105 protein-coding genes and 3 pseudogenes (2 of these 108 running past the window's edge) are annotated in these 113442 nt (G+C 69.7%); 51 read left to right on the forward strand and 57 right to left on the reverse strand.

Annotation, left to right across the window (positions count from 1 at the left end; translation table 11 throughout):
- The 7 genes from ACTWQO_RS13910 to ACTWQO_RS13940 all read right to left on the reverse strand — a co-directional run.
- Positions 1 to 366: the 5' end (the start) of an oxygenase MpaB family protein gene (locus ACTWQO_RS13910; RefSeq protein ID WP_443237596.1), read on the reverse strand. 792 nt of this gene lie to the left of the window's left edge; the window shows 366 of its 1158 coding nt (coding positions 1–366); it begins with the start codon at positions 364 to 366; its stop codon lies beyond the left edge, outside the window.
- Between the two features lie 37 nt (positions 367 to 403).
- The gene (locus ACTWQO_RS13915; protein WP_443237597.1) at positions 404 to 1459 is read right to left on the reverse strand and encodes a polyprenyl synthetase family protein; all 1056 of its coding nucleotides are present in this window, start codon (positions 1457 to 1459) and stop codon (positions 404 to 406) included.
- Positions 1449 to 1727: a polyprenyl synthetase gene (locus tag ACTWQO_RS13920; RefSeq protein WP_443237598.1), complete on the reverse strand. Its 279-nt coding sequence runs from the start codon at positions 1725 to 1727 to the stop codon at positions 1449 to 1451. The genes ACTWQO_RS13915 and ACTWQO_RS13920 overlap by 11 nt, the downstream gene beginning before the upstream one ends.
- 195 nt (positions 1728 to 1922) lie before the next feature.
- Complete coding sequence (locus ACTWQO_RS13925; protein WP_443237599.1) at positions 1923 to 2945, reverse strand: LacI family DNA-binding transcriptional regulator; 1023 nt, start codon at positions 2943 to 2945, stop codon at positions 1923 to 1925.
- 75 nt (positions 2946 to 3020) lie between these two features.
- On the reverse strand, positions 3021 to 3854 hold the full coding sequence (locus ACTWQO_RS13930) for an ATP-binding cassette domain-containing protein (RefSeq protein WP_443237600.1): 834 nt from the start codon (positions 3852 to 3854) through the stop codon (positions 3021 to 3023).
- The gene (locus ACTWQO_RS13935) at positions 3851 to 4864 is read right to left on the reverse strand and encodes an ABC transporter permease (RefSeq protein ID WP_443237601.1); all 1014 of its coding nucleotides are present in this window, start codon (positions 4862 to 4864) and stop codon (positions 3851 to 3853) included. Before ACTWQO_RS13935 ends, ACTWQO_RS13930 begins: the two co-directional genes overlap by 4 nt.
- A gap of 179 nt (positions 4865 to 5043) precedes the next feature.
- A complete protein-coding gene (locus ACTWQO_RS13940) occupies positions 5044 to 6066 on the reverse strand; it encodes a sugar ABC transporter substrate-binding protein (protein ID WP_443237602.1) in 1023 nt (340 codons plus the stop codon).
- A gap of 276 nt (positions 6067 to 6342) precedes the next feature.
- Between ACTWQO_RS13940 and ACTWQO_RS13945 the strand changes: the two genes are divergently transcribed.
- A complete protein-coding gene (locus tag ACTWQO_RS13945; protein ID WP_443237603.1) occupies positions 6343 to 6645 on the forward strand; it encodes a putative quinol monooxygenase in 303 nt (100 codons plus the stop codon).
- Positions 6646 to 6713: 68 nt separating this feature from the next.
- Here ACTWQO_RS13945 and ACTWQO_RS13950 read toward each other — a convergent pair whose 3' ends face one another.
- The 3 genes from ACTWQO_RS13950 to ACTWQO_RS13960 form a co-directional block, all read right to left on the reverse strand.
- Positions 6714 to 9275, reverse strand: a complete 2562-nt coding sequence (locus ACTWQO_RS13950; protein ID WP_443237604.1) for a GH32 C-terminal domain-containing protein — start codon at positions 9273 to 9275, stop codon at positions 6714 to 6716.
- A gap of 465 nt (positions 9276 to 9740) precedes the next feature.
- Positions 9741 to 10514: a hypothetical protein gene (locus tag ACTWQO_RS13955; protein ID WP_443237605.1), complete on the reverse strand. Its 774-nt coding sequence runs from the start codon at positions 10512 to 10514 to the stop codon at positions 9741 to 9743.
- A gap of 418 nt (positions 10515 to 10932) precedes the next feature.
- A complete protein-coding gene (locus ACTWQO_RS13960) occupies positions 10933 to 11391 on the reverse strand; it encodes a MarR family winged helix-turn-helix transcriptional regulator (protein WP_443237606.1) in 459 nt (152 codons plus the stop codon).
- Between the two features lie 63 nt (positions 11392 to 11454).
- On the opposite strand from ACTWQO_RS13960, the gene ACTWQO_RS13965 reads away from it, so the two are divergent.
- From ACTWQO_RS13965 to ACTWQO_RS13975, 3 genes and pseudogenes are all read left to right on the forward strand, one after another.
- The gene (locus tag ACTWQO_RS13965) at positions 11455 to 11823 is read left to right on the forward strand and encodes a VOC family protein (protein WP_443237607.1); all 369 of its coding nucleotides are present in this window, start codon (positions 11455 to 11457) and stop codon (positions 11821 to 11823) included.
- Between the two features lie 47 nt (positions 11824 to 11870).
- Positions 11871 to 12294, forward strand: a pseudogene (locus tag ACTWQO_RS13970) (ISL3 family transposase); the annotation flags it as partial.
- Between the two features lie 561 nt (positions 12295 to 12855).
- Positions 12856 to 13206 (forward strand): hypothetical protein, encoded by a 351-nt coding sequence (locus ACTWQO_RS13975; RefSeq protein ID WP_443237608.1) that lies wholly within the window; start codon positions 12856 to 12858, stop codon positions 13204 to 13206.
- A 158-nt stretch (positions 13207 to 13364) separates the two neighbouring features.
- On the opposite strand, the gene ACTWQO_RS13980 is transcribed toward ACTWQO_RS13975, so the two are convergent.
- Positions 13365 to 13760, reverse strand: a complete 396-nt coding sequence (locus ACTWQO_RS13980) for a PH domain-containing protein (RefSeq protein WP_443237609.1) — start codon at positions 13758 to 13760, stop codon at positions 13365 to 13367.
- Positions 13761 to 14128: 368 nt separating this feature from the next.
- Here ACTWQO_RS13980 and ACTWQO_RS13985 point away from each other — a divergent pair, with 368 nt between their 5' ends.
- The 5 genes from ACTWQO_RS13985 to ACTWQO_RS14005 all read left to right on the forward strand — a co-directional run bounded on the left by ACTWQO_RS13985 (position 14129) and on the right by ACTWQO_RS14005 (position 21287).
- The gene (locus ACTWQO_RS13985) at positions 14129 to 14596 is read left to right on the forward strand and encodes a hypothetical protein (protein ID WP_443237610.1); all 468 of its coding nucleotides are present in this window, start codon (positions 14129 to 14131) and stop codon (positions 14594 to 14596) included.
- Between the two features lie 392 nt (positions 14597 to 14988).
- The gene (locus ACTWQO_RS13990; RefSeq protein WP_443237611.1) at positions 14989 to 16593 is read left to right on the forward strand and encodes a GMC oxidoreductase; all 1605 of its coding nucleotides are present in this window, start codon (positions 14989 to 14991) and stop codon (positions 16591 to 16593) included.
- A gap of 338 nt (positions 16594 to 16931) precedes the next feature.
- Positions 16932 to 18410, forward strand: coding sequence for a cytochrome ubiquinol oxidase subunit I (locus ACTWQO_RS13995; protein ID WP_443237612.1), 1479 nt, complete (start codon positions 16932 to 16934; stop codon positions 18408 to 18410).
- Positions 18407 to 19465: a cytochrome d ubiquinol oxidase subunit II gene (locus ACTWQO_RS14000; RefSeq protein ID WP_443237613.1), complete on the forward strand. Its 1059-nt coding sequence runs from the start codon at positions 18407 to 18409 to the stop codon at positions 19463 to 19465. The genes ACTWQO_RS13995 and ACTWQO_RS14000 overlap by 4 nt, the downstream gene beginning before the upstream one ends.
- Positions 19466 to 19517: 52 nt before the next feature.
- A complete protein-coding gene (locus ACTWQO_RS14005) occupies positions 19518 to 21287 on the forward strand; it encodes a cation:proton antiporter (RefSeq protein ID WP_443237614.1) in 1770 nt (589 codons plus the stop codon).
- A gap of 21 nt (positions 21288 to 21308) precedes the next feature.
- On the opposite strand, the gene ACTWQO_RS14010 is transcribed toward ACTWQO_RS14005, so the two are convergent.
- Positions 21309 to 23156: a glycoside hydrolase family 15 protein gene (locus ACTWQO_RS14010; protein WP_443237615.1), complete on the reverse strand. Its 1848-nt coding sequence runs from the start codon at positions 23154 to 23156 to the stop codon at positions 21309 to 21311.
- 289 nt (positions 23157 to 23445) lie between these two features.
- Between ACTWQO_RS14010 and ACTWQO_RS14015 the strand changes: the two genes are divergently transcribed.
- Both ACTWQO_RS14015 and ACTWQO_RS14020 read left to right on the forward strand, forming a co-directional pair.
- A complete protein-coding gene (locus ACTWQO_RS14015) occupies positions 23446 to 24678 on the forward strand; it encodes a DUF2254 domain-containing protein (RefSeq protein ID WP_443237616.1) in 1233 nt (410 codons plus the stop codon).
- A 211-nt stretch (positions 24679 to 24889) separates the two neighbouring features.
- Complete coding sequence (locus tag ACTWQO_RS14020; RefSeq protein ID WP_443237617.1) at positions 24890 to 25534, forward strand: GAP family protein; 645 nt, start codon at positions 24890 to 24892, stop codon at positions 25532 to 25534.
- Positions 25535 to 25550: 16 nt separating this feature from the next.
- Here ACTWQO_RS14020 and ACTWQO_RS14025 read toward each other — a convergent pair whose 3' ends face one another.
- A complete protein-coding gene (locus tag ACTWQO_RS14025; protein ID WP_443237618.1) occupies positions 25551 to 27059 on the reverse strand; it encodes a glutamate decarboxylase in 1509 nt (502 codons plus the stop codon).
- Positions 27060 to 27229: 170 nt separating this feature from the next.
- On the opposite strand from ACTWQO_RS14025, the gene ACTWQO_RS14030 reads away from it, so the two are divergent.
- Positions 27230 to 28069 carry an SDR family oxidoreductase gene (locus ACTWQO_RS14030; protein ID WP_443237619.1) on the forward strand — a complete coding sequence of 280 codons (840 nt, stop codon included), beginning with the start codon at positions 27230 to 27232 and terminating at the stop codon, positions 28067 to 28069.
- A gap of 6 nt (positions 28070 to 28075) precedes the next feature.
- Positions 28076 to 29416: an NAD(P)/FAD-dependent oxidoreductase gene (locus ACTWQO_RS14035; RefSeq protein ID WP_443237620.1), complete on the forward strand. Its 1341-nt coding sequence runs from the start codon at positions 28076 to 28078 to the stop codon at positions 29414 to 29416.
- A gap of 144 nt (positions 29417 to 29560) precedes the next feature.
- On the opposite strand, the gene ACTWQO_RS14040 is transcribed toward ACTWQO_RS14035, so the two are convergent.
- Positions 29561 to 29848: an SHOCT domain-containing protein gene (locus tag ACTWQO_RS14040; RefSeq protein ID WP_443237621.1), complete on the reverse strand. Its 288-nt coding sequence runs from the start codon at positions 29846 to 29848 to the stop codon at positions 29561 to 29563.
- A gap of 218 nt (positions 29849 to 30066) precedes the next feature.
- On the opposite strand from ACTWQO_RS14040, the gene ACTWQO_RS14045 reads away from it, so the two are divergent.
- Positions 30067 to 30486: a DUF7144 family membrane protein gene (locus tag ACTWQO_RS14045; RefSeq protein WP_443237622.1), complete on the forward strand. Its 420-nt coding sequence runs from the start codon at positions 30067 to 30069 to the stop codon at positions 30484 to 30486.
- On the opposite strand, the gene ACTWQO_RS14050 is transcribed toward ACTWQO_RS14045, so the two are convergent.
- Positions 30483 to 30923 carry a DUF6325 family protein gene (locus ACTWQO_RS14050; protein ID WP_443237740.1) on the reverse strand — a complete coding sequence of 147 codons (441 nt, stop codon included), beginning with the start codon at positions 30921 to 30923 and terminating at the stop codon, positions 30483 to 30485. The genes ACTWQO_RS14045 and ACTWQO_RS14050 overlap by 4 nt on opposite strands.
- 429 nt (positions 30924 to 31352) lie before the next feature.
- Here ACTWQO_RS14050 and ACTWQO_RS14055 point away from each other — a divergent pair, with 429 nt between their 5' ends.
- Entirely contained in the window at positions 31353 to 32288 is a 936-nt protein-coding gene (locus ACTWQO_RS14055; protein WP_443237623.1) for a cyclase family protein, read from the forward strand.
- Positions 32289 to 32360: 72 nt separating this feature from the next.
- Here ACTWQO_RS14055 and ACTWQO_RS14060 read toward each other — a convergent pair whose 3' ends face one another.
- Positions 32361 to 33671 (reverse strand): chloride channel protein, encoded by a 1311-nt coding sequence (locus ACTWQO_RS14060; RefSeq protein WP_443237741.1) that lies wholly within the window; start codon positions 33669 to 33671, stop codon positions 32361 to 32363.
- A gap of 269 nt (positions 33672 to 33940) precedes the next feature.
- On the opposite strand from ACTWQO_RS14060, the gene ACTWQO_RS14065 reads away from it, so the two are divergent.
- Positions 33941 to 34354, forward strand: a complete 414-nt coding sequence (locus ACTWQO_RS14065) for a hypothetical protein (RefSeq protein ID WP_443237624.1) — start codon at positions 33941 to 33943, stop codon at positions 34352 to 34354.
- Between the two features lie 109 nt (positions 34355 to 34463).
- Here the strand turns inward: ACTWQO_RS14065 and ACTWQO_RS14070 are convergent.
- The 5 genes and pseudogenes from ACTWQO_RS14070 to ACTWQO_RS14090 form a co-directional block, all read right to left on the reverse strand.
- Positions 34464 to 34655: pseudogene (locus ACTWQO_RS14070) on the reverse strand (CorA family divalent cation transporter); the annotation flags it as partial.
- Positions 34656 to 35213: 558 nt separating this feature from the next.
- Positions 35214 to 35993 carry an SDR family NAD(P)-dependent oxidoreductase gene (locus ACTWQO_RS14075; RefSeq protein WP_443237625.1) on the reverse strand — a complete coding sequence of 260 codons (780 nt, stop codon included), beginning with the start codon at positions 35991 to 35993 and terminating at the stop codon, positions 35214 to 35216.
- Positions 35990 to 37297, reverse strand: coding sequence for a histidinol dehydrogenase (gene hisD / locus ACTWQO_RS14080; RefSeq protein ID WP_443237626.1), 1308 nt, complete (start codon positions 37295 to 37297; stop codon positions 35990 to 35992). The genes ACTWQO_RS14075 and hisD overlap by 4 nt, the downstream gene beginning before the upstream one ends.
- 70 nt (positions 37298 to 37367) lie before the next feature.
- The gene (locus tag ACTWQO_RS14085; protein WP_443237627.1) at positions 37368 to 38321 is read right to left on the reverse strand and encodes a VOC family protein; all 954 of its coding nucleotides are present in this window, start codon (positions 38319 to 38321) and stop codon (positions 37368 to 37370) included.
- Positions 38318 to 39295, reverse strand: a complete 978-nt coding sequence (locus ACTWQO_RS14090) for a fumarylacetoacetate hydrolase family protein (protein ID WP_443237628.1) — start codon at positions 39293 to 39295, stop codon at positions 38318 to 38320. Before ACTWQO_RS14090 ends, ACTWQO_RS14085 begins: the two co-directional genes overlap by 4 nt.
- Before the next feature lie 318 nt (positions 39296 to 39613).
- Here ACTWQO_RS14090 and ACTWQO_RS14095 point away from each other — a divergent pair, with 318 nt between their 5' ends.
- From ACTWQO_RS14095 to ACTWQO_RS14140, 10 genes and pseudogenes are all read left to right on the forward strand, one after another.
- On the forward strand, positions 39614 to 39919 hold the full coding sequence (locus tag ACTWQO_RS14095) for an antibiotic biosynthesis monooxygenase family protein (protein ID WP_443237629.1): 306 nt from the start codon (positions 39614 to 39616) through the stop codon (positions 39917 to 39919).
- Positions 39920 to 39966: 47 nt separating this feature from the next.
- Positions 39967 to 41091 carry an FAD-dependent monooxygenase gene (locus ACTWQO_RS14100; RefSeq protein WP_443237630.1) on the forward strand — a complete coding sequence of 375 codons (1125 nt, stop codon included), beginning with the start codon at positions 39967 to 39969 and terminating at the stop codon, positions 41089 to 41091.
- Entirely contained in the window at positions 41088 to 42110 is a 1023-nt protein-coding gene (locus ACTWQO_RS14105) for an amidohydrolase family protein (RefSeq protein ID WP_443237631.1), read from the forward strand. The genes ACTWQO_RS14100 and ACTWQO_RS14105 overlap by 4 nt, the downstream gene beginning before the upstream one ends.
- 18 nt (positions 42111 to 42128) lie before the next feature.
- Positions 42129 to 42963: pseudogene (locus tag ACTWQO_RS14110) on the forward strand (fumarylacetoacetate hydrolase family protein); the annotation flags it as partial.
- Between the two features lie 282 nt (positions 42964 to 43245).
- Entirely contained in the window at positions 43246 to 44274 is a 1029-nt protein-coding gene (locus ACTWQO_RS14115; RefSeq protein WP_443237632.1) for a LysR family transcriptional regulator, read from the forward strand.
- A gap of 66 nt (positions 44275 to 44340) precedes the next feature.
- Positions 44341 to 45123: an SDR family NAD(P)-dependent oxidoreductase gene (locus tag ACTWQO_RS14120; protein WP_433454485.1), complete on the forward strand. Its 783-nt coding sequence runs from the start codon at positions 44341 to 44343 to the stop codon at positions 45121 to 45123.
- Positions 45124 to 45242: 119 nt separating this feature from the next.
- Positions 45243 to 45758 (forward strand): cupin domain-containing protein, encoded by a 516-nt coding sequence (locus tag ACTWQO_RS14125; RefSeq protein WP_443237633.1) that lies wholly within the window; start codon positions 45243 to 45245, stop codon positions 45756 to 45758.
- 166 nt (positions 45759 to 45924) lie between these two features.
- Positions 45925 to 47088 carry a substrate-binding domain-containing protein gene (locus tag ACTWQO_RS14130; protein WP_443237634.1) on the forward strand — a complete coding sequence of 388 codons (1164 nt, stop codon included), beginning with the start codon at positions 45925 to 45927 and terminating at the stop codon, positions 47086 to 47088.
- Positions 47088 to 48629: a sugar ABC transporter ATP-binding protein gene (locus tag ACTWQO_RS14135; RefSeq protein WP_443237635.1), complete on the forward strand. Its 1542-nt coding sequence runs from the start codon at positions 47088 to 47090 to the stop codon at positions 48627 to 48629. Before ACTWQO_RS14130 ends, ACTWQO_RS14135 begins: the two co-directional genes overlap by 1 nt.
- Before the next feature lie 2 nt (positions 48630 to 48631).
- On the forward strand, positions 48632 to 49705 hold the full coding sequence (locus tag ACTWQO_RS14140) for an ABC transporter permease (protein ID WP_443237636.1): 1074 nt from the start codon (positions 48632 to 48634) through the stop codon (positions 49703 to 49705).
- Positions 49706 to 50173: 468 nt separating this feature from the next.
- Here the strand turns inward: ACTWQO_RS14140 and ACTWQO_RS14145 are convergent, their stop codons facing one another.
- Positions 50174 to 51310, reverse strand: coding sequence for a magnesium and cobalt transport protein CorA (locus tag ACTWQO_RS14145; RefSeq protein ID WP_443237742.1), 1137 nt, complete (start codon positions 51308 to 51310; stop codon positions 50174 to 50176).
- 151 nt (positions 51311 to 51461) lie between these two features.
- Here ACTWQO_RS14145 and ACTWQO_RS14150 point away from each other — a divergent pair, with 151 nt between their 5' ends.
- On the forward strand, positions 51462 to 52574 hold the full coding sequence (locus ACTWQO_RS14150) for a winged helix DNA-binding domain-containing protein (RefSeq protein ID WP_443237637.1): 1113 nt from the start codon (positions 51462 to 51464) through the stop codon (positions 52572 to 52574).
- 1 nt (position 52575) lies between these two features.
- On the opposite strand, the gene ACTWQO_RS14155 is transcribed toward ACTWQO_RS14150, so the two are convergent.
- The 3 genes from ACTWQO_RS14155 to ACTWQO_RS14165 all read right to left on the reverse strand — a co-directional run bounded on the left by ACTWQO_RS14155 (position 52576) and on the right by ACTWQO_RS14165 (position 57163).
- Complete coding sequence (locus ACTWQO_RS14155; protein WP_443237638.1) at positions 52576 to 53223, reverse strand: LysE family translocator; 648 nt, start codon at positions 53221 to 53223, stop codon at positions 52576 to 52578.
- Between the two features lie 136 nt (positions 53224 to 53359).
- A complete protein-coding gene (locus ACTWQO_RS14160) occupies positions 53360 to 54151 on the reverse strand; it encodes a S1 family peptidase (RefSeq protein WP_443237639.1) in 792 nt (263 codons plus the stop codon).
- Between the two features lie 201 nt (positions 54152 to 54352).
- Positions 54353 to 57163: an ATP-binding protein gene (locus ACTWQO_RS14165; protein WP_443237640.1), complete on the reverse strand. Its 2811-nt coding sequence runs from the start codon at positions 57161 to 57163 to the stop codon at positions 54353 to 54355.
- Positions 57164 to 57419: 256 nt separating this feature from the next.
- On the opposite strand from ACTWQO_RS14165, the gene ACTWQO_RS14170 reads away from it, so the two are divergent.
- Together ACTWQO_RS14170 and ACTWQO_RS14175 are read left to right on the forward strand one after the other, a co-directional pair.
- Positions 57420 to 59090, forward strand: a complete 1671-nt coding sequence (locus ACTWQO_RS14170; protein WP_443237641.1) for an AMP-binding protein — start codon at positions 57420 to 57422, stop codon at positions 59088 to 59090.
- Positions 59091 to 59095: 5 nt separating this feature from the next.
- A complete protein-coding gene (locus ACTWQO_RS14175) occupies positions 59096 to 60682 on the forward strand; it encodes an AMP-binding protein (RefSeq protein ID WP_443237743.1) in 1587 nt (528 codons plus the stop codon).
- 104 nt (positions 60683 to 60786) lie between these two features.
- Here ACTWQO_RS14175 and ACTWQO_RS14180 read toward each other — a convergent pair whose 3' ends face one another.
- Complete coding sequence (locus tag ACTWQO_RS14180) at positions 60787 to 61467, reverse strand: hypothetical protein (RefSeq protein WP_443237642.1); 681 nt, start codon at positions 61465 to 61467, stop codon at positions 60787 to 60789.
- Positions 61468 to 61676: 209 nt separating this feature from the next.
- Here ACTWQO_RS14180 and gcl point away from each other — a divergent pair, with 209 nt between their 5' ends.
- Positions 61677 to 63461, forward strand: a complete 1785-nt coding sequence (gcl, locus tag ACTWQO_RS14185; RefSeq protein ID WP_443237643.1) for a glyoxylate carboligase — start codon at positions 61677 to 61679, stop codon at positions 63459 to 63461.
- Positions 63462 to 63677: 216 nt separating this feature from the next.
- On the opposite strand, the gene ACTWQO_RS14190 is transcribed toward gcl, so the two are convergent.
- The 17 genes from ACTWQO_RS14190 to ACTWQO_RS14270 form a co-directional block, all read right to left on the reverse strand.
- On the reverse strand, positions 63678 to 63932 hold the full coding sequence (locus ACTWQO_RS14190) for a hypothetical protein (RefSeq protein WP_443237644.1): 255 nt from the start codon (positions 63930 to 63932) through the stop codon (positions 63678 to 63680).
- Positions 63933 to 64285: 353 nt separating this feature from the next.
- Positions 64286 to 65758: a catalase gene (locus ACTWQO_RS14195; RefSeq protein WP_443237645.1), complete on the reverse strand. Its 1473-nt coding sequence runs from the start codon at positions 65756 to 65758 to the stop codon at positions 64286 to 64288.
- Positions 65759 to 65942: 184 nt separating this feature from the next.
- Positions 65943 to 66833: a 2-hydroxy-3-oxopropionate reductase gene (locus ACTWQO_RS14200; RefSeq protein WP_443237646.1), complete on the reverse strand. Its 891-nt coding sequence runs from the start codon at positions 66831 to 66833 to the stop codon at positions 65943 to 65945.
- 140 nt (positions 66834 to 66973) lie between these two features.
- A complete protein-coding gene (locus ACTWQO_RS14205) occupies positions 66974 to 67813 on the reverse strand; it encodes a TIM barrel protein (protein ID WP_443237647.1) in 840 nt (279 codons plus the stop codon).
- Between the two features lie 163 nt (positions 67814 to 67976).
- Positions 67977 to 68726: a hypothetical protein gene (locus tag ACTWQO_RS14210; protein WP_443237648.1), complete on the reverse strand. Its 750-nt coding sequence runs from the start codon at positions 68724 to 68726 to the stop codon at positions 67977 to 67979.
- 43 nt (positions 68727 to 68769) lie between these two features.
- The gene (locus ACTWQO_RS14215; protein ID WP_443237649.1) at positions 68770 to 69327 is read right to left on the reverse strand and encodes a hypothetical protein; all 558 of its coding nucleotides are present in this window, start codon (positions 69325 to 69327) and stop codon (positions 68770 to 68772) included.
- A complete protein-coding gene (locus ACTWQO_RS14220; RefSeq protein ID WP_443237650.1) occupies positions 69294 to 70568 on the reverse strand; it encodes an MCE family protein in 1275 nt (424 codons plus the stop codon). Before ACTWQO_RS14220 ends, ACTWQO_RS14215 begins: the two co-directional genes overlap by 34 nt.
- Positions 70565 to 71827, reverse strand: a complete 1263-nt coding sequence (locus ACTWQO_RS14225) for an MCE family protein (RefSeq protein WP_443237651.1) — start codon at positions 71825 to 71827, stop codon at positions 70565 to 70567. Before ACTWQO_RS14225 ends, ACTWQO_RS14220 begins: the two co-directional genes overlap by 4 nt.
- Positions 71824 to 72945, reverse strand: a complete 1122-nt coding sequence (locus ACTWQO_RS14230; RefSeq protein WP_443237652.1) for an MCE family protein — start codon at positions 72943 to 72945, stop codon at positions 71824 to 71826. Before ACTWQO_RS14230 ends, ACTWQO_RS14225 begins: the two co-directional genes overlap by 4 nt.
- Positions 72942 to 74015 carry an MCE family protein gene (locus tag ACTWQO_RS14235; RefSeq protein WP_443237653.1) on the reverse strand — a complete coding sequence of 358 codons (1074 nt, stop codon included), beginning with the start codon at positions 74013 to 74015 and terminating at the stop codon, positions 72942 to 72944. Before ACTWQO_RS14235 ends, ACTWQO_RS14230 begins: the two co-directional genes overlap by 4 nt.
- On the reverse strand, positions 74012 to 75049 hold the full coding sequence (locus ACTWQO_RS14240) for an MCE family protein (RefSeq protein ID WP_443237654.1): 1038 nt from the start codon (positions 75047 to 75049) through the stop codon (positions 74012 to 74014). Before ACTWQO_RS14240 ends, ACTWQO_RS14235 begins: the two co-directional genes overlap by 4 nt.
- Positions 75046 to 76257: an MCE family protein gene (locus tag ACTWQO_RS14245; protein WP_443237655.1), complete on the reverse strand. Its 1212-nt coding sequence runs from the start codon at positions 76255 to 76257 to the stop codon at positions 75046 to 75048. The genes ACTWQO_RS14240 and ACTWQO_RS14245 overlap by 4 nt, the downstream gene beginning before the upstream one ends.
- Before the next feature lie 8 nt (positions 76258 to 76265).
- Positions 76266 to 77081 (reverse strand): MlaE family ABC transporter permease, encoded by an 816-nt coding sequence (locus ACTWQO_RS14250; protein WP_224739830.1) that lies wholly within the window; start codon positions 77079 to 77081, stop codon positions 76266 to 76268.
- 3 nt (positions 77082 to 77084) lie between these two features.
- On the reverse strand, positions 77085 to 77855 hold the full coding sequence (locus ACTWQO_RS14255; protein WP_443237656.1) for an MlaE family ABC transporter permease: 771 nt from the start codon (positions 77853 to 77855) through the stop codon (positions 77085 to 77087).
- Positions 77852 to 78766, reverse strand: coding sequence for an ABC transporter ATP-binding protein (locus tag ACTWQO_RS14260; protein WP_443237657.1), 915 nt, complete (start codon positions 78764 to 78766; stop codon positions 77852 to 77854). The genes ACTWQO_RS14255 and ACTWQO_RS14260 overlap by 4 nt, the downstream gene beginning before the upstream one ends.
- A gap of 108 nt (positions 78767 to 78874) precedes the next feature.
- Positions 78875 to 79912 (reverse strand): sigma-70 family RNA polymerase sigma factor, encoded by a 1038-nt coding sequence (locus ACTWQO_RS14265; RefSeq protein ID WP_443237658.1) that lies wholly within the window; start codon positions 79910 to 79912, stop codon positions 78875 to 78877.
- Between the two features lie 53 nt (positions 79913 to 79965).
- Positions 79966 to 81021 (reverse strand): lytic transglycosylase domain-containing protein, encoded by a 1056-nt coding sequence (locus ACTWQO_RS14270; protein WP_443237659.1) that lies wholly within the window; start codon positions 81019 to 81021, stop codon positions 79966 to 79968.
- Between the two features lie 124 nt (positions 81022 to 81145).
- On the opposite strand from ACTWQO_RS14270, the gene ACTWQO_RS14275 reads away from it, so the two are divergent.
- From ACTWQO_RS14275 to ACTWQO_RS14305, 7 genes are all read left to right on the forward strand, one after another.
- Positions 81146 to 81397, forward strand: coding sequence for a hypothetical protein (locus tag ACTWQO_RS14275; RefSeq protein WP_301985392.1), 252 nt, complete (start codon positions 81146 to 81148; stop codon positions 81395 to 81397).
- Between the two features lie 47 nt (positions 81398 to 81444).
- A complete protein-coding gene (locus ACTWQO_RS14280) occupies positions 81445 to 81756 on the forward strand; it encodes a helix-turn-helix domain-containing protein (protein ID WP_155060317.1) in 312 nt (103 codons plus the stop codon).
- A 145-nt stretch (positions 81757 to 81901) separates the two neighbouring features.
- The gene (uraD, locus tag ACTWQO_RS14285) at positions 81902 to 82411 is read left to right on the forward strand and encodes a 2-oxo-4-hydroxy-4-carboxy-5-ureidoimidazoline decarboxylase (protein WP_443237660.1); all 510 of its coding nucleotides are present in this window, start codon (positions 81902 to 81904) and stop codon (positions 82409 to 82411) included.
- Positions 82412 to 82428: 17 nt separating this feature from the next.
- Complete coding sequence (uraH, locus tag ACTWQO_RS14290; RefSeq protein WP_443237661.1) at positions 82429 to 82821, forward strand: hydroxyisourate hydrolase; 393 nt, start codon at positions 82429 to 82431, stop codon at positions 82819 to 82821.
- Positions 82822 to 82827: 6 nt separating this feature from the next.
- Complete coding sequence (gene pucL, locus ACTWQO_RS14295; RefSeq protein ID WP_443237662.1) at positions 82828 to 83751, forward strand: factor-independent urate hydroxylase; 924 nt, start codon at positions 82828 to 82830, stop codon at positions 83749 to 83751.
- A gap of 120 nt (positions 83752 to 83871) precedes the next feature.
- The gene (locus ACTWQO_RS14300) at positions 83872 to 85266 is read left to right on the forward strand and encodes an 8-oxoguanine deaminase (RefSeq protein ID WP_443237663.1); all 1395 of its coding nucleotides are present in this window, start codon (positions 83872 to 83874) and stop codon (positions 85264 to 85266) included.
- 306 nt (positions 85267 to 85572) lie between these two features.
- Positions 85573 to 86928: a nucleobase:cation symporter-2 family protein gene (locus ACTWQO_RS14305; protein ID WP_443237664.1), complete on the forward strand. Its 1356-nt coding sequence runs from the start codon at positions 85573 to 85575 to the stop codon at positions 86926 to 86928.
- Here ACTWQO_RS14305 and ACTWQO_RS14310 read toward each other — a convergent pair.
- Together ACTWQO_RS14310 and ACTWQO_RS14315 are read right to left on the reverse strand one after the other, a co-directional pair.
- A complete protein-coding gene (locus tag ACTWQO_RS14310) occupies positions 86903 to 87496 on the reverse strand; it encodes a 3'-5' exonuclease (RefSeq protein WP_443237665.1) in 594 nt (197 codons plus the stop codon). The two genes, ACTWQO_RS14305 and ACTWQO_RS14310, sit on opposite strands and share 26 nt — an antisense overlap.
- Before the next feature lie 44 nt (positions 87497 to 87540).
- Positions 87541 to 88338, reverse strand: a complete 798-nt coding sequence (locus tag ACTWQO_RS14315; protein WP_443237666.1) for a helix-turn-helix domain-containing protein — start codon at positions 88336 to 88338, stop codon at positions 87541 to 87543.
- Positions 88339 to 88433: 95 nt separating this feature from the next.
- Here ACTWQO_RS14315 and ACTWQO_RS14320 point away from each other — a divergent pair, with 95 nt between their 5' ends.
- On the forward strand, positions 88434 to 89282 hold the full coding sequence (locus tag ACTWQO_RS14320) for an SDR family oxidoreductase (protein WP_443237667.1): 849 nt from the start codon (positions 88434 to 88436) through the stop codon (positions 89280 to 89282).
- Between the two features lie 66 nt (positions 89283 to 89348).
- Here the strand turns inward: ACTWQO_RS14320 and ACTWQO_RS14325 are convergent, their stop codons facing one another.
- The gene (locus tag ACTWQO_RS14325; RefSeq protein ID WP_443237668.1) at positions 89349 to 90776 is read right to left on the reverse strand and encodes an MFS transporter; all 1428 of its coding nucleotides are present in this window, start codon (positions 90774 to 90776) and stop codon (positions 89349 to 89351) included.
- Between the two features lie 121 nt (positions 90777 to 90897).
- Between ACTWQO_RS14325 and ACTWQO_RS14330 the strand changes: the two genes are divergently transcribed.
- Positions 90898 to 91299 carry a winged helix-turn-helix transcriptional regulator gene (locus tag ACTWQO_RS14330; protein WP_443237669.1) on the forward strand — a complete coding sequence of 134 codons (402 nt, stop codon included), beginning with the start codon at positions 90898 to 90900 and terminating at the stop codon, positions 91297 to 91299.
- Positions 91300 to 91381: 82 nt separating this feature from the next.
- On the opposite strand, the gene ACTWQO_RS14335 is transcribed toward ACTWQO_RS14330, so the two are convergent.
- The 4 genes from ACTWQO_RS14335 to ACTWQO_RS14350 all read right to left on the reverse strand — a co-directional run bounded on the left by ACTWQO_RS14335 (position 91382) and on the right by ACTWQO_RS14350 (position 94559).
- The gene (locus tag ACTWQO_RS14335) at positions 91382 to 91804 is read right to left on the reverse strand and encodes an acyl-CoA thioesterase (protein ID WP_443237670.1); all 423 of its coding nucleotides are present in this window, start codon (positions 91802 to 91804) and stop codon (positions 91382 to 91384) included.
- A gap of 75 nt (positions 91805 to 91879) precedes the next feature.
- Positions 91880 to 92515, reverse strand: a complete 636-nt coding sequence (locus tag ACTWQO_RS14340; RefSeq protein ID WP_443237671.1) for a hypothetical protein — start codon at positions 92513 to 92515, stop codon at positions 91880 to 91882.
- Positions 92516 to 92795: 280 nt separating this feature from the next.
- On the reverse strand, positions 92796 to 93329 hold the full coding sequence (locus ACTWQO_RS14345) for an HAD domain-containing protein (protein ID WP_443237672.1): 534 nt from the start codon (positions 93327 to 93329) through the stop codon (positions 92796 to 92798).
- 21 nt (positions 93330 to 93350) lie between these two features.
- Entirely contained in the window at positions 93351 to 94559 is a 1209-nt protein-coding gene (locus ACTWQO_RS14350; protein ID WP_443237673.1) for a pyridoxal phosphate-dependent aminotransferase, read from the reverse strand.
- Positions 94560 to 94640: 81 nt separating this feature from the next.
- Here ACTWQO_RS14350 and ACTWQO_RS14355 point away from each other — a divergent pair, with 81 nt between their 5' ends.
- Complete coding sequence (locus ACTWQO_RS14355; protein ID WP_443237674.1) at positions 94641 to 95267, forward strand: winged helix-turn-helix transcriptional regulator; 627 nt, start codon at positions 94641 to 94643, stop codon at positions 95265 to 95267.
- A gap of 32 nt (positions 95268 to 95299) precedes the next feature.
- Here ACTWQO_RS14355 and ACTWQO_RS14360 read toward each other — a convergent pair whose 3' ends face one another.
- The gene (locus tag ACTWQO_RS14360; protein ID WP_443237675.1) at positions 95300 to 96829 is read right to left on the reverse strand and encodes an IucA/IucC family protein; all 1530 of its coding nucleotides are present in this window, start codon (positions 96827 to 96829) and stop codon (positions 95300 to 95302) included.
- A 113-nt stretch (positions 96830 to 96942) separates the two neighbouring features.
- Between ACTWQO_RS14360 and ACTWQO_RS14365 the strand changes: the two genes are divergently transcribed.
- From ACTWQO_RS14365 to ACTWQO_RS14375, 3 genes are read left to right on the forward strand one after another with little or no spacing between them, the layout of a single operon-like run.
- Complete coding sequence (locus ACTWQO_RS14365) at positions 96943 to 98427, forward strand: IucA/IucC family protein (RefSeq protein ID WP_443237744.1); 1485 nt, start codon at positions 96943 to 96945, stop codon at positions 98425 to 98427.
- Between the two features lie 20 nt (positions 98428 to 98447).
- Positions 98448 to 99362, forward strand: coding sequence for a HipA family kinase (locus tag ACTWQO_RS14370; RefSeq protein ID WP_443237676.1), 915 nt, complete (start codon positions 98448 to 98450; stop codon positions 99360 to 99362).
- Positions 99359 to 99637, forward strand: coding sequence for a SelT/SelW/SelH family protein (locus tag ACTWQO_RS14375; protein WP_301985462.1), 279 nt, complete (start codon positions 99359 to 99361; stop codon positions 99635 to 99637). Before ACTWQO_RS14370 ends, ACTWQO_RS14375 begins: the two co-directional genes overlap by 4 nt.
- 3 nt (positions 99638 to 99640) lie before the next feature.
- Here ACTWQO_RS14375 and aceB read toward each other — a convergent pair whose 3' ends face one another.
- Together aceB and ACTWQO_RS14385 are read right to left on the reverse strand one after the other, a co-directional pair.
- The gene (gene aceB / locus ACTWQO_RS14380; protein ID WP_443237677.1) at positions 99641 to 101263 is read right to left on the reverse strand and encodes a malate synthase A; all 1623 of its coding nucleotides are present in this window, start codon (positions 101261 to 101263) and stop codon (positions 99641 to 99643) included.
- A gap of 196 nt (positions 101264 to 101459) precedes the next feature.
- On the reverse strand, positions 101460 to 102059 hold the full coding sequence (locus tag ACTWQO_RS14385) for a nucleotidyltransferase family protein (protein WP_443237678.1): 600 nt from the start codon (positions 102057 to 102059) through the stop codon (positions 101460 to 101462).
- 218 nt (positions 102060 to 102277) lie between these two features.
- On the opposite strand from ACTWQO_RS14385, the gene ACTWQO_RS14390 reads away from it, so the two are divergent.
- A complete protein-coding gene (locus ACTWQO_RS14390) occupies positions 102278 to 102571 on the forward strand; it encodes a DUF5955 family protein (RefSeq protein WP_362933297.1) in 294 nt (97 codons plus the stop codon).
- Here ACTWQO_RS14390 and ACTWQO_RS14395 read toward each other — a convergent pair.
- Complete coding sequence (locus tag ACTWQO_RS14395) at positions 102568 to 103257, reverse strand: DUF6304 family protein (RefSeq protein ID WP_443237679.1); 690 nt, start codon at positions 103255 to 103257, stop codon at positions 102568 to 102570. The two genes, ACTWQO_RS14390 and ACTWQO_RS14395, sit on opposite strands and share 4 nt — an antisense overlap.
- Entirely contained in the window at positions 103254 to 104054 is an 801-nt protein-coding gene (locus tag ACTWQO_RS14400; RefSeq protein ID WP_443237680.1) for an IclR family transcriptional regulator, read from the reverse strand. The genes ACTWQO_RS14395 and ACTWQO_RS14400 overlap by 4 nt, the downstream gene beginning before the upstream one ends.
- A 290-nt stretch (positions 104055 to 104344) precedes the next feature.
- Here ACTWQO_RS14400 and allB point away from each other — a divergent pair, with 290 nt between their 5' ends.
- Genes allB through ACTWQO_RS14415 form a run of 3 tightly spaced genes read left to right on the forward strand, consistent with a single transcriptional unit; the run spans position 104345 to position 107913 of the window.
- Positions 104345 to 105682: an allantoinase AllB gene (gene allB, locus ACTWQO_RS14405; RefSeq protein WP_443237681.1), complete on the forward strand. Its 1338-nt coding sequence runs from the start codon at positions 104345 to 104347 to the stop codon at positions 105680 to 105682.
- A 44-nt stretch (positions 105683 to 105726) separates the two neighbouring features.
- Entirely contained in the window at positions 105727 to 106842 is a 1116-nt protein-coding gene (gene alc, locus ACTWQO_RS14410; RefSeq protein WP_443237682.1) for an allantoicase, read from the forward strand.
- A 54-nt stretch (positions 106843 to 106896) separates the two neighbouring features.
- On the forward strand, positions 106897 to 107913 hold the full coding sequence (locus ACTWQO_RS14415; protein ID WP_443237683.1) for a hypothetical protein: 1017 nt from the start codon (positions 106897 to 106899) through the stop codon (positions 107911 to 107913).
- A gap of 3 nt (positions 107914 to 107916) precedes the next feature.
- On the opposite strand, the gene ACTWQO_RS14420 is transcribed toward ACTWQO_RS14415, so the two are convergent.
- The gene (locus tag ACTWQO_RS14420; protein ID WP_443237684.1) at positions 107917 to 108660 is read right to left on the reverse strand and encodes an SDR family oxidoreductase; all 744 of its coding nucleotides are present in this window, start codon (positions 108658 to 108660) and stop codon (positions 107917 to 107919) included.
- 112 nt (positions 108661 to 108772) lie between these two features.
- Between ACTWQO_RS14420 and ACTWQO_RS14425 the strand changes: the two genes are divergently transcribed.
- From ACTWQO_RS14425 to ACTWQO_RS14440, 4 genes are all read left to right on the forward strand, one after another.
- A complete protein-coding gene (locus tag ACTWQO_RS14425) occupies positions 108773 to 109585 on the forward strand; it encodes an AIM24 family protein (RefSeq protein ID WP_443237685.1) in 813 nt (270 codons plus the stop codon).
- A gap of 74 nt (positions 109586 to 109659) precedes the next feature.
- Positions 109660 to 110286, forward strand: a complete 627-nt coding sequence (locus tag ACTWQO_RS14430; RefSeq protein WP_443237686.1) for a dihydrofolate reductase family protein — start codon at positions 109660 to 109662, stop codon at positions 110284 to 110286.
- A gap of 636 nt (positions 110287 to 110922) precedes the next feature.
- Complete coding sequence (locus ACTWQO_RS14435; protein ID WP_443237687.1) at positions 110923 to 111510, forward strand: hypothetical protein; 588 nt, start codon at positions 110923 to 110925, stop codon at positions 111508 to 111510.
- A gap of 202 nt (positions 111511 to 111712) precedes the next feature.
- Complete coding sequence (locus ACTWQO_RS14440) at positions 111713 to 112033, forward strand: hypothetical protein (RefSeq protein WP_443237688.1); 321 nt, start codon at positions 111713 to 111715, stop codon at positions 112031 to 112033.
- A gap of 403 nt (positions 112034 to 112436) precedes the next feature.
- On the opposite strand, the gene ACTWQO_RS14445 is transcribed toward ACTWQO_RS14440, so the two are convergent.
- Positions 112437 to 113442: the 3' portion of an alpha/beta hydrolase family protein gene (locus ACTWQO_RS14445; RefSeq protein ID WP_443237689.1), read on the reverse strand. 122 nt of this gene lie beyond the right edge of the window; only the last 1006 of its 1128 coding nucleotides appear in the window; the start codon falls outside the window, past its right edge — the gene reads right to left on this strand; its stop codon occupies positions 112437 to 112439.

Below are 113442 nucleotides of genomic sequence, written 5' to 3' on the forward strand. Positions count from 1 at the left end.
GGAGGGGTACTTCAGCCCGTGGGAGGCCGACAGCAGCTTCGCCACGTGCGGGACGAGGTAGCAGGCGGGCATGGAGGCGAAGGACAGCGCCGTGGAGATGTGCACGTTGTTGTCGATGAAGAACAGCCGGGCTTTCTCCATCTCCGCCCAGTCCACCCAGTCCGGCGGCGTGCGGGTGGCTGCGAGGTACTCGCGCGCGACCTCGGGCAGACCGTCCGGCAGCGGAGCGCCGGCGGTGGAGACGTGGCGCATCAGGGTGTTGAACTTGCCCACCTCTCCGCGTTCGAAAAGCTCGGCGACGGTGGCATCGGCGAGTTCGTCGCCGACCTGCCGCAGGGCGTCCAGCGATGCGTCGGTGTAGGTCACGGCAGGGTCCTCAGCTTCCTCGGGGAGCGTCCACGGGTCAGGACAGGCGTACCGCCGCGGAATGTGCCAGCGCGGTCAGGCCGACGGCCGCGTGTGCCGGTAGATCCAGCTCGTGGAGGGCACTGAGAGCCTCCTCGACCCGTGCCTGGATCATGTCCTCGATGCGGTCGGGTGCCCTCAGCCGACGCATCACCTCGCGCACCGAGTCCAGCCCTTCCCCGTCCAGGTCGCCCCGGCCCAGGAGGGAGTTCAGCAGTTCGCGCTCCGCGGCGTCGGCGAGACGCCACGTCTCTGCCAGCAGCGTCGTGGGGCGTCGGCCGCGCACATCGTCGGCATTGGCCTTGCCGGTGAGTTCGGTGTCTCCGAACAGCCCGAGCAGGTCGTCGCGGAGCTGGAACGCCTCGCCGAGCGGAAGCCCGTACGCGGAGTAGCCCTCGCACAGCCGTGCGCCCGCCCCGGCCAGCGCACCACCGATCAACAACGGCTGTTCGACGGTGTACTTGGCGCTCTTGTACCGGACCACCTTCAGTGATGCCTCGGTGTCCGGACCGACTCCGGTCCGCAGGATTTCCAGACACTCGCCCGCGATCAGCTCACGGGCCATCACCGCCCACAACGGGCGGGCCCGGACGAGATACGCGGCGGGCAGACCACTGGTGGCGAACAACTGCCCGGCCAGCGCCATCAGCAGGTCTCCCACCAGCATCGCCAACGACCGCGCGGCGGCATCGGCGTCCGGACGAGCCCCTACGGCCCCGAGGAGGGCGACGTGGGTCGTGGGCCTCCCGTGCCGCAGCGAACTGTCGTCGATGAGGTCGTCGTGCACGACCGCGGCGGCATGCACCAGTTCCATCGAGGCCGCCGCCCGCACCAGCGCGTCGCTGTCCGGCTGCCCCACCGCCCGCCACCCCCAGTAGCAGAACGCCGCCCGCAGCCGCTTGCCGTCCGCGACCGCAGACTCCAGCCTCTCGGCCACCGAACCGAGCATCGGATCGACCGCTGCGAACTCGTCGGCCTCCCGGGCGACGAACCGACGCAGCACCTCGTCCACGCGGGCCTTGAACGCGGTCGACTCCCACCGGTCATCCGCCACCGGTGGCCCGCCGAACCACAGCGCGCTGGGCGAGGATCTCCAAATGGGCCGGGGGTACAGCCGCGTACCGGTCCAGCACCAGACGCCCACGCGCCACGAGCTCGTACTCGGCCTGAGCCGCCAACTCCGCGGCGTCCGACCGGCGCAGCAGCCCACGCACGACCCCCAGGGCCGAACCCGCCGTGCTCACCGCCAGATCGGCCAGCCCGGCAGCAAGCAGCAGCGCCTGGCTGTCCAAGCCTCCGCGCCGTCCCGCTTCTTGCGTCACGCCAACTCCCTCATCCGTCGTGCCGCCGGCAGCCCCGGGCGCTCACCGTCCTTCCGAGCATCGCGTCCCACCGGGTGCGCGAGGGGAAGAACTCACGATCGAGTGATCCCACCGCTCGCCCGTGCGGATCACGGATGCCGCTACGGCTGGGGCAGGCACAAGGTGGACTCTTCCGTGACGCTAGAGGCGAGCCCCCTACGGCTTGGGGGCGGGTTGCTCTCCCGAGCCGCGGACGATCAGCCGGGTGGGAACGGTGATGGTGCGAGCCCGGGAGCGGTCGCCGTCGAGCCGGGCCAGGGCGGTGGCCGCGGCGCTGCGGCCGAGTTCTTCGGGGTCCTGCGCCACGACGGTCAGGGCTGGTTCCAGCGCCTCGGCGAGGGCGACGTCGTCGAAGGCGACGACGGCTACGTCCTTGCGCTTGCTGCGGGCGAGTTCGGCGACGATGCCGAGCGCCATGATGTTGTTGCCGGCGAACAGGGCGGTGGGGGGATCGGCCAGTTCGAGGAGTTGGGCGGTCGCGGCCTCGGCGCCCGGCTGGTCGTGGGCGTTGGCGACGAGCGAGCGGTCGTAAGGGAGGTCGGCTGCTTGCAGGGCCGCGCGGTATCCGGCGAGGCGTTCGCGGCGGGTGTACAGCTTGACGGGCAGGTCACCGACGAATCCGATGCGTCGGTGCCCGTGGGCGATGAGGTGGGCGACGCCGTCCTGAGCCCCGGCACGGTTGGAGCTGACGATGCTGTCGGTGGGCAGGCCGACTCCGGGGCGGTCGAGGAAGACGATGGGCAGCCCCGCCGTGCGGTGCGACTTGAGGTGGGAGTGGTTGGCGCCGACGGACGGCACGACGATCAGGATGCTGACGCGCCGGGCGAGGAACTTGTCCGTCAGGGCGCGTTCGCGGTCGGGGTCGTCCGCGGAGGAACCCATGAGCAGGGTCAGTCCGCGTTCGCCGACCGTGTCCTCGATGGCGCGGGCCACGGCTCCGAAGAAGGGGTTGGCGAGGTCGGGGATGACCAGGCCGATGGTGGTGTCCGGGCCGCCGACGCGGATGTTGCGGGCCATGAGGTTCGGCTGGAAGCCGAGTTTGGCCACGGCGGCCAGAACCTGTTCCCTGGTCTCGGCCGAGGCATATCCGTCCTCGTTGAGAACGCGGGAGACGGTCTTGGCGCTGACGCCCACTTCTCGGGCGACGTCTGCCATGGTCGGGCGGCGGTTCGCTGCCATGGAGGAAACAGTCTCCTGTCTCGTCGGTTCCGGCCGCGGCCTCGGCCGGAACCTGTGAGTGCTTCAGTCCTGTCGTCAGTTGGCCTGGACTCCCGCGGCCTTCGCCGCTTCGGAATCGGCTACGACAGTATCTCCGGCCTCGTCGATGCCGAGGGCGCCGGTCATGATGGCGACGACCTCGGCCATGGAGTAGTCGGACGGCTTGATCACGGCGGCGCGCCGGCCCAGCCGGTGGACGTGGATCCGGTCGGCGATCTCGAAGACGTGGGGCATGTTGTGGCTGATCAGGACGACCGGCATGCCCTTGTCGCGGACGCGGCGGATGAGGTCGAGGACCTGTCCGGACTCCTTGACGCCGAGGGCGGCGGTGGGTTCGTCCATGACGACGACGGAGCGGGCCCAGGCGACCGCGCGGGCGACCGCGACGGCCTGCCGCTGCCCGCCGGAGAGGGTCTCGACCGACTGGGTCAGCGAGCGCAGGCCGATCTTCAGGTCCGCCATGTGCTCGGCGGCCTCCTGACGCATGCGCTTCTTGTCGAGCATGCGGAAGGCGCTGCCGAGGACGCCTGGGCGGCGCAGCTCGCGCCCGAGGAACATGTTCGAGGCGATGTCCATGGAGGCGGCCACGGCGAGGTCCTGATAGACCGTCTCGATGCCGTGGGCGCGGGCACTCTGCGGACCGGAGAAGGTGATGGGTTTGCCGTTGAGGCGGATTTCGCCCGCGTCAGGGACCACCGCGCCGGTGAGGGCCTTGATGAGGCTCGTCTTGCCGGCGCCGTTGTCGCCGATGACGGCGAGGACCTCGCCGGGCAGCAGGTCGAAGTCGGCTCCGTCGATCGCGGTGACGTGGCCGTAGCGCTTGACCAGACCGCGTGCCTGCAGAACGGGGGTCGGCGTGGTGGTGGTCATCGGGCCTTCTTCCGGGAGAGCTGGTCGACGGTCACCGCGAGGATCACCAGGACTCCGGTGATGAGGGTCTGGTAGACGGAGGCGACGCCCATCAGCTGCAGGCCGTTGCGGAAGACACCGACGATGAGGACGCCGATGAACGTGCCCAGGACCGAGCCGCGTCCGCCGAAGAGGCTGGTGCCGCCGAGGACCACGGCCGTGATGCTGTCGAGGTTGTCGGTCTGCCCCGCCTGTGGGTCGCCGACGCCGGTGCGGGAGATGAGCAGCAGGGCGGCGATGCCGTAGAGGATGCCGGCCACGGTGTAGACGCCGATGGTCAGTCGGGAGGTGCGGATGCCGTTCAGCCGGGCCGCTTCCGGGCTGTTGCCCAGGGCGTAGACGTGTCGGCCCCAGCCGGTGTTGCTCAGCGCGTAGGCGAGGAGGAGGAACAGGCCGATGGTGACCAGCGAGCCGTACGTGATGTCGGTCTTGCCGAGCGGGAAGGTCTGCCCGAGTGCCGTCAGCGGGCCGGGCAGGTTGGTGACCGTCTGCTCCTCGGAGTAGATGTGCGTCAGCGCGAACGCCACGTTGAGCATGCCGAGGGTGACGATGAACGGCGGCAGCGGGATCTTCTGCACCAGCGCCCCGTTGAGCAGGCCGAAGCCGCCGCAGACGACCAGGCCCAGCGCGATCGCGGCGAGCGGGGGCAGGGAGCCTTCGGCCGCCATCTTGGCGATCATGATGCTGCCGAACGCCATCACCGCCCCGCACGACAGGTCGATGCCCGCGGTGAGGATGATCAGCGTCTGGCCGATGGCGAGGGTGCCGACGACCATGACCTGCTGCACGATCAGCGAGAAGTTCCCGCCGGTGAGGAACTGGTCGGTCGAGACGGAGAAGAAGACACAGGCCAGGAGGAGGGCGGCCAGCGGGCCGGTGGTCGGCTGCGTGAGCAGTCTGCGGGCCGTGGTCGGTGCTTTGAGCTCGGCGTACGGCTTGGACGTGGAGGGTGGCGTGGACGTGGCAGTCATGCGAGGTCCTTGTCGGAAGACAGAAGTCTTTGCCGGTCCGTGTCGGACGGGAGGCTCAGTCCTTGTCGGACGGCAAGAGGACGAGGGGGCGGCCGTCCCCGGGGCGGGGAGGAGGGGACGGCCGCCCCGCTGAGGGATTTCGAACGGCGGCAGCTACGACGGCAGTTGGGGGTGGCGGCTCAGCCCCAGCAGTTCTCCAGGCCGTAGACGGTGTCCTTGGACGTGACCCCGTCCTGCGCCTTGTCGGTGACCAGGGTGACGCCGGTGTCGGTGTAACCCGACGCCTTCTTGCCGTCCTTGGCGAACGTCACGACGGCCTTGACGCCCTCGGCGGCCATCTTCAGCGGGTACTGCTGCGAAGTCGCGGCGATCTTGCCGTCCTTGACGGCCTGGGTGCCCGTGCAACCGCCGTCGACCGAGACGATCAGCACGTCCTTCTCCCGGCCCTTGGCCTTCAGCGCGGTGTACGCGCCCAGCGCGGCCGGCTCGTTGATGGTGTAGACGACGTTGATGTCGGGAGACTTCTGCAGGCAGTTCTCCATCGCGGTCTGGCCCTTGGCCTGGTCGCCGCCGGTGTCCTGGGAGCAGACGATGGAGGAGTCACCCTCCTTGACACCGAAGCCCTTCAGGAAACCGTCGTGCCGCTGGACGCCGACGGAGACGCCCGGCGCGAGGTCGAGGGTCGCTATCTTCGCCGACTTGCCCTTCATGGCGGCCTTGGCGTACGCGCCGATCAGCTCACCGGCCTTGACGTTGTCGGTGGCGAAGAGTGCGTCGACCGCGCTCTCCGGCTCGGTCGGGGTGTCCAGGGCGATGACCAGGACACCCTTGGCCTTGGCCTTCTCGAGCGCGGGCACGATCGCCTTGGAGTCGCTCGGCGTGATCAGGATGCCCTTCACACCGGCGGCGACCATGTTCTCGATGGCGGTGACCTGACCGGCGTTGTCACCGTCGAACTTGCCCGCCGCGGTGGACAGTTCGACGCCGTTCTCCTTGGCGGCCTTCTCCGCGCCCTCCTTCATCTTCACGAAGAACGGGTTGGTGTCGGTCTTGGTGATCAGACCGACCTTGACGCTGCCCGATCCGGTGCTCGCGGCGCCCGATTCGGATCCGGATCCACAGGCGGTCAGGGTGAGCGCCGCGATGCCTGTGCACGCGGCAGCTCTGAGCAAGGGGGAAGGCAGACGAGAGATGCGTGACATGAACGACTCCTGCGGGATCGGGGCGAGCGGCCGGCATCGGGGCATGCCGTCCCGAGGTGTCATCGTTGACTTATGTCATCGTTGACACTTCTTGGCGAGGATGATGGACTCCGCCTCCAGGCAACGTCAATGCCTTGCACCCGTCACAAATCGGCAACGCCCCGGCAGTCGGCCGCCCGAAGCCGCTCAACGACTGCCCGCGACGTGCCCGTTCTGCCGGCGCGCGCGAAGAGAAGGCAGCACTGCGACTCCACCCACTGACAAGGACACGGAACCGTGACGAAAACCCTGCTCGCCGAGTTCACCGCCCGAGAGGAAGCGGAGGACGAGGTCGCCCGCCTGATCCGCGACTACGCCCTGAAGGTGCGCGAAGAGGAAGGCAACCTGGCCTTCGACGTCTACACCAAGGCGTCCGCCCCGCGCGCCTACTGGATCTTCGAGGTGTACCGGGACGAGGACGCCTTCCAGGCACACCTGAACGCCCCGTACGGCGCCCCGTTCAACGCCGCCCTCACCCCGCTGATCGAGGAGGACGCCTCGGCACTGACGTTCCTCGATCCGCTGGCCACGCATCCGTAACGGGCGTTGAACGACCGGGGTTCGTGCGGCCAGGCCTGGTGGGGCCAGGCCGCACGGCTCCCGGCTCGTCACCGCCAGATGGACCTCAACTGCCACGCCTGAATGTGGTCGAGGGTGGCGGTGCCGCCCTCGGCGAAGACCTCGACGCCGGTGCTGGAGGGGTCGGGGAAGATCTGGTCCGTGATCACCGCTTCGCCGTTGCCGCCGAAGACCTCGACGGACGACCAGTCGACCAGGATCCGCAGCTTGACCTTGCCGTTCTTGGCCTTCAGGGGTGCGGTCTGCACGCCGGGGAAGGTGCTGTTGAAGTCCCCGGCGCCGGAGCGGGTGCGGTCGACGTACAGCTCCTGGGTCGTGGTGTCGTAGCCGATGACGGTCTCCTCGCCGCCTGTTCCTGTGCGCACCTTCAGGCCGAAGCGGTCGGCGTCCTTGAGGGAGAAGGTCGCCTCGATGTCGAGCGCCTTGCCCCTCGCCGCGGGGCCGATCAAGGGCTTGGAGGTGCTCCTCACGGTGACGCCGTACGCGGTCGCGGCCGGGCGCTTCTGGCGGAGGGACTCCAGGCTGCCCACCGGCTTGCTGGTCAGCCGGATCTGGCCGTCTACGGTGCGCAGGGCCATCTCCCTGGGAACGCTCTGCGCGCTGCGCCAGGGGGAGGTGGGGATCGACTGGCCGTAGTCCCAGTTGTTCATCCAGCCGATCATGTAGCGCTTGCCGCCCGGTGCGTTCTCCCAGGACACCGCCGCGTAGTAGTCCTTGCCGTAGTCGGCCCAGTCGGCGCGCTGTACGACGGACTTGGCGGGCTTGTCGGCGGCGGTGAACTGGTCGGCCATGACGTGGCCCCAGCCGGCGGTGTTCATGTCGACGACCTGGATCCGCGCCTGCTTGCCCTCGTACGGGCGCATGTCGAAGGACGCCCAGTCCAGGGTCTCGCTGTCGGCGCCGGTCGCGCTGCGGACGACCTTGCCGTCGACGAGCAGGTTGACGGACGTCTCCTGGGAGACGCGCGCGGCCTGGGTGTCGGAGAGCACGATGTGGTCGACGTTGAGGTGGCCCCAGCCGCCGGTGTTGTCGTCGACGATCCTGATCTGCGCCCTCTTGCCGGCGAGGTCGCTGAGGTCCCAGGAGGCCCAGTTGAGTGCCTCGGCGTCCTTTCCAGTGGCGCTGCGGACGACTTGGCCGTCCACGAGGAGTTCGACGGCGGTCGGGTTGTCGGAGCCGGCCGGGTGGTTGCCGCCGCCGATGAGGAAGTTGATGTGCTTCTTGTCGATGGTGAACTCGGGCGACGTGAGGGTGCCGGTGGTGGAGTCGCCGTTCAGGAAGGTGTTGGCCAGGCCGTCTCCCAGGAAGCCGGAGACACCCTGCTGGCCGGGGAGGGTGCCGGTGGCCGGTGCGGTGCCGAAGGCGTCTCCGGTCGCCGTCCAGTCGCCGTACGTTCCGCCTTCGAAGTCGGCGAGGACCGTGCCCTCGGGCGGAGTCCGGTCCATGACGGTTCCGGCCTCGTGCGGATGCCGCCCGCCACCGATCTTGAAGTTCAGGTAGGGGCTGTCGACGGTGAAGGAGGGGGAGTTGAGGATGCCTGTGCTGCCGTCACCGCCGTGGAAGCTGTTGACGAGGCCCTTGCCGTCGAAGCCGGTGACGGCCCCCTGCCCGTCCACCGCCCCGCCGGCCGGCCCCTGGCCGAACGCGGTTCCGGTCGTCGTCCACTCACCGAAGCCGGTGCCCTCGAAGCCCTGCATCATCGTGCCGGTGGGCGGCGTGTAGGTGCCCTTGTCGTCAGCGGTGAACTTCTTGCCGTCGAAGTCGCCGACGAAGTACTGGGCGGCCGAACCTCCGGCGATGCCACCGGGGTTGATGTTGACGACCAGCACCCACTTGATCTTCTTCTTGTCCCCGTCGACCGCGAGGGGGAACAGGTCGGGGCACTCCCACACGCCGCCCGTCGCACCGGCGGGCCCGAAGTCGCTGAGCAGGTCCCAGTCCTTGAGGTTCTTGGACGAGTAGAACCGCACCTTGTGCTCGGCGGACAGCGACACCGTCATCAGCCAGCTCTTGGTCGGCGCGTACCACTGGACCTTGGGATCGCGGAAGTTGGTGGAGCCGATGTCGATCACGGGATTGCCCTGGTACTTGGTCCAGGTGCGGCCTCGGTCGGTGCTGTAGGCGAGCGACTGGGCCTGCTTGCCGCCCTCCTTGTAGGCGCTGGTGTAGATCGCCACCATGGGCGGGTTCTTCTTCGTGCCGAACCCGGTGGTGTTGTTCCAGTCGACGACCGCACTGCCGGAGAACACCATCTCCTCGTCGTCGTGCGACAGGGCGAGCGGCAACTCCTCCCAGTGCACGAGGTCCCTGCTCACCGCGTGCCCCCAGGACATGTCGCCCCACGTGTTTCCGTTGGGGTTGTACTGGTAGAAGAGGTGGTACTCGCCCTTGAAGTACACGAGCCCGTTGGGGTCGTTCATCCAGTTCTTCTCCGGAGTGAAGTGGAACTGGGGTCTGTAGGTCTCGGTGTACGGCGGGGTGTCGGCGGCGACGGCCTGGGGGGCGAGCGGGGCGGCGGACACGGCGCAGACGGTCGCCACCGCCGCGATCAACCGTATGCGGGCATGCCGGGATACGCGTGCAGAGCTCATGGTGTCTCCTTGTCGCGCGGCCGTCCGCGCAGCGGTGACTGCGGCCCCGGCGCGGACGGACCGAAAGTAACGCCCCGGCCGGCGCCGTCGTCCACGCCGCCGCCCGGGTGTCATCGTTGACTTGTGTCATCGATGACATCGAGTGCCCGATTATGAAGGGCAGCCCGGTCGGTGCGTCAACGGTTCGGGCGCGATTGATCCTGCGACGGCGGACTGAATCCAGGCGAACGTGCGGGTCAGGGCGGCGACTTGGGTGGCGAAACCGGCAGACTTCCGCGCTGCATCCCTTGGTGGGTCGGTGCGCGAGTATGTCCGGGAAGCCGAACGTCGCGACCAGTGCAGGATCGTGGAACGGCGTCGCCTCCAGCGTGGCGGCCGTGCGAAGCACCTGTTCCAGCAGGCCGGCGTCGGAGCGTCCGCAAAATGATCCTGCTCCAGTAACCAAGCGGCCGCAGGCTCGGGGGATCAGCCGCGGTCGAGCCGCGGCAGTGACGCACAGAGGTGCTCGGGCAATTCCGGCAGGATTTTGTGGATGCCGACGCACCCAGCATCGCCGTTCGTGGCCACCGGCCGCCAGCCCGAGGAATCGGCCCGGTAGAACCAGCGCTGGGAGACACCGGAGGAGGGGCATCCGTCGGCGCCGTCACCGCACACCGGCCCCATCCGGGTCGACAGGTCCAGCACCAGCCACGTGTCGTCGCAGCCGCGTTCCTCCCAGCTCGTGTGCTTGGGGATGTCCGTGTCGTTGACCGCCTGCCGGTACGAGGACGAGGTGCAACGCGGCGGCGTGGGGTCGCAGCCGTTCTCACCGCACTGCCGCAGGGCGGGTGGCGTGGCACCGACGGAGGTGTACACGTCCATGCTGTTCACCATGACCCTGCGGGAGCCCAGGGGCTCGCCCAGCTTCACCGTCGCTTTGACCTGCCGCGTGCCGGTGCAGCCGGAGTCCTGGTCCTGGGAACGGGTCTCGTACGTGACCTTCACGTACACCGTGCCGTGCTCGACGGTGTCGAGCTCCCCGCGCAGGCTGCGCACACAGTCGCGTGCCCCGTCGGGCACTTCGGAATCGACCACCAGAGACCGGCCGCCGTCGGCGGTACGGACACCGTCGATGCGAATCGGAGCGGCGAGCGTCCAGGCGGAGGCCGTGGCCACGCCTGTCGCCTCCTCATCGGTCTCATCGGTCTCGGCGGTCTTGGAACCGCAGCCGGCGAGGACCACCAGGGCCGTGCCAAGCACGACCACCCGTATCCCCCGCTGCCACATGCCATGCCCCCAACCGCCGAAGAACCGCAGCCTAGCGTGCCCCCGGATGTCCCTCACCGTCCTCCTCCCGGACCGCCCGCAGGGCAGATCCAGGCCGGGCACGTCGTCCAGGGTGTGGAAGATGCTGCGTCAGGGACCCGCCGTGACGGCTCCCCAAGATCTGTGCCAGAGCCTGATGTCGGACGCCCTAGCCAGCCGGATTGGCCTGGTGCCAGGTCATCTCACAGAAGGCGCCCACCATCCCGCCCGGCAGGGTGCCCCTGGTCGCGGCCGGGCTCCTGCTACTGGGTGAGGCCGGTCGGGGTCCGTCGGGTTTCGAGGTCGCCGTCACGGATTTCAGGCTCGGCCGCACTCCTGTCCGAGCGCGACGAGACGTGCGCCGCGGAACGAGCTATGCACCCTCGTTGTCACCGCGCAGGGAATGGATCATGCTCTGCAGGATCCGGAACGCGTCTGACTGCTCGGACTCGGTCAGGCCGGCCAGCATTCTGGCCTCGACGGACCGGACGGCTGCGCTCGCCTTCTCGAGGCGTCGTCGGCCACGAGGCGTGAGCCGCGTGGGAAGCGCCTTCCCGACGGGTGCCTCCGCAGGCCTGGTCACGTAGCCGTCTCGTTCCAGGGCCTGGAGCAGCACGTTCATCGTCTGCCGTGTCACGAACGCGCCCCGCGCGAGCTCGGAGTTCGACAAGCCCGGTCGTTGCGCCAGCAGCTCGAGGCAGGCGTAGTGCGTCACGTTCATCCCGAGCGGCCGCAGCACTTCCTCCATGGCCGCGCGGAGGGCGCTAGACGCTTCTTTGAGCAGGTAGCCCAGTGACGTCTCCAGGTCGACGCCGACACCTTCTTGACTCATGTCAGCATTCTGACATAGTTTCCCGCATGTCAGAAAACTGACACGAATGGAAGGAGTGTCACCATGCCCGCCACCGGCCCCGACTTCATCTCGCTCCAAGTGCGCGACCTCGACGCTTCACAGGCGTTCTACGAGCAGTACCTGGGCCTCGTCCGCTCGCCGGCCGGACCTCCGCACGCCGTCGTCTTCGGAACGAAGCCGATCGCGTTCGCACTCCGCGACGTCATTCCCGGCACCGACCTCGCATCCATCGCTCAGCCCGGCATCGGTGCCGCGATCTGGCTCCACGCCACCGACGTCCAGGCCATCCACGACGCGCTCGTCGCCGACGGTCGCACCATCGTCTCCGCACCGATCGACGGTCCCTTCGGTCGGACCTTCACCTTCGCCGACCCCGACGGCTACCAGGTCACGCTCCACGACCGCGCTTGATCGACCCAACGCCACCGGACGATCATCAGCGGTTGCACCCTGGGCTCGTGCGTGACGCCACCTTCTGCCCTGCTGACCTGACGACGTTCTGCCGGCTGGATGGCCTCGGCTTGGAAGTGGTCGGCCAACAGTTGCATCCCGACCACGCCGTGTTGCTCTGTCGACTGGTCGACCCTGATGACTGGTGCCACGCCTGTGGCAGTGAAGCTCTCGACGCAGGCGGTCATGTGGGCGTTGACGAGTGTCGTCATCGACCGGATGTCGATCGCCCGGATCGCCGCCGGGCTCGGTGTGTCCTGACACACCGTCAATGACGCCGTCCTGGCGACCGGCCGCCAGCTGCTGATCGCCGACCCGACCCGCCGCTTCGACGGTGTCCAAGTCTTAGGCGTGGATGAGCATGCGTGGCGCCACACCCGCCGCGGGGACAAGTTCGCCACCGTCATCATCGATCTCACCCCGGTCCGCGAACGCGGCGATCGAGCCTTCCAGCGCGGCGCTGGGCCCCGCTGGTGTCGCTACCAGGGCGCGCCCCGGCACCGTTCGGGGCCTGGTGTTGTCAGGGCAGATTCCCCCGGGGCTCCTGTGGGGGCTGCGGCCGGCCGGACCTCGAAGGGGACGGTGGCGACATCACCAAGGTCGAGAACAGGAGGTCGACCTCGTCCCCGGGTTCACCTCTCGACGGGCTGGCGGGAGATCCGTCCTGCCTGGACGGACAGCTTCGTGCTTGAAGGAGGCCGTCAAGGCGTCGGCGAGACCCACGACTTCAAGCTCGGCAGGAAGACACCGTCGCGGATGGACGCGGCACTTGTCAGGCCGGCCGGCTGATCCTGCCGCCCGGCGGTACGGTGCGGCCGCCGGGGCGTTCTCGCCTCGTCCGTGGCTGGCCGACAGGTCAACTTCCTTGGCGTAGACGGATCTTCTGACGTTCCCCCAGTGATACTTTCACCCTCGTCCTGCAAGTCAGTTCGAATATGGGTGGGGTTCACTTACATGGGCAGTGTCCGAAGAAATCTCGTGACGATGGCCGGCGTGATCGCGACCAGCGGCGCAGTGGTCGCGATGGTGGCGACCCCGGCGTCCGCCAGGCTCTACTCAGCGGGGAGCAGCGGCCTGGACTCGTTCACGTACTTCGAGAGCACCGGCGAGATCCTCACCTCCGAGGACAACAATGCCGACGGCCACGGCGCCACGGCCCAGTGGCGTTACAGCGGCTCGTCCACGGTGAACTCGTACTACAACCCCAACGGCGCGGGAAACACGAAGACCTGGAACCTCTCCCTGCCTGAGAACAGGATCATCTATATCCGCGCCTGCCTCCAGGACGGCGCCGGAGGTACTCCGTGGAGCTGCGGCCCCTGGCAGGATGCCTCCACCGGCTGACCCGCCTTCTTCGACCGCACCACCGCCAACCGTGTCGGCATGCGCGGACACCTCGCGGCCGAGGGCAGGTCTGCGAGGCGCGGGCCCCCAGACGGTCAACGGTTGGCGGTGAGCGAGTCGTGCTCAGCCTTGCCCTCAGATGGAGTTGAACTCATCGGTCATGCCTCGCGCTGTTGATCCCACAACGCGGCGACGGTATCGAGTTCCGCGCGGAACAGGTCGGCACTGGTGAAGCCACGCTCGTCGAGGAACAGCAGGGTATTGCGTCGGCGCCGCTGACCGACGGCGACGGTGACCACGTAGCGCGAGGTGACCTGGAAGCCGTACGCCACGTGGACGACCTGCCGGTCGAACACCTCAAGCTCGTAGATGTCCGACCATGGGTGGTGCCGGTCGGCAAGAAAGCCTCGGCGGGTGACGCCGTCCGCGGCCACGACCGTGCCCAGCCGCAGAACCCGGACGACCACGATGAGAATGGCCACCAGACCCGCAATCGTGATTGCGGTCGTTGTCGAGCCGGGAACGCCCATGCCCCAGGGGACCAGGTAGATCACCCCAGAGGTCACGGCCGCTGCGAAGATCGTGTACCTGGTCATGCTCGTCGGGATCCGGTACGTCCTCGGGAGCGTCGACAACGCAGGTCCCCCCTTCCTGTTCCTGCGTGAGCATCAGGCCACGCTGCAGCGGCCAACGTCAATGGGGCCGACGGCAAGACCAACGAGATCACCGTCTTCCGGCCCCTCATCGAACGGCCTCTGCGCCCGGCCGTGATGGGATCCGCCGGATCAAGGCCGCCGCCGTCACCGGGATCGCGTTCCCGCACGCGGAGCAGGCCAACGCAACCGCCACCGCACCACGCGCCATGGCATCTCCGCGCAACCTGGCCCGCGAACACCACCCGCCCGGAGGCTAACGTGAACGGGTGAATCAGCTCTGGGCGTCGTTGATCGGTGTCGTACTTGGCGGAGGCATCTCCTACCTGGCCCAGTTCACCACCGCACGCCAGGCCGCCCGCACCGAGGACAAGCGCCAGGCCACGCAACTGGCCGAGGCCCGCCGAGCCGAACGGCTCGACGCGATAAGGGAGTTCATCCAGCTCACGCAGCAAGGCATACGCCTCGCCGAGGAACGCTACGAGGCACCCGACTGGTTCTCTGGCCGCACATCCGAGTGGCTCGCCGCCGAGCGGGCCCTCGTCGAACGCCTCTGGATCTGCGAGCGGATGATCCTCGTCCTTGTCGGCCCGAAGCTCCACCAACTCGCCTGGGACTACGCGAGCGCCGTGCATCACGTCCTGTGGGAGGACCTCGGTGAGCCCGAAGCCGCGTGGAACCACCTACGCGAACCCATGAACATCTTCCTCAACGCCGCCCACGAGAAGCTGGGCTGACCCCGCCCCGCAAGCTGGGTTCGTAGCGGCTCGGCCGGTGACTACCCAGAGCCAATCACGCCGCTTGAAGATGATGTGCAAAGTGGTGGAAACAATCTTTCGGCCTCTGCTCCGGCAACCCCATCCTCATGCTCGTCAGGTGCCTAGCGGTGGTCACTAGGAGTTACTGCTCGCAGGGCACTCGCCGATGTGGCACTCCGGGCATCACCCCAGGTCCATGCCTCCTGCCGCGGCTCATCCAGTGGATCGAATCCTTGATGTGCTTGTGACCGCAAAGCGGAGGCGCCCACGCCCCGGTCGCCGCTCACCGGAAGGGCGGATACGTTCGGATGGGGGTGGGTTGGCAGGATCTCCGCACTGCGGAGTGACAGGTCCCGGCACAGGGCAGGGCCGTGAGCGCAAGGACGGTGATCGCCGTGGGTGACTCCCCCCGCTATGACGTCATCATCATCGGGACCGGCGCCGGCGGCGGCTCGCTCGCCCACCGGCTCGCTCCGTCCGGCAAGCGTGTGCTCCTTATCGAACGCGGCGACCACCTGCCGCGTGAACGTGACAACTGGGACTCCACCGCCGTGTTCGTGAAGGGCAAGTACCGGGCTCCGGAATTCTGGCTCGACCAGCATGGCAACGAATTCCCGCCCGAGGTCAACTACTACGTCGGCGGGAACACCAAGTTCTACGGGGCCGCCCTTTTCCGGCTACGCCCCGAGGACTTCGGTGAAATCCGCCATCACGGCGGTATTTCGCCGGCCTGGCCGATCCGGTACGAGGACCTGGAGCCCTACTACACCCAGGCCGAGCACCTCTATCTCGTTCATGGACGGCACGGCGAGGACCCGGGTGAAGGTCCGGTGAGCGCGCAGTACGCCTACCCGCCGGTGGAGCACGAACCGCGTATCCAGCAGTTGAGCGACGACCTGGAGAAGCTGGGGCTGCGCCCCTTCCATCTGCCGATCGGAGTCAATCTCAGCCAGGACGGCAATGGACGGGCCACCCATTCCAGCGCGTGTATCCGGTGCAACCGGGTGGACGGCTTTCCCTGCCTGGTGCGCGGGAAGTCCGACGCCGAGGTCATCTGTGTGGAGCCGGCGCTGCGACACCCCAATGTCGAGATGATCACCAATACGCACGTCGTCAGGCTGGAGACCGACGCGACGGGGCGCAGCGTCAATGCGGTCGTCGGCCGGCTCGCGGACGGCTCGGAAGTCCGTTTCGCGGCGGACGTCGTGGTCGTCTCCTGCGGCGCGGTCAACTCGGCGGCCCTTCTGCTCGCTTCGGCCAACGACCACCACCCCGCAGGGCTGGCGAACAGCTCCGACGTGGTCGGACGCTTCTACATGCGGCACAACAACCTTGCTCTGATGGCCATTTCGAAGGAACCCAACGACACCCAGTTCCAGAAGACCCTGGCCTTGAACGACTGGTATCTCGGCGCGGACGACTGGGATTTCCCGCTGGGTGGCATTCAGATGCTGGGCAAGTCGGACGCCGAGCAGATTCACGGTGAAGCCCCTCGATGGGCGGGCGCGGTCGCCCCCGACATGCCGTTCGAGGTGCTGGCCCATCACGCCGTCGACTTCTGGTTGTGCGGCGAGGATCTACCGCTACCCGGCAACCGGGTCACCGTGGACGGTGACGCCCGCATCCACCTCCTCCTCGACGAGAAGAACAACGTCGAGGGTCTGAAGCGGTTGAGGCACAAACTGCAGAGCATGCTCGGCCGCTTGGGCATGCATGAACACCGGCTGCTGTCCCGCAGCATCTACCTGCACAAGGGAATGCCGATCGGTGCCACCGCCCATCAGGCGGGCACCGTACGCTTCGGCGCCGACCCGGCTGCCTCCGCCCTCGACGTCAACTGCAAGGCCCATGACCTCGACAACCTGTACGTCGTCGACACGAGCTTCTTCCCCAGCATCGGTGCGGTCAACCCCTCTTTGACCGCCATCGCCAATGCTCTGCGAGTGGGCGACCACCTCCTGGAACGCCTGAGCTGAGCCGGCGTCCGGTGCCGCTGGTCCGACCGGGCGAAAAGTCCCGCCGGATGGCCCAACTGCGCCTTGCCCAACGCCAGCTCTCCTTCAGCAGGTGATTGCTTGACCCTTGTGCCGGGCCGGGTGCGGCCGGGCCCAGGAGTCGCGCAGCTAGGAGACAGGGGTCGTGGATCATGGGGACGTCCGGGTGATGAAGGCGACCCTCCCCTGGAAATTGCCCCGCACGGGATCCGGATCAACGCGGTTGCCTTCCGGGCCATCCGGACGCCGATCAACCGCGATGCCGGCGTCGCCACCGGCGGCTGACCCTCTCCTGTACGTCCTGAACAGTGAAGGCCCTCATGCACCCTTCGGTCCATCTGCTCGCGGATGCACCCGCTCAGCTGCTGCCCGCCCGGGAACTCATGGCCTTCACTCTGGCCTCCCACATCATCCTGGTCCCCCTGGGGGTGGCGCTTCCTCTCATCACCTTGGTCATGCACTACCTCGGGCTGCGCCGCAACGACGCCACCGCCCTCCTGCTGGCGAGGCGCTGGTCGGCTGTCATGGCGGTCCAGTTCGCGGTCGGTGTGGTCACCGGCACGGTGCTCTCCTTCGAGTTCGGCCTGCTCTGGCCGGGTCTGATGGGCAGGTGGGGTGATGTCTTCGGCATCGGGTTCGGTGTCGAGGCATGGGCGTTCTTCCTCGAAGCCGTGCTCATCGCCATCTACCTGTACGGATGGCGCCGGTTGAAGCCCCGTACGCACTTCCTGATCGGGCTGCCGCTGCCGATCACCGCCCTGCTCGGGGCGTTCGGCATCCTGGCCGCCAACTCCTGGATGAACACGCCCCAGGGCTTCTCCCTGAACGCCGACGGCGATCCGGTCGACGTGGACGTGTGGAAGGCCATCTTCACGCCGATGTTCGGGCCGCAGTACTGGCACTTCGTTGTGGCGATGCTGCTGACGGCCGGGTACATCGTGGCCGGGGTCTACGCCGTCGGCTGGCTGCGCGGCCGCCGGGACCGCTACCACCGGCTCGGCTTCGCCGTACCGTTCACCCTCGCCGCGGTCGCCACGCCCGTCCAGTTCGTCCTGGGTGACGCGATCGCCCGGTCGGTGTTCCACAAGCAGCCGGTGAAGTTCGCCGCGATGGAGATCGTCTGGAAGACCGACACGCGGGTACCGGAGTACATCTTCGGCCGCCTGCACCCGGACGGATCCGTCTCGGGCGGCATCAAGATCCCGCTGCTCGACTCCTTCCTGGCCGGCTTCAGCCCGAACACCAAGGTGGTCGGGCTGACCTCCGTTCCGGCCGACGAACGGCCGACGGCCACGCAGGCGACCATCGCCCACTGGGCCTTCGACATCATGGTCGGCGTCGGGTCCGCCCTGGTGCTGCTGGCTCTGTGGTACGGCTTGGTCTGGCTGCGGCACCGCAGGCTCCCGGCCTCCAGGTGGTTCTACCGCAGCGCGGCGTGCGCGGGCGTCGCCTCCGTGGTGGCGGTCGAAAGCGGCTGGATCGCCACCGAGGTGGGGCGCCAGCCCTGGATCGTGTACCAGAACATGAAGGTCGCGGAGGCGGTGACCTCGACCCGTTCCACCACCCTGTGGATCATGCTCGGAGTGGTGATCGTGGTGTACCTGTTCATCTTCGGCTCGCTTCTCGGCGTCCTGCTCAAGATGCGCACCCGCTGGCGGCTCGCCGACGAACAGCAGGCGTCCTGGCACCCGGCCCATGCGCCGGAGGCGGACGGCCCCTACGGGCCGCGGGTACCTGTTCCCGGCGGCGACGCCACCACCAGAAGTGGAAGCGCCCCGTCCGAGGACGGCCGACCGTGACCGCCGACCTGGTCGCAGTGGTGCTGCTGCTCGCCGTCGCCGCGTACGCCAGCGCCGGCGGAACGGACTATGGGGCCGGATTCTGGGACCTCACCGCCGGGGGCGCGGACCGCGGCAAGCGCCCGCGGTGGCTCATCGACCATGCCATGGCGCCCGTGTGGGAGGTCAACAACGTCTGGTTGATCTTCGTGTTCATCATCTTGTGGACCGGCTTCCCCTCGTTCTTCCAGACCGTGTTCTCCGCGCTGTGGCTGCCCCTGGCCCTGGCGGCCGTGGGCCTGGTCCTGCGCGGTGCCGGTTTCGCCTTCCGCAAGTCCAGCCGCCGGCTGGTCGGCCGACGCCTCTACGGCGCCGTATTCGCCGTGTCCTCGCTCGTGACACCGTTCTTTCTCGGCACCGCCGTCGGCGCGGTCGCCTCCGGCCGGGTGGCCGCCGGCACCGAGGCAACGGCGGACGCGTGGTCCAGCCCCACCTCGCTCATGATCGGTCTGCTGGCCATCGCTACGACGGCCTTCCTCGGCGCGGTCTTTCTCTTCGGGGATGCCCGCCGGTTCGAAGCCTTCGATCTGATCGGCTACTTCCGGCGGCGCGCGCTGGCCAGTCTCGTCGTGCTGGCCGTCCTCGCGGTGATCACCCTGTTCGTCCTCGCCGACGACGCCCCGCACGTCTCGCACGGGCTCACCCACGGAGTCGGGCTGCTGTTCGCCGTCATCGCCGGCGTGGCCGCGCTCGCCACGGCCTGGCTGATGCTGCGGACACCGGGCAACTGGGTCCGCGTCACCGCCGTCGGGGCCGTCGCCTCCGGTGTCATCGCCTGGGGCATGGCCCAGCGTCCCTACCTCATCCCCACCTCGCTGACCGTGGCCGACGGAGCGGGCGCGTCGGGCACGCTGACCTGGCTCGTGGTGGTCAGCCTGGTGGCCCTGGTCTTCATCGTGCCGGCGGTCGTCCTGCTGTACTGGCTGGACACCCACGGCGAACTGGAAGCACTCACCGACGCCGACCTGCGCAAGGAAAGCGGTCCGGACGGCGACGGCACGGCAGGCACCGTCTGATGCCCCGGCTCACGGTCTCATCCGATCGGGCGGCGTTCCGCGAGGAGGCGCCGTGACCGACGACCAGATCCTCCTCGGACTCGCGCTGACCGTGGTGCTCGCCACCGGCTCACAGATTCTGGCGAGCAAGCTGCGCGTACCCGCCCTGATCCTGCTGCTGCCCGCCGGATTCGCCGCCGGTGCCCTCACCGATGTCGTCCACCCCGACAAGCTGATGGGGGCGAACTTCTCCGCCCTGGTGTCCCTGGCCGTGGCGGTGATCCTCTACGACGCCGGTCTGGGCCTCAATCTGCGCAACCTGACCGGTCGGACGCGGTGGATCGTGGGCAGACTGCTGCTGTACGGGGTCCTGGTGACGTTTCTGGTCACCGCCGCGGTGTCACCCGCCATGTTCGACATGCCGCTGCGGGTGGCCGCGATGCTCGGTGTGATCCTCGTCGTCTCGGGGCCGACAGTCGTAGGCCCGCTGCTCGACTACGTACGGCCGAACGACAAGGTCCGACGCATCCTGATCTGGGAAGGAACGCTGACCGACCCGATCGGCGGCATTCTCGGCGCTCTCACCTTCCACGCCATCGCGTCGGCCCACCAGGTCGACATCGGCCGGGGCTACCAGCTGGGCCAGTTCGGTATCAGTCTTGCCGTCGGCCTGATCGGCGGAGCCGTGGGCGCGATGCTGCTGTGGTGGACGCTGCGCGTCCTGCGCCTCGGCGAGACGCTGGGCACGCTTGCGCAACTCGCCACGGTGATCGCCGTGTCGGCCGGCTGCGACATCGTCCGGGACGACACGGGACTCATCGCCGCGATCGTCACAGGACTGGCCGTCACCAACACCCGCGGCTTCGACATGCCCGCTCGCCGGCCCTTCTTCGAGACCCTGGTCCAGCTGATCATCGGCCTGCTGTTCGTCTCCATCTCGACCACCGTCACCCCGTCCTCCCTGGTCCCCGTACTGCTCCCGTCCCTCGCTCTGGTCGCGATCCTCGTACTGGTGGTGCGTCCCCTTGTGGCCTTCGCCGCAACGGCACGTTCGGGCCTGACCCCAGGAGAACGGGCTTTCATCGGGTGGATGGACCCGCGCGGCATCGTCGCCGCCGCCACGGCGTCGGCCTTCTCCGCCGGCCTCGTCGACGAAGGGGTGAACGGCGCCTCCAGGATCCTTCCGGTCACCTTCCTGGTGATCGTGGGAACCGTCCTGCTGTACGCGCTGACCGCGGTCCCGGTGGCCCGACGACTGGCCGTCGTCAAACCGTCGGGCACACGCATCCTCCTGGTGGGCGGCGAGCCCTGGGTGGTCGACCTGGGGCGGTGCCTGCGATCCGCCGGACTCGACGTGCTGATGTGGGCAGGGCTCGACGCGGAGCGGCAAAGGATCAAGGATGCGGGGATCCAGCTGGCCAGGGGCGATCTGCTGGCCACGGCCACCAACCCCGGGGCACGGCTGGAAGGGGTGACCACCGTGATCCTCGCCACCGACGACGACGACTTCAACGCCCTCGCCTCGGTCGTGATGCAGGACAACGTCGAGGGCCCTGTCTACCGGGTCGGCCCTCCGCACGAAAGCCACGGCGTAGTCGCCCCCTACACCGGCGGTGCCATCCTCTTCGGCAGTTCACTCGTCCGGCACGCCCTGGCAGCGCGCTACGAGGCGGGAGCCCGCTTCCTGGTCCAGCCCGCCTCCGCCCCGGTGCCCGCAGGCCACGACGTACTCTTCGTGGTGCGGGCCAACCGCCGGCTCGAACCGGTGACCGGCAAGGAGCCGATCACGCCGCAGGAAGGCGACAGCGTCGTACTGCTCGGCGCCGCCCTTCCCCGGCAGTGAGCCTCACCGGCTGCCCCCGGGCTACCTCGCGCCCTCACCTGCCCGGTTGAGCGTCGCGTCCAGGGTGATGGCCGCATCGATCAGCGCGAGGTGGGTGAAAGCCTGCGGGAAGTTGCCGAGCTGCCGCCCTGTCAGGTCGATCTCCTCGGAGTACAGACCCAGGTGGTTGGCGTACGTGAGCATCTGCTCCAGTACGAGCCGTGCCTGATCGGTCCGCCCGGCCCGCGCCAGGGCATCGACGTACATGAACGTGCACAGGGAGAAGGTCCCTTCGGAGCCGCTCAGTCCGTCGGGCGACGCCTCCGGGTTGTAGCGGTAGACCAGGCTGTCGCTGACCAGCTCGCGGTCCATGGCGTCGAGCGTGGAGCTCCACATCGGGTCGTCCGGAGTGATGAAGCCGACCGTCGGCATCCGCAGCAGCGAAGAGTCCAGGACATCGCTGCCGTAGTGCTGCACGAAAGCCTCGTGCTTCGGATCCCATCCCTGTGTCAGTACCTGTTCGTAGATGCGGTCACGTTCGGTCGCCCAGCGCCCGCGGGCTGCCGGACGGCCGCTCGCGGAGGAAAGCCGCAGGGCGCGGTCGAAGGCGACCCAGGACATCACCCGGCCGTAGGTGAAGTCCTTGCGTCCTCCGCGGGTCTCCCACAGTCCCTCGCCGGGCTGGTCCCAGTGGTCGACCAGCCAGTCGAGGAGTGTGTGCAGTGCGGTCCAGCCCTTGGTGTCGAGCTGGATTCCGTGCTGGTGCGCGAAGTAGATGCTGTCCAGCGCCTCGCCGTAGATGTCCATCTGCATCTGGTCCGCGGCCCCGTTGCCGATGCGGACGGGAGCGGAGCCCTCGTACCCCGCCCAGCGCTCCAAGGTCTCCTCCACCAGGTCGGAAGAGCCGTCGACCCGGTACATGATGTTCAGCGGTCCCGTATCGGAGTTCCCCCCGGCCTCTTCCCTCACGCGATCGCGCAGCCAGCTGATGAACGCCGTCGCCTCTTCCTTGAACCCCAGGCCCAGCAGGGCGTAGATCGAGAAGGAGGCATCCCGGATCCAGGTGAACCGGTAGTCCCAGTTGCGCTCGCCGCCCAACTGCTCCGGCAGGCCCGCCGTTGGGGCTGCGACCAGGGCCCCGCTCGGCGCATAGGTCATGAGTTTCAGCGTCACGGCCGAGCGTTCCACCGCCTCGCGCCACCGGCCCGAGTAACGGGACTGGGCTAGCCATGACCGCCAGAAGCGGATCGTCTCCTCGTGGAGCTGCTGGAACTCCGCGACACGGATTTCATGGGGCGGCCCGTCCGGCGACGACTCCAGGACGACGCCGCGCTGCTGTCCGGCCCGCAGGGGCAGGGTGAAGTGAAGATCCCGGTCACCCGACAGCAGGTTCAGCAACCGCTCGTCCTCCGGCTCGCGGACGGCGTGCACGGCCAGTTCCAGTCCCTCAGAGGCGAACACCGCGCCGTGCTCCGTGATGTGCAGTTCGTGCGGTGCGCGGCCGTAGTCGAACCGGGGTGCGATGTCTCCTTCGAACGTCATATGGCCACGCACACAGCGCAGCATGCGGACGAGGCGATGGCGGTCGGTTGCGGCGGCGCCGGTCACCGGCATGAAGTCGACCACTTCGCCCGTGCCGGACTCCGTCATGAAGCGCGTGACGAGGATTGCCGTGTCGGGAAAGTACAACTGCTTCGTCGCGTAGGTCGTGTCGGCGGGCCGGACAGTGAAGTGCCCACCCTTTTCCCAGTCCAGCAGAGCGCCGAACACGCTGGGTGAATCAAATCGCGGACAGCAGAACCAGTCGATGGTGCCGTCAGTGGTCACCAAGGCCGCTGTCTGCAGATCGCCGATCAAGCCATGGTTTTCGATCAACGGGTAAGCATTCATCAAAAGCCTGCTTTCACCCAAGGGGCGCCGACCGAGCGGCGAAAACGCTGCACGAGAATCCTCAGCGGTGGTTCACCCATCCAGCGTACGCAAGAAGGTCCCGTCGGTCCTGCTGAACGAAGTCAGCAGCCGAACTGCTGGTGCCGTGTCGCTGCACGCTTCCGATCAGTGCCATACGGTGGCCGTACCTGCAACGAAGGCCCTCCCGGCCGAGGGAAAGGGTACGGGCATGCGCAGAATGATGTCCTGGGCCTCTGTATTCCGAATGCGGCAGTACACAAAAGCCAGCTTGTGGATCGCGCCACTGTTCGGAATGGTGCTGGGCGTCGTCCTCGCCGAATTGGCCATTGCCGCCGACGGGGCGGACTGGCCGCCGAGCGGCTGGCGTTACTCCGCGACCACCGCGAGCGGCGTGCTCAGTTCCATCGTCGGGGCGATGGTGGCACTGCTCGGATTCGTCGTGACGATCGGTGTGCTCGTCATCCAACAGGCGACCGGAGGACTGTCCCCGCGGTATATGCGCCTCTGGTACAGAGACCGACTGCAGAAAACCGTCCTTGCCACGTTCACCGGGACGTTCGCGTTCGCTTTCTCCCTGCTGCGCAGCATCGAGTCGGACTCGGTACCGGACCTCGGAGTCACCCTCGCCGGAGCGGCTGTGGCTGTCAGCCTCCTGCTGCTGCTCGTCTATCTCAATCGTTTCACGCACAACCTCAGGCCGGTGGCCATCGCCGACCTCGTCGGGCGCATGGGAGAAGGTGTCTTCGCCCGCGGGGCCATGACACTCCACGCGTCCGCGCGGCACGACGGTGAGGCCGTGACGGCCCGCGGACCGGTGACGCTCATCCGCTCTGCAGACGGCGGGGCCATCCAGGCATTCAACGTGGCCGGCTTGGTGACCGCGGGGGTGCGCCACGACTGCACGTTCGTCGTGCCCCACCTCATCGGAGACTACGTCCCTCCCGGCGCCGTACTCGTCGAGGTCCACGGCGGTACGTCCGCGCCCGACCCCCAGCAGGTGACCGGTCTCATCGCCCTGGGCGCCGAACGCACCATCGAGCAGGACCCCGCCTTCGCCCTGCGGGTTCTGGTGGACATCGCCATCCGTGCCCTCTCCCCGGCGGTCAACGACCCCACGACAGCCGTTCAGGTGCTCAATCACATCGAGTCGTTCCTCACCGTGGCCGGCAGCGCGCAACTGCGGGGCCGCTACGTGATGGCGGACGACCGTGGCCGGCCTCGTCTCGTCCTGCACGGACGTGACTGGGAGGACTACCTGCAGCTCGCCGTCTCCGAGATCCGCGACTACGGGGCAACCTCCATGCAGGTCTGCCGACGACTGCGCGCCCTGCTCGACGGCCTTCGCGAAAGCCTTCCGTCAGCGCAACATCCAGCTGTGGAAGCTCAGTTGGAGCTTCTGCGCCAGTCGGTGGAGCGGGCGTTCGCGGATCCGGCCCATCGAGCCGTCGCGGAGTGCGCCGACCGTCAGGGTATCGGAGGCCGGTCGCGGCCCTACCAGTAGAGGACCGCACCGTCCCCCGGCGTTCCCAGGTCACGCTCGCCCGGGAGCCCGCCGGGCACGGCAGTGCCGCCACGCGGGTGTGGCCTGCTTGACCACCCGGACCTCCGCCTGCAAAGTCGGGATTCGGCACCGCAGCACCGCCTCACTCTGCCGGCCAATCCGCCCGTTCCCAGATGGCACGCGGCCCTGACATCCAGGAGCGGCTGATCCGATGGTCCTCGACCTGGTTGTGATCGGTACGGCCGTCACCCTGGGGCCTTTGCACAACAGCGCCTTCATCCTGCTGCTCTCCTCGCGGCACGGCGTTCGCCAGGGCCTGGCGTTCCTGTTGTCGTGGCTGGCCAACCTGATTGCGGTCATCGCCTGCGTGATGCTGCTGACCGGCGGTCAGCCCCCGGCCCGTCACAGCGCGCCCTCGACTGCCGCGGTCTGTGCGAAACTCGCCGTCGGCCTGGCACTGGTGTTGTACGGCGCGCACCGGTACCGCCGACCGCCCCGTCCGCATGGCCCGCCACGCTGGACCGCCCGGATCGACAACGCCTCCCCGGCTGCGGCAGCCGGCCTGGCATGGCTGCTGCAGCCCTGGGCACTGGTCGGTGCCGGTGCCGCGACCGCCGTCGACGCCAAGCTCTCCACCCTCGCCGATTGGCTCGCACTGACCGGCTACTGTCTGCTGGCCACACTCAGCCTGATCCTCATGGAGATGTACGTGGTCTGGGCGCCTGCGGTCGCGAACGCCCGGTTGAACGCCCTGCGGAGCTGGCTCACGCAGCACCAGGAGCAGCTGATCGTCACACTCGCCCTGCTCCTCGGCCTGTGGCTGACGGCCCGGAGCATCGCGGAGCTGGTCGCCTGAGTACCTTCACAGTGCGTCAGTAGCCGGTGCCGTGCTTGATCTGGGTCCGTTCGTTCTCGTGGGCCGCACCCTTGTCGTCCAACGTGCGACACGCGTCGGCAATGTCCTGGCTCAAGCGATCGACCTGCTCGCGGCTCAGCGTCTCCTTGACCAGGGCGCGCAGGATCTTCACCCGCTCCGCGTCGGGCGGGAGCGTGTATGCCGGCACCATCCATCCCCGCTCGGCCGACAGCTGCCAGGCGATGTCGGACTCGTCGTAGGCGTGCTTGCCGGCGAGACGGAAAGCGACCAGCGGCAGCTGCTCGAGGTCACTCCCGATCACTTCGAAGCGTTCGCTGCTCCGCAGCTGGTCTGCCAGAGCGCGGGCGTTCTCCTGCATCATCTTCATGACGTAGGTGTAGCCCTGGCGACCGAGCCGCACGAAGTTGTAGTACTGCGCGAGCACCATCGACGCACCTGTGGAGAAGTTCAGTGTGAACGTCGCGTCGGTCTTGCCCAAGTAGTTCTCGTAGAACACGAGGTCCTTGGCCAGGTCGGACTCCTCGCGGAAGACCAGCCAACCGATGCCGGGGTAGACCAGGCCGTACTTGTGACCCGAGACGTTGATCGAACGGACCTGCTCGAGCCGGAAGTCCCATTTCGAGTCCGGGTAGAGGAAGGGCCACACGAATGCGCCGCTGGCGCCGTCGACATGGATCGGGATGTCGAGGTCCCGCTCTTTACGGACGTCCCGCAGGAGCTTGTCGATCCCGACGACATCGTCCTTGTGCCCGGTGAACGTGGTGCCGAGGACGGCGACGACGCCGATCGTGTTCTCGTCGAGGCGGGGCTCCACGTCCTCCGGGCCGATCGTGTACCTACCCTCGGCAAGCGGCACGATCCGCGGCTCGACGTCGAAGTAGCGGCAGAACTTTTCCCACACGACGTGGACGTCTCCCCCAAAAACCAGATTGGGCCGGTCGATCGACAGGCCGGCCGCCTGGCGGCGCTCGCGCCATTTCCACTTCAGCGACAGCGCGCCGAGCATGATCGCCTCGGATGAACCCTGAGTCCGGCATCCCGTCGTCCTGCCCGGCGCGTGAAAAAGGTCGGCGAGCATGCGCACGCAACGCTGCTCGATCTCGGCGGAAATGGGGTACTCCGCGTGGTCGATGAAATTGCGGTGGAGGTTCTCGGCGATCAGCCGTTGCGCCTCCGGCTCCATCCAAGTGGTGACAAACGTAGCGAGGTTGCGCTGTGGGTCGCCCTCCATCGCGAGATCCACATCCACGAGTCTCATTGCGTCCGTCGCGGCCATGCCTTCCTCGGGGAAGGTCTCCGAGGGAGCGGGCACCGTCAGGAATCGGTTACCGAAAAGAGCCCCATCGTCACGTTTAGTCATACGGTGATTCAAACAGCTCCAGAGCCTGGCGCGAGCGAGAGACACACCGAGACAGGACTGCACGCCGCCCTCAGCGCTGTAGCCCAGCCGGATGACAAGCCGGGCCGAAAGGCGGTGGCGGTGCGCGCCGGTGCGTCCCGTCATCGGGGCCGGGTGCTTTCGTCGGTGCCGGGCATGCCACCACCTCCGCGCCCGCCCTGCTGGGCCGGTCGACGCTCGACCTTTCCGCATATGCGTCGCTCGATCCCCGCGGCACGTCCGTCGGTATGGAGGACAGCGGGCGTCGCCGTCGAATCACCGAAGGAGAGATCGTCGTGGCAGGAAGTGTCAGCGAGAACCGCGGAACGGTGTACGCGCAGCTTCTCAGGGGTCAGAAGGCGCTGGTGACCGGCGCCAACTCGGGGATCGGCAAGGCGACTGCCATTGCCCTGGGCCGGGCCGGAGCAGACGTCGTGGTGAATTACGTGGTCGGGGCGGACGAGGCCGAGAAGGTCGTGGCGGAGATCGAGGGCTTCGGAGTCCGCGCCTACGCCCACGAGGCCGATGTGTCCGACGAGGACCAAGTGGTCGCCATGGTCGCGCGGATGGTGAAGGAGTTCGGCACCATCGACATCATGGTGGCCAACGCCGGCCTTCAAAGGGACTCGGCCGTGACGGAGATGACGCTCAAACAGTGGCAGAAGGTCATCGACGTCAACCTGACCGGCCAGTTCCTCTGTGCACGGGAGGCCGCCAAGGAGTTCGTGCGGCGCGGTGTCGTCCCGGAGGTTTCCCGGGCGGCCGGGAAGATCATCTGCATGAGCTCGGTCCATCAGATCGTCCCTTGGTCGGGCCACGTCAACTACGCCTCTTCCAAGGGTGGCGTGGGCATGCTGATGCAGACGCTTGCCCAGGAGCTGGCTCCTCAGGGGATCAGGGTCAACGCGGTTGCGCCCGGCGCCATCCGCACGCCGATCAACCGCGATGCCTGGTCGACCCCTGAGGCCGAGTCGGAGCTCCTGAAGCTGATCCCGTACCGCCGCGTGGGCGACCCGGACGACATCGCCAACGCCGTCGTCGCCGTGGCATCCGACCTGCTCGACTACGTCGTGGGCAGCACGCTCTTCGTCGACGGTGGAATGACGCTGTTTCCCGGCTTCGCCACGGGAGGCTGAGCACCGGTGGAGGAGCATGTCACACCCCGCCGGGTGGTGATCCTCGGCGGGGGGTTCGCCGGGCTGTTCGCCGCCCGGGCCCTGCGGCAGTCACCGGTTGCGGTGACCGTGGTCGACCGTCGCGCCCACCACCTCTTCCAGCCGCTGCTCTACCAGTGCGCCGCCGGAATCCTGTCGGAGGGCCAGATCGCGCAACCGCTGCGCGCGGTCCTACGACGCCACCACCGCGTGAGCTGCCTGCTCGCCGAGGCCACCGATGTGGATGCCGGCGCCCGCCTGGTGCACGCCAGGCGACCCGACGGCGAAGCCCTCACCCTGCCCTACGACGATCTCATCGTCGCGGTCGGCATGCGCCAGTCCTACTTCGGGCACGATGAGTTCGCCGCGCACGCACCCGGCATGAAGACCCTGAACGACGCGCTGGACATCCGTCGCCGGGTCTACCAGGCGTTCGAGATGGCCGAAACGGCCGCTGACGCCGAGGAACAGCAGCAGTGGCTCACCTTCGCCCTGGTGGGCGGTGGGCCGACTGGTGTCGAACTCGCCGGACAGATCCGGGAGATCGCCAGCCGCACCCTCGACCGGGAGTTCCACAAGATCGCACCGGCCCGGGCGCGGGTGCTGCTGTTCGAAGGGTCCGACGAAGTGCTGGGTGCCTTCGGTCGCCCTCTCGCCGGCCGTGCGGCCAGGACCCTGCGGAACCTCGGGGTCGAGCTCCACCTGGGCACGAAGGTCACCGATGTCGATGCGTACGGCCTGGCAGTGGAGGACAAGGACGGCGCCACGACCCGGTTCGAGGCACGCACCGTGTTGTGGACGGCTGGCGTCGAGGCGCCGCCCATCGCCGCCGCGCTGGCCCGGGCAACCGGCGCCACCCAGGACCGGGCCGGACGCATCGCCGTCGAACCCGACCTCACCATCCCCGGCCATCCGGAGATTCGTGTGACGGGCGACGTCATGAGCCTGAACCGGCTACCGGGGCTGGCCGAGGTCGCGATGCAGACGGGCGCATACGCGGGCCGTGCCGTGCGCCACGCCCTGGAGGGCAGGACGAAGCAGCCGAAACCCTTCAAGTACTGGGATCTGGGAAGCGCCGCCTACATCTGCCGCGGCCGGGCCGTCGTCAAGGCCGGTCCGCTGCATCTGTCGGGCTGGACCGGCTGGCTGGCCTGGCTCTTCATCCACCTGGCATTCCTCACCGGATTCCGCAGCAGGCTGGGGGCGGTGCTCAGCTGGTCCGTCGTCTTCGCCTCCGGCTCACGACGCGAGCGCGCCTTCACCGTGTCCGGTGCCAACCTGGCTGTCGGCGGCGACCGTGGATCCGAGGCATCCTCGCCTCCATCCTGAGCCGGCCCGGGTGGGGCAGACCGTCGAGGCGCACGTGCTCAGCACAACGGTCCTGCTGGCGAACGCTCCGCCGCAACAACCCCGTCGCCCACCTGCCCGTGGCTGGTATTGCTCTACCGGCTCGACGCACAGGGTGCGCGTCGGTCAGGCGAGGAGTCTGCGCTTCTGCTCCTCGAACTCGGCCTCGGTGATGACGCCTTGTGACTTGAGCTCGCCGAGCTGTTTGAGTTGGTCGAGCATGCTGCCCATGTCGTCGGCCGGCGCCGCGGACTGCTGCGGCTGTGCGGAGTAGACGGGCTGCGACTGGGGTTCCTGATAGCCCTGCTGGGCGGCCCACCGGCCCTGTTGACGGCGCGTCACGCGGTTGGACACGGCGGTCGCCGTTCCCGCGACGGCGGCAGTGCGGGCGATTCCGCGGAGAAGACCTGGCATGGCGATCCTTTCCCGCTCGGAATCGGTGAATGACTCACCGAATCGGAGCACACTACGCCTCTATTGCACCATTGCTCGGATTCCACTGCATCTCGGCGGGATCCGATTCGACGTAATTCCCGCCGATCTGCCGGACGCTGTGACTCGTGGCACGCTGGAAGCGTGTGCGTCGCCGGCGATTCCGTCCGGCGACGAGACCCAGCCAACAGGAGCTTGAAATGGCCACGCACAGTGCAGGAATGCGGCAAACCGACACAGGTCGGGGAATGGCTGTAACCGGCTGGACGGCATTCGCCGGGGTCATGATGGTCTTCGGCGGCATCATGGCGATATTCCAGGGGATAGCCGCAATAGCGGACGACGATCTGTTGGTCACGACCCGCAATTACACCTTCCAGTGGAGCCTCACCGGCTGGGGCTGGATGCATCTCATCATCGGCATCGTGGTGACGCTGGCGGGCTTCGCCCTGTTCAGCGGGAAGCTGTGGGCCCGCATGGTCGGCGTCGCCGTGGCAGGGCTGTCGATGCTCGCCAATTTCGCGTGGCTCCCCTGGTACCCGTTCTGGGCCATCACGCTGATCGTCATTGACGGCTTCGTCATCTGGGCCCTGTGCGCCCGCACGGGCACCGACGCCTAGTCCGACGGACCGACGGGGGACGTGGACTCGGCCGCTTCGAGTGAGGCGAGGACGTCCTGTACGGGGAGCCGACCGGAGGCGACCAACTGGGCTCCGCCACGCCGCAGCGCGGCGGCGAAGGGCGCGGCCCACACGTTCTCGTAGATCAGCAGGCCGGCGGAGTTGCCGGGCTCCACGGCGGCAGCGGCCTCCTCGAGGTCGTCCTGACCCAGCAGACCGGAGTGGGCCCCCTCGAAGACGGCGAGGTCGAGTTCGCCGTCACCGGTGAGATCGGCGATCTCCAGGGCGGTCACCGAGCCGTCCTCTTCCTTCCTGATGAACACCAGGTCGAGGATCCGGATGAGGCCGCGGTCCACCAGATCGACCAGCAGCGGGAAGCCCTCGCCTGTCATTCGGTTGCCGGGGAATTCCACCACCACGTAGTCGATGGGTCCCATCTCGTCGATCTTCTCGCTCACGGCGGTCACCTCTGGCTCGTGGGCCCCTGAACGCCATTGCATCACCGGACACCGGTCGTCGCACCCGGACGCAGCTCGCCCCGCCGGCCCTGCCGCCTCGCTCGACGACCCTCGCCGGGACCTCCTCGGCCCGGATCCTGGCCGCGCGATCGGAGAAGGCGAAGTCGACCGGCGCCGGTCAGCACGTCGCATTCGATGGAGTCGCCGTCGGGGTTGCGTACGAGGTCGCTCGCCCGGTCCGTGAGATCCGGCGGGGACACCGCCCGGACGTGCTGCATGTCCATCGCAACCTCCGAGACCTTGGTCGCCCGTCCATCGGCGCGGCGGCATCGAATTGCCGCAAATCGGGACGACCCATGTCGAGCGGCTCCGCGCGCGAGCTCCCGGGCCCTGCCGGATGGTGGGAGCATGCCGACCTCCCCACAGCTCAGCGAGGCGGACTTCCGGTCGCTGTACCGGCGGCTGCGGAGCACGGCCCCCGGTGCGGCCTCGCCCCGGGGTGCCCTGGACACCCTCACCTCCGAGCGGGTGCTGGCCGCCGTACGCGAGGTGCGTTCGGGCCGTACGATCTCGCTGGCCGCTCCGGTGAACACCCTTGCCGGGCCCGACGATCCGGAGCCTGCCGAGCATCGGCTCACCGCTCCGCCGGGCGGCGTTCCGGGACCGGGCGGGGGCCTGGACTTCGCCAGGGACCGCTTCGCCATGGACGTCCACAGCGATGTCAACAGCCACATCGACGCCCTGTGCCACGTCATCCACAACGGCACTCTGCACGGCGGCGTCCCGGCCGCCGACGCCCTGTCGCCCGACGGGGCGAGCACCCTGTCACTCGACTTGGTCCGGGACGGCATCGTGGGACGCGGTGTGCTGCTGGACATCCCGGGACTCAACGGCCTGCCCTGGCTCGAACCCGGTTCCCACGTCACCGCGGAGGACCTCGCCGCTGCCGAGGCCCGGCAGGGTGTCCGAGCCGGCCCCGGCGACATCCTGCTCGTACGAGTCGGACACCGGCGCCGCCGCGAGGAGCGGGGGCCGTGGGACACCGCCGGCGCACGGGCCGGGCTGCATCCGACGGCCCTGGAGTTCCTTGCCGAGCGGGAAGTGGCGGTGCTCGGCAGCGACGGCAACAACGACACGGCGCCCAGCACCACACAGGGCGTGGCCTTCCCGGTGCACGTACTCGCCGTGCATGCCATGGGGCTGCACCTTCTGGACTACCTGCGATTCGAGGACCTCGCACCGGTCTGCGTGCGAGAGGGGCGCTGGTCGTTCCTGTGTGTGATCGCGCCGCTGCGGCTGCCTTCCGCGACCGGCTCCCCGGTGAATCCGCTCGCAGTGCTGTGAGATCCCGGCCCGGCGAAGTCGGGCCGGGCACGGTTCGCTTCGGCAGCGACCCCGCAAGCTCCGCGCTCGTCGTCAACTGCCGGGCGACGACTCTCGACGACGCGCTCGACCGGCCGGCGACTCGCTGAACGCGGGGATCCGGGGGCCCTGCGGCAACAGTTCGGTCAGGACGAAGGACGCGACCGCCGCCAGCACCACGACCGGGACCGTGTCCACGTTGCCCAGCAGGAGGACGACCAGCACCACGCTGCAGACGGGCAGCCGCAGGGCCGCGGTGGCCGACGCCGCCATCCCGGCCGCCATGGCCGGCACCAGGCCGAAGCCGGGCAGCGGCGCCAGCAGGGCGCCGATCGCCCCGCCGAAGAACAGCGCGGGGAAGACGGGCCCGCCTCGCAGACTTCCCAGGCAGAGCGTGTACGCGACACCTTTGAACACCAGCACCGCGATGAGCGCGCCCACCGACCAGGCATGCGGATCCGAGGCCAGCTGGCCCAGGGTGGCCTGCCCGGACAGGGCGACCTCGGCAGGCGAACGGCCGGTGGCGACCGTGTAGAGCGCGATGCAGCCGGCCGCCCCGAGCGCGCAGAGGGTGGTGTTGCGCACCGTCCGTGACGACACGAAGCCGGCCGTGAACCGCCCGCCTACGAAGGCCCAGTGGATGAAGAGAGCGATGGCCGGTGCCATCAGCAGCCCCCACAGGACATCCCCGGCGTCGAGCGGCGGCGCCTTGGGCAGACCGATGTTCAGACTCATGGTCTGCAGGCCGGTCCAGCGGCCGAAACCGGTGAACACCAACGCCCCGATTCCGCTGGACAGCATGGCGGGCAGCATGACCGCGAAGAGCTGCGGCCCGCCCACTCCGGCCACTTCCATCAGGAGCACCGCGCCCACCACCGGGTTCCCGAAGAGGGCCGAGATCGCCGCCGCGGAGCCGGCCGCGCCGAGCAGTGCCGTGCCCGCCTCGGTCCGGGGTGCCCGTACGAGACCCGCGAAGAGCAGAGCGAGGCCGGTACCCAGAGCCATCAGGGGCCCCTCGGGGCCCAGCGCGGCACCGAGCGGCAGGCTGAACAGAGCGGCGAGGAGGACACCCGGCAGCGACTTCCTCGTGATGCCGCCCGCGTGCAGGCCGCCCGCCGGGATGTGACCGCCCAGCCCCGGGAGCCGCGTGACGATCAGGCCGACGGCCACACCGGCCACCAGCAGCAGCGGGAACCCCCACCACCAGGGAGCCTGCTTCCAGCCCAGATCCCTGGGCCAGTCCGTCCAGACCAGCTGTTCCAGCTCGTGCATCGCCACGAGGAACCAGAACGCGATGAGCGACACCGGAACACCGATGAGCCCGCAGAACACCAGCGCCTTGCGGTATTCGGGTCGGCGCAGCATGTTCTGCAGCTGGTCGGCCTCCTGGGGCTGATTCCCCGGCGCGGACCCGGCCGCATCTGTTTTCGTGCCGGCGATGGGGCCCTCCCGAGGTCGCGACACAACAGGTGATTCAACCCATAACGTAAGGAGGCTATCCAATCCGTCACTCATCGCCGAAAGCCACACCGCCGGGGTCAGTGGAGAATCTTCCCCTCGCGCACCTGGACGGCCCCAGCCTGTGGCCGAGCGGAGCCGCATGAGGACTTCCCCGACCGGCAGACTGGCTGGCCATGCGCCGTCCGGGCCCCCTGGATATGGTGGACAACAAGGTAAAGCGCCAAAACGCATCGCCGATGAGTTCCCGGTCGACGATGGAACGGATGGCAACCATGACCGCATCGACCATTGCCTCACACAACGCCCACCCCGCCCGGCTCGGTGCCCCGGGGCCGGACGCGAAGACGGCAAGTGGGGCGGCTGAGCGCGCTGTTACCCGCAACGCAGTCAGTCTCGACGTGTTCGGCGCTCGTGTTGAACTGCCCCCTGCCGAGCAGCTCGCCTTTCTCGCCGGCGTTGGCGTACTGGCCGCCGTAGAGATCATCGAATGGCCAGTGGCGCTGGTCCTGGCGGTCGGACACCAGCTCGCCCACAGCCATCATGGCCGGATGCTGCGCGAGTTCGGTGAAGCGCTGGAAGAAGCCTGAAGCCGCCCCCACGTGGCCGCCGCCGAAGACGCGGACAGCAGTGCCGCCGGCGGGCACGAACCTTCCCGGTACAGCGCGAGGTCCTCTGTCTGCACCCGAGAGGTTGGAATCAGAGCCAATCCCGCCGCTTGAAGATGAAGTGCAAAGTGGTGCAAACCGTGGCTATCAGGGCGATTGACAGGGGGTATCCAAATACCCAGTGCAACTCCGGCATGTGCTCGAAGTTCATGCCGTAGACCGTCCCGACCAGCGTCGGAGCGAACAGGATCGCCGCCCACGACGAGATCTTCTTGAAGTCGTCCACTGGAAGGCCCTGACCTGCGACGATGCCGCTGAACCTGTCGCTGACCCGGGCTGATCCATCTTTCTGGATCTTTCAGATTCTTGTCGGGCTACGCAGCCGCTTCTCCCCACGCGCTCCCCAGCGCCGCCCGTACTCCCCAGATTCTCCCCAGAAAACCTCCCCGCCAGTGGTCGATGGGCATGGCGGGAAGGCTCCTCGACGACTTTCCATGGTCACGCAGAGTCAGGGCAGCAGATGCAGGGCCAGGACCGAGCCATCCTGATGTATCGAGACGGGGCCGTTCCACTCGTCGTCCCAGGGGTCCGAAGGCCACTTGGGACGTAGAGCGTGGACGTCGCTGCGGTATTGCTCCAGGCGGCCGTGAGGTAGGCCGACGCCGGTCAGACCTGGGTGTGGAGGGGGCCCGAGTTGTAGGTGATCGCCTCGGTGAGGGCCTGGGGCAGGTCGAAGGGGTGGCCGGTGGTCTCGGCGTAGGCGCGCGGTGCAGGTTGAGGACGATGCGTTCCGCGTCGGGCAGGCCGGGGCCACGTGCGTACGTCGGGGCCGGAGCGTGGGTCACGAGGGGGCGATCATGCCGGCCGAGAGGTCGATGTCCGCGCCGCAGAGTCCGGGCATGGCGAGCATCGCCACCAGGGCCTTCCCCACTTCGTCCTCCTCCACCAGTCTGCCCAGGGCCGCCCGGGACGCGAACGCCCGCTCGGCCTCTTCCGGTGTGCTGCCCGTCAGTTCGGCCTCCAGCCGGAAGTTGCGGTCCATGCGCGGGCCGCGCACCGGGCCGGGGGAGAGGGAGTTGACGGCGACACCGTGGGGTCCGACCTCAGCGGCGAGGGTGCGGGTCAGGCCCAGCAGGGCCATCTTGGAGGCCGTGTAGGGGGTGCGGTTGGGGAGGGGGCGTTTGCCGCTGACCGAGGCGATGTTGACGATGTCACCGCGGCCGACCCCGATCATCGAGGGAAGGAAGGCCCGGCACATCAGGTAGACGCCGCGTACGTTCGCGGAGAAAACCCCGTCCCACTCGTCGGGTTCGACCTCGGTGAGAGGTTTCACCGGGCCCGCGACGCCCGCGTTGTTGACCAGGACGGAGATGTCCTCGTCGGCGAGCGTGTCCGTGAGTGCCGTGACCGACGCCGGGTCCGACACGTCGCACACCGCGGTGCGGGCCGTGCCACCCTCCATGGCCACACGGCGAGCCGCCCCGGAGAGGGCCTGCTCGTTGCGGCCGACGAGGATCACCCGGGCCCCGGCCTGTGCGAGCGCGAGGGAGAAGGCCCGCCCGAGCGGGCCCCCTCCACCGGTGACCAGTGCCGTACGGTCCCGCAGGGGCAGGGTGGTCATGCCCGCACCGCCCAGGGCAGTTCGTCTCCCGCGGCCTTGGCGGCCCGCACGTCGCCGGACCGGGCGTGTCCCTCGAACAGCTCGATCCGGGCGGCCCGGCCGCAGAGCCGGCCCAGCAGGGCCTGCGACCCGGTGTCCGTGACCTCCTGGTAGGTCACCGTCTTGAGGTACTTGCCGACCCACAGACCGCCGGTGTAGCGGGCGGCGCCGCGCGTGGGCAGCACGTGGTTGGTGCCGATGACCTTGTCGCCGAAGGACACGCAGGTGCCCTCGCCGAGGAACAGCGCACCGTACTGGGTCATTCGCTCCAGTGCCTCGCGCGGGTCGGCGGTGAGCACCTCCACATGCTCGTAGGCGAACTCGTCGGCCAGCGTGTACAGCTCGTCCACGGAGTCCACCACGATCACCTGGCCGTGGTCCCGCCACGCCGGCTCCGCGAAGTCCTTCGTCGGCATGCCGGGCAGCAGCCGCTCCACCTCGGCGATGGTCCGCTCGCCCACCTCGCGGGAGGTGGTGATCAGCACGGCGGGGGAGTCGGGGCCGTGCTCGGCCTGGGAGAGCAGGTCGACGGCGCAGACGAACGGGTCGGCGTCACCGTCGGCCAGCACCAGGATCTCGGTGGGGCCGGCGAACAGGTCGATGCCGATCTCGCCGAACAACTGCCGCTTGGCCTCGGCGACGTACGCGTTGCCCGGCCCGGCGATCAGGTCCACCGGTCGCATGGTGTCGGTACCGGCGGCCATCGCGGCGACGGCCTGGACACCGCCGAGCAGCCAGATCTCGTCGGCGCCCGCCAGGTGCGCGGCGGCGACGGTCGCGGCGGGGACCTCGCCGCGGATCGGCGGGGTGCAGGCGACGACCCGGGGCACGCCCGCGACCTTCGCCGTGACGATGGTCATGTGGGCGGAGGCGGTCAGCGGGTAGCGGCCGCCGGGGATGTAGGCGCCCGCGGCCTGGACGGGGATGTGCTTCTGACCGAGCTTCACGCCGGGCAGGGTCTCCACCTCGAACTCGCCAAGGGAGTCGAGTTGGTGGCGGGCGAACGTGCGCACCTGCTCCTGCACGAAGCGGATGTCCTCGATGACCTGGGCGGGCACCGAGGAGACGATCTCCTCGATCTGCTCCGGTGACAGCCGGAAGGACTCCGGGCTCCATCCGTCGAACTTCTCGGAGTACTCGCGCACGGCCGTGTCGCCGCGTTCGCGGATGTCCGCGATGACGTCGGTGACCGTGGCGCGCACGGCGTTCAGGTCGACGGCGACCTGTTCCTTGGAAACGGCGGTCTTCAGGAATGTCTTCGCCACGGTGGCGCCTTTCTCGGATGTTTCGGGTGCGTTCGACCAGAGGGGGCGGCGGGTGCTGATCACATCCCGGTCACACGGGCGGGGCCTCGAACAGCACGTCGGGGTCGTTGAACTGTTCCTTGGCCACCGACTCGCTCATCGGGTCGGCGGTGCCCCACTGGTCCTGCGTCAGCGGATCGTCCACGTCATGCCGTCCGGGGTGCCACAGGTCCTCCTCCAGGACGGCGAGTTCCGTGGTGTACTCGACGGTGTTGCCGTGCGGGTCGTGGAAGTAGGCGAAGGTGTTGTCGCCCGCCAGGTGGCGGCCGGGCCCCCAGGTCAGCCGTGTCCCGGCGCGCAGCGCCCGTCCGGTGCCGCGCATGTACTCCTCCACTCCGCGCATCTCGAACGACGCGTGGTGCAGGGAGACATGGGGGCCGCGCGCGATGGCGAAGGAGTGGTGCAGCGGGTTGCACCGCATGAAGTACATGAGGTCACCCATGTGCTGCGAGAACAGGGTGTCGGAGAGCCGGAAGCCCAGGTGCCGTGCGTAGAAGTCCCGAAGTCCCGCCGGATCGGTGGAGTTCACCACGCAGTGCGAGAGCCGGACCGGGACCGCCTCCCTCTCCTCGATCTTGCGGTGGACCCTGTTCTCCACGTCCGCGGAGACCTCGACGACCCTCCCGTCGGGGTCGAAGAACCGAAAGCCGTAGCCGCCTCCCGGAGTGTCCATGGCACCCGGTTCGCTGACCAGCGGGACGTCCGCGGTGCCCAGCCGTGCGGCCAGCTCGTCGACATCGGCCACCGAGGCGGCGCCGAAGGCGACCAGATCCATGCGCTTGCGCTGGTCCTTGCGGATGCGGACGACGTACTGCTCGGGGCTGCCCTCGGCCGCGAAGAACGCGATGCCGCTGTCGCCCGCGATCTCGGTCAGTCCCCACACCTCGGAGTAGAAGGTGCGCTGCTGGTCGAAGTCGGGCACGGCCAGGTCGAAGTGACGCAGATGGGTGATGGGCTGGAAGGCGTCGGAAGAAGTCGAGGTCATCGGATGCTCCTGACGGTGTTGCGCTGGTGGCCGAGGCCGGTGACCTCGGCCTCAAGGACGTCGCCGGGCGACAGGAACACGCCCCAGTGGGCGCCGTTGCCGGCGGGTGAGCCGGTGAGCAGCAGGTCACCGGGGCGCAGTGTGCTGGTGGTCGAGGCGTACGCGATGAGCCGGGGGATGTCGAAGATCATGTCCTTCGTCGACTCGTCCTGGCGTACGACCCCGTTGTGGCGCAGGGTGATTCGCAGGTCGGACGGGTCGCCGACGAAGCCGGCCGGCACCAGGAACGGCCCGGTCGGCAGGAAGGTGTCGGCGTTCTTGGCGGTGAACCAGTCGGTGCCGATGGCCTTCAGATCCGGGCGGTAGAGCCGGTCACGGGTCGTGATGTCGTTGCAGATGGTGTATCCGGCGACGTACGACCACGCGTCCTCCGCGGCGATGTTCCGCCCTTCACGGCCGATGACAAGCGCGAGCTCCAGCTCCCAGTCGTGCTGCTCGCCGAGCTCCGGCAGCACCACCTCGTCGTAGGGGCCGCACATCGCGCGCGGCGAGCCGAGGAAGATGTACGGCACGCCGTTGCGGGCGCGTTCGTCCATCATCTTCTCGGCGTCGGCCCGCGCCTCCTCCGGGTTGGCCCCGTGCACGCTCTCCTTCTCGGCCGCGACCAGATCCACCACGTGACGCCGGTAGTTGGCACCCGACTGGAGGATCTGGCCGGGCTCGATCGGGGCGTGCATGCGCAGGTCGGCCAGGTCGTGCCAGGCGCCGTCCGGTGTCTGCGGCTCCTCGGCGAGAGCGGACAGCCGCGGCAGCACCCCGTCCCAGTCCTCGACCAACGCACGCACCGACGCCGCCACGTCCGACAGATCGCGCACCCGGGTGGCGGTGACCAGTCCCGGGAACGGATCGCCGCCCTCGCGGCTGAAGGTGCCGAGCGCGAACGGCCCGGCGTGCAGGGGCAACTGATCAGGCACGAGCGACTCCTCGTCCATCTGTGACAGGGAAAGGGATGCGGACACTGCATCCACCCGGAACGCTAGGCAGCCGCGAGGGCGCGGCGGAAATGGTCATCGGCGATGCCAGCCATCACGTTCGGCCACTACTGCCCGTCACCCCAGATCGCGCATGGTTTCCGACTGGTCCATCGCCGTAGGGGATGGATGACGTGCTGATTCGCGATGCCCGAATCCGTTGACCGCGCGGTAGCAGCTCACGGAGGGTCATGCAACGCAGACCCGACGGAGGGCGTCGGGTGTGCTGGACCGTCGCACCCGGAACGTCAGGAGAATCTGGTGATCGTCGAGCACGCGGAGCTGACCGTGTCGGCCGGCCAGGAGCAGCAGTTCGAGGCGGCCTTCGCCGAGGGACGCAAGGTTCTGGCCGAGGCCGACGGCTTCCACTGGGCCGAGCTGCTGCGCTGCGAGGAGCGGCCGCATACCTACCTGCTGCTCGTCGGCTGGGACAGCGTCGAGGCGCACACCGTCGGTTTCCGCAGCTCCGAGCGGTTCCAGCGCTGGCGTTCCCTGGTGGGCCCGTACTTCGACAAGGCCCCGGTCGTCGAGCACTACCACGAACTCGGGGACCGCTTCACCGGCTGACGGACCGGCCTTCCCCTCCCTCTCATCTCACACGGCAAGGAATGCCCATGGCAGTGGACAAGGTGCTCGTCGTCGGCGGCGGCATCACCGGAAGCGTGTTGTCGCTCGCGCTGACGCAGCGAGGCGTCGACGTCGACCTGGTCGAGATCTCACCTCAGTGGTTCGGTGTCGGCCATGGCATCACCCTCCAGGGCAACGCGCTGAAGGCGCTGCGCTCGGTGGGCGTCCTGGACAAGGTGCTCGCCCGGGCGGTGCCCTTCGACGGTCTGCGACTGCGCCAGGCGAACGGTGAGCTGATCACCGATCTCGCGGTCGCCCACACCGGCGGACCCGACCTTCCCTCGACGGCCGGCGCGCTCCGCTCCGACCTCCAGAACGCCCTGTGCGACGCGGTGTACGCCCAAGGGGTGCACGTCCGGCTGGGCCTCACCGTCGAGCGGCTGGAACAGTCGACCGGCCGTGTGGACGTGACCTTCACCGACGGCACCACGGGGAGCTACGACCTGGTCGTCGGCGCGGACGGCATCAGGTCGCACATGCGCTCCCTGATCGGCATCACCGTCGAGCCGCGCCCGGTCGGCATGTCCATCTTCCGGGTGGTCGCCGACCGCCCGGCCGAGATGGACGGCCCCGAGGTCTACTACGGCGGCCCCCGCTACAAGGCCGGCTACAGCCCCATCTCCCCGGACAAGTGCTACGCCTACCTGCTGGACGAGAACCTGGATGCCTCTTTGGTGGGCCCGTCCGCCCCGGTGTCCCTGCTGCGTGAACGCGGCGAGGGATACGGCGGCACCTGGGGCAGGCTCATCGCCGCGCTGCCCGACGACACGGCGGTCGACTACCGCTGGATCGAGACCGTGATGATCGACGAACCGTGGTACCGGGGGCGGACGATCGTGATCGGTGACGCGGCGCACGCGTGCCCGCCCCTGGTCGCGCAGGGCGCGGCGATGTGCGCCGAGGACGCGGTGGTCCTCGCGGAGCTGCTCGTCGGTGACGACCCGGTCGAGATCGCGCTCAAGGCGTTCATGGCACGGCGGATGCCCCGTGTGCGGCTGGTGCTGGAGAACTCCCTGAAGCTGGCCGAGTGGGAGATCGACCCGGAGACGCCGGGGGCCCACCCCGCCCGGCTGATGACCGAGACCCTCGACGCGCTGCGGGCCCCGGCATGACCATGCCTGTCGTGGACTTCCACGGCCACTTGGCCGTCCCCGCTGCGGACGAGCTGTGCGCCGGTACGGACGGACTCGCGGCCGAGTTCGCAGCCGAGCAGCGGGCGCACGCGCCCGAGTCGCTGGCGGCCAACCGCGCCCAGTTGTCCCGGCTGCGGCCCAAGCTGACCGACGTACGGGCAAGGCTGACGGACCTCGACGCCATGGGCGTCGACATCCAGGTGGTCGGGCCGATGCCCATGCACCACTACTGGGCCGGCGAGGACCTCGCGCGGCGCCTGGCCCGTACGACCAATGAGGCGGTCGCCGCGCACTGCGCGCAGGCTCCGGAGCGGCTGTGCGGCCTGGGCACCGTGCCGCTGCAGCACCCGCACCTCGCGGTGGAGCTGCTTCAGGAGGCGGTCACCGGACTTGGGCTGTACGGGATCAGCGTCTCCACCTCCGTCGACGGCCGCGAGCTGGCCGACCCCGCCCACGACCCGGTGTGGGCCAAGGCCGAGGAGCTGGGCGCGGTGGTGTTCGTCCACCCGTGGGGCTGTTCCCTCGGGGAACGGCTCGCCGTCCACTACCTCGGCAACACCGTCGGCCAGCCCGTGGAGACCACCGTCGCGCTGTCCCGGCTGATCTTCGGCGGCACACTCGACCGCTTCCCGGGGCTGAAGCTGGTCGCCGCGCACGGCGGCGGCTACCTGCCCACGTACATCGGCCGGTCCGACCACGCCTGGCAGGTACGCCAGGACACACGGGGCTGCGCCCACCCGCCGAGCACCTACCTGCGGCGCATGTGGTTCGACGCCTTGGTCTACACGCCCCGGGGACTGCGCCACCTGGTCGAGGAGGCCGGTGCGGACCGTGTCGTTCTCGGCACCGACCATCCCTTCGACATGGGCGTCGAGGACCCGGTGGCGCGCCTGGACGCCGCGGGGCTGGACCCGGCGGCCCGGGCCGCGATCGCCGGCGGCAACGCCATGGACCTGCTGGGGACGGTCCGGCGGGCACCCACCCCCACCCACCACTGAGCACGGGAGAGACACACGATGCGTTTCGCGACATACGAGCACGAAGACGCCGAGCGCGCGGGTGTCGTCCGGGACGGGGTGATCCACCCGCTGCCGGACGGCACCACGGTGCTCTCGCTCCTGGAGAACGGGACGTTGCGGGAGGCGGGCGAGCGGGCCCTCGCCGGGGACGGCGGTCCGCGGGTCGAGGACGTCCGGTTGCTGCCTCCGCTGAAGCCGCCGTCGATCCGTGACTTCGTCGGCTTCGAGGCGCACATCGAGGGCGTCTCGAAGGCCCTGGACGGTCTGGAGCACATCCCGGAGGAGTGGTACCGGGCGCCGAACTTCTACTTCACCAACCCGCACGCCGCCTACGGCGCCCACGACGAGGTGCCGGTCCCGGCCGGGTGCTCGGTCCTCGACTGCGAGCTGGAGGTGGCCGCCGTGATCGGCCTGCTCGGGCGGGACCTCACGCCCGAGCAGGCCGGGGACCACATCGCCGGCTACCTGGTGTTCAACGACTGGTCCGCCCGTGACCTGCAGAAGCCGGAGAAGGACCTGGGTCTTGGCTTCTCCAAGGGCAAGGACTTCGCCAACACCCCTCGGCCCGTTCCTGGTGACAGCGGACGAGGTGGAGTGCCGCAGGGACCCCGACGGCTTCCTCGACCTGGAGATGACCCTCACGGTCAACGGGGTGCTCATCGGCCGCGACACTCTCGCCAACTGTTCGTGGACCTTCGAGGAGATGACCGCCTACGCCAGCCGCGACACCTGGGTACGCCCGGGAGACCTGCTGGGCTCGGGCACCTGCGGCTGGGGCGCCCTGGCGGAGCACTGGGGCCGCAACGGCGAGCGGACCCCGCCCCCGCTCACCCCGGGTGACGTGGTGACGCTGACCGTGGAACGGCTCGGCAGCGTGTCCAACCGGATCGTGCCGGGCCGCCAGGACGTCTACCTGCCCCGGGCCCGCAAGCGCGGGCGCACCCCGCGGCCCTGAACGCGGGGACTGTCATCCGTGGCACCGATGGCTGGTATGGATCTCGATGACGGCCGCACGCCACCCCTTCCTTGCCTGATTGCTCCCGGTTAAGCTCACCGCCCTGGTTAATCCCGCGTTTCGGCGCTCGTTCGGCGACGTTGCCGGAAGGGGACTCGGATGGGGCTTGGAACGATCGACCTCAACCTGCTGGTGGCGCTCGAAGCGCTGTTGCAGCAGAAGAACGTCACCCGGGCGGGTGAACGCCTGAACACCAGCCAGTCCGCGATGAGCGGCTCGCTGGCGCGGCTGCGCCGACACTTCGACGACGAGCTGCTGGTGCGGGTGGGCCGGGAGTACGAGCTGACGCCGCTCGCGGAGCGCCTCCTACCCGTCGTACAGGCGTCGCTGCAGAAGGCCGAGGAGGCCCTGTCCCTGACTCGTCGGTTCGATCCGGCCACCAGCGACCAACGGTTCTCCGCCGTCATGTCCGACTACATGATGATGGTGATGGTGGAGCCGCTTCTGCGGGTCATCGGGCAGGAAGCGCCGGGCGTGCGCATCGACTTCCACCCCACGCCCGGGCAGCTGGCGAGCGAGAGGCATCTGGCCTGTCACGATCTGCTGATCGCGCCGCTCGGCTACGGGGTGCCCGGGGTCCACGAGGCGGTGCTGCGCGACCGGTTCGTGTGCATCGTCGACCCGGACAACCCACGGCTGGTGGACGGGCGGCTGAGCCTTCGGGACCTGGCGGAGATGCCGCACGCCGCGGCCGGATTCGCCAAGAGCCCCACCCCGTCGGACCGTCAGCTGGAGGTGCTCGGGATCACTCCGAGGATCCAGGTCAGCACCCCGGGTTTCAGTGTCCTGCCGTTCGTGGTGAGTGGCACCGATCTGGTGGCGGTGGTGCCGGAGCGGCTGGCCCGCCGGTACGCGGGCTTCGCGCACTGTGCCGTCGTACCGGCTCCGTTCCCCGACGAGCTGCCGCTGGTCGAGGCGATGTACTGGCATCACAAGCGCCATACGGACCCCGGGCACACATGGCTGCGCGGCGTGGTCCGTCGCGTCGGCGCGGAACTGGCCGAACCCGGCATGCCGGCTCCCGCCGCCGGGGATTCGACGACCGGCGCTGCCGCCGTTCAAGCCATGGCGGCTCCGGATGCCAGCCATCGGCAACAACCGTTTCCGCATCTCGTCTCCGCTTCCTAGCGTGAGTCCCGTGCCGGGTACGGCCCAGTGCCCGGACGGGACACAGCGGGAAAACAGGAGGAAGCCGTGAGCCGAAGGCGTCTGGAAGGCCGAAGCGTTGTCGTCACCGGTGCCGCCCGGGGGCAGGGTGCCGCCGAGGCGGAGGCCGCGGCCCGCGAGGGCGCCACCGTCTTCGCGACCGACGTCCTCGGCGAGGACGGCGAGGCCCTCGCCGCCTCCCTGACCGCCCAGGGCCTGGACGTCCACTACCGGCACCTCGACGTCTCCTCACCCGACGACTGGGCCGCTCTCGCCGACTGGCTGGAGGCACTCGGCCGTCCCCTGCACGGCCTGGTCAACAACGCCGGCGTGCCGGTACGCGCGCGGCTCGGCGAGGTCGACGTCGCCGACTGGAACAGGGCCTTCGCGGTCAACACCACCGGCGCCCTGCTGGGCATGCAGGCCATGGCCCCGCTGATGCGCGAAGGAGGCTCGATCGTCAACGTCGGTTCGGTCGCCGGCCTCGTCGCCCACCACGCGGTCGCCTACACCGCCAGCAAGTGGGCACTGCGCGGACTGTCGAAGGTCGCGGCGCTGGAGCTGGCCCCCCGGGGGATCCGTACGAACATCATCCACCCCGGATACATCGACACACCGATCATGGCCAACGCCAACCCCGTGTTCGTGAAGGCGCATCTGTCGATGACGCCCATGAACCGGGCCGGGGTCCCCGAGGAGGTGGCACCGCTGGTGGTGTACCTCCTCTCCGATGAGTCGGCGTACGTCAACGGCGCCGAGATCACCGTCGACGGGGGATTCTCGGCACACGGCGGCACCAAGGCGTTCACCGACGCGCTCGACGCCGTATAGAGCCCTTCGCATTCTTTGCCTTTGACACCCCGCGGTGTTTTCCGCACCGCAGGGCGGGGCCGCACTGTGCCCTTTTCCGGCACACGCTGATTCATTCGTCACGCTGAAAGGTGAGCTGTATGAGCTGGACGTCTCGCCGGGTTGTCACGGGTCACGACGACAACGGAAAGTCGGTGTTCCTCTCCGACGGAGCGCCGCCCGTGGTGCGGACCGCACCGGACGGCGCGGTCTTCCACGAGCTGTGGAACACCCGCGGAACGCCGGCCCTCATAGACCCTGACGAACCGGAGCCGACGCAGATCTCCCTGACCGTGCCGCCCGACCCGAACGGGACGAAGATCAGGATCAACGAGTTCCCGCCGGGCGCCGTGTCACCGATGCACCGTACGCAGACCGTCGACTACGGCATCGTGCTGCAGGGGGAGGTCGTCCTGGTGCTCGACGACACGGAGACCGTGCTGCGGTCGGGGGACGTGGTCGTTCAGCGGGGCACCGATCACCGCTGGGAGAACCGCTCCCAAGCGGTCGCCCGGATGGCGTTCGTACTTGTCGACGGCGAATTCTCCGACCGGCTCACGAAGCGGCTTCCCGAGGGAGTCATGGAAAGCCTGCTGACGGATCCCAATCACCCCTGATATCGCTGCCGAAGTGGCCGCGTATCAGCAGGATCAAACGCATCGTGCTCCGCGATGACACTCATGCGGATTGGCAATTTCCCTCGCAGTCGCCCGCTGTGTTCAATTCCAGCCATCACCGACTCCGGAATGGCGATGTTTCCGCCACCGCTCCCCAAGGAGAATCGTGTCCGAACAAAGGCGTTCACTCCGCAGACTCGCCCTCCCCCTGATCGTCGCGGTGGTCACCGCCGTCACCGCCGCCTGCGGCGCCTCTCAAAGCACCTCGGCCGGCGGATCCTCCGGCTCCGGGACCTCCAAGGAGGCGCGCGCCGCCCTGGAGACGGCCTTCAAGGGCGCCACCGGCGACTTGCCGGAGGTCACCGCGAAGCCGAAGGCAGGGGTGAACCTGTGGGTCATCTCCTGCGGCCAGCAGCAGCCCGGATGTGTGGAGCCCAGCGTGGCCGCCATGGCGGCCGGCAAGGCCGCGGGTTGGAAGACCAAGCTCTGTGACGGCAAGCTCAACCCCGGCGGCTGGGGGGCGTGCATCCGGCAGGCGATCAGTGCCAAGGCCGACGTGATCGTGCCCGTGGGCATCGACTGCCCGGCCGTCCAGGGCCCCCTCGGCGAGGCCAAGAAGGCCGGGGTCGTCACCATCGGCAACGGCGGCATGGACTGCGACGTGGTCGGCGGCAAGAAGCTGTACTCCGCGGTCACCACCCCGCTCAAGGGCATAACCCTCGCGGACTACCGCGCTCGGATGGGCGCGCTCCAGGCCGACTACGTCATCGGCAAGACCAACGGCAAGGCGAAGGTGCTCCTGGTCAACTTCACCGACCCGATCTGGGGCCCGATGATCACCAAGGGCTTCCGTGACGAGCTCAAGAAGTGCTCCGGCTGCGAGGTCGTGAAGCAGCTCGACGTCGGCAACCAGGACCTCGTCAACAACACGCTCGGCTCCAAGTTCTCCTCCGCCCTCCTCGGGGCGCCGACCGTGAACGCGGTCGCCTTCCCGATCGACGGCTGGCTGCAGGCGGGCATCGGCCAGTCCATTTCCTCCTCCGGGCGGAGTGCCCAGCTCACGGTGGTCGGCAACTTCGGCAACGCGGCCAACGCCGACGTCATCCGCAGCGGCGGCGCGCAGGACGGCGACGTCGGCTACTCCTCGAAGCAGTTGTCGTGGGCCGCCGTCGACGACGCCGTCCGGCTGCTGGCGGGCCAGAAGCCCGCGGAGTCGGCGGGCGTCGGCCTCGTCGGCATCGACGCCGACCACAACCTGCCCAAGAAGGGCAGCTCCTACGAGCCGCCCGTCGACTACGTCAAGCACTACACCACCGGGTGGGGGAAGTAGTGAGCCGCCCGTCCGGCACGGCCCTGCGGATCACCGGGCTGACGAAGCAGTTCGGCGGTACCACGGTGCTCCACGGCACGGACCTCCGGGTCCGTGCCGGCACGGTCCACGCGCTGCTCGGCGGCAACGGCTCCGGCAAGTCCACCACCATCAAGATCCTCGCCGGCGCCCACAGCGCCGACGGCGGCACGATCGAGGTCGGTGAGCAGAGCTGGGAAGCCCGGCACTTCTCGGCCGCCACCGCACAGGCGGCCGGGCTCCGCTTCGTCCACCAGGACCTCGGGGTCTTCGACGACCTCACCGTGGCGGAGAACATCGCGCTCGCCTCCGGCTGGCCCACCCGGGCGGGCGCCCGGATCAGCTGGCGGGCGCTGCACGACCGGGTCGCCCAGCTGCTGGAGCGGTTCGAGATCGGCGCCGACCCCCGCGCCCCGCTCGGCACTCTGCGCCCTGCCGCCCGCACCATGGTCGCCATCGCACGGGCACTGCAGGAGACCGACCGGGACGACCTCGTCCTGGTCCTCGACGAACCCACGGCGAGCCTGCCCGAGCACGAGGCGAGCTTCCTTCTGGAGTCCGTACGTCGGCGTGCCGACCAGGGGCAGACGGTGATCCTCGTCAGCCACCGCCTCAGCGAGGTCATCGACGTCACCGACGACTACACGGTGCTGCGGGACGGCCGGGTCGCCGGCACCCTCGTGGACCACCGCCCCACGGAGTCCGAACTGGTGGAGCTCATCGCCGGGCGCGCACTGGACGAGGCCGTGCGTCCGACCGTGAGCACGAGCCGGCCCCGCCCGGTGCTCACGGTCACCGACCTGACCGGCGGCCCGCTCAGTGGCGTCGACCTCAAGGTAGGCGCAGGTGAGATCGTCGGCGTCGCGGGCCTGCTCGGCTCCGGCCGCACCTCGCTGCTGCGCACCCTCTTCGGCGCCCACCGGCCGACCGGCGGCACCATCGAACTCGACGGCGCCAGGGTGTCCTTCACCGGCCCCGGCGATGCGATGCGCGCCCGCGTCGCCTACGTCCCTGAAGACCGCGGCGCTGACGCCGCGTTCCCGGACCTCCCGCTGCGGGCCAACCTGTCGATGTCGGTGCTGAGCCACTACTGGCGGCGCTGGCGCCTGGACCACGGGGCCGAACGCAGCGACAGCCAGGACCTCGTGAGCCGCTACGGCGTGAAGGCACCCTCCGTCGAGGCGGCGTTCAGCACCCTGTCCGGCGGCAACCAGCAAAAGGCCGTACTGGGCCGCTGGCTGCGCCGCGATCCGCAACTGCTGCTCCTCGACGAGCCCACCCAGGGCGTGGACGTGATGTCCCGCGCCGACATCTACACGGTGGTCCGCCGCACCGCGGCCTCCGGCTGCGCGGTCCTCGTCGCCTCCTCCGACCTGGAGGAACTGGCAGCCCTGTGCGACCGGGTCCTCGTGCTGCACCAAGGCCGCGTCGTCACCGAGGCCGACGGCGAAGGGCTCAGTGCCGACCGCCTCGTCCACCTCGTCCAGCGTTCACCGTCCCTCACCTCCGGAGCAAGGACATGACCATGAGCGGTGTTACCTCTTCCGCACCCTCGCCCCCGCCGCCCCCGTCGCCAGCGAAATCCGAGAGGTCCGAGGAGACGGAGCCGACCCGGCGCACCCGGCGGTCCGCGCTGGCGCCGGGGCGGCTCGCCGAGCGGTACACCCTTCCCGCCCTGGCCGTAGCCGTGGCGGTGTTCTTCAGCCTCTACCCGCCGAGTGCCGTGGTCTTCCCGACCTCTGCCAACCTCAGCGTGGTGACCGGCAACCAGTCGGTCATCGCCCTGCTGGCACTGGCCGCCCTCGCGCCGCTGGCCGCCGGCTACTTCGACTTCTCCCTCGGGGCGAACGCCGCGACCAGTTCCCTGGTGTGCGCGGCGCTCATGGCCCGCCACGACGTGGGTGTCGTGCCCGCGGTACTCGCCGCGGTGGCAACGGGCGTGCTCATCGGACTGGTCAACGGCGTCATGGTGGCCCGGTTCCGGATGAGCTCGTTCATCACCACCCTGGGCAGCGCCACTCTCCTCGGCGGGGTCATCCAGTGGTATTCGGGCGGCCAGACCATCAGCGCGGGCGTCTCGCCCGCCCTGCTCGACTTCGGTTCCCAGCAGTGGCTGGGTCTACCCCGCGTGGTGTCCGTAGTCGTCGTTCTCGGTGCCCTGATGTGGTACCTGCTGGGCCACACTCCATACGGGCGGGCCCTGTACGCGATGGGATCCAACCCCAGGGCGGCGCATCTGGTCGGCATCCGCGTCCGGCGCAACCTGCTGCTGACGTTTGTCATCGCCGGAGCGCTCGCGGGGATCGCCGGCGTCGTGCAAACCGCCCGTGTCGGCGGAGCCACCGCGGACAGCGGCACCAGCCTGCTCTTCCCTGCCTTGGCCGCGGTGTTCCTGGGCGCGACCGCGATCGAGCCGGGCCGGTTCAACGTGCTCGGCACGATGATCGGCGTGGTGTTCGTCTCCGAGACCGTCAGCGGCCTCACGCTGGCCGGTGCCAGCGACTGGGTCGACCCGGTCTTCAACGGCACCGCGCTCCTGCTGGCCGTGGGCCTGTCCACCTACTTCGGCCGCAGGCGGGCCGCCGGAGCCGCCGTCTAGCGAGGTGGCTCCGGCGGCCGGCCGGCTATGGAGGGCGTCAGCGGCGGTGCCAGGGCAGAGCCGCTGGATAGGCGTCCTCCTCGGCGGCCTGCTCGAGAGAGCCGATGACGGTGGCAGTGATGGCCGCCACCTGCTCAACCTGTTCGAGGCTGAGCGCGGCGGACGGCGGCGACATGGCCCGGGGCCGCGCCGGTCAGCAACGCCATGCCTCCATTCTGGCGGCCGCACAGGGTCGGGGGCTGGTGGCTTCAACCAAGGAGTCAATGTCACTGTCTGTGGCCGTTGCAGATGGGGGCAACGGCGCTCGGCGGCAGGCTTTGCGGGGAACGGGATAGGGATGGAGTCGCTGGCGCAGGGCCCGTGCCGTCGGCTGATTCTCCCCGGAGACTCCCCAGGGCTGATTTTGCCCCGATCCGTGACCGGTGCGAGAGCAAGGACCGCACAAGAGCTGAGCTCGGCAAGATGGACTCAGAGCCAGTCGCGCCGCTTGAAAATAACGTACAAACTGACGCAAACAACCCCCATCAGGCCGATGGCGAAGGGGTATCCGAAGCTCCAGTCCAGCTCCGGCATGTGCTTGAAGTTCATGCCGTAGATGGTTCCAACCAACGTGGGAGCAAAGAGAATCGCCGCCCACGACGAGATCTTCTTGATCTCCTCGTTCTGCTCGAACCCCGCCTCCGCCAACGCCCGCATCTCCGCGTTCTGTTGCTGGGTGACCAGGGTCGTGTTCACGGTGAGGATCTCCGTGAGGGCCTGGCGGAAGCCGTCGACGCGTTCGCTGGTGTGGGTGACGTGGTCGGCGACGTCACGGAGGTAGCGCTGGAGTTCCTCGTCCGTGCCGTACTTGGCGAAGCCGGCCATCAGGCCGTGCAGCATGCCGACGAGGGGGCGGGTGGCACGCTGGAACTCGACCATTTCGCGGGAGAGTTCGTAGATGCGGCGGGACACTTCGGGGTCGCCGCTGAAGACTTCCGTCTCGATCTCGTCGATGTCGTTCTGGACGCCGGAGACGACGGGCACATAGCCGTCGACCACCGCGTCCAGGATGGCGTAGAGCACCGCCTCCGGGCCCAGTTTCAGCAGGTCCGGTGACTCCTCCATGCGGTGGCGGACCGCCGAAAGGTCGGGCGCCGCGCCATGGCGGACCGTGATCACGAAGTCGGGGCCGACGAACACATGCAGCTCGCCGAAGTCGACCTCCTCCGGCGCGTCGAGATACCTGGCCGCCCGCAGCACGACGAAGAGCGTCTCGCCGTAGCGCTCCAGTTTCGGGCGCTGGTGGGCCTCCATCGCGTCCTCGACCGAGAGGGGATGGAGGTCGAACTCGGCGGCGAGGGAGAGGAGTTCGCTCTCGGTGGGGCGGGCGAGGCCGATCCATGCCATGCCGGCCGGCTTCTCGCGCAGCTCGCGGAAGGTCTCGGCGAGGGTGGAGGGGGAGGAGACACGGACGCCGTCCTGGTAGAGGACGGCCTGGACGACGCTGGCCGGTTCGGGGGTGTCCGCCGATGCCGGAGAGGGCGCGGCGGGCTCCGGCTCTGGTGCCGACGGCTGGTGGTTCAGGGCGCGGCGCCAGACGGACTTCCTGGAGTTCTTCGCGGCGATGGCGGCACCTCCCTGCTGGTCCTGCTCAAGCCGAGCGGTTGATCACGGAGCAGGATATACGGGGCATACGGCATCGGGGTGGGCGGGTGGTACGGGATCAGGTGAGAGTTGCGGACAGAAGGTGTCCGCAAGCGACGCTAGCGTGCGGAGCATGACCAAGACGACGTCCGCGACGGCCCCCGTGCTCGGCATCCGCGCCCTCAACCGCGCGACCCTCGACCGGCAGCTCCTGCTGCGCCGTTCGCCACTGACCGCGCGGGCGGCCGTGGAGCATCTCGTCGGCCTCCAGGCCCAGGAGGTCAAGCCGCCGTACTACGCGCTCGCCGCCCGGCTCGACGGCTTCAGGCCCGAGGAGCTGTCCGGGCTGCTGGAGCGCCGTGAGGTGGTGCGCATCGTCACCATGCGCTCGACGATCCATCTGCACACCGCCGACGACAGCCTCACCCTGCGTCCGCTGGTGCAGCCCGCCCGGGACCGGGAGATCAACTACTTCCGCAAAGGGCTCGTCGGCGTCGACCTCGACCGACTCGCCGTACTCGCCCGTGAACTCGTCGAGGACGGGCCGCGCACCATGAAGCAGCTGGGCGAGGCACTGCACGTCGAGTGGCCGGATGCCGACCCGCGGTCCCTGACCGTCGCCGCCCGCTGCAAGCTGCCCCTCGTCCAGGTCACCCCGCGCGGCCTGTGGGGCAGGAGCGCCCAGGTCTCCCTGACCACCGCCGAGCACTGGCTGGGCCGCCCGGCCGAGCCCGCCGCCTCCGCCGACGCCACCGTCCTGCGCTATCTGGCCGCCTTCGGGCCGGCCTCCGTGAAGGACATGCAGACCTGGTCCGGCCTGACCCGGATGGGCCCCGCCTTCGAACGGCTCCGCCCACAGCTGGTCATCTTCCGGGACGAGAACGGCGTGGAACTCTTCGACCTCCCCGACGCCCCGCGCCCCGACCCGGACACCCCGGCCCGGCCCCGCTTCCTGCCCAGGTTCGACAACCTGCTCCTCTCCCACGCCGACCGCACCCGCGTGGTGCCGCCCCCGAACCGGGGCCGTACCTGGAAGGCGAACACGGTCTACTGCCCGCTCCTCGTCGACGGCTTCCTCGCGGGCGTGTGGCGGATCCTCGACGGCGCCCTCGTCATCGAGCCCTTCGGCAAGCTCACCAAGGCCCAGCGCGGCGAGGTGACGGAGGAGGGAGCGCGGATGCTCCAGACGATGCACCAGGACGCGGCGTACGACATCCGCTTCGGGACCGTGATCCCGGAATCGTGAGTCAGTCCGCCCGGCCCGTCACCGCCACCGTCACACCCAGCCCGATCATCGTGCACCCGCCCGCCCCGCCGATCAGGGACAGCCGCCGGTCCGAGCGGGCGAACCAGGTGCGGGCCGCGGACGCGGTCAGGCCCCACAGAGTGTCCGTGACCAGGCCGATCACGATCGGGATCAGGCCCAACACCAGCATCTGCAAGGGGACTTGACCCGCCGAGTGGTCCACGAACTGGGGGAGTACGGCGGCGAAGAACACTACGCCCTTGGGATTGGTGACGCCGACCAGGGCGCCGTCGATGACCGTACGCAGGTCCCCGCGGGCCGGGCGCTCGGAGGCCGGCCCGGTCGCCGTCAGCCGTAGCTCCTTGCGGTGCCGGAACGCCTGCACGCCCAGGAACACCAGATACGCCGCGCCCGCCAGCTTGACCGCGAGATAGACCGTCACGGACCGCTCGACCAGTGAGCCGATGCCCACCGCGACCGCGACCACCAGCAGGTACGAGCCGAAGACGTTGCCGATCGCCGTCGCCACCGCCGTCCGGCGGCCGTGGGCCAGCGCACGTCCGATGACGAACAGCACGCTGGGTCCCGGGATCAGGACCACCAGCAGCGACATCGCCGCGAAGGCCAGCAGCCGGTCGGCGGACACCATGACCATCACCTCCATAGAGGCGGCCATTCAAACCCGAGGTGGGCGGAGATGGATAGGGGGCGTTGCGGGCTGCTCGTGGAAGCCCGCAACGCCCCCTGGTCTTTCACCTGAGGGGTTGCTCAGGAGAACCGCCGGGTCACGAGTCGATCTGCTCCGTGACCTCGTCCGAGAACGTGGTCAGCCGGGTGTAGACACCCGGGTAACCGGCTGCCGCGCAGCCCTCGCCCCAGGAAGTGATGCCTGCCAGGACGCCCCCGATGAGCAGGGGACCGCCGCTGTCGCCCTGGCAGGTGTCGACGCCGCCGGCTTCATAACCGGCGCAAACCATGTCGGACTGGACGAAGTCCGAACCGTAGGAACTGCCGCAGCTGGAGTCGGACACGAGCGGGACCGTGGCCGTCCGCAGCTGGTTGGAGGAACTGCCGCCCGCGGAGGTGGTGCCCCAGCCGAGGATGCGGGCCGTGGCGCCCGTCGCGTACACGTCGGTGTCGTCGGCGGAGACATACGGGGCGGTCGTGTACGGCATCGAGGTGGCCAGGGTCAGCACCGCCACGTCGTCGCCGTTGGTGGCGTCGGTGTAGTCGGGGTTGACCCAGATGTCGGTGACCTGGCTGACCGTGCCGTTCGTGCCGTTGAGGTAGGTGCGGCCACCGACGACTCTGACGTTGCCTTCACTCTCGCCGGCCATGCAGTGGGCCGCGGTGACGACCTTGGTGGGCGAGACGAGCGTGCCGCCGCAGAACTGGTCTTCCGAGGCGTCCGTGATCTGCATCATGAACGGGTATGCCGTCGTCGTGGTCGTCGTACCGCCCACGATGGGCTGCGGAGCGGCGACCGCTGTGGGGGCGGTCAGCAGCGCGGTCGCGGCGGCGGCAGCGGTCGCCGCGACGACGGCGGCGGTCTTCGTGGCACGGGTGAGCCCGAACATGAGTCTCCTCAAGAGGTTGCCGGTGGGGGGTCGCGCGGGTGTGGGGGGTTGCACGGGGGTCTCGGGACTGACCCCCGTATGCCCGGGCGAGCGGCATGGCCATACGCTAGGCGGGCGCACAGCCTCCTCCCAATGAGGGAACCCCCTAAGGGAGTTGGGGAGGGAAAACCCTCGGTCGCGCCCAGTAAACCCGTACCGGTCTCACTTCGCGCGGCGTCCTGCCGCCAGTCGGACGATATCCACGCGCGAACGGATCCCCAGCTTGCGGTAGACCCGGGTCAGGGTCGCCTCGACCGTCTTGACGCTGATGAACAGGCGCCCGGCGATCTCCCGGTTCGTCGCGCCCTCCATGACGAGCGCGGCGACCTGACGCTCCATCGACGCGAGGCCCTCCAGCCCGTCGAGCGCGACCGGCGGCTGCGCGGCGGGCTCCGGCGGGCTCGCGTCCGCCGCCGCGTCCACCTGCCGCAGCCACGGCAGCGCCCGGCAGCGGCGGAAGAGCCGGGCCGCCTCGTCGTACGACGTCGGACCGGGCCGCCCGGTGCGCAGCGAGGCGAGTACGAACGCGGTCCGGGCCTCCTCCAAGCCGTAGCCCAGCTTGGCGAGCCGGTCCTGGACCGATGTCAACTGGGCGATGGCGGCGTCGTGTTCACCGCGTGCCGCGCGCACCAGCGCCTCCGCCCGGTCCAGTACGGCGAGCACGCTCTCGCGGCCGAGCCGCATCGCCTGTTCGCGGGTGACGTCGATGAGGTCCTGCGCCTCGGCCGGCTCGCCGATCCGTACCAGCGCCTCGGCGAGGTCGCCGTGCCAGCGGCCGCGCGCCGGGTCGGTGATGCCGAGCCCCTGCTCCAGTTCCCGTACCCGCCGCAGCGAGCGGACCGCCTCGGGTGCGTCCCCGGCGACCAGTTGGGCGTACCCGAGGGCGGCCAGTGCCCGGGAGATGTACACCTGGTCGCCGCCCTCCTCCGCGTGCTCGACCGCTTCCCTGGCCAGTGCCAGCGCCCGGTCCACCTCGCCGCCCGAGGCCTCCGCGATCGAGGTGAGGACGGCGGAGGCCACCTCGCCGATCCCGCTGTCCCGGGCCAGCCGCAGACCCTCCCGGGCCAGGTCCAGCGCACGGCCGCAGTGCCCGGACCGCAGTTCGGTCTCGGCCACCCCGCGCAGGAAGTGCACCTCGCTCTCGACGGAGCCGCGCCGCCGCACCTCGCGCAGCAGCGCGGTGACCGTCGTCCGGGCCTCGGCCAGCTGATCGCTCATGATCAGCCAGCGGAACCGGGAGTAGCCGGCCCCGTTGTGATGGCAGGCCACCCGCGGGTCCTGAGGTTCCGTCAGCGCGCGCCGGATGGTCGCGGGGGCGTTCGTGTGGCCCATGAGTGTCTCGATCTGGGCCTGGAAGGAGAGCGCCATCAGCTCGGTGTACCGGTCGCCGGCCCGCTCGGCCAGCTCCGCCGAGTACGCCGCCGCCCGGCGGGCCTCGTCGAAGTCGCCCTCCACCAGCAGGCCCCGCCAGGCGAGCTGGTAATGGATCAGGGCGAGCAGCTTCGGGTCGTCGCCCGCGTCGGCGAGGGCCTGCGGGAAGACCGAGTCGACCTCGGTCATGGCGTGGCCCGCCGTGTCGATCACGATGATCCAGGCCCGTACCCGGTCCTCGGGCACGGTCGTCCGGCTGAGCACCTCCCGGGCGATGTCCCGGGCGAGGTCCAGGTCCCCGGCGGTGATCGCGTCCTCAGCGGCCTGCAGGCGCAGCACCTCCGGGGTCGGCTCGCCGTCCGCCGGGGTGTGCCGGGCCGCGAGCAGCCCGAGGGAGGCGGCCACGGACGGTGCGCCCCGGTCCCGGGCCAGGGTCGCGGCCTCCGCGAGCCGGGCCGCCACCTCCGGGTCGGTGCCGGTCGTCGCCAGGGCCAGATGCCGGGCCCGCTCGATCGGGTCGGAGGCCGCGGTGGACAGCGCGACGTGCGCGGCCCGCCGCTCCTGCGCGGCGGCCTCCGCATACAGCGCGGCCGAGATCAGCGGATGCGCGAACCGTACGGCCGGACCCTCGGACTCGGTCGCCAGCAGGCCCAGCCTGGCCGCCTGGGCGGTCTCGGCCTCGGCGTTCTCACGGCCGGCCGCGTGCAGCAGGGCCAGCGTGGGGCGGGCGCCCGCGCTGGCCACGAGCAGGGTGTGGCGGACCTCGTCGGAGAGGTTCTCCAGCCGGCTGAGGACGAGGGCCCGCAGCGACGTCGGCACCGGCAGCGGCTCGCCCGGCCGGGGGCGGGCGGGGCTCTCGGCGAGCGCGCGGCCCAGTTCGAGGGCGAACAGCGGGTTGCCGCCGCTGGTGCGGTGGATCTCGCGGACCGTGGACCGGGACAGGCCGGTGTAGCCGCGGTGGTCGAGGAGGTCGGAGACCTGCGTGCGGGAGAGCGGGCTGAGGCGGACCGCGAGGGTGTCCGGTGGGGACGCGCGTAGATGCCGGTCGTACTCCTGGCCCTCCGTCCGCACCGCGCACAGCATCCGCACCGGGGTGTCGCCGAGGCGGCGGGCGGCGAAGCCGAGGAGTTCGGCGCTGGCCGGATCCAGCCACTGCAGGTCGTCGGCGACGATCAGGACGGGGCCGGCGGCGGCGAGCGCGCGCAGCGCGGACAGCACCGCCAGGCGCAGTGCGAGGCCGTCGCGCTGGAGGGTGGACTCGCCGCGGCCGGTGAGCGCCGACTCCAGGGCGGTGCGCTGGGCGGCGGGCAGCTGGTCGGACACCTCGTCCAGGGCCAGACCGAGGAGGTCGGCCAGGGCGAGGAAGGGGAGATGGGATTCGGACTCGGTGGCCGAGCAGCGCAACACCGTCCGTGCCGCTTCGGCATATTGCGCGGCCAGCGCCCGCAGGAGTGTCGACTTTCCAATTCCGGCGGGACCGTGGAGCAGCACGCTGCCGCCCCGGCCGAGTTGCTCACGCGCCTGAGCGACCTGCTCCTCCCGGCCGATGACCAGGTCGGGGCGGCATCTGGCAGGCTCCTTGAAGTCCCGTCGCACGGTCACCGCTCCCCTCCGTGTGTCGTGTCCGGGCCAATATTAGGCAACGGGTCTTTGAAATTCGGACGTGTGACGAGGTGAGGGAAATAACAGGGGTGAGCAGCAGGGTGGAGCATAGAGAAATTCAAAGCACGAGTGAATGAATAGTGAGTCGTCGCAGCGGGCTCGGCCAGGCGCGTGACAGCGGTGTCCCGGCGGGGGTAGGGAGACCTGGAGCAGGTCCGGGAGCAGCCCGGCCAGGTTCCGGTCATGAGGAGGACGGATGACGACGTCTACGGAGGAGTTCCGCAGGGCACGGGACTTCCTGCTGGAGCACCGCGAAGACTACGCCGCCGCGTACGAGGGCTTCACCTGGCCCCGGCCGGACCACTTCAACTGGGCGCTCGACTGGTTCGACGCCATCGCCCACGGCAACGCCCGGACCGCGCTGCACATCGTCGAGGAGGACGGCGCTGAGACCCGGCTGTCCTTCGGTGAGATGGCGGTGCGCTCCGACCAGTTCGCCAACTGGCTGCGCGGGCAGGGCGTCCGTGCCGGGGACCGGATCCTCGTCATGCTCGGCAACCAGGCGGAGCTGTGGATCACCGCGCTGGCCGCGATGAAGCTGCGCGCCGTCGTCATCCCGGCCACCCCGCTGCTCGGCCCCGCCGACCTGCGGGACCGGGTCGAGCGCGGCCGGGTCCGGCAGGTGATCGTGCGCCCCGAGGACACGGCCAAGTTCGCCGAGGTGCCCGGCGACTACACCCGCGTCGCGGTCGGCGACGCGCCCGCGGGCTGGCTGTCTTACGAGGAGGCGTACGAAGCCCCCGCCGACTTCACACCCGACGGCCCGACCCGCGCCGACGACCCGCTGATGCTCTACTTCACCTCCGGTACGACGGCCCGCCCCAAGCTCGTCGAGCACACCCACGCCTCGTACCCGATCGGGCACCTCGCCACCATGTACTGGATCGGCCTCAAGCCCGGCGACGTGCATCTCAACATCTCCTCCCCGGGCTGGGCCAAGCACGCCTGGTCGAACCTGTTCGCGCCGTGGAACGCGGAGGCGACCGTCTTCCTGCACAACTACACCCGCTTCGACGCGGCCCGGCTGCTGGCGGAGATGGACCGGGCGGGCGTGACGACGTTCTGCGCCCCGCCGACGGTGTGGCGCATGCTCATCCAGGCCGACCTGACCCAGCTGCGCACCCCGCCGCGCGAGGCGGTGGCGGCGGGGGAGCCCCTGAACCCCGAGGTCATCGAGCAGGTCCGCCGGGCCTGGGGCGTGACCATCCGCGACGGCTTCGGCCAGACCGAGACCGCCGTCCAGGTCTCCAACAGCCCCGGCCAGCCCCTGAAGACCGGGTCCATGGGCCGCCCCAGCCCCGGCTTCCGCGTCGACCTCCTGGACCCGGCCTCCGGCGCACCCGGCGCCGCGGAGGGAGAGATCGCCCTCGACCTCTCGGCCCGCCCGGTCGGCCTGATGACCGGCTACCACGGCGACCCGGAGCGTACGGCGGAGGCGATGGCCGACGGCTACTACCGCACGGGAGACATCGGCTCCCGGGACGCCGACGGCTACATCACGTACGTGGGCCGGGCGGACGACGTGTTCAAGGCCAGCGACTACAAGATCTCCCCGTTCGAGCTGGAGAGCGCCCTGCTGGAGCACGAGGCGGTCGCCGAGGCCGCCGTCGTGCCCGCACCGGACGAGCTGCGCCTGTCGGTGCCGAAGGCGTACGTCGTCCTGGCGGCGGGCTGGGAGCCGGGTCCCGACACGGCGAAGGTGCTGTTCGAGCACTCCCGGGAGACCCTCGCCCCCTACAAGCGCATCCGCCGCCTGGAGTTCGCCCCGCTGCCCAAGACCGTCTCCGGCAAGATCCGCCGCATCGAGCTGCGCGAGGCCACCGCCGCCGGCTCGGACGCCGAGTACCGCGAGGAGGACTTCCGGTGAACTCGTTGAGTTCGTACACCCATGGGACCGGCGACACACCGCTGCTCGGCGACACGATCGGCGCCAGCCTGGACCGCGCCGTCGCCACCTGGCCGGACCGGGAGGCGCTCGTCGACGTGCCGTCCGGACGGCGCTGGACCTACACCCGATTCGCCGCGGACGTCGACGAGTTGGCGTACGCACTGCTCGCGAGCGGGGTCGCCAAGGGTGACCGGGTGGGGATCTGGGCGGTCAACTGTCCCGAATGGGTCCTCGTCCAGTACGCCACCGCCCGCATCGGCGCGATCATGGTGAACATCAACCCGGCCTACCGCACCCACGAGGTCGAGTACGTCCTCAAGCAGGCCGGCATCTCCCTGCTCTTCGCCTCCCTGAGTCACAAGACGAGCGACTACCGCGCGATGGTCGAGCAAGTGCGCGGCAAGTGCCCGCAGTTGAGGGAGACCATGTTCATCGGGGACCCGAGCTGGGACGCGCTGATCACGCGGGGAACGCCGGCCGCGTACGAGGAACTGTCCTGCGACGACCCCATCAACGTCCAGTACACCTCGGGCACGACGGGCTTCCCGAAGGGCGCCACGCTGTCCCATCACAACATCCTCAACAACGGTTACTTCGTCGGTGAGTCGATCGCGTACACCGAGCAGGACCGGATCTGTATCCCCGTGCCCTTCTACCACTGCTTCGGCATGGTCATGGGCAACCTGGCGGCCACCACGCACGGGGCGTGCATCGTCATCCCCGCCCCGTCCTTCGACCCGAAGGCCACCCTGGAGGCGGTGCAACAGGAGCGGTGCACCTCCCTGTACGGCGTACCGACCATGTTCATAGCGGAGTTGAACCACCCGGACTTCGCGAGGTACGACCTCTCGTCGCTACGCACCGGGATCATGGCGGGCTCGCCCTGCCCGGTGGAGGTGATGAAGCGGGTGGTCGCCGAGATGCACATGGAGGAGGTCTCCATCTGCTACGGCATGACCGAGACCTCCCCGGTCTCCCTCCAGACCCGGATCGACGACGACCTGGAGCACCGCACCGGCACGGTGGGCCGCGTCCTCCCGCACATCGAGGTGAAGATCGTCGACCCGGCCGACGGTACGACCCAACCCCGCGGCGTCCCGGGCGAGTTGTGCACCCGCGGCTACAGCGTGATGCTCGGCTACTGGAACGAACCCGAGAAGACCGCCGAGTCCATCGACGCCGCCCGCTGGATGCACACCGGCGACCTCGCGATGATGCGCGAGGACGGCTACGTCGAGATCGTCGGCCGCATCAAGGACATGATCATCCGGGGCGGCGAGAACATCTACCCGCGCGAGATCGAGGAGTTCCTCCACGCCCATCCGAAGATCGCGGACGTCCAGGTGGTCGGCGTACCGCACGAGCGCTACGGCGAAGAGGTCCTCGCCTGCGTCATCGCCCGCGACCCGGCCGACCCGCCGACCCTGGAGGAACTGCGGTCCTTCTGCGACGGACGGCTGGCCCACTACAAGATCCCGAGCCGCCTGCGGATCCTGGAGTCCTTCCCGATGACCGTGTCAGGGAAGGTGCGGAAGGTCGAACTGCGGGAGGAGGCCGCGAGGTCGCTCTGACGCCGGATTGCTGAGCGCCCCAAAGGGGCGCGGGGAACTGCGCGACCAGCCACGACGGGCCCGCAGCCGCCCGACGGCACATCGCGGCAATTCCCCAGGCGCGCTCAGGCACCCGCGTCCAGGTCGTCCGCGAGGCTGTTGACCGGCTGCGGCGTGCCGGTGAGGTCGAGGACGAAGAGAGGCACGCCCAGGTCGTCGGCGCGGCTACGCGCGTCCGTGGCGTAGCCGGCGAGGGAGAAGTAGACGCAGCCGGCGGACTCCGTCATGGCCGTCAGCCACAGGCACTCCACGTCCCGGAGTGAGGCCGGGCGAACGGTCGGATCGACCTGGGCCAGCAGGCCGCGGGCGGCGAGGCCGATGCCGGACGGGGGCCGCTGGTCCGCGCGGCGGATGTCCTGGTAGCCGAGCCAGCGCAGATACAGGGCCGCGGCGGTGACCGCGTCGCGGGCCGTGCGGATGGTCACCGGGGTGAAGGCGCGGCGGGGGACGGGCGGCGCGGGCTCGGCCACGGCGCCCTCGGCATCCGCCCGTGCCACCGGGACCCGCAGCAGCGTCCCGCAGGGACAGCCCAGCTCCGGCCGCGGCCACTGGTCGCTGCGGCCGCACGCAGCGCAGCGCACGGTGACCCACTGCTCGTCCCAGACCTGGTGGGTGACGGCCGTCGCGGTCCCCGCCGGATCGAGCGGCGGGAGCACCGGCGCCCCGCACGCACACGGATAGGACGGCGCGGAGTAGAGCTGCTCGCGCCGACAGGCGGGGCAGCGTACCGACACGCTCTCGGACATGGCCCACTCCAGGACGAGATCACGACCGCACACCGGGACAGCGAGGCCATCGTCCTCCAGAAAACGCCTGCTTGTCCGTCTCTTGACTGCCCTTCTCCGGCCCACCTACATTGATTCCAGATAGTAGAAAACTAATTTCGCTATACGGAAAAGTACTCACCGCAGGGCGCGACGGGAGTGCGAACCGACAGCCGAAGCAGGAGTACTCCATGGCTCGTATGACCGCTGCCCGCGCGGCAGTCGAGATCCTCAAGCGCGAGGGCGTCAGCAACGCGTTCGGTGTCCCGGGCGCGGCGATCAACCCGTTCTACGCGGCGCTCAAGGCCTCCGGCGGTATCCAGCACACCCTCGCCCGGCATGTCGAGGGCGCCTCGCACATGGCGGAGGGCTACACCCGGACCCACCCCGGCAACATCGGTGTCTGCATCGGTACGTCCGGCCCCGCCGGCACCGACATGATCACCGGCCTGTACTCCGCCATCGGTGACTCCATCCCGATCCTGTGCATCACGGGCCAGGCCCCGACCGCCGTGATCCACAAGGAGGACTTCCAGGCCGTCGACATCGCCTCGATCGCCAAGCCGGTCACCAAGATGGCCGTCACCGTCCTGGAGGCCGCGCAGGTCCCCGGCGTCTTCCAGCAGGCCTTCCACCTCATGCGGTCCGGCCGCCCCGGCCCCGTCCTCATCGACCTGCCGATCGACGTCCAGCTCACCGAGATCGAGTTCGACCCGGACACGTACGAGCCCCTCCCGGTCTACAAGCCCGCCGCCTCCCGCGCCCAGATCGAGAAGGCGATCGGCATGCTGAACGCCGCCGAGCGCCCGCTGATCGTGGCCGGCGGCGGAGTCATCAACGCCGACGCCGCCGAACTCCTCGTCGAGTTCGCCGAGTTGACCGGCACTCCGGTCGTCCCGACCCTCATGGGCTGGGGCGTCCTGCCCGACGACCACGAGCTGAACGCCGGCATGGTCGGCCTGCAGACCTCGCACCGCTACGGCAACGCGACCTTCCTGGAGTCCGACTTCGTCCTCGGCATCGGCAACCGCTGGGCCAATCGCCACACCGGCAAACTGGACGTCTACACGGCCGGCCGGAAGTTCGTCCACGTCGACATCGAGCCCACCCAGATCGGCAAGATCTTCGCGCCGGACTACGGCATCGCCTCCGACGCCAAGGCCGCACTGGAGCTGTTCGTCGAGGTGGCACGGGAGTTGAAGGCGGCCGGGATGCTGCCCGACCGTTCGGCGTGGGCGGCCTCGGCGCAGGAGAGGAAGGCCACCCTCCAGCGCCGTACGCACTTCGACGACATCCCGATCAAGCCGCAGCGTGTCTACGAGGAGATGAACAAGGCCTTCGGCCCGGAGACCCGGTACGTCTCCACGATCGGCCTCTCGCAGATCGCCGGCGCCCAGATGCTGCACGTCTACCGCCCGCGGCACTGGATCAACTGCGGCCAGGCGGGCCCCCTCGGCTGGACCGTCCCGGCCGCGCTCGGCGTCGCCAAGGCCGATCCGGAGGCACAGGTCGTGGCGCTCTCCGGCGACTACGACTTCCAGTTCATGATCGAGGAGCTGGCGGTCGGAGCGCAGCACAAGATCCCGTACGTCCATGTCCTGGTCAACAACTCCTACCTGGGCCTGATCCGCCAGGCGCAGCGGGCGTTCGAGATCGACTTCCAGGTCAACCTGGAGTTTGAGAACATCAACTCGCCCGAGATCGGCGTCTACGGCGTCGACCACATCAAGGTCGCCGAGGGCCTGGGCTGCAAGGCGATCCGGGTGACCGACCCGAACGAACTGGGCGCGGCCCTGGAGAAGGCCAAGAAGCTCGCCGCCGAGTTCCAGGTGCCGGTGGTCGTCGAGGCGATCCTGGAGCGGATCACCAACATCTCCATGTCGACCACGAACGACATCGGCAACGTGGTGGAGTTCGAGGAGCTGGCGACCGAGCCGGGCCATGCGCCGACGTCGATCAGGACGCTGAAGGTCTGACAGCCACCACCGCGAGAGGGGCGGTCCAGCCGGAAGGCTGGGCCGCCCCTCTTCGTCTGCTCACTGGGCCGCTACGGGCCCGCCGCCCCCGTGCCGGCGGGCCCGGCATGACATCAATGTGCCCCCACGAGAGGCCGGTTGATGCCCTGCGGCACGCTGTTCAGAGGTTGATTTGAGGGTTCCGTAGGCCGTGTACGACCGGTGGCGTACGTGGGTTCACTGCTCGTGGTGCTGATGGTGCTCGTGGTGTTCCGACAGGCCCGGCCAGTCGTCGGGGCCGCCGCCCTGCCACTCGATGAAGTCGCTCTCCGCGAGGTCCGTGACATACAGGTCGGCCAGCCGCAGGATCTCGCTCACGTCGTCCTCGTGCGTGGCGATCCCCAGTGTCTCGTCGCCCGACGTGACCCGCCGGGAGCCGTCCAGGGCCGGCGGATGCACCACGATGTGCGGATGCTCCGTTGGATGTGCCATGTCTTCAGGCTGCTGCGGACGCGACGGTTCCGCACCCCGGGAACACCGAAGAGCGCCGGATACGGGACCGTCCGTATCCGGCGCTCTTCAGCCCGGTGAGGGTGTGGCCGTCCGGCGGCGCGAGGCTGGGCGCGACAGGACGTTCGCGCCGCCGGACGGAGTCTGTGTGGCTGGGACCGCGGCGGATGCGACGGAGCCTGGAACGCCTTCCCTCAGGTCGAGAAGGGGAACTCGGGTCCTTCACCACCGCACTGGCTCGCACGCCGCCGCGGTCCCCGGCCTGCCCGCGCTCCGCCTCCGGCCACCCCTCATCCGGGCCGTTCGGCTGTCGCGGGCCGTCTGGGTCAGTCCTCTCAGTCCTTGCGCATGGCGTGGACGGCCTCCTCCACCCGCTTGCCGTACTCCGGGTCGGCGGCGTGGAAGTGGGCCAGGTTCTTCTCGATCACATCGTCACGGGAGACCTGGGAGAGGCCGCCGGCGATGTTCGCGACCAGACGGGACTTCTCCTCCTCGGACATCAGCCGGTACAGCTCGCCCGCCTGGAAGAAGTCGTCGTCCTTGGTGTGGAGCGGGGCCTCGTGCGTGCCCGTGTGGCCGCTCACCGCCAGCGGGGCGGACAGCGGGCGGCCGGTCTGAGCCGGGCCGTCGTACGAGTTGGGCTCGTAGTTCTTGGCGTGGCGGCCCTGGGAGTTGGACGCCATGAAGCCGTCGCGACCGTAGTTCTGCGCGGTCGTCGCCTTCGGGGCGTTGACGGCGAGCTGGGTGTGGTTGACGCCCAGGCGGTAGCGGTGGGCGTCCGCGTAGGCGAACAGGCGGCCCTGGAGCATCTTGTCGGGGGAGGGGCCGATGCCCGGAACGAAGTTGTTCGGGGAGAACGCGGCCTGCTCGACCTCGGCGAAGACGTTGTCCGGGTTGCGGTCCAGCACGAGCCGGCCCACACGCTGCAGCGGGTAGTCCTTGTGCGGCCAGACCTTGGTCAGGTCGAAGGGGTTGAAGCGGTAGTCCGCCGCCTCGGCCGCCGGCATGAGCTGGACGTGCAGGGTCCAGGACGGGTTGACGCCCCGTTCGATCGCCTGGAGCAGGTCCGTCTGGTGGGAGTTGGGGTCCTTGCCCGCGATCTCCGCGGCCTGCGCGCTGCTCAGGCAGCGGATGCCCTGGTTGGTCTTGAAGTGGTACTTGACGAAGAAGACCTCGCCGTCGGCGTTCGTCCACTGGTAGGTGTGCGAGCCGTAGCCGTTCATGTGGCGGTACGACGCCGGGATGCCGCGGTCGCCCATCAGCCAGGTCACCTGGTGCGTGGCCTCGGGGGCGTGCGCCCAGAAGTCCCAGACGTTGTCCGGCTCCTGCTTGCCGGTGAACGGGTCACGCTTCTGCGAGTGGATGAAGTCCGGGAACTTGATCGGGTCCTTGATGAAGAAGACCGGGGTGTTGTTCCCGACGAGGTCGTAATTGCCCTCTTCCGTATAGAACTTGACCGCGAAACCGCGCGGGTCGCGGACCGCGTCCGCACCACCCAGGTTGTCAGCGACGGTCGAGAAGCGCAGGAAGAGCTCGGTGCGCTTGCCGACCGTGTTGAGGAAGTCGGCGTGGGTGAAACCGGTGACGTCGTCGGTCACCTCGAAGTAGCCGTACGCGCCGGAGCCGCGGGCGTGCACCACGCGCTCCGGGATCCGCTCCCGGTTGAAGCGCGCCAGCTTCTCCAGGAGGTGCTGGTCCTGGAGCAGGAGCGGCCCGCCGATGCCGGCGGAGGCGGAATTCTGGTTGTCTGCGACCGGGGCGCCGGACTCCGTAGTGAGTGTGCGAGCGGTGAGCACGCGCTTCGACATCGTGGACCTTCCGTGCGGGTGTCAGCGGGAAGCTTCGGAAAAGAACTTCCGCTTTGTGGAGCCTAGGAGTGGGATGAACTGGGCGTCAACAGTTTGTTGAAGTTGATTCCGGGCCGCGGCGGCGCCTGGGCGCGACAGGACAGTTGTCAGCGCCGCCGCGGCCCGGAAGTCTCTGGGGCGCTCGTCAGAGCTGGGCGCCGGAGAGGCGCTCGACCGCGCGCAGCAGCGCGCTGTGGTCCAGGCCGCCGTCGCCCTGCGCCCGCAGGGACGCGACCAGCTGGGCGACCACCGCGCCGACGGGCAGGGCCGCGCCGACGTTGCGGGCGGCGTCCGTGACGATGCCCATGTCCTTGTGGTGCAGGTCGATCCGGAAGCCCGGCTTGAAGTCCCGGTTCAGGAAGTTGTCCTTCTTGCGGGTCAGCACGGTGGAGCCGGCCAGCCCGCCGTTCAGGACGTCCAGGGCGGCCGTCAGGTCCACGCCGGACTTCTCCAGGAAGACCACGGCCTCGGCGCACGCCTGGATGTTCACGGCGACGATCAGCTGGTTGGCGGCCTTCACGGTCTGACCCGAGCCGTGCGGACCGCACAGCACGATGGTCTTGCCCAGCGCCTCGAAGATCGGCTTCGCGGTGTCGAAGTCGGCCTGCTCACCGCCGACCATGATCGACAGTACGGCTTCGATCGCGCCGGCCTCACCGCCGGACACGGGCGCGTCCAGGACGCGTATGCCCTTGTCCTTGGCGGCCTTCGCCAGGTCGACCGAGGTCTGCGGGGTGATCGAGGACATGTCGATCAGCAGCGCGCCTGACTTCGCGTTCTCCAGGATGCCGTCCGGGCCGTACGCGATGGCCTCGACCTGCGGGGAGGCGGGCACCATCGTGACGACCACGTCGGCGTCCTTCACGGCCTCGGCGATCGAACCGGCGGCGGTACCGCCGGCGGCGGCGAGCCGGTCCAGCTTGTCCTGCTCCAGGGTGAAGCCGGTGACGTCGTAACCCGCCTTGATCAGGTTCTCGGACATGGGGGAGCCCATGATGCCGAGGCCGATCCAGGCGACCTTGGGGAGTGTGCTCATTGGGGGTGCCTCTCTAGCTGCGGCAATGCGTCTGCGGGGTGGCGGGCGTCGGGAAAATCAGCCCGTCCGGCGATTGAGGACGAGGCCCGTTCAGGGCCGAAGCGGGGGTCTGGGGGCGGCAGCCCCCGGTGACGGCCACCTCAGCGGGCGGCGCGCTGTTCCACCGGCAGCCAGTCGAAGGCCTCGGCGCTCGGGCGGTCGCCCGGCTTGTACTCGAGGCCGACCCAGCCGTCGTAACCCGCCTTCTTCAGCTGGTCGAGGAGGTCTTCCAGGGGCAGCGAGCCCGTGCCGGGGGCGCCGCGGCCCGGGTTGTCGGCGATCTGCACGTGGCCGGTCTTCGCGGCGTACTGCTCGATCACCTGCGGCAGGTCCTCGCCGTTCATGGACAGGTGGTAGAGGTCCATGAGGAAGCGCGCGTTGCCGAGCCCCGTCGCGTCGTTGACCTTGTCGACGATGCCGACGGCGGCGGGGGCGCTCACCAGCGGGTACCGCGGCGACTCGGGCTGGTTCAGGGCCTCGATCAGCAGGATCGCGCCGATCCGGTCGGCCGCCCGCGCCGCGAGGACGAGGTTCCCCAGCGCCAGCGCGTCCTGCTCGGCCGGGTCCACGCCGTCGACGCGGTTGCCGTACAGGGCGTTGAGCGCCTTGCAGCCCAGGGACTGCGCGAAGTCGGCGGCCACGTCGATGTTGGCGCGGAACTTCTGCGACTCCTCGCCGGGGATCGACAGGGCGCCGCGGTCCGGGCCCGGCAGCTGGCCGGCGTAGAAGTTCAGGCCCGTGAGCTGGACGCCCGCGTCCTCGATCGCCTTCTTGAGGGCGTCGAGCTCGGACTGCTCGGGGGTGGGGGAGTCGATCCAGGGCCACCACAGCTCGACCGCGGTGAAGCCGGCCGCGGCGGCGGCCGCGGGGCGCTCCAGGAGCGGGAGTTCCGTGAAGAGGATCGACAGGTTGACGTTGAAGCGCTGCTCTGCAAATCCCATCGGGGCCGGCGCTCCCTTCCGTTGCGATCGATCGAGATTCCGTATTGCGGAAGTTTGTTTCTGCTTAATGGAAGACTGCCTGTGGCCTGCGGCGGCTGTCAAGAGTGACCGACAAAAAAGCGCCCCCGCGCGGGTACGCGGGGGCGCTTGCGGAACGGGCGGCTCAGAGTGCGTCGACGGCGCTCACCTTCCACCCCTCTGACGTGCGGGTCATCGTCATCCGCACCCGGTTCAGATCCATGCGGGCCCCGGTGACCTGGGTGCTCTCGGTCACCTGGTTGACGAAGAGCAGCACCACCACCTCGTCCGCCGAGGCCGACACCACGGAGGCCGCGGGCGAGCCCCCGTCGGCCGGCTCCGCGATCGTCGCCTTCACCACCCCGTCGTACTTCTTCGCCGTCGGCCCGACCACGGTCTGCGTGGTCTTCCGGTACTCGTCGCGGAACTTCCCGGTCAGCCGGTCGCCCGCCGCGGCGAAGTCCCGGTCCAGCCGCCGATGGTCGTACGACAGCACGACGGGCGCCGCCTTCCGCGCGGCATCGAGGGCCTGCATGCGCGCCTGCTCGGCCTGCTCGCCCTCCCGGTACCGCTGTCCGAGCACGGCGACGGCGACCAGGCCCGCCAGGAGCAGGACGGCCACGAGCACGGTGAGCAGCCCTCTCCGGGAACGCCGCACACCGGAGCCGGAGTCGTCCTCCGCGAAGTCCTCCGGCGCCGGCTCCGGCGGGTCGTCCCAGCCGTCCGGGGGCTCGATGACCACGGTGCGCCCGGCGAGCGGCGGCGCCTCTGCGACGGAGGTCGCCGGGCCCCGCTCCGTACGTTCCGCGCGCCTGGCCGCGGCGCGGGCCGCCGCCGTCATCGTGTGCCGGGTCGGGGAACCGGCGCCGCGGCCTCGGGTGGTGGGTTTCGCCACGGTCTTACTCCTCACTGGGTGATACGGCGGTGGTCGGCGCTGTTCAGCCCACGAACTCGACGTCGGAGGTCAGCCACCGGCCGTCCTCGTGGACGAGGTCGAGCTGCAGCCGATACGTGCGTGCCTCCCCCTTGGGCACGGCGGTGTTGGTCACCTTGCTGTCGGCGACCACGAGCACGCGGGCCGTGCGCTCGTCGGAGCGGACGATGCCCGCGTCGAGGACCTGGCCCTCGGACACGGACTTGTTCCGCGCGACAAGCTCGGTCAGCTCCTCGGTCTGCGCGGCGAACTCCTTCTTGAAGTCGCCGGTGGCGCTCTTGAGCACGTTGCCGCTGTCCCGGTCGTAGCGCCGGTAGTCGAGGGAGGTGAAGTTCAGCGCCGACTGCCGGGCCGCCGCCAGGATGTCCTGTTGGCGCTGCTCCGCCTGGCGCTGGTCGTAGAGCCGGCTGCTCAGCCAGAGCGCCGCCGCGGTGGTGAGGACGGTCGCCACGACGAGCCCCACGGACAGCGCCCTGGAGCGTCCGGCTCGGGTGGTCAGGCTCCGGGTCGTATGGAACACGAGCCCGCTCATGCCATCGGTCCGACGAGCAGCCATTGCCACGACTCCTTTCCGAAGACGGTCTGCTGGCCGCCCGTCGAGCCGATCTCGACGGGCGTTCCGTCCGGGCCGGTGAGAGTGCCGGTCTCCGGGTCGTACGGCGTGACGTACGCCGCCTGGTCGGCCCCGCCGCGCGCTGACGCGCCGGGGGCGTTCTGTGCGCCGCGCACCGACGTGGCGCTGCCGCGTGGGGCCGTGCAGCGCGCGTCGGTGTTGGCCTCGCGTGTGCTGGTGTCCGCCGGGTCGCGCCGGGCGGTGCCGTAGCCCTGGGTGCAGGGCGGCGGGTCGTCGGCGTTCACCACCAGGCCGAAGTGGGTGGTGCCGTCGCCGGGGACGACGGTGTGGCTGCCCGCGACCACCACCGGGAAGGTGACCAGGGCTTGCTCCACGCCGGGCAGCCGCGCGAGCGTGACCTGCCCGCCGCTGATGAGATTGGCCAGCAGCACCGACAGCCGCGGCTCGACCGACTTCAGCAGCGAGTTGAGCTCGACGGCCGCCGGTGTCGCGTTGCCGATGAGCTTGCGCAGATCCCCGTCGCTCGACTTCAACTCCGCGGTGAGCAGGGCGAGATCGCGTGAGAACGCCTTGATGGACGAGCCCTGGTCGGCCTGCGTCTTGAGCACCTTCCGGGAGTCCTCGATCAGCGAGATCGTCTCGGGCAGCGACTCGGACGCCGACTCGACGAGCGCGTTGCCCGAGTCGACCAGCCTGCTCAGATGCGGGCCGGTGCCGGAGAAGGCCTTGCCCAACTCGTCGACCGTGACGCGCAGATCGTCCTTGCCGACCGAGTTGACCAGCCGGTCGAGACTGAGGACCAGGTCCGTCGTGGGCAGCGGCACGCGCGTGCGGCCGCGGGGGATCGTGCTGCCCTGAAGCAGGTACGGCCCCCCGGCCGTGCGTGGCTGGAGGTCGACGTACTGCTCGCCCACCGCCGAACGGTTCGCCACCACGGCGAGGGTGTCCGCCGGGATGCGGGGCGCCCCGTCCTCGATGTCGAGGGAGACCGAGACCCCGCCCGCGCCGCTCAGCTTCAGTGCGCCGACCCGGCCCACCGGCACCCCGCGGTAGGTGACCTCGGCGCCCTTGAAGATGCCCCCGGAATCAGGGAAGTTGGCCCGCACGGTGTAGCCGCGGCCGAGGAGGCCGTCCACCAGGCCCGTGTATTCGGCGCCGACGTAGGACACGCCGACGGCGGTGACGGTGGCGAAGGCGAGCAGTTGGGCCTTGACCGTACGTGTGATCACGGCTGTATCCCCTTCAGCATCAGCTCCGCGAGCGCGAGGTCCATCCCCGGCGGCAGATCCCGGCCGGTGCCGTAGGCGGCGGTGCACACCGGTGGGCAGAGCGGGCCGCCGTCGGACGGCGCGGAGGGGGCCGCCGGTGCGTCGGGCAGGCCGGGTGCGGGCGTCGGCACGCTCGGGAGGTCAGGCAGATCGGGTACGTCGGGGAGTTCCGGGGCATCCGGCAGGTCCGGTGCGTCGGGGGTGCCGCCCCCGTCACCCGGCTCCTTCGTCAGGTTGCCGTAGATGGACGCCAGATCGAGGTCCGCGGTGATGGCGAGGTTCACGTAGTCGCCCTTGATGGCGTCGACCGCGTTGCGTGGGAAGGGGTAAGTGGTCAGCAGCTCAAGGGAGTTGGGCAGGTCGTCGCCCGCCTTGTCGAGCTGCTCCAGGATCGGCCCCAGCTGCTTGAGGTTGGCGACCGTGTCGTCCCGGGAAGCCTTGATCACCTTGGTGCCCGTCGTGCCCAGCTTCGACAGGGCGGTGAGCATCCTGGTCAGGTCGCGCCGCTGGTCGGCGAGCACCTTGAGGGCGGGTGGCATGGTGTCGACGGCCTGGGCGATCGTCTTCTTCTCCTTCCCGAGCCGCCCCGCGAGCCGGTCGACGGCCTCGAGCGCCCGGATGATGTCCTCGCGCTGGTCGTCCAGGCCGCCGAGGAACGTGTTCAGCTCCTTGAGCAGGGACTTGACCCGGTTCTCGCGCCCCGCCAGGGCCTTGTTCAGCTCCACGGTGATCGTCTTGAGCTGGGCCACCCCACCGCCGTTGAGGAGTGCGGACAGAGCCGACAGCACCTCCTCGATCTCCGGGTTGCGACCGCTGCGGCTCAGCGGGACGCGGTCGCCGTCGCGGAGCCGGCCCACGGGATCGGAACCGGGCGGGGCGGACAGCGCCACGTACTTCTCGCCGAGCATGCTGGTCTGCCTCAACTCGGCGACCGCGTTGGCCGGCAGCTTCACCGAGTCGGCGACCCGCAGCCGTACGCGCGCATGCCAGCCGTCCAGCTCGACCTTCTCCACCGCGCCCACGGTCACGTTGTTGACCTTCACGGCGGACTGCGGCACCAGATCGAGGACGTCGCGGAACTCGACGGTGACGCGGTACGCGCGGCCGTCCGAGGCCGCGCCTCCCGGCAGCTCGACGTCGTACCAGCCGTTGAACTCGCAGCCGGACAGCAGCAGCGAACCGACGGCCGCCCAGGCGAGCGCACCTGCCTTGCGCCTCATGCGCGGCCCCCCAGGATTCCGCCGAGGGTCCGGTCGACCGTGCCCGTACTCGGCACGGCGGGGGCCTTCGGCACCTCGGGCAGGGAGCCGAAGAGTTTCTCCAGCTCCGCACAGTCCGGGTTCTCGCCGCCTTCGTCGCCGGTGGTCCGCAGGACGGAGCACAGCAGCGCGGCCGGATCCTGTGATGTCTGCGCGTTGTTGCGGGTGTCGAGAGTGCCGGAGGAGGCGTTGTAGGCGTTCTGGAGATTCGACAGACCGGTGGGGGCGACCTCCAACAGCTCCTCCAGCGCGGCCCGTTGGTCGACGAGCACCTTGGTCACCTTGCTCAGGCCCTTCACGTTCGAGGTCAGCGACTTCTTGTTGGCCTTCACGAACGCGGACACGTCGCCGAGCGCGGTGCCGAGGTTGCGCAGCGCCACCGCGAGGTCCTTGCGCTCCCCGGCCAACTGCTCCGCCACCTCGGCGAGGCTGGTGTTGAACGAGCGCACGCTCTTGTCGTCCGCCGCCAGCGCCGCCGTGAACACCTGGAGGTTGCGCACGGTGCCGAACAGGTCCCCGCGGCCGTCGGACAGCGTGGTGACCGCCTCCGAGAGGTCCTTCACGGTCCGGTCGATGTTCCCGCCCTGGCCCTCCAGGTTGTCCGCGCTCACCCCGAGCAGCCGGGACAGGGCGCCGTCCTTGTTGGCGCCGTCGGGGCCAAGAGCCTCCGCCGTGGTGTGCAGGCTGTCGAAGATCCGGTCCAGCTCGACCGGCACGGCCGTGCGCGCCTCGGGGATGACGGCACCGTCCCGCAGCACCGGACCCTCGCGGTACACGGGCAGCAGCTGCACATAACGGTCGCTGACCACCGAGGAGTTGATGATCGCGGCCCGGGCGCCGTCCGGCACCTTGCGCCCCTCGTCGTACTCCAGCTCCACCCGCACCCGGCCGCCCTCCGGCGTGATCGTCTTCACCTCGCCGATGCGGACGCCGAGGACGCGGACGTCCGAGCCGGGGTAGATGCCGACGGTGCGCGGGAAGTACGCGGTGACGCGCACCTTCCCGGGGCGCGGCCACAGCACGAAGGCGGCCGTGGCGACGAGGGTCAGAGCGAGGAGCAGTGCCAGGCGCCGCTTCATCGTGAGCCTCCCGTGCTCGGCACCACCGGAGCGGCGACCAGGTTCTGGACGTAGGAGTCGAACCAGCGGCCGTTGCCAAGGGTGTTGGAGAAGACCCGGACGTAGGGCGCCAGCAGCCGGACGCTGCGGTCCAGGCTCGACTGGTTGCGTTCGAGCATCTCGACCACCTGGTTCAGGCCCTTGAGGGCGGGGCCGATCTCCTTGGCGTTGTCCTCGACCAGGCCGGAGAGTTCGACGCCGAGCGCGGCGGAGGTCTTCAGCAGCTTGTGGATGGCCTGGCGCCGCTTGCTGATCTCCTTGAACAGCGCGTCGCCGTCCTTGACCAGGGCGGTGAAGTCCTCGGTGCGCTGGGCCAGTACGCCCGTGACGCCGTTGGCGTGGTCGAGGAGTTCGCCCAGCGCCTTGTCGCGCGAGGCGACCGTACGGGAGATCTTCGACAGGCCCTTGATGGACTCCCGTACCTCGGCGGGCGAGTCCTGGAAGGTGGTGGAGATGGTGTCCAGGGCCGTCGCCAGCCGGTCGGTGTCCACCTCTTCGGTGGTGGTCGTCAGATCGCTGAAGGCCTGTACGACGTCGTACGCGGGGACGGTCCGCGTCAGCGGGATCTCCGTGCCGGGCTTCAACTGCCCCCGGCCCCTGGGGTGCAGGGCGAGGTACTTCGCACCGAGGATCGTCTTGACCCGGATCGAGGCCCCGGTCGCGGTGCCGAACCCCGGGGCACTCTTGATCTTGAAGGTGACCTTGACGTGGTCGCCGTCCAGATCGACCTCCTCGACCTTGCCGACCTTGACCCCGGCGATCCGTACCTCGTCGCCGGGCTTGAGACCGCCCGCCTCCGCGAAGGCCGCGCTGTACCTCTCGCCGTCGCCGATCACCGGAAGGCTGTCCGCGTTGAACGCGGCCACGGCCAGCAGCGCGAGGGTGGTCAGGCCGACGGCGCCGATCACCACCGGGTTCTGCTCGCGGAAGGGGGGCAGGTGCGGCAACCGGATGCGCGGCAGCCTCGGCGGCTCGACGCGCACCTTGAACAGCGGCTCGGGCTTGCGCTTCCTTCGGACCCGGATGCTCATCCCGCGCACCTCGCCCTCGCCACGTGCAGCTCGGGAGTGAGCACCTGCTTCGTCTTCGGCAGCACGATCCGGCCGTCGAAGTCGCAGAGGTAGAAGTTGAACCACGAGCCGTAGGACGCCGTCCCCGTCAGTTCGTTGAGCTTGTTCGGCAGCCGCTTCAGCACGCCCTCCACGGTCTTCTCGTTGTCGTTGAGCGTTCCGGTGAGATCGGTCAGCTCGGCGATGTCGTCCTTGAGCGGCGGACGGGCGTCCGCGAGCAGCCCCGACGTCGCCTCCGTCAGGTCACCGATGCTCACCAGCGACTGGCCGATCGGCTTGCGGTCGGCGGACAGCCCCGAGATCACCCGGCGCAGCTGCTTGAGCAGCCCGGAGAAACGGGCGCCGCGCTGGTCGAGCGTCCCCAGCAGGGTGTTGAGGTTGTCGATCACTGAGCCGATCAGCTTGTCCCGGCCGGCGAGGGTGGTGGTGAGCGAAGCCGTGTGCGCGAGCAGGCTGTTGACCGTGCCGCCCTCGCCCTGGAGGGTCTTGATGATCTCGGTGGCGAGCTGGTTGACGTCCTGCGGGCTGAGCGCGGCGAACAGCGGCTTGAAGCCGTTCAGCAGCGCGTTGAGGTCCAGGGCGGGCTGCGTCCGCGACAGCGGGATCGTCGCGCCGGGACGCAGCCGGGTGCCGTCGCCCGCCCCCTCGGTCAGGGCGACGTACCGCTGCCCGACGAGGTTCCGGTAGCGGACGACCGCGCCCGTGCTGGTGAGCAGCGGACGCTCCTCGGTGACTGTGAAGGTGACCTCGGCGCGGGTCCGGTCCTTGATCCGGATGCCCTCGACCTCGCCGACCCGCACCCCGGCCACGCGGATGTCGTCCCCCTCCTCCAGGCCGGTGACGTCGCTGAACACGGCGCGATAGGTGTCTGTGGGAGTGAAGGAGATGTTCACGATGGTGGCGGCGAGCAGGGCCGTCGCCAGGATCGTCACCAGGGCGAAGAGGCTGAATTTGATCAGCGGACCGGCGGTCCGGCGTGCTTTCGTCGTGCTCATGCGACGCTCACCGCCGTCCCCCGGGCCATCGGCCCGAACAGCAGCGTCGCGACCGGCGGCACCTCGTCGGCGGGCACGCCCAGGACGGGGGCCACGAGCGAGCCGACGGCGCGCTGTTCGGCGCGGGTGCCGGACACGTCGGACGTACCGTCATTGAGCTTGGTGTGCGGCGCGGGCACGCTCGGGTGGGGCAGGCCCCGGCAGTCCGGGCCGGACCGCTCGCCGTAGGAGGGCTCCTCGCCGGGTTCGTACGCCGGCCGCTGCCGTACGACTTCCAGGGTGATCCGCATCCTCCCGCCACGGAACGCCTCCTCCGAGGCCTCCTCCTGCCGGACCAGGCCGTCGAGCAGGCACGGGTACTGCGGCGCGTAGCGGGCGAAGAGGTCGAGCGTCGGGCGGGACACCCGGCCCAGGGTGATCAGCCGGTCACCGGTCCGGTCGAGGAAGCCGTCCGCCGTGCCGGCGGCGGTCGTGGTCGAGGTGAGCGCGGCGGCGAGCTGATCCTTCTTCTCCACCAGCGTGCGGCTGGTGGTCACCGTGTTGCGCAGGATCCGCATCAGGTCGGGCGCCGCGTCGCCGTACATCTCGGCGACGTCCGCGAACCGCGCGATGTCCTCCTTCAGGGACGGCAGATGCGGATTGAGCTTGCGCAAGTAGGCCTCCACGCGCGTGAGGTTGGCGCCGATCCGGTCGCCGCGCCCTTCGAGGGCCGTGGCGAACGCGGACAGCGTGGCGTTGAGCTCGCCGGGTCGGACGGTCCGCAGCAGCGGCAGCAGGTCGTTCAGCAACTGCTGGAGCTCGATGCCGACGCGGGTGCGGTCCTGGGTGATCACGTCGCCGGCGCGGATCGACCGCGCGGACGAGCCGGCGGGGACGACGAGATCGACGTACTTCTCGCCGAACAGCGTCTTGGGCAGCAGCCGCGCGTTGACATCGGCCGGGATGTACGACACATGCTCCGGCTTGAGCGCGATGTCGAGCGTCGCCTTCGTCCCGTCGGCCCGCACCGCACGCACCTCGCCGACCAGCAGCCCGCGCAGCTTGACGTCGGCCCGCCGGTCCAACTGGTTGCCCAGGCTGTCGGCCTCCAGCGTGATCCGCACCACCGGCGTGAACGCCTGCCGGTAGACGGCGACGGACAGCGACAGCAGCAGGGCGAGTACGGCGATGAAGACGACGCCGTACAACCGCAGTCTCAGTACCCTCATACGGCGGCTCATCCCGCAATCCGTACGGTCGTGTTGGCGCCCCAGATCGCCAACGACAGGAAGAAATCAAGGACGTTGATCGCCACGATCGACGTCCGCACGGCCCGCCCCACCGCGACGCCGACACCCGCCGGGCCGCCGCTCGCGTAGTAGCCGTAGAAGCAGTGCACCAGGATGATCACGACGGCGAAGACCAGCACCTTGCCGAAGGACCACAGCACGTCGACCGGTGGCAGGTACTGCTGGAAGTAGTGGTCGTAGGTGCCTGCCGACTGCCCGTAGTAGCCGGTGGTGATGGTGCGGGCGGCGAGGTACGAGGACAGCAGCCCGACCACGTACAGCGGGATCACGGCGACGAAACCGGCGATCATCCGGGTGGTCACCAGGAACGGCAGCGAGGGCACGCCCATGACCTCCAGGGCGTCGGTCTCCTCGCTGATCCGCATCGCGCCGAGCTGCGCGGTGAACCCGGCGCCGACCGTCGCGGACAGCGCGAGCCCGGCCACCAGCGGGGCGATCTCCCGGGTGTTGAAGTACGCCGACAGGAACGCCACGAAGTTGGACGTGCCGAGCTGGTTGAGCGCGGCGTACCCCTGGAGCCCCACCTCCGTGCCGGTGAAGAACGACAGGAAGGCGATGACGCCGACCGTGCCGCCCACGACGGCGAGCGCGCCCCGGCCGAAGCTGACCTCGGCGAGCAGCCGCAGGATCTCCTTCTTGTAGCGGCGCAGGGTGCGGCCCGTCCAGGCCAGCGAGCGGCCGTAGAAGGAGAGTTGAGCGCCCAGGTCCTCAAGGGACTTCAGAGGGCGGTCGAGAAGTCTCATCGCTCAGCCCCTCTGCGGGACGACCTGGAAGTACACCGCGGTCATCACGAAGTTGGTCACGAACAGCAACATGAAGGTGATCACCACCGACTGGTTCACCGCGTCGCCCACACCCTTCGGGCCGCCCTTCGCGGTGAGTCCCTTGTACGAGGCGACGATCGCGGCGATCGCGCCGAACACGAGCGCCTTGAACTCGGCCGCCCACAGGTCGGACAGCTGGGCGAGGGTGGTGAACGAGGCGAGATACGCGCCCGGTGTGCCGTCCTGGAGGACGACGTTGAAGAAGTAGCCGCCCGCCACCCCGACCACCGACACCAGGCCGTTGAGCAGCACCGCCACCACCATCGAGGCCAGCACGCGCGGCACGACCAGCCGGTGGATGGGGTCGATGCCCAGCACCTGCATCGCGTCGATCTCCTCGCGGATCTTCCGCGCCCCGAGGTCCGCGCAGATCGCCGTGCCGCCGGCGCCCGCGATCAGCAGGGCGGTGACGATCGGCGATGCCTCACGCAGCACCGCCAGGACGGAGGCCGCGCCCGAGAAGGACTGGGCGCCCAACTGCCGGGTGAGGCTGCCGATCTGGAGGGCGATGACCGCGCCGAAGGGGATGGAGACGAGGGCGGTCGGCAGGATCGTGACGCTGGCGATGAACCAGGCCTGCTGGATGAACTCCCTTGTCTGGAACGGCCGTTTGGGGACGGTCCGTACGACGTCCAGAGCCATCGCGAACAGGCTGCCGGAGTGGCGCAGCGCGCCGACGGGGTTGAGGCTCATGCGTGCGCCACCTCCTCCTCCCGGCGCGCGATGGCCTGCCAGCGGGGCGGGCGGGGGATGCCCGGGCTGGGCAGCAGCCGGGGCGTGAGGTGCTCGGGGTCGGTGACCTCGCCGATCTGGGCCAGTTCCTGCTCGACCTGGGCGGCGTCCTTCTCCTCCGCCATGCCGATCGGCCCCTGCATCCGGCCGTTCAGGAACTGCCGTACGACCGGTTCGGCACTGGTCAGCAGACGGTCGCGGGGCCCGAACATCACCAGCTCGCGGCGGAACAGCAGCCCGATGTTGTCCGGGACCTGGCGGGCCGAGGCGATGTCGTGCGTGACGATGAGGAAGGTCGCGTCGATCTGGGCGTTGAGGTCGACGATCAGCTGGTTGAGATACGCGACGCGCACCGGATCGAGCCCCGAGTCCGGCTCGTCGAACAGGATGATCTCCGGGTCGAGGACGAGCGCCCGGGCCAGTCCGGCCCGTTTGCGCATACCGCCGGAGATCTCGCCGGGCAGCTTCTCCTCGGCGCCGATCAGACCGACCATGTCCATCTTCTCGAGGACGATCCGCCGGATCTCGCTCTCCGGCTTGCGGGTGTGCTCGCGCAGCGGGAAGGCGATGTTGTCGTACAGGTTCATCGACCCGAACAGCGCGCCGTCCTGGAACAGCACGCCGAAGAGCTTCCGCACCTCGTACAGGTCGTGCTCACGCAGTGTGGTGATGTCCCGGCCCTGGACCGTGATCGACCCGCGCTCCGGCTTGAGCAGTCCGACGAGCGTCTTGAGGAACACCGACTTGCCCGTGCCCGAGGGGCCGAGCATGACCGAGACCTCCCCGGCGGGCAGCGTCAGTGAGACGTCCTGCCAGATGACCTGGTGACCGAAGGACTTGGTCAGCCCTTCCACACAGATCTCGACACCCATCCGGTTCACCCTTCAGCCGTGGAGCAGCTCTGACATCTGCTCTACGGGGAGGGGCGGGGCGTCCGTCGCGGCGGACGCGAATTTTTTTTCGGACGGGCTGAGCGGGGGCTATGGCAGCGCGTCGACCGGGGTGGTGGGGGCGGAGGGCACGGCTGGCGTGTCCGGAGCCTCGGGGGTGGCGGGGAGGGCGGGAGTGCTCGGTGCGGCTCGCGGCAGGTCACGCACGTCCGGGACGTCCGAGACACTCGGGAGTTCCGGCACGTCGGGCACGTCCGGCACCTCGGGAGCGGGAAGGTCCGGTGCCGCGGAGATGTCCGGCAGGGGCGGCACGGACAGCGGCAGCAGCGCCCGGTCGCCCGGGGTCCGCCTCGCCTCCGGGGCGGCGGCGGTCGAGGCGTCCGGGGCCTCGCGCCCGCCCGGAGCCGTCGCCCGGCCCTCGTCGTCCGGCTGCTGCCATGCCTCCGGCACGGGGGAGACGGCGCCCCGAGGCGCCGCCCCCTGTCCGTCCCAGTCGTCGGCGTACGGCAGCACAAAGCCGGCCACGGCCAGCGTCGCCGCCGTCGAGGCCGCCGCCAGGGCCTGGGCATGACTCGCCCGCGGCCTGCCCCGGCCCCAAAGGAACAGCGCGAGGCCGAGCGTGCCGGCCAGCGAGTTGCGCAGCGTCCGGCGGGCCCGGGCCAGCAGCGACTCGACCGTCCGATAGCTCAGGCCCATCCGCACGGCGACCTGGCTCACGTCCAGGTCCTCCGACTTCAGCCGGATCGCCTCCGCCTGGCGCGCGGGCAGCTCTCCGCTGCGCACGGCCAGCCATCTGGCCTCGGCCCGGTCGCACACCGCTTCCTCGACCGGCACCGGTCCGGGAGCGATCAGCGTTGGGCTGGTGCGCACCTCGGCCTCCCGGCTGACCTGCCGGTAACGGTCGATACACAGCCGTATCGTCACCGTGGTCAGCCAGGCGGCGAGCCGCTCGTCGTCCAGGTCGGGGCGTTCCGCCGCGCGCAGCATCGCCTCGTGCACGGCGTCCTCGGCGTCCTCCAGGGACATCGACCTGCGGCGGGCCACCTTGAGCAGGTGCTCACGGTGCGTCCACATGCGCTCCCAGCGGTCGTGGGCCGCCTGTATCTCCGCGGGCATGTCCATCGCCATGAGGGCCCCTTCGCGCTCACCCGCCGGCCACGTGCGTCCGGCGGGGCGCGACATTACCGTCCGGTAGCGGCGGTTGTGGAGGGGGTGGCGTCCAACGAGTTCGCATCGTTGCCGGGCAGCGGAGCCGTGCTGGGCAGCACGTCGGCGGCGGGCAGGCCGACTCCGGTGTCCGGGAGGGGGAGTGAGGGCCGCGGTGACGGTTCGGTGGACGGGGTGCCGGGCGTCGGCCGCGGGGCGGTCGGGGGCGCGGATCGGGACGGGGACGGCGCAGGGGATGCGACGCCCGACGGGCGGGCGCTCGGCGGGGGCGTCTGCTCGCTCCGCACCGGCTCCGGGCTCGGATCGCCGGCCGCAGAGGCGTCCGGCACCACCCGGTGCCCTGCCAGGAAGTACGCGAACCAGGCCCGGACCGTCCGCAGATACGCCGTCGAGTGGTTGTAGCCGAGGATCGCCGCGTCCAGGTCGCCGGGCACGGACAGGTCGCGTCCGCCCGCGCACAGGTAACGCCCGGCGGCGAGCGCGGCGTCGTAGACGTTGTGCGGGTCGGCCCGCCCGTCGCCGTTGCCGTCCGTGCCCCAGACCGCCCAGGTCGACGGGATGAACTGCATCGGGCCCACCGCGCGGTCGTACCCGGTGTCCCCGTCGTACGCCCCGCCGTCACTGTCCCGGATGAGGGCGAAGCGGACGCCGTCCAGCCGCGGGCCGAGGATCGGCGTGAGGGTCGTACCGTCCGCGGCCACCCGGCCGCCGCCCGCCTGACCCGACTCCACCTGGCCGATGGCGGCCAGCAGCTGCCACCGCAGCCCGCAGCCCGGTGCGGAGTGGTGCAGCCGCTGCTCGGCCCGCCGGTAGGCGGCGAACACGCTCGTGGGCAGCGCGCCGCCCACGACCGGTGCCGCGCCCTGCCGCTCCCGGGTCCGCAGCGGCGGCAGCTCGGTGCGGTACGGGGTGTCCCCGGAGACGCTCGGCCCGCGCCCTACGACGGCCCGCTCGTCCGGTGCGGCGGCCCGCGCTTCGCTCACCCCCGGCGCCTGGGACGCGGTCAGCGCCGCCATCGCCGCCGCCGCGACCGCCGTACCCCTGACGCCTCTGCCCCTGCGCCCAGCCATCTCGTGGTCCCCTCCCTGTCGGCCCCCGTCGTCTGCTCTACGTGGCAGGGCGGAGGGTCCGTCGCGGGGATCCCGTGACCGTGAGGGCTGCCCGAAAATCCGTGCCGCGCGTTAGGTTGTGCGCGTGCGATTGAGAGTGGAGTTCACGACCGAGCCCTTCGACCTGGACGAGGCACCCGCGCACGCGCTGGTGGCCCGCGAGGTCATCGAGGCCGCGGAGCTGGACGCGGTGGACGTCGGGCCGTTCGGCAACACGGCGGAAGGCCCCGCCGATGCCGTGCTCACCGCCGTGGACGCGCTGCTGCGCAAGACCTTGGAGTCGGGTGCCACCCGGGTCTCGCTCCAGGTCAACGTGATCGGGGAGGGCGAGCGGTGAGTGAGGACGAGCCCTTCATCACGGCCGTGAAGCCGCTGGTCGACGCCATGGGCGGCATGATGCTCCCGCCCGACGAGGCCGGCCCCGACGACGTCGTGCTCTCCTGGGACGGCGCCGATGTCGTCGCCGTGCGGCTGCCGCAGCTGGCCGACTCCCTCGATCACATCCTGGCCGCCATGGAGCGCAAGCAGGGCAAGCCGCTGGCCGACCTGGACCGCAAGGCCAAGCAGGAGGTCGTACGGATACTGGAGGCGCGCGGCGCCTTCTCCGTACGGCACGGCGTCGAGACCGTGGCGGGTGCGCTCGGCGTCAGCCGGTTCACCGTCTACAACTACCTGAACCGCGAGAAGGGGGCCTGAGCGCGAGGCTCAGGGATCGAGGGTCGCTCCGCCGGGCTTTGTTACCCGGAATTTTCAACAAAGTGTTGACGTCGTGTTTCGAAGGGCGTTAGCTAGCGGCAGCCCGCTCAAGCACGCAAGGCCGGTTACGGCCACGGAGGCTCCCGTGACTTCGACTTCCACGCCCCCGGGCCTGGCCCGGTTCAACGCCCTGGAGGAGCACGCGGCGTTCGCCGCACTGCACGAGGCCTGCGCCGCCACCGCCTGGGCCCGGCGACTGCTCGCCGCCCGCCCGTACGCCACCCCCGGGGACCTCTACGCCGCCAGCGATGCCGCGATGGCCGAGCTGACCGCCGTAGACCTCGAAGAGGCGATGGCCGGGCACCCGCCGATCGGGCGCCCCAAGCCGGGCGATCCGACCTCGGCCCGGGAGCAGCGCGGCATGGCCGGTGCCTCCGAGGGACTCAAGGCGGAGATGCTGGAACTGAACCTGGCCTACCAGGAGAAGTTCGGCCATGTCTTCCTGATCTGCGCGACCGGCCGGACCGGCGAGCAGATGCGGGACGCGGTCAAGGAGCGGATCGGGAACTCGCCGGAGCAGGAGCGGGAGATCGTCCGCACCGAGCTGGGGAAGATCAACCGTATCCGGCTCGCCCGACTCGTCGAAGAAGACTGAAGAGGAAGTCTGACGCCATGAGCACCAGCACCACCGCCTCCGTGTCCACGCACATCCTGGACACCAGCGTCGGCCGCCCCGCCGAGGGCGTCGCCGTCCAGCTCGCGGCCCGGTCGGGTCGTGACGCGGACTGGCAGGCGCTCGGCGGCTCCGCGACCGACGCGGACGGCCGGTGCAAGGACCTCCCGGCGCTGCCGGCGGGGACCACACACGTACGGCTCGACTTCGCGGTGGAGCCGTATTTCGAGAAGAAGCAAGCCGATGCGCAGCAGGACGCCCCCGCGAATCGGGACAGCGGTGCCGTGTTCTTCCCTGAGGTGGCGATCACCTTCGCCGTGCGGCCCGGGGAGCACTACCACGTGCCGCTGCTGCTCAACCCGTTCGGCTACTCCGTTTACCGAGGGAGCTAGCAGACAATGCCCACGATTCTCGGCCAGAACCAGTACGGGAAAGCAGAGAACCGCGTCGTAAAGATCACGCGGGACGGCGCCACCCACCACATCAAGGACCTGAACGTCTCGGTCGCGCTCTCCGGCGACATGGACGAGGTCCACTACTCCGGCTCCAACGCCAACTGCCTGCCGACCGACACCACCAAGAACACGGTGTACGCGTTCGCCAAGGAGCACGGCATCGAATCCGCCGAGCAGTTCGGCATTCACCTCGCCCGCCACTTCGTCACCTCGCAGGAGCCGATCCACCGCGCCCGGATCCGTATCGAGGAATACGCCTGGGAGCGGATCGAGAGCTCGGACGCCAACTCCCAGTTCATCGGCGCCGACGAGGTCAAGCACTCGTTCGTACGGAAGGGCCAGGAGACCCGGCTGACCCAGATCACGTACGACGGCTCGCAGTGGGAGATCGTCTCCGGCCTCAAGGACCTCGTCGTGATGAACTCGACGAACTCCGAATTCTGGGGCTACGTCAAGGACAAGTACACGACGCTCCCGGAGGCGTACGACCGCATTCTGGCCACCCAGGTCTCCGGCCGCTGGCGGTTCAACTGGTCCGACGACGAGCAGAAGATGCCCAACTGGGAGAAGTCCTACGAGCAGACCAAGAAGCACATGCTCCAGGCCTTCGCCGAGACGTACTCGCTCTCGCTCCAGCAGACCCTGTACCAAATGGGTTCGCGGATCATCAACAACCGCAGTGAGATCGACGAGGTCCGTTTCTCGCTTCCGAACAAGCACCACTTCCTGGTGGACCTGGAGCCGTTCGGGCTGAAGAACGACAACGAGGTGTACTTCGCCGCCGACCGCCCGTACGGGCTGATCGAGGCCACCATCCTGCGGGACGGCTGCGAGGCGAGGATCCCGGTCGATCTCAGCAACCTCTGATCAACTCCATATCCTCGGCACCCGCGGCCGGTGAGTTTCCTTACCGGCCGCGGTACTCAAATTCCCCAGGGTCCTGCCGTGCCCTCTCCCTGTGAGTCCACTGAGCGAAAAGGACGCATCATGGCAGCAGCCCAGCGCATCGTCATCGAGAACTGTTCGATCGCGACGGTCGACGCCACCGACACCGAGTACGCCACGGGGTACCTGGTCGTCGCCGGCAATCGCATCGAGTCGCTCGGCCCGGGCAGGGCTCCCGAGGGCCTGGAGAACGTCGTACGCCGTATCGACGCCACCGGCCACCTGGTGACCCCCGGTCTGGTCAACACCCACCACCACTTCTACCAGTGGATCACCCGGGGCCTGGCCACCGACCACAACCTCTTCAACTGGCTCGTCGCGCTGTACCCGACCTGGGCGCGCATCGACGAGCCGATGGTGTACTCGGCGGCGCAGGGGTCGCTGGCGATGATGGCGCGCGGCGGTGTCACCACCGCCATGGACCACCACTACGTCTTCCCGAAGGGCTCCGGCGACCTGTCCGGCGCGATCATCCGCGCCGCCCGCGAGATGGGCGTCCGCTTCACCCTCGCCCGCGGCTCGATGGACCGCAGCGAGAAGGACGGCGGGCTGCCGCCGGACTTCGCCGTCGAGACCTTGGACGGTGCGCTCGCCGCGACCGAGGCGACCGTGAAGGAGCACCACGACGCGTCCTTCGACGCGATGACCCAGGTGGCTGTGGCTCCTTGCTCGCCCTTCTCGGTTTCGACCGAACTGCTCCGCGACGGCGCCCAGTTGGCCCGCCGACTCGGCGTACGGCTGCACACGCACGGATCGGAGACGGTCGAGGAGGAGCAGTTCTGCAAGGAGCTGTTCGGCATGGGCCCGACCGACTACTTCGAGTCCACTGGCTGGCTCGGTGAGGATGTGTGGATGGCGCACTGCGTCCACATGAACGACTCCGACATCGCCGCGTTCGCCCGTACGAAGACCGGTGTCGCCCACTGTCCCTCGTCCAACGCCCGGCTCGCGGCCGGTATCGCCCGCGTCCCCGACATGCTCGCCGCCGGCGTCCCGGTCGGCCTCGGCGTCGACGGCACGGCGTCCAACGAGTCCGGCGAACTCCACACGGAACTGCGCAACGCGCTCCTCATCAACCGGCTCGGCGCGCACCGGGAAGCGGCGCTGAACGCCCGGCAGGCGCTGCGCCTCGGCACGTACGGCGGCGCCCAAGTCCTCGGCCGCGGCGCCGAGATCGGCTCCCTGGAGCCGGGCAAGCTGGCCGACCTGGTGCTGTGGAAGCTGGACACCCTGGCCCACGCCTCGATCGCCGATCCGGTGACGGCGCTGGTCTTCGGGGCGGCGGCTCCGGTCACCGCGTCGTTCGTGAATGGGCGTCAGGTCGTGGAGGACGGGCGGTTGCTGCACGTCGATGAGGACGCCATCGCTCGGTCGACGCGGCAGGAAGCGCAGCGGTTGGCGCGGATCGCTCCGCGGGATGGCCGTGTTGGGCCGTAGCTCGTCTGCTGGTCTGTTGTGGCTGGTCGCGCAGTTCCCCGCGCCCCTTTCGGGGCGCTGCAGAACCGGCTACCTCACCCCAGGGCCGTTTACGGCTACTTGATCTCCGGTCGGGAGGGACGGCTCCCGGTCGGTAGCCGGGGACCCCACCAGGGTCCGCGGCGGCCGTCGCCGGGGCGTGCATGGACGTGCGCGCCCCGGAACGGTCTCCGTCCCTCTCTCCAAACGGTCCCGCACGACCGCGCATCACCTCCTTGAAACCCACGTCAGAGCCGACGTGCTGTCAACCGACCGGAGGAGCCGCCCGTGTCCGCCCACCCCGTCGACGAAAAACTCCCCGCCGCCAAGATGGCGACGACCGGCCTGCAACATGTGGCCGCGATGTACGCGGGAGTCGTCGCCCCACCTCTGATCATCGGCGCGGCCATCGGCCTCTCCGGCACCGAACTGACCTTCCTCACCGGCGCCTGCCTGTTCACCGCGGGCCTCGCCACGTTCCTCCAGACCATCGGCGTCTGGAAGATCGGCGCCCGGCTGCCGTTCGTCAACGGCGTCACCTTCGCCGGTGTCGCCCCCATGACCGCGATCGTCGCCTCCACCGAGGACAAGTCCGACGCGCTGCCGATCATCTTCGGCGCGGTGATCGTGGCGGGGCTCCTCGGCTTCATCGCGGCCCCCTTCTTCAGCAAGGCGGTGCGCTTCTTCCCGCCGGTCGTCACGGGGACGGTGATCACGCTCATAGGTGTGTCACTGCTGCCGGTGGCCTTCGGCTGGGCGCAGGGTCCCGACCCCGCCGCGGACGACTACGGCTCGACGACCTACCTGGGCCTGGCGGCGGCAACGCTCGTGATCGTGCTGCTCCTGCGCCGCTTCACCCGCGGCTTCGTCAAGCAGATCGCCGTCCTGCTCGGCCTGGTCGTGGGCACGCTCGTCGCGATCCCGTTCGGGGCCACGGACTTCAGTCCCGTGGCGGACGCGGCCGTCATCGGCTTCCCGACGCCGTTCCACTTCGGCGCCCCGCAGTTCCAGGTCGCCGCGATCGTGTCGATGTGCGTGGTGATGGTGGTCTCGATGACCGAATCGACCGCCGACATGCTGGCGTTGGGCGAGATCGTCGAGCGCCCCGCCGACGAGCAGACCATCGCGGCGGGCCTGCGCGCCGACACCCTCGGCTCGGCGCTCAGCCCTCTCTTCAACGGCTTCATGTGCAGTGCCTTCGCTCAGAACATCGGCCTGGTCGCGATGACGAGGATCCGCAGTAGGTACGTCGTCGCCACCGGCGGCGGATTCCTGGTGCTGATGGGCCTGTGCCCGGTGGCCGCCTCGCTGATCGCCGTCGTACCGCGCCCGGTGCTCGGCGGCGCGGGCGTCGTCCTGTTCGGCTCGGTCGCCGCGAGCGGCATCCAGACGCTGGTGAAGGCGGGCCTGGAGAAGGACAGCAACGTCCTGATCGTGGCCGTCTCCCTGGCCGTCGGCATCATCCCGATCACCGCGCCGGAGTTCTACCACGCCTTCCCGGAGACGGCGAAGATCGTCCTGGACTCGGGCATCTCCACGGGCTGTGTGGCCGCGGTGGTCCTGAACCTCCTCTTCAACCACCTCGGCAGGCCCCGCCGGGCCGACGACGAGCCCATGCTCACTCGGGACCTGGCCACGCCATGAGGTTCGCGAGCAGTTCGGCCTGCTCGATCGCGTCGTCGAGCGCATGGTGGGTGTGCCGGCGCTTCGACAGCAGCTCGCGCGGCATCGTGCCCTTGGCCACCGCCCGCAGCGGGAGCCCCGCCTTCGTCGCGAACAGCGTCTTCATGTCCAGGCAGCCCGAGTGCCCGAAGGGACTCACCCCGGTGAAGCGGATCAGGTACCAGTACAGGAACGTCCAGTCGTACGACGCCGGGTAGCCGCACATCACCGGCTGGGCGCCGGCGCTGACCTCGCGGACCCAGTCGGTGAACTCACCCAGTGCGACGGCTGGTTCCGCGCCTTCGCGGGCCAGCCGCTCCCGGTCGAGGCCGCTGACGGCCAGCGCCTCGGACACGAAGTCGTCGCTGATCGGGCGCAGTTCGCGGTAGAAGGTGTGCTGGTCCGGGTCGGCCGCCGTGAAACGGTCGGCGTCCTGCGTTCCGGCGACGGCGGCGCCCAGGCTCAGCATCGAGTACGGTCCCGGGATCGGGCCGTCCGCCTCGATGTCGACGGAGATGTAGCGGCTGGGCTTGACGCGTCGTGCTGACATGAGACCGGAGCATCGCAGGCGGGAGCCGTACACCGCATCCGAATTCAGGAGCGGGGGCCTGCCTGGCAGGGGGTGGCCGCGGGCAGTCGGCCGGTGAAGTACGAGCGGGGCGGGACGCCCATCAGGGCACGGAAGTCGGACGTCATGTGCGACTGGTCGTAGTAGCCGGTGGCGGCGGCGAGTTCGGCCCAGGGCGCGGTCGTGGCGTGGGCGAGGACCGCGCGTACGCGGTTGATGCGGGCGTAGTGCTTGGGGGACAGGCCCACGCCCTCCGAGAAGAGGTTGCGCAACTGACGCTCGCTGACCGCCAGTTCGCGGGCGACCTCGCCGACCTGCCCCGGTACGTGACCGATCCGCACCGACATCGCGTCGACTCCGGCGCGTACCAGCTCGGCGCGGGCGCGGTCGGCCGTGGCGGTCAACCGCTCCGGCAGCACGTCACCCAGGTGAGCCACTGTCTCATCTGGAGCCAACCACCGTAGTTCATCGACCAGTTGACGAGCCGTACTGCTCGGCAGGGCGCCCAGCGGCACGACCTTCCCCACCAACGCGGCCGCCGGGATGCCCAGCAGGGGGCGGGCCGCGCCGGGTGCGAGGCGCATCTCCACGCAGGAGGCGAGGATCTTGCCTTCGTGGTAGGAGGCCCGTACCCGTGGGCCGATGGCGAGGACGTCGTGGCGCCCGGTCACTCCCACGCGTACGACGACCTTTGTGACCGCGTCCGGGAGCTGGACGAACGCCTCCTCGGGCGGGCCGACGGCGGACACGGTGCTGATCCCGGCGATCCAGGGACGCAGGGCCTCGGGCACGGGAAGGGCCTGCTCGGCACGGGCGTTCGTCACCCCTTCACCGTAGACGAGCCGCATGCCCCGGAGGCCAGGCGAACCGTGCCGGAATTTCCAAGAGTCCGGGGCCCTGCCCGGTTCACTGTGGGGACATGATCCTTGTGACCGGTGCCACGGGCACCATCGGCAGTGAAGTCGTACGACAGCTCGCCGCGCGCGGCGCGAAGGTACGCGCCCTGACCCGGGAACCGGCGAAGGCCCGCGTGCCCGAGGGAGTGGAGGTGGTGCGCGGGGACTACCTCGACCCGGGTTCTCTGGAAGGCGCGATGTCGGGGGTGACGGCCGCGTTCCTGCTGGGCGCACCCGGTCCGGACTCGCGGCACGACCAGGACCTGGTGGCGGCGGCACGTGCGGCGGGTGTGCACCGGTTGGTGAAGCTCTCCGCGATCGGGACGGGTGACCCCGATGTCGGTCCGTCCGGCGACTGGCACGTGCCCGGTGAGCAGGCCGTGCGGGACAGCGGCACCGAGTGGACGATCCTGCGGCCCTCGTCGTTCGCCTCGAACACGCTGAGCTGGGTGCCTGCCGTCAAGGAGGGCAAGCCGGTGCCGAACATGACCGGTGACGGGCTGTCGGGGGTGATCGATCCGCAGGACGTGGGCGAGGTCGCGGCACGGGTGCTCGTCGACGGTGGGCACGCGGGGCGGACGTACACCCTGACCGGGCCGGAGGCGATCAGCGTCCCCGGGCAGGCCGCCACACTCGCTTCTGTCCTCGGCCGGCCGATCGCCACGCAGGATCTCTCGCCGGACGAGACGCGCGACCACCTGCTCACTGTGTGGGGCTTCGACGAGGCGCAGGCGGCGGGCGGCGTGGCCGGCACCGCCTTCGTTCGCGCGGGCGGCAACGCGGTCGTCACGGAGGACGTTCCGGAGTTGCTGGGGAAGCCTGCCCGGACGTACCGGGAGTGGGCGCAGGACCACAGGCAGGCGTTCGCCTGACATCGGGAGCTCCCTTCCGGGACGGCGGGTACCCGGCCTGTCCGCCGCCCCGTCCGGGCGCCCGGGTCAGGAGCGCCGCTCACGCAGGACGACCGCGGTCAGCACCAGCGCCCCCGCCGCGATCACCGTCGCCACCTGGAACGCCAGCTGATACCCCTCCGCCGTGGCCGTCACCACCTCCGTGCCCCGGTCGAGCAGGCCCTCGGTGCGGCTCGCCGCCAGGACCGAGAGCACGGCCAGACCCAGCGAACCGCCCACCACCTGCGTGGTGTTGAAGAGCCCGGACGCCAGTCCCGCGTCCTCCTCCCGCGCCCCCGACATGGCGAGCCCCGTCAGCGCGGGCATCGCGGCGGCGAAGCCGGTGGCGAGCAGGAGGAGCGGCGGGAGTACGTCCGTGAGGTACGAGCCGTCCACGGGGGCGCGGCTCAGCAGGGCCATGCCCGCGACGATGAGCGCCAGCCCGGTCAGCAGGACCCGGTACGCCCCGTAGCGGCCGACGGTCCGCGCGGACAGTCCCAGCATCAGTACGCCGATCGCGACCGGTGCCGGCAGGAAGGCCGTGCCGGTGGCCAACTCGCCGTAGCCGAGGACCCGTTGGACGTAGAGGGCGCCGATGAACTGGAAGCCGTACATCGTCGCGATCATCAGGATCTGGACGGCGTTCGCGCCGCTCAGCAGGCGGGAGGCGAAGAGGCGCAGCCGGAGCAGGGGGCGGGCGGCGCGGGCCTGGCGGAGCGTGAACGCCGCGAACAGGGTGAGGGCGAGTGCGGCCAGGAGCAGGGTGGTGGTCAGGTCGCGGTCGCCGGAGCCGACGATGACGTACACCGTGAGCATCAGCGCGCCGGTGACCAGCGCCGCTCCCGGATAGTCGGCGCCCCGGTCCAGCCCCTCGCCCCGGTCCGGCGCCAGGACGCGCAGCGCCGCCAGCCATGCGGCCACGCCGATCGGCAGGTTGATCAGGAAGATCCAGTGCCAGCCGAGGGCCTGCGTCAGCGCCCCGCCGAGGAACGTGCCGAGCGCGCCGCCCGCCGCGCCGACCGCGCTGAACACCGCGATCGCGCGGGCCTGTTCACGCGGCTCCGGGAACAGCGCGACCAGCATGCCGAGGACGACCGCCGAGGTCATGGCCCCGCCCACCCCCTGCAGGGCACGCGCCGCGATCAGCATGCCCTGGCTGCCGGCGACCCCGCACAGCACCGAGGCCGCCGTGAACACCGCGAGCCCCGCGGCGAACATCCGCTTGCGACCCATCAGGTCACCGAGCCGGCCGGCCAGCAGCAACAGGCCGCCGAACGGAATCAGATAGGCGTTGACGACCCAGGCGAGACCCGGACCGCTGAAGCCCAGGTCGCTCTGGATCGCCGGCATCGCGACCGTGACGATATTGCCGTCGAGGATCGTCATCAGCGTCCCGGCGCACAGCACGACGAGGGACGCCCAGCGGGAGTACGTTCGGTGTGGCGCGTGGGTGGGGCGCTCGGTCAGGGACGACATGGCGTTCCGGCCTCCGTGTTCTCCGTGAGTCTCCATGGATCTCCGTGCGACCCATAGGTGCACGACTTGTAACGGGGAACATCGTGGGTGACCATGGAGGTGGGGGTAAGGAGGCAGTTCGATGTCCCAGAGGAACACCGGTGTTACCGTCCAGGTCGTGAACGCGCACGCGTGCCCGGTCCGCGAAGTTCTTGACAGGGTGGCGGGCAAATGGAGCGTCCAGATCCTGGTCGCCGCAGCGCACGGCCCGATCCGCTTCACCGAGTTGGAGCGCAGCATCGAGGGCATCAGCCGCCGCATGCTGACCCTGACGCTGCGCAACCTGGAGCGCGACGGCCTCGTCACCCGCACGGTGCACCCGACGGTGCCGCCCAAGGTGGAGTACGAACTCACGGCGGTTGCCCACGAGTTGCACGAGACGCTGCAACAGCTGACCGACTGGGCCGAGCGCAATCGTGTCTATATCGCCGAGTCCCGCGCGGCCTACGACACCGAGCACCGGCCGGAGTTGACGGACGCCTGAGGCCGACGGCGGCCCTGAGCGGCGGCGGGACGCGACCACCACAGCCGCCCAGGGCGCGAAGCCGCTGAGGTCAGCGGCTCGGTCAGAGACCGAACAGGCTCGGATCGGCGGCCAGTTCCTTGAACCGCTCGTGCGGTGCGGCGACCAGCTTGCGGGCCGTGAGGTCCAGCAGCCCGCCGACGGCCGTGATCTCGGCGGCCACCGTGCCGTCGGTCTTGCGGATGGTCTGTTCGATGCGGAAGGTCTTCCCCTCACCCCAGGCGAAGGAGCAGGTCACCTCGACCTCGTCGCCCGCGACCAGCTCCCGCTGGTAACGGATGGTGGTCTCCAATGCGACCGGCCCCACGCCCTGGGAGATGAGGCCGGTCTGAGTGATTCCGGCCGCCTTCAGCAGCGACCAGCGGGCGTGCTCCGCGTAGTTGACGTACACGGCCTGATTGAGGTGACCCTGCACATCGGTCTCGTACCCGCGGACGGTCACCCGGACGGAAAACGGCTCGCTCACGGTTTTCCCTTCACGTACTCGGCATCACGTAATCGATGTTCTGATCGACCGATCTTGGCATGCCCACCGTCCTCTTCACGCCCGGCGCGGGGACGCCAGCAGATACCGGACCCTCGTGCGCGGCTCGGTGTACTCGCCGGCCTGCCAGCCCGCCTTCTCCAGCGTCGCCGCGCAGGCGCGCAGCGCGTCGACGTCCGGCTCGTACACGGCGACGGCCTCCGGCTGCGGGGTCGCGATCACGCGGTAACCGGGGGAGTCCAGCCCGGCGGGGCGATGCCCGGCCGCCTCCAGGGCGAGGGCGGCGGCCTGCACCAGATGGCCGCGTTCCCAGCCGCACGGCCGGTCGGTGGCGCCGTCCGGGTTGGTCATCCGGCGCAGCTCGAGCAGCCCCTGCCAGGCGCTGTGCACTTCACGGACCCGGGAGGTTCCCGTTTCCGGCACGTCCTCCTCGCCGCCGACGCGGGCGGCGAAGACCCCGGCCGCCGCCGAGGGTGTCCGGACGGTCGACTCCGGAGCGGCCTCGGGTACCTCCTCCCGTATCCGATGCCCCGCCGGTGTCAGAAAGTGATCGTGCGGAGGCCGCGGATGCCGGAAGGCGAGCCCCCGCTTCACCAGCGCCTCCAACTGCGCCTCCGTGCCCCTGAGCCGCCCGGTCACCGGATCGGCGGCGTCGATGACACGCCGCTGCGCGGCGCTCGGCGGTCGTGTCATGACGTACTCCCTTCCAGCGCTCTCCCCACCGCTTCGAAGGCTACGACCCGGGTCTGACATTCCACCCCGCGATCACCGGCCGCCCGTGCTCCGCAGGACGGCGGCCGCGAAGCTGCGGAGGCTGGGAGACGCGGGGACCCGGGTCGTCCTGTGCGGCCGGCCGCCGGCGCGTGCCCGGTCGGCAGCAGTGTCTCGCCCTACGGCGGCAGCCACTCACGCTGGATCTCGACGGTGGTGACGCGGTCTCCCTGTGCCCGACCGGCAGAGGATCACCCGTGCCTCACAGGCCATGAGCCCACCGCTCCAGCCGCGCGAACTCGGCCCCCCGAAGCCCTCGGCGCGGGTCGATGCGCAGCAGCAGCGCGGGCCCGTCGTAGTGCTGGGCGACATGCCGTATGTCCAGATCGGTGACCATGTCGTCGACCCATACGAAAGGCCGCCCCGCCGCCCACTCCACCACCTGCCGCGTCTTCCAATACAGCCCGTCGGAGTCCTTGGCGAACAGGTTCGTGAACTCGATGACCGGCAGATCCCCCGGCAGCCCGATCACCGGCGCGATCATCTCGTTGGCCTCGTGCATCCAGGTCGTCGCCCAGGCCAGCTGGTACGGCAGCGCGAGCAGCCGCGCCCCATGCCCGGGATGCAGCCGCACCCGAAGCCCCCGCCGCAGCCGCCGCGACCCCGGCGCCTGCCGGGCCGACCAGTTCGCGGGATGCAGGCGACGTGTCACGTAGCCCCGGTGCCGGGTGAACACGGCGCGGTACGGGTTGAGGGGGCCGTCGACGTCGAGGAGCAGCAGGGGGCGGTCGTTCATGGGAGGCGACCTACCCGCGCGCTACTGCCGATACCCGCTCAGGAACCGCCCGATCCGCCCGATCGCCGCCTCCAGATCCTCCGCGTGCGGGAGGGTGAGGATGCGGAAGTGGTCGGGGGTGGGCCAGTTGAAGCCGGTGCCCTGGACCACCTGGATCTTCTCCCGGAGCAGCAGGTCGAGGACGAACTTCTCGTCGTCGTGGATCTTGTGGACGGACGGGTCGAGACGCGGGAAGGCGTACAGCGCGCCCTTCGGTTTCACGCACGACACACCCGGGATCTCGTTGAGCTTCTCCCAGGCCACGTCGCGCTGTTCGCGCAGGCGCCCGCCCGGCGTGGTGAGATCGCGGATGGACTGACGGCCGCCGAGCGCCGCCTGAATCGCGTACTGGGCGGGCGCGTTGGCGCACAACCGCATGGAGGCCAGCATGGTCAGGCCCTCCAGGTAGTTCCTCGCGTGCTGCTTCGGGCCGGTGATCACCAGCCAGCCGGAGCGGAAGCCCGCCACACGGTAGGTCTTCGACAGGCCGCAGAAGGTGAGGACGACCAGGTCGGGGGCGAGGGCCGCGGCCGAGTGGTGGACGGCGTCGTCGTACAGGATCTGGTCGTAGATCTCGTCGGCGAAGACCATCAGGCCGTGCCGGCGGGCGAGGTCGAGGATGCCCTCGATGATCTCCTTCGGGTAGACCGCGCCGGTGGGGTTGTTCGGGTTGATGATGACGACGGCCTTGGTGCGGTCGGTGATCTTCGCCGCCATGTCGTCCAGGTCCGGGTACCAGTCGGCCTGTTCGTCGCAGAGGTAGTGAACCGCCTTGCCTCCGGCGAGCGTTGTCACCGCCGTCCAGAGGGGGAAGTCGGGGGCGGGGATCAGGACCTCGTCGCCGTCCTCCACCAGCGCCTGTACGGCCATCGAGACCAGTTCGGACACGCCGTTGCCGAGGAAGACGTCGTCGACACCGACCTCCAGGCCGAGGGTCTGATAGCGCCCCGCCACGGCTCGGCGGGCGGAGAGGATGCCGCGCGAGTCGGTGTAGCCATGCGCCTGGGGGAGCATCCGGATCATGTCCTGGAGGATCTCCTCGGGCGCCTCGAAGCCGAAGAGCGCGGGGTTGCCGGTGTTGAGGCGCAGCACGCTGTGGCCCGCCTCCTCCAGCGCGTTGGCGTGCTCGATCACCGGACCGCGGATCTCGTAACAGACCTCGCTGAGCTTGCTCGACTGCCGGAACTCCATGCGCCCCTCCGGTATCTGGTGTTGCTTGGTTTTACCAAGTGTGAGCTTGGAAAGTCCAATGACACGTCTAGACTGCGTCGCATGTCACCTCGCCGAAGCTACGACCAGTACTGTTCCGCCGCCCGGGCGCTCGACCTCGTCGGCGACCGCTGGACCCTGCTGATCGTCCGGGAGCTGCTGGCCGGTCCTCGCCGCTACACCGACCTGCACGCGGATCTGCCGGGCGTCAGCACGGACGTACTCGCCTCGCGGCTGAAGGACATGGAGCGCGACGGGCTGACGACACGCCGGCGGCTGCCCCCGCCCGGAGCCGCGTACGTGTACGAACTCACCGGGCGGGGACGGCAGTTGCTGCCCGTGCTGCAAGCCCTGGGCACCTGGGGACAGGCCGAGCTGGGCGAGCGGCGGCCCACCGACGCCGTACGGGCGCACTGGTTCGCGCTGCCCCTGCTGCGGTCCCTCGAAGGCCAGGGAGTGGTCGAAGTCCGGCTGGAGGAGGGCGAGTTCCATGTGTACGTCGGTGCCGAGGAGGGGCCCGTCTACGGCGACGGGCCCGCGCCCGGGGAGCCCGACGCGCGGCTGGTCCTGGACGCCGGTACGTGGGAGGCGGTCGGGCGGGGCGAGTCGAGCCTGGCGGACGCGGTACGGGACGGTCGTATCACCGTGACCGGCGAGGGGACACTGGCCAAGGCGCTGCGGGAGGCATGAGAAGGGGCCCGCCGTTTGTGATTCGGCGGATCTCATTGATCAAAAGTGTCCCGCTCCAAAACGGCCTCCCACCGCAAGGGGTTGGGCAGTTCGGCCCACTGGTCCCCGGGCGTCCCGGGCGACAGCCGCATCAGCGTCAACGCCTTCGTGGGCAGCGGTTCCTCGAGCAGCGCGACGAGATCCGGGGTGCGCGGCAGATCCCGTACGGCCGTCTCCAGCGCCGCGCGCAACGCCGTACCCGAACCCGCCGTGCCCGCCAGCGCCCCGGCCACCAGCGAGCCGAACAGCTTGCGTCGCAGCGTCGTCTCGTCGTCCGTGACGACCCGACCGGTCAGCTCCGGCAGCGGGATGCCGTGCCGGGCCAGCCGGGCGGGGCTGATGCGGATGTCGGCGAGGTCGCGGTAGACCAGCCGCAGCGGTGCGCCCGTCGGGGACAGCACCACCAGGAGGTTCTGGCCGTGCGCCTCCAGGGCCACGCCCAGCTCCAGCAGGCGCAGGCCCACGGTGAGCGCCAGCCGTGCGAAGTCGGCCATCCAGGAGGGGGACAGAGGCAGCTCGGTGGTGGCGAGCGCGGCCACCGGCACGACCCGTTCGCCGTGCGCCTGGTCGCCGTACACCTGGGGTGACTCCCGCACCACGGCGGCCAGGTCGGGGGAGTGGGCGGTGATCGCGCCGATCGTGCGGGTGGTGTGCAGGAGGCCGTCCGTGCGCGCCGCCATCTGCTCGGCGAACGCCGACAGGATCGCCGATGCCGAGATCGACCACTGGGAGATGTCCCGCACCGAGGACGTCAGCCGGGTGCTCAGCGCGGTCTTGACGTGCGGGCCGCGGACGCCGGGCAGGGCGAGGGTGCGCAGGGACATCAGCGGATGCGCGACGGCGTCCAGGTCGAGGGGGCGCTTGAGGACGTGCTCCGCCTGCCAGGGATGCACCGGGATCAGCAGCCGCTCCCCGTCCCGCATGCGGGCCGGCCACTCGCCCGTCACCAGGCACTCCCGCGCCCCGACCGGAATCAGCCCCAGCCGCACATGTGAGCTGTGCTCGGGGCCGTACGCCAGCTGCTCGGCCACCGAAAAGCCGGGCCGGGAACGGCAGTTGGGGTGGAACGGATGCCCGTCGACCACCCGCTGCTCCCACTCCCAGTCACTGTCGGGCCACTCCTTCGGGTGGCCCTTCTGCCCGGCCCGGGACAGCGCCAACGACGCCACGCTGTGCGCGAGTTCGGAGGCGAAGTACGCCCCGTGCGGTACCGCGAGCCCCGTCATCAGCCGGGCCGGATCGTCGTACGACACCCCGTCGAGCCGTACGGCGGTGACGTACGCGGAGGTGGCGTACGGGTCGGCGACCGGGCCGTGCAGCCGCCGCCCGTCGGACAGCCGCAGCACACCCGGCCCGCGCTCGGCGATCCACGGCAGCGGCTCATGGGCCAGCGCCCGCCACAGCCGGGTCAGCACGGCCGCCCGCGCGCCGGGCAGCTCGGCCGTGTACCGCGACACGAGATCGGGGCGTACGACGGCCAGCTCGTCGGCGACCTCGGCCTCGACGGTGGGGGGACGATGCACAGGCGGGCTCCTAAGGTTGCAGGCAGGGCGTCACGACGGGGGCGTGACGACAGACATACTGATCGTCTCCCGCCCGAACGGACCGTAGGGAACAAGTGGAACGTCTGGACCTCATGCCCTCGCCCGCCGCCGGCGACCCGTCGGCACGCGCTGACGCGTATGCGGCGGCCCCGCTGCTGAACTGCCTGCTGCGGGAGGTGGCACAACGGGTACCCGGCGAGCGGCGGGTGTACCGGCTGCCCGGTCTGGACCGCCTGCTGCGGGTGCGCGGGGAACGCCGGCCCACAGAGCCCGAGCTGTACGTCGACGGCACCTGGCAGCGACTCGGCCACACCGAGCTGGTGAAGGTCGTCGCCGAGGAGCTGACCCGGCACACGGGCCTGTCCAACCACGAACTCCCCGCCGAGATGACCGACAGCCGTGACGCCGTGGCCGCCCTGCTCACCGCGCGCGCCCGCACGACCGCGCCCGACGACCCGTATCTGCGCTCCGAGCAGTCCCTGATCACCGGCCACCCCTATCACCCCGCCCCCAAGGCGCGCGGCGGCGGCCCCGCCACCGGCTGGCTGCCGTACGCCCCCGAAGCGCACGCCACCTTCCCGCTGGTGCTGCTCGGCGTACGCGAGGACTCGGTCGTCGAGGAGGGCGACACCGCCGCCCTCGACACCCTGGGCGAGGCGCCGCCCGGCTACCGCCTTCTGCCCGCCCACCCCTGGCAGCTCGACCTCGTCGGCCACGACCTCGCCCCGGCCTTCGCGGACGGCCGGCTGATCCGGCTGGGCACGACCACGTTCCCGGCCCGGCCCACGGCCGCGATCCGCACGGTCTACGCCCCCGACCGCGACCTCTTCCTGAAGTTCAGCCTCGATGTGCGCATCACCAATGACGTACGCCGGCTGTGGCGCCACGACCTGCTGAAACTGCGCCGCACCGACACGGCCGTGACGCAGGCCTTCGCGACGATCGACGGCCCGGCGGCCTGGCAGAGCGACCGCGGCTACCGCACCGCCGGCTTCGCCTTCGAGGAACTCGCCGTCCTGGTCCGGGATGGACTGCGTGCGCACTTCGTGCCCGGCGCGACCCCGCTGCTCGCCGCCGGGCTCGTCGAGGGCTTCGCGGGCAGCCCGCTCGACGGCACCGACGATCCGGCGGGCTGGTGGGAGGCCTATCTGCGCCAGGTGGTCCCACCGGTGCTGGCCGCCTTCGCCGACCATGGCGTCGTACTCGAAGCACACCTGCAGAACACACTGGTCGCCGTCGACGCCGACGGCACGCCCGTGCAGGCGCTGTTCCGGGACGCCGAGGGGGTGAAGCTGCTGGCGGACGTATCGCGGGACGCCGGGTGGGAGCGGCTGGTGTACTGCCTGGTCGTCAACCACCTCTGGGAGATCGCCGCGGCCCTCGCCGAGCGCCACCCCGGCCTCGACCCCTGGCCCGCCGTACGCGCCGAACTGTCCCGGCACGACCTCCCCGAGATCGCCGCCCTGCTCACCGCCCCGACCCTCCCCGGCAAGACGAACCTCCTGCTGCGCTGGACGGGCGCGGACGGGGCCGACGCCCGCTATCTGCCCCTGCCCAACCCGCTGGCCCTTCCGTGACGTGACTTACCCTGGCCGGTGTGCTGCGCGATGTGACTGCTGTTCGATACGTGACCCCGCTGAGGTCCGGCGGCTCCGTCCCCGGAGTCGTCGAGGCCGACGACCTGGGGACGTACGTCGTGAAGTTCACCGGCTCCGCGCAGGGCAAGAAAGCGCTGGTCGCCGAGGTGATCGTGGGTGAGCTGGCGCGGGCGCTGGGGCTGCGGTTCCCCGAGCTGGTGCTGGTGCACTTCGACCCGGAGATCGCCGACGGGGAGCCGCATCAGGAGGTGCGGGAGCTGCACAGCGCCAGCGCCGGGATCAACCTCGGCATGGACTTCCTGCCGGGGGCGAAGGACTTCACGCCCGAGGTGGCCGAGACGTTCCGCGTGGATCCGCTGGAGGCGGGCCGGATCGTGTGGCTCGATGCGCTGACCGTCAATGTCGACCGTACGGTCCACAGCTCCAACCTGATGATCTGGCCCACCTTCGGCACCGCGCCCGCACGCCTGTGGCTGATCGACCACGGCGCCGCCCTCGTCTTCCACCACCGCTGGGACGCGACGGAACCGGCGAAGGCGTACGACTTCCGGCACCACGCACTCGGGCACTACGCGCCGGACGTGCGCGCGGCCGACGCCGAGCTGGCGCCGAAGGTGACGCGGGAGCTGCTGCGGGCGATCGCGGCCGAGGTCCCGGACGCCTGGCTGGCCGGAGAGGAGGGGTTCGCGACGCCCGACGACATCCGGACGGCATACGTGGACTACCTCCACGCGCGCGTGCAGGCCTCAAGGGCCTGGCTCCCCACGGACTTCCCCACCCGGGAGGAAGTCGCCGCCGAGCAGGCCCTGCGCGCGGCGAAGACACAGCGAGGCCGTCCGAAGTGGCTCAAGCAGGTCCCGGACCTGCACGGCAAACCGGCGGTGGAACAGGATGGGGCGGTACACCTCCGATGACCCAGCGCGTTCAGATCGAGTACTGCACCCAGTGCCGGTGGCTGCCCCGCGCGGCCTGGCTGGCGCAGGAACTGCTGACGACCTTCGAGACCGAGCTGACCGAGCTGTCGCTCAAGCCCGGCACCGGTGGCGTCTTCGTCGTCCGCGTGAACGACGAGGTGGTCTGGGACCGCCGCGAGCAGGGCTTTCCCGAGCCGACGGCGGTCAAGCAGGCCGTACGCGACCGAGTGGCCCCGGGGAAGCCCCTGGGCCACTCGGACAAGCCTGCTTCCTGAGGGTCAGCCCTTGAGCTGCTCGTACGCGGGCAGCGTCAGGAAGTCCGCGTAGTCCTCGTCGAGGGCGACGGTCAGCAGCAGGTCGTGGGCCTGCTGCCAGTGCCCGGCCGCGAAGGCTTCCTCACCGATCTCGGCGCGGATGTTCGCCAGTTCCTCGGCGGCGACCTTGCGGGCCAGCTCCGGGGTGGCCTTCTCGCCGTTCTCGAACTCGACGCCGGCGTTGATCCACTGCCAGATCTGCGAGCGGGAGATCTCGGCGGTGGCCGCGTCCTCCATCAGATTGAAGATGGCGACCGCGCCGAGGCCGCGCAGCCAGGCCTCGATGTAACGGATGCCGACCTGGACGGCGTTGACCAGACCGTCGTACGTCGGCTTCGCCTTGAGCGAGTCGATGGCGAGCAGGTCGGCCGCCTTGACGTCGACGTCCTCGCGCAGCCGGTCCTTCTGGTTCGGCTTGTCGCCGAGGACGGCGTCGAAGGAGGCCATGGCGATCGGGACGAGGTCGGGGTGGGCGACCCACGAGCCGTCGAAACCGTCGTTCGCCTCGCGGTCCTTGTCCGCCTTCACCTTCTCGAAGGCGACCTTGTTGACCTCCTCGTCGCGGCGGGACGGGATGAACGCCGCCATGCCGCCGATCGCGTGCGCGCCGCGCTTGTGGCAGGTGCGGACGAGGAGTTCGGTGTACGCCCGCATGAACGGGGCGGTCATGGTGACCGCGTTGCGGTCGGGGAGCACGAACTTGGCGCCGCCGTCACGGAAGTTCTTCACGATGGAGAACAGGTAGTCCCAGCGGCCCGCGTTCAACCCCGAGGCGTGGTCGCGCAGTTCATGGAGGATCTCCTCCATCTCGTACGCGGCCGTGATCGTCTCGATCAGGACGGTCGCGCGGATGGTGCCCTGGGGGATGCCGACGTAGTCCTGCGCGAAGACGAAGACGTCGTTCCAGAGGCGGGCCTCCAGGTGCGACTCCGTCTTGGGGAGGTAGAAGTACGGGCCCTTGCCGAGGTCGAGCAGACGCTGGGCGTTGTGGAAGAAGTAGAGGCCGAAGTCGACCAAGGCGCCCGGGACTTGCTCGCCGTCGAGCTGGAGGTGGCGCTCGTCGAGGTGCCAGCCACGGGGGCGCATGACGACGGTCGCGAGCTCGTCATCGGCCTTCAGGGCGTACGACTTGCCGGAGTTCGGGTCGGTGAAGTCGATGTTCCGGGTGTAGGCGTCGATCAGGTTGAGCTGGCCGAGGACCACGTTCTCCCACGTCGGCGCGGAGGCGTCCTCGAAGTCGGCGAGCCAGACCTTGGCGCCCGAGTTGAGGGCGTTGATGGTCATCTTGCGGTCGGTGGGGCCGGTGATCTCCACGCGGCGGTCGTTGAGGGCCGCGGGGGAGGGGGCCACCTGCCAGGAGTCGTCCGCGCGGATCGCGGCCGTCTCGGGGAGGAAGTCGAGCGTGGAGGTGCGGGCGATCTCGGCGCGGCGCTCCGCGCGGCGGGCGAGGAGCTCGTCACGCCGGGGCGTGAACCTCCGGTGCAGCTCGGCCACGAAGGCGAGGGCCGCTTCGGTGAGGACCTCCTCCTGCCGGGGCAGGGGCTCGGCGTCGACGATGGCCAGCGGGGACGGCGCTGGTGCGGACATGAGCTGTCACTTCCTTCAGCGAGCTGCGTACGTGTGGCACGGGGTGCCAGGGTCCTCGGGTGCGGCTGACAGCGCCCGTGGAACGTCGGGGCGCTTCTGATCAGTGGATACTAGTTTCCTCATGGTGGAAGTTCAATGGTTTGTTGATGTCGAGATTCTCTGAGTCGAGGCATGGTGGCGCTCGGTGCCACCATGCTCACTCAAGGTGGCTCAGGTCGCCTTCCGTGTCGATGTCGTACGCCTCGGCCACATCCCCGCACTCGACGAGCGTGATCGCCTCCTCGTGCGCCTTCAGATAGGCGCGCGCCCCGCGGTCCCCGGTCGCCGTGGCCGCGATGGCGGCCCAGTGCGCGGCGCCGAACAGGACCGGATGCCCGCGTACCCCGTCGTAGGCGGCCGAGACCAGGGACCCCTCGTCCGTGTATGCGGCGAGCACCCGGGCGACCGCCTCCGGGCCGATTCCGGGCTGGTCGACGAGTGAGACGAGCGCGGCCGTCGCGAGGGTCCCGGTGAGCGAGTCGAGTCCGGCGCGCAGCGAGGAGCCCATGCCCTGCTCCCACTCCGGGTTGTCCACGAGCACGCATCCCTCCAGCCGCGCCCGTTCCCGTACGACCGCTGCCTGCGCCCCGAGCACCACATGGACGCGGGTGCACCCGGCCGCCCGCAGGACGCCGACCGCGTGTTCGACGAGTGGCCGGCCCCGGTGTTCGAGCAGTGCCTTGGGGCGTCCGCCGAGCCGTCGTCCGCCTCCCGCGGCGAGCAGCAGTCCGGTCACGGTGTCTTGCTTGTCCGTCATGCGTCCTGCATACCTGAGACAGGGGCGCGTGACGGCTTTCCGGAGACTGAATTTCGGTCCACGCGGTGGCGCATCCCGCACCGGGTGGCGTTTACTGACCCGCGTCCCCCGGCGCCCGACGAACCTTCCGGGGGTCCGGGCGCGATCACGACGTACAGGCGCACAACGGCGTGCGCGGGGGGAGAGCTGTGTTGCGGAGCTTGGGGCAGAGGCGGCCAGTGACCGGCAGCGACGAGGACCCGAGGGTGGCGGAACTGCGGACCGCGGTGTCCCGGCTGCGCCGCGAACTCGCCGCGCACCCCGCGGAGTTCCCCGACCGCGGTATCGCCGAGGACGAACTCGCCGCGCTTGCCGCGATGACGGTCAGCGGCAGCCCCGAAATTCCGCGCCTGCGCCGGTCGTTGCTGCTGATCGCCGGGGCGATCGGATCGGTGAGCGCGCTGTCGCGGGGGCTCACGCAGGTGCGCGACGCGGTGGATCTGTTCGGGGAACAGCGGCGGGGCCAGGGCTAGTTCACCGGCACGTACGGGAAGGGCCCCCGGTAAGCCCCGGTGGTCCGGTGCTCGAACTGGTCGCAGAGCCAGGTCTCCTGGACGAACTCGGTGAGGTCGTCCCAGATAGCGAAGATGCCCCGGGGGCCGTGCTTGCCGTCGACCAGGCGGTAGCGGTCCTTGACGTCGCGGAAGCAGGCCAGGCCGGCCATGAGGCCATGGCCCACCGGGGAGTAGTCGGACCAGGCGCATGAGACGCAGGCCTTCAGCCGGGCCGCACGCGGCAGCTTGCGCTGGATCTCGTGCAGCGCATCCTCGAAGTCGTCCTGGCCGTCCTCGTTGCGGAACTCGTACCCGTCGAGGTGCAGGGTGGTGACCAGGGTCTCCTCGTCCAGCCCGCGTCCCGGACCCGCCGGGCTCCCGAGCTTCAGGGCGCAGCGCAGCACGCCAGGACGTACGCCGCTGCCCCTGACCTCCACGGGTATCGGCACCTCCCACTCCAGGAGGCAGGAGCACAGTGCCCCGTCGAAGAACGAGAAGGCCTGCTCCGGCGGCTCACCGCTCAGCGCGCCGAGATCGTCCATCATGTCGCCCTCGAAGCGGACGCCCCTGATCGTCGTCCGGATCAGTTCCCGGCCGTCGGTCTCGAAGACGATCTGCTCCGACCCGCGCCGGTCGGTGTACCGGCCGGGCCAGCGCTGCGTCACGACGCGTGGTTCTGGCTGGTGGCCAGTGCCTCGGAGAGTTCGCCGGCTACCTGCTGGAGCACCGGCACGATCCGCTCGGTCGCCGTCTCCGTGACCCGCCCCGCCGGGCCCGAGATCGAAAGGGCCGCCGCGGTGGGGGAGCTGGGCACCGAGACCGCGAGGCAGCGGACGCCGATCTCCTGCTCGTTGTCGTCGACCGCGTAGCCGAGCCGTCGTACGTCGTCCAGGGCCGCGAGGAAGCCCTCCGGCGTGGTGATCGTCTTCTCCGTGGCGGCGGGCATGCCGGTGCGGGCGAGCAGGGCGCGGACCTCGTCGTCCGGTGTGTTCGCCAGCAGGGCCTTGCCCACGCCCGTGGAGTGCGGCAGCACGCGCCGGCCGACCTCGGTGAACATGCGCATCGAGTGCTTCGACGGCACCTGCGCCACGTACACGATCTCGTCGCCGTCGAGCAGCGCCATGTTCGCCGTCTCGCCGGTCTCCTCGACCAGGCGGGCGAGATACGGGCGGGCCCAGGTGCCGAGCAGCCGGGAGGCGGACTCGCCGAGCCGGATCAGGCGGGGGCCCAGCGCATAGCGGCGGTTGGCCTGCTGGCGTACGTAACCGCAGGCCACCAGCGTGCGCATGAGGCGGTGGATGGTCGGCAGCGGCAGCCCGCTGCTGGCGGACAGCTCGCTCAGCCCGACCTCGCCGCCCGCGTCCGCCATCCGCTCGAGCAGATCGAAGGCGCGCTCGAGGGACTGGACCCCGCCCGTGGTGGACTTGGCGGAGTCGGTGGTGCTGGCGCTGGACGTCGGCACGGCGCGTTCCTTTCGGGACTGGCGGCCTTTTCGGGACAGGCAGGAAGAGCAGAAGCCTACCCGTCGGTCGGTTGACTCCCCGCTTGTGCGTAGCTACGTTCTGCTTGCCGGAATTCTAATTCCACTTTGTGGAAACGTCCAGAGTAGCGCCATCGGGTGCACTGTGGAGAAGTGTGCCCTTGACGGCGCGAGGGCGGGAGTGAAGACTCATTCAACAGAACGTTGAATTCCGTAACGTGGAAGTAAATCCCGTTTCCCGGAAGTAAACGGCGGCAGAGAGAGGGGTCCGGGTGTCCGACGTCGAACTGGTGTTGCGGTCCACGCGTGTCATCACTCCGGAAGGGACGCGCGCCGCCTCGGTCGCGGTCTCCGCCGGGAAGATCAAGGCCGTCCAGCCGTACGACGCCGAGGTGCCCGCAGGCGCCCGGCTGGAGGACTTCGGCGACGACGTCCTGCTGCCCGGCCTGGTCGACACCCACGTGCACGTCAACGACCCCGGCCGCACCGAGTGGGAGGGCTTCTGGACCGCCACGCGCGCAGCGGCCGCCGGCGGCATCACCACCCTCGTCGACATGCCGCTCAACTCCCTGCCGCCGACCACGACGGTCGAGAACCTCCGTACGAAGCAGAAGGTGGCCGCCGACAAGGCGCACATCGACGTCGGCTTCTGGGGCGGCGCCCTGCCCGACAACGTCGCGGACCTGCGCCCGCTGCACGACACCGGGGTCTTCGGCTTCAAGGCGTTCCTGTCCCCGTCGGGCGTGGACGAGTTCCCGCACCTCGACCAGGAGCAACTCGCCGGCTCCCTGGCCGAGATCGCCTCCTTCGGCGGCCTGCTGATCGTGCACGCCGAGGACCCGCACCACCTCTCCGCGGCCCCGCAGCACGGCGGCCCGAAGTATGCGCACTTCCTCGCCTCGCGCCCGCGTGACGCGGAGGACACGGCGATCGCCCAGCTGATCGCCCAGGCCAAGCGCCTGGACGCGCGCGTGCATGTGCTGCACCTGTCGTCGAGCGACGCGCTGCCGCTGATCGCCGAGGCGAAGGCGGAGGGAGTCCGCGTCACCGTCGAGACCTGCCCCCACTACCTCACCCTCACCGCCGAGGAAGTCCCGGACGGCGCCAGCGAGTTCAAGTGCTGCCCGCCCATCCGGGAGGCCGCCAACCAGGACCTGCTGTGGCAGGCGCTGGCCGACGGCACGATCGACTGCGTGGTCACCGACCACTCGCCGTCCACGGCCGACCTGAAGACCGACGACTTCGCGACGGCGTGGGGCGGCATCTCGGGCCTGCAGCTGAGCCTGGCGGCGGTGTGGACCGAGGCGCGCAGGCGCGGTCACGGCCTGGAGGACGTCGTGCGTTGGATGTCCGAGCGGACGGCTCAGCTCGTCGGCCTCGGTCAGAAGGGCGCCATCGAGGCCGGCCGCGACGCCGACTTCGCGGTCCTCGCACCCGACGCGACGTTCACCGTGGACCCGGCGGCCCTCCAGCACCGCAACCGCGTCACGGCGTACGCGGGCAAGACCCTCTACGGCGTCGTCAGGTCCACCTGGCTGCGCGGCGAACGCATCGTGGCGGACGGCGAGTTCACGGACCCGAAGGGCCAACTCCTCACCCGCACCCCCTGATCGACCCCGCACCCGCAGCGGCCGACTCCCGAAAGGCAGACCTTGTGACGGCGATCCCGAGTTTCACCGGCGACGCGAAACCGTACGGAGGCGGTGACCCGTACGCGGACTACCGCACCGCCGACTTCCCCTTCACCCAGTACGCCAACCTCGCCGACCGGCAGCTCGGCGCCGGTGTCATCGCCGCCAACGACGAGTTCTTCGCCCAGCGCGAGAACCTGCTGGTGCCCGAGCGCGCCGAGTTCGACCCGGAGCACTTCGGGCACAAGGGCAAGATCATGGACGGCTGGGAGACACGGCGGCGTCGTGGCGCCTCGGCCGACCACCCCTGGCCGACGGCCGAGGACCACGACTGGGCGCTGGTCCGCCTCGGCGCGCCCGGCGTGATCCGCGGGATCGTCGTCGACACGGCCCACTTCCGCGGCAACTACCCGCAGGCCGTGTCGATCTCGGGCACGTCGGTGGCGGGCTCCCCGTCACCCGAGGAGCTGCTGGGCGACGACGTGAAGTGGACGACGCTGGTCCCGCGCACCGCGGTGGGCGGTCACGCGGCGAACGGCTTCGAGGTCTCCGTCGAACAGCGCTTCACCCACCTCCGCGTCAACCAGCACCCCGACGGCGGCATCGCCCGCCTGCGCGTGTACGGCGAGGTCGTCCCGGACCCGGCATGGCTCGCGGTCCTGGGCACCTTCGACGTGGTCGCCCTGGAGAACGGCGGCCAGGCCGAGGACGCCTCCAACCTCTTCTACTCACCGGCCACCAACACCATCCAGCCGGGCCGCTCCCGCAAGATGGACGACGGCTGGGAGACCCGCCGCCGTCGCGACCAGGGCAACGACTGGATCAGCTACCGGCTGGTGGCCCAGTCCCAGATCCGCGCGATCGAGATCGACACCGCGTACCTGAAGGGCAACAGCGCGGGTTGGGCGTCAGTGTCGGTGAAGGACGGCGAGGAGGGGGAGTGGCAGGAGATCCTGCCCCGCACCCGTCTCCAGCCCGACACCAACCACCGCTTCGTCCTGTCCGCCCCCGCCGTCGGCACGCACGCGCGCGTGGACATCTTCCCGGACGGCGGCATCTCCCGCCTGCGGCTGCACGGCTCGCCGACGGAGCAGGGCGCGGCGGGGCTTGCGGCGCGACACCAGGAACTGGGCGGCTGAACTCCGCTACCGTGAACACCCCTTTCAGGACAGGGGTGTTCACGGGGAGGCGTGATGGCGGTTCTGCTCTACTACCCGTTGGTGAAGCCACCGACGGAGGTCCTGCACCAGGCGCTGCTGTACTGGGACGGGATCGCCTCGGTCGTACCGCGGGAACCCGAGGTCTACGAGGCCGCGGTCTCGGCGGAGCTGAAGGAGCTGCGGGACCGGTCCCTTTACCAGCCGCTCCACTTCGACGACCGCTCGATGGAGTTGCTGTACGCCGCCCCGAGGTACGGGAGCCGTGGCGTCGTCGGCAACCTCACTGTCGAGGTGCTGCGCCAGGAACTGCGTCGCATGGCGGACAGCCCTGACCGGCCCTCGCTGCCGTCTCCGCCGGAGGCCTTCATCTATCTGTCGAAGCTCACTTACCGGCTGGAGCGGGAGCTGCTGCGCCTCGGCCTCGCCGAGCAATGCGAGGACCATTGGTGGAGGCTCGCCGTACCGAAGCAGGTCCAGGAACTGATCATTGGCGTGCTGGCACGCGAACTGGCCCTGGAGGGACCGGTCTCGTACATCCCGTACACCGACCGTCCGGACGCGTACGACTGCTCGCTGCGTGTCCGGACCGAGCAGGGCCTGCGCGCGTACGAGACGGAACTCGGCGGGCTTCTCCCGGTCCCCGCACCCGGCACCCCCACCGCCGACGTCCTCGCCTTCCGCGACCGGTACGCCGACGAGCGGCAGCGCCTGATGCGCGCCCTGCACCGACTGCTCGGCGAGCTGCGGCGCGACTACGAACACCCCGCAGACGTCGTCTCCCAGTTGCGTCGCGAGATCGACCAGTCCGTGGAGGACTACCGCGGGGCCGTGAAGAGCAGCCGTATGGCGTGGGTGGAGCGGTCGGTGATGGTGACCGTCGCCCTGGGAGCGGCTGCCGGGAGCGTGGTGGAACCCGGCCTGACCTGGGTTCTGGGCGCGGTCGGCGGCTATGCGCTGAACGTGGCCACCCGCGAGATCCGCCCGTTGGCGAGAACGCGTGACGACCACGACTTCAGCTACCTGCACCGGGTCAAGGAGACGCTGACATGACGGTCACGCGGCGTGCCCGCCGTCCACGGCGAACTCGGCGCCCGTGACGTAATCGGCGCCCGCCAGGTACGCGACCGTCGACGCCACCTCCTCGGACGTGCCGAAACGCCCCAGCGCCGTCATCGCCGCCTGGCCGGATGCGTACGGGCCGTCCCCCGGGTTCATGTCCGTGTCGATGGGCCCGGGGTGGACGATGTTCGCCGTGATCCCGCGCGTACCCAGCTCCCGCGCGAGCGCCTTCGTCAGCCCGATCAGCGCCGACTTGCTCATGGCGTACAGCGTCCCGCCCGGCCCCGGCACCCGCTGGGTCATGCAGGTACCGATCGTGATGATCCGGCCGCCCGCCGACATCCGCGCGGCGGCTGCCTGGGAGGCCAGGAACACCCCGCGCACGTTCACGGCGAGCAGCCGGTCGACATCGCTGACCGACAAGCTCTCCAGCGGCCCGAGCAGGCCGACGCCCACGTTGTTCACCAGGACGTCCAGCCCGCCCAGCGCCTCCGCCGTACGCATCACCGCCCCGGCCGCCTCCTGCGCGTCCGCGGAGTCCGCGCGAAGGGCCACCGCCCGCCGCCCGAGCGCCTCGACGGCCCGTACGACGTCTTCGGCCGCGTCCTTGCCGTTCACATAGGTGATGGCCACGTCCGCGCCCTCCCGGGCCAGCCGCAGTGCCGTCGCCGCGCCGATGCCGCGGCTGCCGCCGGTCACCAGGGCCACCTTGCCGTTGAGAGTTCCGTAAGTAGTCATGCACCCATCCCAGCGGCGGGGGCTCCGCGCTGCTGGCGGCGAACGGACGTCGAGGTCGCCCGGTCGGACGCATCGCCGGAACTCTTGACTCCACTTCCGGCGTTCTCCCGGCGTGACACTTCAGCAAGAGATCGTCGGTAACGCCACGCAGATGGCGGTCGTCAGCCTGCAGCCCGGTCGGACCGTGTACTGCGAGGCCGGAAAGTTCCTGTTCAAGACGGTGAACGTGACCATGGAGACCCGTCTGACGGGCCCCTCGAACGGTCAGCAGCCCCAAGGCGGCTCGGGCGGCGGCAGGGGCGGCATGCTGCGCCAGGCCATGGGCACCGCCATGCAGGTCGGGCAGCGCGTCCTCGCGGGTGAGTCGATCGCCTTCCAGTACTTCACCTCCTCGGGCGGCGAGGGCACCGTCGGCTTCGCGGGCGTGCTCCCGGGCGAGATGCGCGCCCTCGAACTCGACGGCACGCGCGCGTGGTTCGCGGAGAAGGACGCCTTCGTCGCCGCCGAGTCCACCGTCGACTTCGGGATCGCCTTCCAGGGCGGCAGGACCGGCATGAAGGGCGGCGAGGGCTTCGTCCTGGAGAAGTTCACCGGCCGCGGCACGGTGATCATCGCCGGCGCAGGCAACTTCATCGACCTGAACCCGGCCGACTTCGGCGGCCGCATCGAGGTCGACACCGGCTGCGTCGTCGCCTTCGAGGAGGGCATCCAGTACGGCGTCCAGCGCGTCGGCGGCCTCAATCGTCAGGGCGTGATGAACGCCGTCTTCGGCGGCGAGGGACTGTCCCTGGCCACCCTGGAGGGCAACGGCCGCGTCATCCTCCAGTCCCTGACCATCGAGAGCCTGGCCAATGCCCTGAAGAAGGCCCAGGGCGGCGACAAGCAGGGACCCACGGGCGGGCTCTTCTCGACCCACGCGGGCTGAACCGATGAGTTGCGGGTGCCGGTGGGGTCTGAGCTGATGACAGCAGACCCCACCACAGAGAGAAGGCATCCGCCATGGGCAAGCTCGTCTCCCAGATCTTCGTCAGCCTCGACGGCGTCTACCAGGCACCGGGCGGCCCGCAGGAGGACACCCGGGGCGGCTTCGAGCAGGGCGGCTGGACCGTTCCCTACGCCGACGAGGACTTCGGCGGGTTCGTCACCGAGGTCTTCGGCAGCGTCGACGCGTTTCTCCTCGGCCGCCGTACCTACGACATCTTCGCCGGGTACTGGCCGAAGGTGACCGACCCGGCCGACCCCGTCGCCTCCAAGCTCAACGCCCTGCCGAAGTACGTCCCTTCGTCCACCCTCACCCACCCGGAGTGGTCCGGTACCACCGTGCTCAGCGGCGATCTGGCCAAGGAGGTCACCGCCCTCAAGGAGCGCACCGACGGCGAGATCCAGGTGCACGGCAGCGGCGCACTTCTGCAGTCCCTGTTCGCCCTCGACCTCGTCGACACCGTCCACCTGCTGACCTTCCCGGTCGTGCTGGGCGCCGGCTTCCGTCTCTTCCCGGAGGGCGCGGTGCCGACCGCCTTCCGGCACAGCGGCGGACGGATCACCTCGACGGGCGTCTCCATCCAGTCGTACGACCTCGCGGGCCGCCCGGAGTACGGCACGTACGAGCTGCCCGAGAATGCCTGACCACCTCAGTAGGGAGCGTCCGGGGAAGTCGGCGTAGCGATGTGGGCAACAGACGGCGGAAGCCCACGTGGCGTCCGCGGTGCCGCCGCCGACGGCACCGCGCCCCCGAGTGCAGGCGGGACGCCAGGGCGGCTACCAGGAGAGGGCGTCCGTCGCGTTGTCCTGCCAATTCCAGGAGAACCGGATCATGGCGATATGTAAGAAGTGAGGCGCGCGAAAGCGCCGTTGGCCCCGTTCCTGCCCTGGGTGTCACGCCGGGTCGGCCCAGGCGGACGTGGCCGCGCACGGGGCCGATATGGCTGTGGCGGCAGGCCTGTTCGGGTGGATCAGACGGGCAGTCACGGGGGTCGTGCGGCGGATTCTCGACTGGACCTGACCCAGCGGGCGCGATCCGGCTTCCGAAGTCGCCGGCACCGATCACACCGGCTGGGACAGGACCGGCAGCTCCACCACCAGCCCCAGGACGACGAAACCGTTTGGCCATCCATTCCGTCTCCATGGTCGACGCGGTACCTCGGGACGAGAGATGCCTCGGGGTGCCATCGGGGCATATGTGTGTCTAGGGGAAGGACTGCTGGAACGGTGTTAGTGAGCCACAGGAAGAGGACCGTCGGCTGGATCGCTGGGGGTGCGCTGGTGATGATGGTTGCGGGTGTCACGGGGTGCTCGAACGACACGGGCTCCGCCGCGGACAAGGAGCCGGCCGCAAGCAACTCGACTACAGCCGACTCGGAGAAGGCGAAGAAGGGGAAGCAGCAGGATGGTTCGGCGGCGGCGCAGGCCTCGGCCGTCCGCCAGTCCACAGCCGAGGGGGCGGTTGCTGCGTGGGTCACCGCGGTCATCAAGGGTCAGCCGAAGCAGGCGTGCCTGCTGATGGGCGAACCCGCCGCCGATTCGTCGCCCGCGCGAGCCGGCACCCCGTCGAGGTGCAACAGCAATGCGCCTGAGGTGCGGCAAATGCAGGACAACATCGGGGAGTTCCGTACGTCGTTCATGCCCGAGCCGCCCACGAAAGACCCTAAGGTGGAAGTTGCCACCGTCCCGGTCACCGGCGACAAGGCGACGGTCCCCGCCGACAAGGTCACCGTCGACGGACAGACTCTCGACAAGATCATTCTGTCTCACTCCACCGGGTTGGAGTCAGGGCAGTTGGACGTCAAGGTGGAGTCCACCAAGATCGACGACGCCTGGTACGTGACCAATCTCGATTTCAACGTCGGCTGATGCTGTAACCGGGAACGTTGCCCGGTTGGGTGGGTCAGGCCGCTGTTCGTAGTGGTCTGACACCTCAGCGGATGTTGTCGAGGACGGCGTATATAGGCGCACCGTCCGGGCGGGCCGCGGGATCACATCAACCGGTGCGAGGACATCGATGCCTCGTCGTCCAACTCCATGACGGACGGCTGCTGATCACCCGGGAGAGCACGTGGCGAAGAAGGACCAGACGACGGACGCGGCAAGGGAGAAGGACCGCGAGAGGTGGATGGCGCGTTTCCAGGTACGGCTGGCCATGCAGCCGGGCGTGGACCGGGCAGTCGTGCTCCAGGCGGTCAAGGACGTCACGGCGCATTGCGCGGATACGGGAGAGCACCCGCAGATCGCTTTCGGTGATCCGGACGCCTACGCCGTGCAGGCCGCCGCGCGGCTGGTGCCGGCGGACCGGGCGGCGCACGCGAGGCGGCACAACGCCGTGGTGGACGCGTTTAGTTCGGTGCTCAAGAGGGCCAGGGATGCCCCCGGTCTGTGACCGGTTCAAGCGACTTCTGCCATGCCCCGGCGCACGGGTTCTGACACAGCCACAGCTTCCATCCGCCAGTGCTGCTGGGCAACTTCAGACGACTGGCGTTCCCTCGCGACGGCCTGAGTTCTCTCACCACGAGCGAACCGCTCAGCCGCCTCCATGCGCTCTCGCTCCCGCTTCTGCTGCTCTTTGGGTGTCAGCCCGCCCCGGACTCCGCGAGTTCAACCTGAGTAAGTCACGGCGCTGTCGATGAAGCGGCCGTAGGCGGCGCGTCGTTTCTCGCGTCCGCCCAGGGCGGATGACATCTCCGCAGATCAGCTTGAGCAGCCCGGAAGACAGGTGATCGCACACGTAGGCCAGGTCGTCCAGTACTCGGACTCACCAGGGACTACAGCCCGTATGGGAGTTGTCAGCGGGCACCTGCCGGTGTGACCACGCGTGTGGTCGAGACCACGCCGGGTATCGGGCGCTTGCCCGTGAGCAGGTCTTCGCCGCTGTCCTTGCTCTTGAGATGTTTCTCGTAGAAGGCGACGGCGTATGCGGTCAGCGCATCCTGCTGCGTGGTGGGACTCAGCTCGCGATCGGGGCATGTGCTGTCGTCTTCGCTCAGCTGTGCGGGCGGGGTCCACTGGGTGTTGAAGAAGTTGTGGTTCCCGTCCCGCAGCGAAACCGAATACGCCGGCTCTGTGGTGCGCCCCTCGGCATCGTCCAGATACTCCTGGCCTTGCTCCCCCACGGCACCGTCACAGCCGGAGGTCACGACAGCGACGGGGATGTCCGTGATCAGCGTGTCGCTGTTCTCCCCCTCCGGGTAGTCGAACTTCACCGGCGCCAACGCCAGGACAGCGCCGATGCGGACGCCGTCGGGGAGTTCGCCCCGGTGCTTGTCCGACGCCTCCCACATCACGCCCTTGCCGCCCCGGGAATGCCCAAGGGTCCCGACGCGCTTCATGTCCACGCGCCGGATCAGTTCGGGGAGCCTCTCCGCGAGTTGGCCGCTGCCCGTGGAGAGCTGCTGCCATAGACGCAGGTGCTCGTTGATCAGTCGCGCGCGGTCCCCGTAGTCGAACGACGTCATGTTGATGCCGTCCGCGCTGAGCGAGACGACGATGAAACCGCGCTCGGCGAGCTTCTTCCCCAGATAGTCATATCCCCGGTAGCTCGGGTACGGCGCACCCACGTCGCACGGCCAGGCCACGGCCTCAGGGTCGGTGCACGCATACCAGGAGCCGTGGGACATCACCACCAGGGGCAGCCGCCCCCTCGCATTGCTCGGGTAGTGCACCACGGCCCGCAGCTCGCTGACCGTACCGGAGGCGGGGTCGGTGAAGGCGGTGTCGCCCAGGTCATACGCGGCGCTCACCGTCCGCTGTCCGGCACGCTCACCGGCCGTGGAGAGCGTGTCGGCGACTCCT

It is taken from the genome of Streptomyces sp. 4N124 (assembly GCF_052245395.1).
In the GTDB taxonomy this organism is placed as follows: Bacteria; Actinomycetota; Actinomycetes; order Streptomycetales; family Streptomycetaceae; genus Streptomyces.

Bases quoted from the DNA above. Each gene is read 5' to 3' on its own strand.
- ACTWQO_RS14160 (WP_443237639.1), bottom strand. From the start codon at position 54,151: ATGTTCGGGCTCACCCGTGCCACGAAGACCGCCGCCGTCGTCGCGGCG.
- ACTWQO_RS14255 (WP_443237656.1), bottom strand. From the start codon at position 77,855: ATGAGCCTCAACCCCGTCGGCGCGCTGCGCCACTCCGGCAGCCTGTTC.
- ACTWQO_RS14375 (WP_301985462.1), top strand. From the start codon at position 99,359: ATGACCCAGCGCGTTCAGATCGAGTACTGCACCCAGTGCCGGTGGCTG.
- ACTWQO_RS14190 (WP_443237644.1), bottom strand. From the start codon at position 63,932: ATGGCACATCCAACGGAGCATCCGCACATCGTGGTGCATCCGCCGGCC.
- ACTWQO_RS13965 (WP_443237607.1), top strand. From the start codon at position 11,455: ATGCCCGCCACCGGCCCCGACTTCATCTCGCTCCAAGTGCGCGACCTC.
- ACTWQO_RS14125 (WP_443237633.1), top strand. From the start codon at position 45,243: ATGAGCTGGACGTCTCGCCGGGTTGTCACGGGTCACGACGACAACGGA.
- uraH (WP_443237661.1), top strand. From the start codon at position 82,429: ATGAGCACCAGCACCACCGCCTCCGTGTCCACGCACATCCTGGACACC.
- ACTWQO_RS14310 (WP_443237665.1), bottom strand. From the start codon at position 87,496: ATGTCAGCACGACGCGTCAAGCCCAGCCGCTACATCTCCGTCGACATC.
- ACTWQO_RS14100 (WP_443237630.1), top strand. From the start codon at position 39,967: ATGGCAGTGGACAAGGTGCTCGTCGTCGGCGGCGGCATCACCGGAAGC.
- ACTWQO_RS14040 (WP_443237621.1), bottom strand. From the start codon at position 29,848: ATGCCAGGTCTTCTCCGCGGAATCGCCCGCACTGCCGCCGTCGCGGGA.
- ACTWQO_RS14075 (WP_443237625.1), bottom strand. From the start codon at position 35,993: ATGACCACCCTGCCCCTGCGGGACCGTACGGCACTGGTCACCGGTGGA.
- ACTWQO_RS14350 (WP_443237673.1), bottom strand. From the start codon at position 94,559: ATGGAGTTCCGGCAGTCGAGCAAGCTCAGCGAGGTCTGTTACGAGATC.
- ACTWQO_RS13925 (WP_443237599.1), bottom strand. From the start codon at position 2,945: ATGGCAGCGAACCGCCGCCCGACCATGGCAGACGTCGCCCGAGAAGTG.
- ACTWQO_RS14320 (WP_443237667.1), top strand. From the start codon at position 88,434: ATGATCCTTGTGACCGGTGCCACGGGCACCATCGGCAGTGAAGTCGTA.
- gcl (WP_443237643.1), top strand. From the start codon at position 61,677: ATGGCTCGTATGACCGCTGCCCGCGCGGCAGTCGAGATCCTCAAGCGC.
- ACTWQO_RS14085 (WP_443237627.1), bottom strand. From the start codon at position 38,321: ATGACCTCGACTTCTTCCGACGCCTTCCAGCCCATCACCCATCTGCGT.
- ACTWQO_RS14155 (WP_443237638.1), bottom strand. From the start codon at position 53,223: ATGGTGTCCGCCGACCGGCTGCTGGCCTTCGCGGCGATGTCGCTGCTG.
- ACTWQO_RS14300 (WP_443237663.1), top strand. From the start codon at position 83,872: ATGGCAGCAGCCCAGCGCATCGTCATCGAGAACTGTTCGATCGCGACG.
- ACTWQO_RS14140 (WP_443237636.1), top strand. From the start codon at position 48,632: ATGAGCGGTGTTACCTCTTCCGCACCCTCGCCCCCGCCGCCCCCGTCG.
- ACTWQO_RS14205 (WP_443237647.1), bottom strand. From the start codon at position 67,813: ATGGGATTTGCAGAGCAGCGCTTCAACGTCAACCTGTCGATCCTCTTC.
- ACTWQO_RS14060 (WP_443237741.1), bottom strand. From the start codon at position 33,671: ATGCTGCGCCGACCCGAATACCGCAAGGCGCTGGTGTTCTGCGGGCTC.
- ACTWQO_RS14065 (WP_443237624.1), top strand. From the start codon at position 33,941: ATGCGCCGTCCGGGCCCCCTGGATATGGTGGACAACAAGGTAAAGCGC.
- ACTWQO_RS14170 (WP_443237641.1), top strand. From the start codon at position 57,420: ATGACGACGTCTACGGAGGAGTTCCGCAGGGCACGGGACTTCCTGCTG.
- ACTWQO_RS14050 (WP_443237740.1), bottom strand. From the start codon at position 30,923: ATGGGACCCATCGACTACGTGGTGGTGGAATTCCCCGGCAACCGAATG.
- ACTWQO_RS14245 (WP_443237655.1), bottom strand. From the start codon at position 76,257: ATGAGGGTACTGAGACTGCGGTTGTACGGCGTCGTCTTCATCGCCGTA.
- ACTWQO_RS14355 (WP_443237674.1), top strand. From the start codon at position 94,641: ATGTCACCTCGCCGAAGCTACGACCAGTACTGTTCCGCCGCCCGGGCG.
- ACTWQO_RS14250 (WP_224739830.1), bottom strand. From the start codon at position 77,081: ATGAGACTTCTCGACCGCCCTCTGAAGTCCCTTGAGGACCTGGGCGCT.
- ACTWQO_RS14260 (WP_443237657.1), bottom strand. From the start codon at position 78,766: ATGGGTGTCGAGATCTGTGTGGAAGGGCTGACCAAGTCCTTCGGTCAC.
- ACTWQO_RS14195 (WP_443237645.1), bottom strand. From the start codon at position 65,758: ATGTCGAAGCGCGTGCTCACCGCTCGCACACTCACTACGGAGTCCGGC.
- ACTWQO_RS13950 (WP_443237604.1), bottom strand. From the start codon at position 9,275: ATGAGCTCTGCACGCGTATCCCGGCATGCCCGCATACGGTTGATCGCG.
- ACTWQO_RS14235 (WP_443237653.1), bottom strand. From the start codon at position 74,015: ATGAGCATCCGGGTCCGAAGGAAGCGCAAGCCCGAGCCGCTGTTCAAG.
- ACTWQO_RS14200 (WP_443237646.1), bottom strand. From the start codon at position 66,833: ATGAGCACACTCCCCAAGGTCGCCTGGATCGGCCTCGGCATCATGGGC.
- ACTWQO_RS13960 (WP_443237606.1), bottom strand. From the start codon at position 11,391: ATGAGTCAAGAAGGTGTCGGCGTCGACCTGGAGACGTCACTGGGCTAC.
- ACTWQO_RS14265 (WP_443237658.1), bottom strand. From the start codon at position 79,912: ATGGCGATGGACATGCCCGCGGAGATACAGGCGGCCCACGACCGCTGG.
- ACTWQO_RS14240 (WP_443237654.1), bottom strand. From the start codon at position 75,049: ATGAGCACGACGAAAGCACGCCGGACCGCCGGTCCGCTGATCAAATTC.
- aceB (WP_443237677.1), bottom strand. From the start codon at position 101,263: ATGTCCGCACCAGCGCCGTCCCCGCTGGCCATCGTCGACGCCGAGCCC.
- ACTWQO_RS14325 (WP_443237668.1), bottom strand. From the start codon at position 90,776: ATGTCGTCCCTGACCGAGCGCCCCACCCACGCGCCACACCGAACGTAC.
- ACTWQO_RS13930 (WP_443237600.1), bottom strand. From the start codon at position 3,854: ATGACCACCACCACGCCGACCCCCGTTCTGCAGGCACGCGGTCTGGTC.
- pucL (WP_443237662.1), top strand. From the start codon at position 82,828: ATGCCCACGATTCTCGGCCAGAACCAGTACGGGAAAGCAGAGAACCGC.
- ACTWQO_RS14055 (WP_443237623.1), top strand. From the start codon at position 31,353: ATGCCGACCTCCCCACAGCTCAGCGAGGCGGACTTCCGGTCGCTGTAC.
- ACTWQO_RS14270 (WP_443237659.1), bottom strand. From the start codon at position 81,021: ATGGCTGGGCGCAGGGGCAGAGGCGTCAGGGGTACGGCGGTCGCGGCG.
- ACTWQO_RS13995 (WP_443237612.1), top strand. From the start codon at position 16,932: ATGCACCCTTCGGTCCATCTGCTCGCGGATGCACCCGCTCAGCTGCTG.
- ACTWQO_RS14025 (WP_443237618.1), bottom strand. From the start codon at position 27,059: ATGACGGGACGCACCGGCGCGCACCGCCACCGCCTTTCGGCCCGGCTT.
- ACTWQO_RS14230 (WP_443237652.1), bottom strand. From the start codon at position 72,945: ATGAAGCGGCGCCTGGCACTGCTCCTCGCTCTGACCCTCGTCGCCACG.
- ACTWQO_RS14365 (WP_443237744.1), top strand. From the start codon at position 96,943: ATGCCCTCGCCCGCCGCCGGCGACCCGTCGGCACGCGCTGACGCGTAT.
- ACTWQO_RS14225 (WP_443237651.1), bottom strand. From the start codon at position 71,827: ATGAGGCGCAAGGCAGGTGCGCTCGCCTGGGCGGCCGTCGGTTCGCTG.
- ACTWQO_RS14115 (WP_443237632.1), top strand. From the start codon at position 43,246: ATGGGGCTTGGAACGATCGACCTCAACCTGCTGGTGGCGCTCGAAGCG.
- ACTWQO_RS14280 (WP_155060317.1), top strand. From the start codon at position 81,445: ATGGGCGGCATGATGCTCCCGCCCGACGAGGCCGGCCCCGACGACGTC.
- ACTWQO_RS14340 (WP_443237671.1), bottom strand. From the start codon at position 92,515: ATGACACGACCGCCGAGCGCCGCGCAGCGGCGTGTCATCGACGCCGCC.
- ACTWQO_RS13935 (WP_443237601.1), bottom strand. From the start codon at position 4,864: ATGACTGCCACGTCCACGCCACCCTCCACGTCCAAGCCGTACGCCGAG.
- ACTWQO_RS14150 (WP_443237637.1), top strand. From the start codon at position 51,462: ATGACCAAGACGACGTCCGCGACGGCCCCCGTGCTCGGCATCCGCGCC.
- ACTWQO_RS14385 (WP_443237678.1), bottom strand. From the start codon at position 102,059: ATGACGGACAAGCAAGACACCGTGACCGGACTGCTGCTCGCCGCGGGA.
- ACTWQO_RS14180 (WP_443237642.1), bottom strand. From the start codon at position 61,467: ATGTCCGAGAGCGTGTCGGTACGCTGCCCCGCCTGTCGGCGCGAGCAG.
- ACTWQO_RS14020 (WP_443237617.1), top strand. From the start codon at position 24,890: ATGGTCCTCGACCTGGTTGTGATCGGTACGGCCGTCACCCTGGGGCCT.
- ACTWQO_RS13940 (WP_443237602.1), bottom strand. From the start codon at position 6,066: ATGTCACGCATCTCTCGTCTGCCTTCCCCCTTGCTCAGAGCTGCCGCG.
- ACTWQO_RS14415 (WP_443237683.1), top strand. From the start codon at position 106,897: ATGGCGGTTCTGCTCTACTACCCGTTGGTGAAGCCACCGACGGAGGTC.
- ACTWQO_RS14045 (WP_443237622.1), top strand. From the start codon at position 30,067: ATGGCCACGCACAGTGCAGGAATGCGGCAAACCGACACAGGTCGGGGA.
- ACTWQO_RS14345 (WP_443237672.1), bottom strand. From the start codon at position 93,329: ATGAACGACCGCCCCCTGCTGCTCCTCGACGTCGACGGCCCCCTCAAC.
- ACTWQO_RS14105 (WP_443237631.1), top strand. From the start codon at position 41,088: ATGACCATGCCTGTCGTGGACTTCCACGGCCACTTGGCCGTCCCCGCT.
- ACTWQO_RS14330 (WP_443237669.1), top strand. From the start codon at position 90,898: ATGTCCCAGAGGAACACCGGTGTTACCGTCCAGGTCGTGAACGCGCAC.
- ACTWQO_RS14420 (WP_443237684.1), bottom strand. From the start codon at position 108,660: ATGACTACTTACGGAACTCTCAACGGCAAGGTGGCCCTGGTGACCGGC.
- ACTWQO_RS14430 (WP_443237686.1), top strand. From the start codon at position 109,660: ATGGGCAAGCTCGTCTCCCAGATCTTCGTCAGCCTCGACGGCGTCTAC.
- ACTWQO_RS14010 (WP_443237615.1), bottom strand. From the start codon at position 23,156: ATGAATGCTTACCCGTTGATCGAAAACCATGGCTTGATCGGCGATCTG.